General features: G+C 71.3%; 99 protein-coding genes, 1 tRNA gene and 1 pseudogene (1 of these 101 running past the window's edge). 48 read left to right on the top strand and 53 right to left on the bottom strand.

The genetic code is table 11. From position 1 onward, the window contains the following. Positions 1-381 carry the 5' end (the start) of a ferredoxin reductase domain-containing protein gene (locus tag WDW90_RS04600; protein ID WP_336486109.1) on the bottom strand. It extends 564 nt beyond the left edge of the window, so the window shows 381 of its 945 coding nt (coding positions 1-381); it begins with the start codon at positions 379-381; its stop codon lies beyond the left edge, outside the window. A 37-nt stretch (positions 382-418) separates the two neighbouring features. Next, positions 419-766, bottom strand: coding sequence for a hypothetical protein (locus WDW90_RS04595; protein WP_336486108.1), 348 nt, complete (start codon positions 764-766; stop codon positions 419-421). 344 nt (positions 767-1,110) lie between these two features. Between WDW90_RS04595 and WDW90_RS04590 the strand changes: the two genes are divergently transcribed. Then, positions 1,111-1,542: a response regulator gene (locus WDW90_RS04590; protein WP_336486107.1), complete on the top strand. Its 432-nt coding sequence runs from the start codon at positions 1,111-1,113 to the stop codon at positions 1,540-1,542. On the opposite strand, the gene WDW90_RS04585 is transcribed toward WDW90_RS04590, so the two are convergent. The 12 genes from WDW90_RS04585 to coxB form a co-directional block, all read right to left on the bottom strand. Then, positions 1,470-4,355 (bottom strand): EAL domain-containing protein, encoded by a 2,886-nt coding sequence (locus tag WDW90_RS04585; protein ID WP_336486106.1) that lies wholly within the window; start codon positions 4,353-4,355, stop codon positions 1,470-1,472. The two genes, WDW90_RS04590 and WDW90_RS04585, sit on opposite strands and share 73 nt — an antisense overlap. A gap of 196 nt (positions 4,356-4,551) precedes the next feature. Further along, positions 4,552-5,847 (bottom strand): M16 family metallopeptidase, encoded by a 1,296-nt coding sequence (locus WDW90_RS04580; RefSeq protein ID WP_336486105.1) that lies wholly within the window; start codon positions 5,845-5,847, stop codon positions 4,552-4,554. 3 nt (positions 5,848-5,850) lie between these two features. Continuing rightward, entirely contained in the window at positions 5,851-7,263 is a 1,413-nt protein-coding gene (thrC, locus tag WDW90_RS04575; protein WP_336486104.1) for a threonine synthase, read from the bottom strand. Positions 7,264-7,429: 166 nt separating this feature from the next. Beyond that, positions 7,430-7,846 carry a DUF4864 domain-containing protein gene (locus WDW90_RS04570; protein WP_336486103.1) on the bottom strand — a complete coding sequence of 139 codons (417 nt, stop codon included), beginning with the start codon at positions 7,844-7,846 and terminating at the stop codon, positions 7,430-7,432. 67 nt (positions 7,847-7,913) lie between these two features. Further along, positions 7,914-8,684, bottom strand: coding sequence for an SURF1 family protein (locus WDW90_RS04565; protein WP_336486102.1), 771 nt, complete (start codon positions 8,682-8,684; stop codon positions 7,914-7,916). Continuing rightward, positions 8,681-9,082: a DUF983 domain-containing protein gene (locus WDW90_RS04560; protein ID WP_431310975.1), complete on the bottom strand. Its 402-nt coding sequence runs from the start codon at positions 9,080-9,082 to the stop codon at positions 8,681-8,683. Before WDW90_RS04560 ends, WDW90_RS04565 begins: the two co-directional genes overlap by 4 nt. A 134-nt stretch (positions 9,083-9,216) precedes the next feature. Continuing rightward, complete coding sequence (locus WDW90_RS04555) at positions 9,217-10,077, bottom strand: cytochrome c oxidase subunit 3 (RefSeq protein ID WP_336486100.1); 861 nt, start codon at positions 10,075-10,077, stop codon at positions 9,217-9,219. 140 nt (positions 10,078-10,217) lie between these two features. Then, positions 10,218-10,841 carry a cytochrome c oxidase assembly protein gene (locus tag WDW90_RS04550; protein WP_336486099.1) on the bottom strand — a complete coding sequence of 208 codons (624 nt, stop codon included), beginning with the start codon at positions 10,839-10,841 and terminating at the stop codon, positions 10,218-10,220. 4 nt (positions 10,842-10,845) lie between these two features. Further along, positions 10,846-11,010, bottom strand: coding sequence for a hypothetical protein (locus tag WDW90_RS04545; RefSeq protein ID WP_336486098.1), 165 nt, complete (start codon positions 11,008-11,010; stop codon positions 10,846-10,848). Between the two features lie 5 nt (positions 11,011-11,015). After that, positions 11,016-11,975 carry a heme o synthase gene (locus tag WDW90_RS04540; protein ID WP_336486097.1) on the bottom strand — a complete coding sequence of 320 codons (960 nt, stop codon included), beginning with the start codon at positions 11,973-11,975 and terminating at the stop codon, positions 11,016-11,018. A gap of 229 nt (positions 11,976-12,204) precedes the next feature. Continuing rightward, positions 12,205-13,833 (bottom strand): cytochrome c oxidase subunit I, encoded by a 1,629-nt coding sequence (gene ctaD / locus WDW90_RS04535; RefSeq protein WP_336486096.1) that lies wholly within the window; start codon positions 13,831-13,833, stop codon positions 12,205-12,207. Between the two features lie 80 nt (positions 13,834-13,913). After that, positions 13,914-14,750, bottom strand: a complete 837-nt coding sequence (gene coxB / locus WDW90_RS04530) for a cytochrome c oxidase subunit II (RefSeq protein WP_336486095.1) — start codon at positions 14,748-14,750, stop codon at positions 13,914-13,916. 364 nt (positions 14,751-15,114) lie between these two features. Here coxB and fdhD point away from each other — a divergent pair, with 364 nt between their 5' ends. Beyond that, the gene (fdhD, locus tag WDW90_RS04525; RefSeq protein ID WP_336486093.1) at positions 15,115-15,975 is read left to right on the top strand and encodes a formate dehydrogenase accessory sulfurtransferase FdhD; all 861 of its coding nucleotides are present in this window, start codon (positions 15,115-15,117) and stop codon (positions 15,973-15,975) included. Between the two features lie 20 nt (positions 15,976-15,995). Here the strand turns inward: fdhD and WDW90_RS04520 are convergent, their stop codons facing one another. After that, positions 15,996-17,111: a hypothetical protein gene (locus WDW90_RS04520; RefSeq protein ID WP_336486091.1), complete on the bottom strand. Its 1,116-nt coding sequence runs from the start codon at positions 17,109-17,111 to the stop codon at positions 15,996-15,998. A gap of 630 nt (positions 17,112-17,741) precedes the next feature. Between WDW90_RS04520 and gltB the strand changes: the two genes are divergently transcribed. Together gltB and WDW90_RS04510 are read left to right on the top strand one after the other, a co-directional pair. After that, positions 17,742-22,454 carry a glutamate synthase large subunit gene (gene gltB, locus WDW90_RS04515; RefSeq protein ID WP_336486090.1) on the top strand — a complete coding sequence of 1,571 codons (4,713 nt, stop codon included), beginning with the start codon at positions 17,742-17,744 and terminating at the stop codon, positions 22,452-22,454. Positions 22,455-22,553: 99 nt separating this feature from the next. Beyond that, positions 22,554-23,984, top strand: a complete 1,431-nt coding sequence (locus WDW90_RS04510; RefSeq protein ID WP_336486089.1) for a glutamate synthase subunit beta — start codon at positions 22,554-22,556, stop codon at positions 23,982-23,984. Positions 23,985-24,054: 70 nt separating this feature from the next. Here the strand turns inward: WDW90_RS04510 and WDW90_RS04505 are convergent, their stop codons facing one another. Further along, positions 24,055-25,470: an SGNH/GDSL hydrolase family protein gene (locus tag WDW90_RS04505; RefSeq protein ID WP_431310980.1), complete on the bottom strand. Its 1,416-nt coding sequence runs from the start codon at positions 25,468-25,470 to the stop codon at positions 24,055-24,057. Positions 25,471-25,799: 329 nt separating this feature from the next. Between WDW90_RS04505 and WDW90_RS04500 the strand changes: the two genes are divergently transcribed. Then, entirely contained in the window at positions 25,800-26,039 is a 240-nt protein-coding gene (locus tag WDW90_RS04500) for a DUF6894 family protein (protein WP_336486087.1), read from the top strand. A 42-nt stretch (positions 26,040-26,081) separates the two neighbouring features. Here the strand turns inward: WDW90_RS04500 and WDW90_RS04495 are convergent, their stop codons facing one another. Together WDW90_RS04495 and galE are read right to left on the bottom strand one after the other, a co-directional pair. Further along, a complete protein-coding gene (locus WDW90_RS04495) occupies positions 26,082-27,290 on the bottom strand; it encodes a lytic murein transglycosylase (RefSeq protein ID WP_336486086.1) in 1,209 nt (402 codons plus the stop codon). Positions 27,291-27,294: 4 nt separating this feature from the next. Then, positions 27,295-28,287 carry a UDP-glucose 4-epimerase GalE gene (gene galE / locus WDW90_RS04490; RefSeq protein WP_336486085.1) on the bottom strand — a complete coding sequence of 331 codons (993 nt, stop codon included), beginning with the start codon at positions 28,285-28,287 and terminating at the stop codon, positions 27,295-27,297. A gap of 170 nt (positions 28,288-28,457) precedes the next feature. On the opposite strand from galE, the gene WDW90_RS04485 reads away from it, so the two are divergent. Next, positions 28,458-29,324 carry a UTP--glucose-1-phosphate uridylyltransferase gene (locus WDW90_RS04485; protein ID WP_336486083.1) on the top strand — a complete coding sequence of 289 codons (867 nt, stop codon included), beginning with the start codon at positions 28,458-28,460 and terminating at the stop codon, positions 29,322-29,324. Positions 29,325-29,549: 225 nt separating this feature from the next. On the opposite strand, the gene WDW90_RS04480 is transcribed toward WDW90_RS04485, so the two are convergent. Beyond that, positions 29,550-30,452, bottom strand: coding sequence for an N-formylglutamate amidohydrolase (locus WDW90_RS04480; RefSeq protein ID WP_336486082.1), 903 nt, complete (start codon positions 30,450-30,452; stop codon positions 29,550-29,552). A gap of 208 nt (positions 30,453-30,660) precedes the next feature. Between WDW90_RS04480 and cpdR the strand changes: the two genes are divergently transcribed. The 6 genes and pseudogenes from cpdR to WDW90_RS04450 all read left to right on the top strand — a co-directional run bounded on the left by cpdR (position 30,661) and on the right by WDW90_RS04450 (position 34,176). Continuing rightward, entirely contained in the window at positions 30,661-31,017 is a 357-nt protein-coding gene (gene cpdR / locus WDW90_RS04475; RefSeq protein ID WP_003603128.1) for a cell cycle two-component system response regulator CpdR, read from the top strand. Between the two features lie 110 nt (positions 31,018-31,127). Continuing rightward, positions 31,128-31,382: pseudogene (grxC, locus tag WDW90_RS04470) on the top strand (glutaredoxin 3); the annotation flags it as partial. A gap of 70 nt (positions 31,383-31,452) precedes the next feature. Next, the gene (locus WDW90_RS04465) at positions 31,453-32,298 is read left to right on the top strand and encodes a carbon-nitrogen hydrolase family protein (protein WP_336486080.1); all 846 of its coding nucleotides are present in this window, start codon (positions 31,453-31,455) and stop codon (positions 32,296-32,298) included. A 21-nt stretch (positions 32,299-32,319) separates the two neighbouring features. Beyond that, entirely contained in the window at positions 32,320-32,781 is a 462-nt protein-coding gene (locus WDW90_RS04460) for a DUF1178 family protein (RefSeq protein ID WP_336486079.1), read from the top strand. A 373-nt stretch (positions 32,782-33,154) separates the two neighbouring features. Continuing rightward, positions 33,155-33,898: a Crp/Fnr family transcriptional regulator gene (locus WDW90_RS04455; RefSeq protein WP_336486078.1), complete on the top strand. Its 744-nt coding sequence runs from the start codon at positions 33,155-33,157 to the stop codon at positions 33,896-33,898. Then, a complete protein-coding gene (locus WDW90_RS04450) occupies positions 33,895-34,176 on the top strand; it encodes a hypothetical protein (RefSeq protein WP_336486077.1) in 282 nt (93 codons plus the stop codon). Before WDW90_RS04455 ends, WDW90_RS04450 begins: the two co-directional genes overlap by 4 nt. Positions 34,177-34,367: 191 nt before the next feature. On the opposite strand, the gene WDW90_RS04445 is transcribed toward WDW90_RS04450, so the two are convergent. Together WDW90_RS04445 and WDW90_RS04440 are read right to left on the bottom strand one after the other, a co-directional pair. After that, entirely contained in the window at positions 34,368-34,841 is a 474-nt protein-coding gene (locus WDW90_RS04445; protein ID WP_336486076.1) for a disulfide bond formation protein B, read from the bottom strand. 14 nt (positions 34,842-34,855) lie between these two features. After that, positions 34,856-35,437 (bottom strand): YqaA family protein, encoded by a 582-nt coding sequence (locus WDW90_RS04440; protein WP_336486075.1) that lies wholly within the window; start codon positions 35,435-35,437, stop codon positions 34,856-34,858. A 162-nt stretch (positions 35,438-35,599) separates the two neighbouring features. Here WDW90_RS04440 and WDW90_RS04435 point away from each other — a divergent pair. Next, a tRNA-Leu gene (locus tag WDW90_RS04435) sits at positions 35,600-35,684 on the top strand. A 221-nt stretch (positions 35,685-35,905) separates the two neighbouring features. On the opposite strand, the gene WDW90_RS04430 is transcribed toward WDW90_RS04435, so the two are convergent. Continuing rightward, positions 35,906-36,598: a glutamine amidotransferase-related protein gene (locus tag WDW90_RS04430; protein ID WP_336486074.1), complete on the bottom strand. Its 693-nt coding sequence runs from the start codon at positions 36,596-36,598 to the stop codon at positions 35,906-35,908. A 132-nt stretch (positions 36,599-36,730) separates the two neighbouring features. Further along, positions 36,731-37,891: a ceramide glucosyltransferase gene (locus WDW90_RS04425; RefSeq protein WP_336486073.1), complete on the bottom strand. Its 1,161-nt coding sequence runs from the start codon at positions 37,889-37,891 to the stop codon at positions 36,731-36,733. Between the two features lie 233 nt (positions 37,892-38,124). Here WDW90_RS04425 and WDW90_RS04420 point away from each other — a divergent pair, with 233 nt between their 5' ends. After that, the gene (locus WDW90_RS04420; protein ID WP_336486072.1) at positions 38,125-39,024 is read left to right on the top strand and encodes a histone deacetylase family protein; all 900 of its coding nucleotides are present in this window, start codon (positions 38,125-38,127) and stop codon (positions 39,022-39,024) included. Here the strand turns inward: WDW90_RS04420 and WDW90_RS04415 are convergent. Then, positions 39,021-39,596, bottom strand: coding sequence for a TetR/AcrR family transcriptional regulator (locus WDW90_RS04415; protein ID WP_336486071.1), 576 nt, complete (start codon positions 39,594-39,596; stop codon positions 39,021-39,023). The genes WDW90_RS04420 and WDW90_RS04415 overlap by 4 nt on opposite strands. A 151-nt stretch (positions 39,597-39,747) precedes the next feature. Between WDW90_RS04415 and WDW90_RS04410 the strand changes: the two genes are divergently transcribed. The 3 genes from WDW90_RS04410 (at position 39,748) to WDW90_RS04400 (ending at position 45,154) form a co-directional block, all read left to right on the top strand. After that, complete coding sequence (locus WDW90_RS04410) at positions 39,748-40,794, top strand: efflux RND transporter periplasmic adaptor subunit (protein WP_431310979.1); 1,047 nt, start codon at positions 39,748-39,750, stop codon at positions 40,792-40,794. A gap of 110 nt (positions 40,795-40,904) precedes the next feature. Further along, on the top strand, positions 40,905-42,032 hold the full coding sequence (locus WDW90_RS04405; RefSeq protein WP_336486069.1) for an efflux RND transporter periplasmic adaptor subunit: 1,128 nt from the start codon (positions 40,905-40,907) through the stop codon (positions 42,030-42,032). Further along, positions 42,032-45,154, top strand: a complete 3,123-nt coding sequence (locus WDW90_RS04400) for an efflux RND transporter permease subunit (protein ID WP_336486068.1) — start codon at positions 42,032-42,034, stop codon at positions 45,152-45,154. Before WDW90_RS04405 ends, WDW90_RS04400 begins: the two co-directional genes overlap by 1 nt. Here WDW90_RS04400 and WDW90_RS04395 read toward each other — a convergent pair. The 3 genes from WDW90_RS04395 to tsaA form a co-directional block, all read right to left on the bottom strand. Next, the gene (locus tag WDW90_RS04395) at positions 45,123-45,716 is read right to left on the bottom strand and encodes a MarR family winged helix-turn-helix transcriptional regulator (RefSeq protein WP_336486067.1); all 594 of its coding nucleotides are present in this window, start codon (positions 45,714-45,716) and stop codon (positions 45,123-45,125) included. The genes WDW90_RS04400 and WDW90_RS04395 overlap by 32 nt on opposite strands. 147 nt (positions 45,717-45,863) lie before the next feature. Then, positions 45,864-46,565, bottom strand: a complete 702-nt coding sequence (locus WDW90_RS04390; RefSeq protein ID WP_336486066.1) for an SGNH/GDSL hydrolase family protein — start codon at positions 46,563-46,565, stop codon at positions 45,864-45,866. Next, entirely contained in the window at positions 46,562-47,074 is a 513-nt protein-coding gene (gene tsaA / locus WDW90_RS04385; protein ID WP_336486065.1) for a tRNA (N6-threonylcarbamoyladenosine(37)-N6)-methyltransferase TrmO, read from the bottom strand. Before tsaA ends, WDW90_RS04390 begins: the two co-directional genes overlap by 4 nt. A gap of 160 nt (positions 47,075-47,234) precedes the next feature. Here tsaA and WDW90_RS04380 point away from each other — a divergent pair, with 160 nt between their 5' ends. Both WDW90_RS04380 and WDW90_RS04375 read left to right on the top strand, forming a co-directional pair. Further along, positions 47,235-48,725 carry an AMP nucleosidase gene (locus WDW90_RS04380; RefSeq protein ID WP_431310973.1) on the top strand — a complete coding sequence of 497 codons (1,491 nt, stop codon included), beginning with the start codon at positions 47,235-47,237 and terminating at the stop codon, positions 48,723-48,725. A gap of 241 nt (positions 48,726-48,966) precedes the next feature. After that, entirely contained in the window at positions 48,967-50,658 is a 1,692-nt protein-coding gene (locus WDW90_RS04375; protein WP_336486064.1) for a methyl-accepting chemotaxis protein, read from the top strand. A gap of 5 nt (positions 50,659-50,663) precedes the next feature. Here WDW90_RS04375 and WDW90_RS04370 read toward each other — a convergent pair whose 3' ends face one another. Together WDW90_RS04370 and WDW90_RS04365 are read right to left on the bottom strand one after the other, a co-directional pair. Further along, a complete protein-coding gene (locus tag WDW90_RS04370; RefSeq protein ID WP_336486063.1) occupies positions 50,664-53,159 on the bottom strand; it encodes a PBP1A family penicillin-binding protein in 2,496 nt (831 codons plus the stop codon). A gap of 100 nt (positions 53,160-53,259) precedes the next feature. Further along, positions 53,260-53,829 (bottom strand): HdeD family acid-resistance protein, encoded by a 570-nt coding sequence (locus tag WDW90_RS04365; protein ID WP_336486177.1) that lies wholly within the window; start codon positions 53,827-53,829, stop codon positions 53,260-53,262. A gap of 332 nt (positions 53,830-54,161) precedes the next feature. On the opposite strand from WDW90_RS04365, the gene WDW90_RS04360 reads away from it, so the two are divergent. From WDW90_RS04360 to WDW90_RS04350, 3 genes are read left to right on the top strand one after another with little or no spacing between them, the layout of a single operon-like run. Further along, positions 54,162-55,418 (top strand): HlyD family secretion protein, encoded by a 1,257-nt coding sequence (locus WDW90_RS04360; protein WP_336486062.1) that lies wholly within the window; start codon positions 54,162-54,164, stop codon positions 55,416-55,418. Beyond that, positions 55,415-57,034: a DHA2 family efflux MFS transporter permease subunit gene (locus WDW90_RS04355; protein WP_336486060.1), complete on the top strand. Its 1,620-nt coding sequence runs from the start codon at positions 55,415-55,417 to the stop codon at positions 57,032-57,034. Before WDW90_RS04360 ends, WDW90_RS04355 begins: the two co-directional genes overlap by 4 nt. A 55-nt stretch (positions 57,035-57,089) precedes the next feature. Beyond that, positions 57,090-58,034 (top strand): cation diffusion facilitator family transporter, encoded by a 945-nt coding sequence (locus tag WDW90_RS04350; RefSeq protein WP_336486059.1) that lies wholly within the window; start codon positions 57,090-57,092, stop codon positions 58,032-58,034. A gap of 8 nt (positions 58,035-58,042) precedes the next feature. Here the strand turns inward: WDW90_RS04350 and WDW90_RS04345 are convergent, their stop codons facing one another. Then, positions 58,043-58,954, bottom strand: coding sequence for a transglycosylase SLT domain-containing protein (locus tag WDW90_RS04345; protein WP_336486058.1), 912 nt, complete (start codon positions 58,952-58,954; stop codon positions 58,043-58,045). A gap of 566 nt (positions 58,955-59,520) precedes the next feature. On the opposite strand from WDW90_RS04345, the gene WDW90_RS04340 reads away from it, so the two are divergent. The 15 genes from WDW90_RS04340 to WDW90_RS04270 all read left to right on the top strand — a co-directional run bounded on the left by WDW90_RS04340 (position 59,521) and on the right by WDW90_RS04270 (position 77,231). After that, a complete protein-coding gene (locus tag WDW90_RS04340) occupies positions 59,521-60,711 on the top strand; it encodes an inositol-3-phosphate synthase (protein ID WP_336486057.1) in 1,191 nt (396 codons plus the stop codon). Continuing rightward, positions 60,711-61,643: a hypothetical protein gene (locus WDW90_RS04335; RefSeq protein WP_336486056.1), complete on the top strand. Its 933-nt coding sequence runs from the start codon at positions 60,711-60,713 to the stop codon at positions 61,641-61,643. Before WDW90_RS04340 ends, WDW90_RS04335 begins: the two co-directional genes overlap by 1 nt. Before the next feature lie 31 nt (positions 61,644-61,674). Beyond that, complete coding sequence (locus tag WDW90_RS04330) at positions 61,675-62,859, top strand: class I SAM-dependent methyltransferase (protein ID WP_336486055.1); 1,185 nt, start codon at positions 61,675-61,677, stop codon at positions 62,857-62,859. Beyond that, a complete protein-coding gene (locus tag WDW90_RS04325; RefSeq protein ID WP_336486054.1) occupies positions 62,859-63,878 on the top strand; it encodes a Gfo/Idh/MocA family protein in 1,020 nt (339 codons plus the stop codon). Before WDW90_RS04330 ends, WDW90_RS04325 begins: the two co-directional genes overlap by 1 nt. Next, positions 63,875-65,467, top strand: coding sequence for a YcaO-like family protein (locus WDW90_RS04320; protein ID WP_336486053.1), 1,593 nt, complete (start codon positions 63,875-63,877; stop codon positions 65,465-65,467). Before WDW90_RS04325 ends, WDW90_RS04320 begins: the two co-directional genes overlap by 4 nt. Then, positions 65,464-66,342: a sugar phosphate isomerase/epimerase family protein gene (locus WDW90_RS04315; protein ID WP_336486052.1), complete on the top strand. Its 879-nt coding sequence runs from the start codon at positions 65,464-65,466 to the stop codon at positions 66,340-66,342. The genes WDW90_RS04320 and WDW90_RS04315 overlap by 4 nt, the downstream gene beginning before the upstream one ends. Next, on the top strand, positions 66,339-67,574 hold the full coding sequence (locus WDW90_RS04310) for a glycosyltransferase family 4 protein (RefSeq protein ID WP_336486051.1): 1,236 nt from the start codon (positions 66,339-66,341) through the stop codon (positions 67,572-67,574). Before WDW90_RS04315 ends, WDW90_RS04310 begins: the two co-directional genes overlap by 4 nt. Before the next feature lie 192 nt (positions 67,575-67,766). Then, positions 67,767-68,057, top strand: coding sequence for a hypothetical protein (locus WDW90_RS04305; RefSeq protein ID WP_336486049.1), 291 nt, complete (start codon positions 67,767-67,769; stop codon positions 68,055-68,057). Positions 68,058-68,251: 194 nt separating this feature from the next. Beyond that, a complete protein-coding gene (locus WDW90_RS04300; protein ID WP_336486047.1) occupies positions 68,252-69,007 on the top strand; it encodes a PIG-L deacetylase family protein in 756 nt (251 codons plus the stop codon). Next, on the top strand, positions 69,000-69,632 hold the full coding sequence (locus tag WDW90_RS04295; protein ID WP_336486046.1) for a uracil-DNA glycosylase: 633 nt from the start codon (positions 69,000-69,002) through the stop codon (positions 69,630-69,632). The genes WDW90_RS04300 and WDW90_RS04295 overlap by 8 nt, the downstream gene beginning before the upstream one ends. Positions 69,633-70,269: 637 nt before the next feature. Further along, positions 70,270-71,331 (top strand): lysylphosphatidylglycerol synthase domain-containing protein, encoded by a 1,062-nt coding sequence (locus WDW90_RS04290; protein WP_431310978.1) that lies wholly within the window; start codon positions 70,270-70,272, stop codon positions 71,329-71,331. Positions 71,332-71,351: 20 nt separating this feature from the next. Then, on the top strand, positions 71,352-72,623 hold the full coding sequence (locus WDW90_RS04285; RefSeq protein ID WP_336486176.1) for an ATP-binding protein: 1,272 nt from the start codon (positions 71,352-71,354) through the stop codon (positions 72,621-72,623). A gap of 125 nt (positions 72,624-72,748) precedes the next feature. Next, on the top strand, positions 72,749-75,232 hold the full coding sequence (locus WDW90_RS04280) for a heavy metal translocating P-type ATPase (RefSeq protein ID WP_431310972.1): 2,484 nt from the start codon (positions 72,749-72,751) through the stop codon (positions 75,230-75,232). Then, positions 75,229-75,690 (top strand): Cu(I)-responsive transcriptional regulator, encoded by a 462-nt coding sequence (gene cueR / locus WDW90_RS04275; protein ID WP_336486041.1) that lies wholly within the window; start codon positions 75,229-75,231, stop codon positions 75,688-75,690. Before WDW90_RS04280 ends, cueR begins: the two co-directional genes overlap by 4 nt. A 368-nt stretch (positions 75,691-76,058) precedes the next feature. Next, positions 76,059-77,231: a M20 aminoacylase family protein gene (locus WDW90_RS04270; RefSeq protein WP_336486040.1), complete on the top strand. Its 1,173-nt coding sequence runs from the start codon at positions 76,059-76,061 to the stop codon at positions 77,229-77,231. Positions 77,232-77,625: 394 nt separating this feature from the next. On the opposite strand, the gene WDW90_RS04265 is transcribed toward WDW90_RS04270, so the two are convergent. Next, entirely contained in the window at positions 77,626-79,026 is a 1,401-nt protein-coding gene (locus WDW90_RS04265) for a leucyl aminopeptidase family protein (protein ID WP_336486039.1), read from the bottom strand. Positions 79,027-79,232: 206 nt separating this feature from the next. Between WDW90_RS04265 and WDW90_RS04260 the strand changes: the two genes are divergently transcribed. After that, positions 79,233-80,108 carry a tetratricopeptide repeat protein gene (locus WDW90_RS04260; protein ID WP_336486038.1) on the top strand — a complete coding sequence of 292 codons (876 nt, stop codon included), beginning with the start codon at positions 79,233-79,235 and terminating at the stop codon, positions 80,106-80,108. 177 nt (positions 80,109-80,285) lie between these two features. Here the strand turns inward: WDW90_RS04260 and WDW90_RS04255 are convergent, their stop codons facing one another. The 9 genes from WDW90_RS04255 to WDW90_RS04215 form a co-directional block, all read right to left on the bottom strand. Continuing rightward, complete coding sequence (locus WDW90_RS04255) at positions 80,286-81,239, bottom strand: type II secretion system F family protein (protein WP_336486037.1); 954 nt, start codon at positions 81,237-81,239, stop codon at positions 80,286-80,288. A 50-nt stretch (positions 81,240-81,289) separates the two neighbouring features. After that, entirely contained in the window at positions 81,290-82,261 is a 972-nt protein-coding gene (locus tag WDW90_RS04250) for a type II secretion system F family protein (protein WP_336486036.1), read from the bottom strand. Further along, positions 82,261-83,703 carry a TadA family conjugal transfer-associated ATPase gene (locus tag WDW90_RS04245; protein WP_336486034.1) on the bottom strand — a complete coding sequence of 481 codons (1,443 nt, stop codon included), beginning with the start codon at positions 83,701-83,703 and terminating at the stop codon, positions 82,261-82,263. Before WDW90_RS04245 ends, WDW90_RS04250 begins: the two co-directional genes overlap by 1 nt. A gap of 70 nt (positions 83,704-83,773) precedes the next feature. Next, positions 83,774-85,030: a CpaE/TadZ family protein gene (locus tag WDW90_RS04240; RefSeq protein ID WP_336486032.1), complete on the bottom strand. Its 1,257-nt coding sequence runs from the start codon at positions 85,028-85,030 to the stop codon at positions 83,774-83,776. A gap of 61 nt (positions 85,031-85,091) precedes the next feature. Further along, entirely contained in the window at positions 85,092-85,841 is a 750-nt protein-coding gene (locus WDW90_RS04235) for a CpaD family pilus assembly protein (RefSeq protein ID WP_336486031.1), read from the bottom strand. Between the two features lie 77 nt (positions 85,842-85,918). Continuing rightward, positions 85,919-87,460 carry a type II and III secretion system protein family protein gene (locus WDW90_RS04230; RefSeq protein WP_336486030.1) on the bottom strand — a complete coding sequence of 514 codons (1,542 nt, stop codon included), beginning with the start codon at positions 87,458-87,460 and terminating at the stop codon, positions 85,919-85,921. A 38-nt stretch (positions 87,461-87,498) separates the two neighbouring features. Further along, positions 87,499-88,302 (bottom strand): Flp pilus assembly protein CpaB, encoded by an 804-nt coding sequence (gene cpaB / locus WDW90_RS04225; RefSeq protein WP_336486029.1) that lies wholly within the window; start codon positions 88,300-88,302, stop codon positions 87,499-87,501. A 139-nt stretch (positions 88,303-88,441) separates the two neighbouring features. Beyond that, positions 88,442-88,948, bottom strand: a complete 507-nt coding sequence (locus WDW90_RS04220) for an A24 family peptidase (protein ID WP_336486028.1) — start codon at positions 88,946-88,948, stop codon at positions 88,442-88,444. Between the two features lie 159 nt (positions 88,949-89,107). Further along, positions 89,108-89,272 (bottom strand): Flp family type IVb pilin, encoded by a 165-nt coding sequence (locus tag WDW90_RS04215; RefSeq protein ID WP_336486027.1) that lies wholly within the window; start codon positions 89,270-89,272, stop codon positions 89,108-89,110. A gap of 420 nt (positions 89,273-89,692) precedes the next feature. Between WDW90_RS04215 and WDW90_RS04210 the strand changes: the two genes are divergently transcribed. Next, a complete protein-coding gene (locus WDW90_RS04210) occupies positions 89,693-90,169 on the top strand; it encodes a pilus assembly protein N-terminal domain-containing protein (RefSeq protein ID WP_336486026.1) in 477 nt (158 codons plus the stop codon). Between the two features lie 26 nt (positions 90,170-90,195). On the opposite strand, the gene WDW90_RS04205 is transcribed toward WDW90_RS04210, so the two are convergent. After that, a complete protein-coding gene (locus WDW90_RS04205) occupies positions 90,196-91,698 on the bottom strand; it encodes a phosphomannomutase/phosphoglucomutase (RefSeq protein WP_336486025.1) in 1,503 nt (500 codons plus the stop codon). 110 nt (positions 91,699-91,808) lie between these two features. Beyond that, the gene (locus WDW90_RS04200; protein WP_336486023.1) at positions 91,809-93,806 is read right to left on the bottom strand and encodes a methyl-accepting chemotaxis protein; all 1,998 of its coding nucleotides are present in this window, start codon (positions 93,804-93,806) and stop codon (positions 91,809-91,811) included. A gap of 426 nt (positions 93,807-94,232) precedes the next feature. Between WDW90_RS04200 and WDW90_RS04195 the strand changes: the two genes are divergently transcribed. The 6 genes from WDW90_RS04195 to WDW90_RS04170 all read left to right on the top strand — a co-directional run bounded on the left by WDW90_RS04195 (position 94,233) and on the right by WDW90_RS04170 (position 98,429). After that, a complete protein-coding gene (locus WDW90_RS04195) occupies positions 94,233-94,916 on the top strand; it encodes a 50S ribosomal protein L25/general stress protein Ctc (protein WP_336486022.1) in 684 nt (227 codons plus the stop codon). Between the two features lie 90 nt (positions 94,917-95,006). After that, positions 95,007-95,615 (top strand): aminoacyl-tRNA hydrolase, encoded by a 609-nt coding sequence (gene pth / locus WDW90_RS04190; protein WP_336486021.1) that lies wholly within the window; start codon positions 95,007-95,009, stop codon positions 95,613-95,615. Between the two features lie 43 nt (positions 95,616-95,658). Next, a complete protein-coding gene (locus WDW90_RS04185; RefSeq protein WP_336486020.1) occupies positions 95,659-96,018 on the top strand; it encodes a hypothetical protein in 360 nt (119 codons plus the stop codon). Continuing rightward, positions 95,921-96,322, top strand: a complete 402-nt coding sequence (locus WDW90_RS04180; RefSeq protein ID WP_336486018.1) for a PIN domain-containing protein — start codon at positions 95,921-95,923, stop codon at positions 96,320-96,322. Before WDW90_RS04185 ends, WDW90_RS04180 begins: the two co-directional genes overlap by 98 nt. Positions 96,323-96,334: 12 nt before the next feature. Then, positions 96,335-97,432, top strand: a complete 1,098-nt coding sequence (gene ychF / locus WDW90_RS04175; protein WP_336486017.1) for a redox-regulated ATPase YchF — start codon at positions 96,335-96,337, stop codon at positions 97,430-97,432. 7 nt (positions 97,433-97,439) lie between these two features. Next, entirely contained in the window at positions 97,440-98,429 is a 990-nt protein-coding gene (locus WDW90_RS04170; RefSeq protein WP_336486016.1) for a MaoC family dehydratase, read from the top strand. A 36-nt stretch (positions 98,430-98,465) separates the two neighbouring features. Here the strand turns inward: WDW90_RS04170 and mtnA are convergent, their stop codons facing one another. Further along, positions 98,466-99,563 carry an S-methyl-5-thioribose-1-phosphate isomerase gene (mtnA, locus tag WDW90_RS04165; protein WP_336486015.1) on the bottom strand — a complete coding sequence of 366 codons (1,098 nt, stop codon included), beginning with the start codon at positions 99,561-99,563 and terminating at the stop codon, positions 98,466-98,468. A 185-nt stretch (positions 99,564-99,748) separates the two neighbouring features. Here mtnA and WDW90_RS04160 point away from each other — a divergent pair, with 185 nt between their 5' ends. Continuing rightward, positions 99,749-102,409 (top strand): DNA translocase FtsK, encoded by a 2,661-nt coding sequence (locus WDW90_RS04160; protein ID WP_336486014.1) that lies wholly within the window; start codon positions 99,749-99,751, stop codon positions 102,407-102,409. Between the two features lie 9 nt (positions 102,410-102,418). Here the strand turns inward: WDW90_RS04160 and WDW90_RS04155 are convergent, their stop codons facing one another. The 5 genes from WDW90_RS04155 to WDW90_RS04135 all read right to left on the bottom strand — a co-directional run bounded on the left by WDW90_RS04155 (position 102,419) and on the right by WDW90_RS04135 (position 106,321). Then, a complete protein-coding gene (locus tag WDW90_RS04155; RefSeq protein ID WP_336486013.1) occupies positions 102,419-102,541 on the bottom strand; it encodes a hypothetical protein in 123 nt (40 codons plus the stop codon). Next, on the bottom strand, positions 102,538-102,774 hold the full coding sequence (locus WDW90_RS04150) for a hypothetical protein (RefSeq protein WP_336486175.1): 237 nt from the start codon (positions 102,772-102,774) through the stop codon (positions 102,538-102,540). Before WDW90_RS04150 ends, WDW90_RS04155 begins: the two co-directional genes overlap by 4 nt. 16 nt (positions 102,775-102,790) lie before the next feature. Next, positions 102,791-103,831: an aldose epimerase family protein gene (locus WDW90_RS04145; RefSeq protein ID WP_336486012.1), complete on the bottom strand. Its 1,041-nt coding sequence runs from the start codon at positions 103,829-103,831 to the stop codon at positions 102,791-102,793. 69 nt (positions 103,832-103,900) lie between these two features. Beyond that, positions 103,901-105,688: an ABC transporter ATP-binding protein gene (locus tag WDW90_RS04140; RefSeq protein ID WP_336486011.1), complete on the bottom strand. Its 1,788-nt coding sequence runs from the start codon at positions 105,686-105,688 to the stop codon at positions 103,901-103,903. Positions 105,689-105,811: 123 nt separating this feature from the next. Further along, complete coding sequence (locus WDW90_RS04135) at positions 105,812-106,321, bottom strand: Spy/CpxP family protein refolding chaperone (protein ID WP_336486010.1); 510 nt, start codon at positions 106,319-106,321, stop codon at positions 105,812-105,814. A 242-nt stretch (positions 106,322-106,563) separates the two neighbouring features. Between WDW90_RS04135 and WDW90_RS04130 the strand changes: the two genes are divergently transcribed. Then, positions 106,564-107,484 (top strand): metal ABC transporter substrate-binding protein, encoded by a 921-nt coding sequence (locus tag WDW90_RS04130; RefSeq protein WP_431310971.1) that lies wholly within the window; start codon positions 106,564-106,566, stop codon positions 107,482-107,484. 103 nt (positions 107,485-107,587) lie between these two features. Here the strand turns inward: WDW90_RS04130 and moaD are convergent, their stop codons facing one another. The 4 genes from moaD to WDW90_RS04110 all read right to left on the bottom strand — a co-directional run bounded on the left by moaD (position 107,588) and on the right by WDW90_RS04110 (position 111,375). Next, entirely contained in the window at positions 107,588-107,839 is a 252-nt protein-coding gene (gene moaD, locus WDW90_RS04125) for a molybdopterin converting factor subunit 1 (protein ID WP_336486009.1), read from the bottom strand. A gap of 20 nt (positions 107,840-107,859) precedes the next feature. Then, positions 107,860-108,459, bottom strand: coding sequence for a CDP-diacylglycerol--glycerol-3-phosphate 3-phosphatidyltransferase (gene pgsA, locus WDW90_RS04120; RefSeq protein WP_336486173.1), 600 nt, complete (start codon positions 108,457-108,459; stop codon positions 107,860-107,862). Between the two features lie 61 nt (positions 108,460-108,520). Beyond that, the gene (gene uvrC / locus WDW90_RS04115) at positions 108,521-110,569 is read right to left on the bottom strand and encodes an excinuclease ABC subunit UvrC (RefSeq protein WP_336486007.1); all 2,049 of its coding nucleotides are present in this window, start codon (positions 110,567-110,569) and stop codon (positions 108,521-108,523) included. Positions 110,570-110,649: 80 nt separating this feature from the next. Beyond that, on the bottom strand, positions 110,650-111,375 hold the full coding sequence (locus tag WDW90_RS04110; RefSeq protein WP_336486006.1) for a chemotaxis protein: 726 nt from the start codon (positions 111,373-111,375) through the stop codon (positions 110,650-110,652). A 246-nt stretch (positions 111,376-111,621) separates the two neighbouring features. Between WDW90_RS04110 and WDW90_RS04105 the strand changes: the two genes are divergently transcribed. After that, a complete protein-coding gene (locus tag WDW90_RS04105) occupies positions 111,622-112,446 on the top strand; it encodes a L,D-transpeptidase (protein ID WP_336486005.1) in 825 nt (274 codons plus the stop codon). A 131-nt stretch (positions 112,447-112,577) separates the two neighbouring features. Here the strand turns inward: WDW90_RS04105 and WDW90_RS04100 are convergent, their stop codons facing one another. Next, positions 112,578-113,327: a DUF2076 domain-containing protein gene (locus WDW90_RS04100; RefSeq protein WP_336486004.1), complete on the bottom strand. Its 750-nt coding sequence runs from the start codon at positions 113,325-113,327 to the stop codon at positions 112,578-112,580. Between the last annotated feature and the right edge of the window lie 228 nt (positions 113,328-113,555).

The following is a 113,555-nucleotide window of genomic DNA, read 5'->3' as shown; positions in this document are numbered from 1 at the left end:
GGCGACGCTGAGCACGACCTGATGCCCCGGCTCCAGCGGCAGCCGGCGCGTGACGGTGACGACGAACTCGGTCACGCGCGGGCCGAGCTGCGCGAGGCCCGTCACCGTGCCGGTGCGCTTCACGGCGCCGGCCGGGCGGACCTCGGGCAGCGTCACGGATGCCTGCGGGCGCGGCAGCGGCAGCTTGACGGATTCGGCCCGGCGGCTGCGCGCCTGTGCGCGGCGCGACGCGGGACCCGCGGCCTGCCCGAGCAGGCCGGCGCCGTGCAGTCCCGGCGTCGATGCGATCATGCCTTCGGCAAGGGCGGCCTCCAGCGGCGTGTCGCCGGTGGAGATGCGCACGGACTTGCCGTTGACGACGAGTGAGCAGCGGGCGCTCATGGTCGTCCCCCGGTGTTCGAAATGCGGTGAGGGCCGGTCAGCGCGGCGCGTGGAGGAGGCCGTCGACGAGCGCGGCCCAGCGGTCGCGCACGGCGCGGGCCTCGGGGCCGAGATCGTCCGAGGCGGCGATGTGGTGGAACTGCGCCCGGAGCTGCGCGCTCTCGCGCCGCTCGGCCTGGAGCACGGCCTTCATCACCAGCATCTCGGCCTGAAGCTGCGTCAGGTTCGCGGGCGCCTCGGAGGCGTCGTCCTCGTCGTCCTCGTCGGCCGGAAGGGGCGCGGGCGCGACCGCGCGGGCGAGATCGAGGCGGATCGGGCGCGCGATGAGCCGCCGCACGACATCCGAACCGCTCCCATCACGAACTCGCCGTGCCACATCGGCCATCACGCGTCTCCCAAGGGCGGGGTGCCGTGCCGGGAGGCCAGACCGAACCGCGTCCGCATCGTGGCGCGATCATGGTTAAGGGAGGTTTAAATGCTTGGCCCATGACCGGTGTCGGCGCCGGCAAAGAGTTCCCGGAGCCGGCAAAAATATAATCGCCGCCCCGGCCCCCGGATGGGCTCGGGCGCGGTTGACGCGACTCGGGCGCGATCGCATCCTGGCTTGGCCTGAAGGCGGTCCCAGCTTCTCCGCGGCGCGGAGCGGGGCCCGGCCGGGGTTCCCGGCCCATTCCGACGGCTTCGCCAAATGACGACGCTCCGCAGCGCGGCACGCCCGGGGAGGGATCGATGTTGACTGGCAGGCGCATCCTCATCGTCGAGGACGAGACCCTGATCGCCATGGAGCTGATGGATATCGTCGAGGGCGCCAACGGGCAGGTGGTGGGCCCGGTGCGCACGAACCGCGACGCGATCCGGCTGATCGAGCGCGGTCCGATCGACGCGGCGCTGCTCGACCTCAACCTCGCGGACGGGGATGCCACGCCCGCGGCCGAGCGGCTCGCCGCCGCCCGCGTGCCGATCCTGATCTGCACGGCGGGCATGCTGCCGCGCGCCATGCGGGCGATGTGGCCGGACCTGCCGGTCGAGCGCAAGCCGGTGAACCCGCACCGCCTGACGAGCGTGCTGGCGGAGCTCTGCGCGGCGGCTCAGGCGGCTTCGGGCGCCGCGCCGACGAGCTGGCGGGCCTGCAGCATCGACATCGGCTCGCCGAACGCGTAGCCCTGCGCGTACTCGCAGCCGAGGTCGGCCAGCGCCTGCGCGTCGGCCTCGGATTCGGCGCCCTCCGCCACGATGGCGAGGCCGAGCTCGTTCGCCATCTTCACGATTGAGCGCAGGATCACGGTCTTGCCCGTCGCCATCTGGCGTACGAAGGACTGGTCGATCTTGATCGTGTCGAAGGGGAAGCGCTGCAGGTAGGAGAGGGCGCTGTAGCCCGTCCCGAAATCGTCGAGCGAGAGGCCGGCGCCGAGGTCGTGGATGCGCGCGAGCATCTGGGCGGCGTATTCCGGGTTCTCCATGACCAGGCTCTCGGTGAGTTCGAGCTTGAGGGAGCCGGGCAGGACGCCGGAGCGGGCCAGAACGGTCTTCACGTCGTGCAGGAGGTCGTGGCGCAGGAGCTGGCGCGACGAGACGTTGACGCTCGCGAAGATCGGCGGCTCCACGTCGAGGGAGCGCTGCCAGGCCGCGAGTTCCAGCGCCGTGCGCTCCATCGCGAAGATTCCGAGATTGACGATGAAGCCGCAATCCTCGGCGATCGGGATGAAGGTCGCGGGCGGGATGCGGCCGAGCTTCGGGTGGTCCCAGCGCAGCAGCGCCTCGAAGCCCGCCACCGTGCGGTCCTCCAGGCGCACGATCGGCTGGAACAGCACCTTGATCTCGTTGCGCTCCAGCGACCGGCGCAGATCGCTCTCCAGCATCAGACGGTCCGAGCGCTCGTTGCGCATGTGGGCGCGGAACACCTCGATTCGGTCGCCGCCGCCGCGCTTGGCCTGGATCATGGCGATCTCGGCCGCCTTGAACACGTCGTCGCGCTTCAGCGCCGCGCCGGTTTCGTGCAGGGCCAGACCGATCGAGACGGTGAGGAAGATTTCCCGGTCCGCGTAGGTGATCGGCGTGGCGATGGCCCGCCGGATCATCTCCGCGAAGGCGAGGATGCGGTCGGGCTCGCGCTCGGAGAGCAGGATCACCGCGAACTCGTCGCCGGCGACGCGGGCGAGGGTGTCCTGCGGGCGCAGGAGGCGGCCGAGGCGACGCGACAGGGTGAGCAGGATCGAGTCGCCCGCCGAGAGGCCGATCGTGTCGTTGATCGCCTTGAAGCGGTCGATGTCGAGCACGATCACGGTCGGCTTCAAGCGCGGGTCCTGCCCCGCGAAGGCGAGCGCCGCGTCGAGGCGGTCGCCGAACAGCTCGCGGTTCGGCAGGCCCGTAAGGCTGTCGTGGACGGCATCGTGCAGAAGGCGCTCCTCGGCGGTCTTCACCTCGGTGACGTCCGCGATGGTGCCGACGATGCGGATCACCTCGCCATCCGAGCCGATCACCGGCCGCGCCTTGAGCCGGTACCAGTAATAGGGGCCGGCCGCCGAGCGCAGCCGGAAATCGTGGACGATGCGGCCGCGCCGCTCCTCGATGACTGTGTCGAGGGCCGCCGAGTAGCGCTCGACGTCGAAGGGGTGGAGCAGGCTGAGCCAGTTGGCGGCGGGGCCTTCGAGGGCGCCGCGCTTGAGGCCGAGCTGTCCCTCGATCTCCTGGCCGGCGAAGACCCGGTCGCCCGGAACGTCCCAGTCGAACACGACGTCGCCCGCGCCCGTCAGCGCGAGCGCCCGGCGCTCGGTATCCGAGACAAGGGCGTGGGTGAGGCCGCCGCCCGCGAAGGCGTGCTGCATCACGGTGAAGCCGATCAGCATGACGATGAGGACGAGCCCGCCGATCAGCGCCGGCTGCACGAGGTCCGAGCCGATCTGGCCCGTGATGGCGAAGCCCGCCGCCACCACCCAGACGAGGAGGAGCGCCCAGGTCGGCACCAGCAGGATGGCGCGGTCGTAGCCGTTATGCGCGGCGAGATAGACGATGAGCAGGAGGCCGACGCCGGCCACCGCGGCGATCGAGATGCGGGCGACGCCCGCCGCCACGGGCGGGTCGAACACCGCGAGCCCGACGAGGCCCGCCAGGAAGGCGAGCCAGAAGAAGGCGACGTGGCTGTAGCGCACGTGCCAGCGCGACAGGTTCAGGTAGGCGAACAGGAACACGAGGAGCGTGGCGCCGAGCACCGCCTCGGCGGAGGCGCGGTAGACGCGCTCGGCGACCTCCGTGACGGGGAAGACCCGCTGCAGGAAGCCGAAATCGATGCAGGCATAGGCCAGCACCGACCAGGCGAGCGCGGCGGCAGCCGGGAAGATGATGGCGCCCTTCACCACGAAGATGATCGTCAGGAACAGCGCCAGCAGGCCCGCGATGCCGATGATGATGCCCTTGTAGAGCGTCAGGCCCGTCGATTTCTTGCGGTAGGCCTCCTGGTCCCAGAGATAGACCTGCGGCACGTTCGGGCCGCGCAGCTCCGCCACGAAGGTGACGGTGGTGCCGGGATCGAGCGTGACGACGAACTGGTCGGCCTCCGGGTTCTCGTCGCGCTCGGGCCGGATGCCCTGGCTCGCCGTGATGGCCGCGATGCGCGATCCGCCGAGGTCGGGCCAGACCACCCCGGATCCGACGAGGCGGAAATGCGGGGCGACGAGCAGGCGGTCGATCTGCTCGTCGGTGTCGTTGGTGAGCGCGAACACCATCCAGTCCGGCCGGGCGCCGGCATCGCGCGCCTTGACGACGATGCGGCGGACGATGCCGTCCTTGCCGGGCGCGGTGGAGATCTGGATCAGATCGCCGTCCGAGCGGTAGCGCTCGATCATCGGCGTGAGGTCGATGACGGGGGAATCGAGCGTGACCCGCACCGCCTCGACCGCGTGCGCGGGAGGGCTCAGGACCAGCGATCCGATCAGGGCCGTGACGAGTGCGGCGAGGACGGTGGCGAGGATGCGCAACGGGCGTGTGTTCCAGCCGGACGGCGGCAACGATACGGCTCAGGTTCCGGGCTTTGGTAGAGGCGGGCTCATCCGCCGGCAAGGCGCGCAGCCCGTGCCGCGTTGAGGCGCCCACCGCTTCCTGCCGTGACCTGCGAATTTTCGATCGCGCGCCTTTGCGGCCAAAACAAGTTGGGGCGGGCGCGGAGGCTTCCGGTCAGGCGGCGCGCAGCTGCGCCGCGATCGCCGCGAGCGTCGGCAGCTTGCGGATCGGACCGATCGCCGCGAGCGTCGGGGCGCCGGCCAGGAGCGCCCGGCCGGCCTCGCGCACGTCGTCCACCGTCACGGCGTCGACCTTGGCGATCACCTCCTCGGAGGGGATCACCCGGCCCCAGGCGAGCAGCTGGCGGGCATTGCGCTCGATGCGGCCGCCGGGCGTCTCGAGGGCGGTGAGCAGCGCGACCTTGAGCTGCGCCTTCGCCCGCACGATCTCGTCGGAATCCAACTCCGCCGCGGCTCGCACGGTCGCGGCGAGCGTCACCTCGACGAGTTCCGGCAGGTCGGCGCCCGCCGTGCCGGCCCCGATTCCGAACAGGCCGCAATCCGAGAAGGGCCAGTGGAAGGCCTGGATCTCGTAGGCGAGGCCGCGGGTCTCGCGCACCTCGTGCCAGAGCCGCGAGGTGAGGCCGCCGCCGAGGATCTGCGCGAAGGTGTGCAGCGCGTAGTAGCGATCGTCGCGGAAGGACAGGCCGGGCAGCCCGATCACGAGGTTGGCCTGTTCGAGCTTGCGCTGGATGCGCCGCTCGCCGCCGCCGTAGCGGCCCGGCACGGCCTCGGGCGCCTCGGCCGGGCGGATGCCGCCGAAATGGCGCTCGGCCGCCGCCACGATCGCCTCGTGCTCGACGGCCCCGGCGGCGGCCAGAACCATCCGGTCCGGCGTGTACTCGCGGGCGAGGTAGGCCTCGATCGCGGCGCGGTCGAAGCTCTGGATCGTCTCGGGACGCCCGAGGATCGGGCGGCCGATCGGCTGGCCCGGGAAGGCGGCCTCCGTGAAGGCGTCGTAGACGACGTCGTCGGGCGTGTCCTCGACGGCGGCATATTCCTGCAGGATCACGCCCTTCTCGCGGGCGAGCTCGCCCGCCTCGAAGGTCGAGCGCGTGAGGATGTCGCCGATCACGTCGAGGGCGATGCCGGCATCCTCACCGAGGACGCGCGCCGTGTAGCTCGTGCTCTCGACGCTCGTCGCGGCGTTGATCTCGCCGCCGACATTCTCGATGTCCTCGGCGATGCGGCGGGCCGAGCGGGACCCGGTGCCCTTGAAGGCCATGTGCTCAATGAGGTGGCTGAGGCCGTTCTCGTCCGCCCGCTCGTGGCGGGAGCCGGCGCCGACATAGACCCCGAGCGTCGCGGTGGCGACGCCGGGCATCGCCTCGGTCGCGACCGTGATCCCGTTGTCGAGGCGGGTGACCTTGAGGTCGGGCGAGGCGCCGTGGGTCGCGAAGTGGCGGTTCATCCCTCAGGCGCCCCGGGTGATGCGGGCGCGCTCGCGGATGAAGCCCTCCACCGCCGCCTGATCATTGGCGACCCGCGCCACGCGTTCCTCGCGCTCCATCAGGTCGGCGAGGTGGGGAGGCAGGGCCGGGCGGCTACCCCCGGTCGCGGCCGCGACCGCGTCGGGAAACTTGGCGGGGTGGGCGGTCGCGAGCGCGACGACCGGCGTCGCGGGGTCGGTCTCGAGGAGGCGCCGCCCGGCCCGCACGCCGATGGCGCTGTGGGGATCGAGCACGATCCCGGTCGCCGCGAAGGTGCGGGCGATCTCGTCCTTGACGTCCGGCTCCGGCACGGCGGTGGCGTCGAACTCGGAGCGCACCGCCGCCAGCACCGCCGGGTCGAGGGTGAAGCCGCCCGACTGCTTGAGGCCGGCCATCAGGCGCCCGAGGGAGGACGAATCGCGGCCGAGCGCCTCGAACAGCAGGCGCTCGAAGTTCGACGAGATCTGGATGTCCATGGAGGGCGAGGTGGTGGGCTGCACGCCCCGCAGCTCGTAGGTGCCGTGCTCCAGCGTGCGCGCCAGGATGTCGTTGGCATTGGTGCCGATCATCAGGCGCCCGACCGGCAGTCCCATGCGCTTGGCGACCCAGCCGGCCAGGATGTCGCCGAAATTGCCGGTCGGCACCGCGAAGGAGACGGGGCGATGGGGGGCGCCGAGCGCCACCGCGCTCGTGAAGTAGTAGACCGCCTGCGCGGCGACGCGCGCCCAGTTGATCGAGTTGACGCCCGACAGGCGCACCGAATCGGCGAAGTCCGCGTGCTGGAACATCGCCTTCACGATGTTCTGGCAATCGTCGAACGTCCCGTCGACCGCGATGGCGTGGACGTTGGCGTCGGCGACCGTGGTCATCTGCCGGCGCTGCACCTCGGAGACGCGGCCGTGCGGGAAGAGGATGAACACGTCGACCTGATCGAGGCCGCGGAAGGCCTCCACCGCGGCCGAGCCGGTATCGCCCGAGGTCGCGCCCACGATCGTGGCCCGCGCCCCGCGGGCGCGCAGCACGTGGTCCATCAGGCGCCCGAGGAGCTGCATCGCCACGTCCTTGAAGGCGAGCGTCGGGCCGTGGAAGAGCTCCAGCAGGAACAGGTTGTCGTCGAGCTGCGTCAGCGGGCAGATCGCCGGGTGCCGGAAGGTGGCGTAGGCCGCCTCGATCATGGCGTCGAGCTCGGCATCCGCGATCTCGCCGTCGATCAGCGGGCGCAGCACGCGCTTGGCCGCGTCGGCGTAGCGCCGCCCGGCCAGCCCCGCGATGGCGTCGCGGGAGATCCGCGGCCAGTTCGCGGGCACGTAGAGACCGCCGTCGCGGGCGAGCCCGGCGAGCAGGGCATCGGAGAACGAGAGCGGCTGGGCGCCGCCGCGGGTCGAGACGTGCAGCAAGAGGGCCTCCGGGGACGGCGCCCCCTCTACACGATGCGGGCGTCCGTCGGAAGTTTCGTGTTGGCGGAGGGGCGCCTCGCCGTTTCTGGTCCGGACGCGGTCGCCATTCGCGGACGGGAGCGGGGCGGCCCCGGCAATGCCGGACCCGGCCGCGGTCACGCCTCCATCACAGGCTCGTGCCCGGCAGCTTCGTCAGCCGGCAGCCGGTGATCCGCCACTCGCCGTCCGCGCCCCGCTCCAGGCTGTAGGCGGCCGCCCAGTCGACGCCGTAATCGTCCTGGATCGCCACCTCCTGCGAGACGCCGCTCTCGCCGCTGTCGCGGGCCTCCCCGAACACGAAGCTGCGATGGCGGTAGACCGGCGCGTAGCTGCTGCGGACCATGCCGATGAAGACGTCGGGCGTCGGGAACAGGGCTTGTATCGAGGGCGCGGCCATCGCGTAGGCCGCCGCCGCGTCGTCGCGGCCGAGCGCCTCGACCTGCCGGGTGATCGCGGCGCGGGCCGCCGCGCGGGCCGGGTCGTCGAGGGCGCCGGCCGGCAACGCCGCGCAGGCGAGGGCGAGGAGGGCGAGGACGGCGCGCATCGGGCTCGCTCCGCGGAGTTCACCCGGCAAGTGTAAGGCCGAGCCGCCCGAGGGCAAGCGGCCCCGCTCAGGGCCGGAACGGCTCCGGCTCCGCCGCCTCGTGCAGGCGGCGCCATGCGAAGACCGAGAAGACGCCGACGAGGCAGGCGGCGATCCCGTACCAGGTGAAAGCGTATTGCAGGTGGTTGTTCGGCAGGTCGACCCGGAGTTGGCCGCCCCGGGGCCAGGCGGCGGAATTCGGCGCGGCGTCGGCCTCGATCAGGTAGGGCGCCGCGCCGGCGAGGCCGCGCGCGGCCGCGATCCCGGCGATGTCGCGGTTGAACCACTCGCCGCGGGCGGGGTCGGGCGCCGGCACGAACATCCCGCGCGGCTCGCTCGCCCGCAGGATTCCCGTGACGGTGGTCTCACCCTCGACGAGGCCGGGCCTGCGATCCTGCGGCCGCCTCAGCTCGGTCGGCGTGAAGCCACGGTTGACGAGGACGATGCCGCCGTCGTCGCGCTTCAGGGGCGTGATCACGTAGTAGCCCTGCAGCGCGCGGCCCGGCGTCTCGCCCGCCGCCAGCCCGTGCACAAGCGTCTCGGCATCGTTCAGGAAGGTGCCGGACACGCGCACGTGCCGGAACTCGTCGCGGGCCGGATCCCAGGCGCCGGGGCCGGGCGGCGGCGCCGGCTCGGCCTTGGAGCGGGCGACGATGCGGGCGATCAGCGCCTCCTTCTCGGCCTTCCGCTCGACCTGCCAGGTGCCGAGCCCGAGCAGGATCGCCAGCGCGGCCAGGGCGGCGAGGCCCGGCGCGGCGAGGCTGCGCCAGGCGCGTTTGCGGATCGTCGCTGTGGTCACTGCCGGAAGCGCCCTTCCTCGGCCTTGTTGGCGTATTGCAGGGCGATCAGCAGCCCCTTCAGCGGCCGCACCAGGATCAGGCTGAGGCCGATCGAGAGCGAGCCCGCCACGAGGGCGTGCACCCAGATCGGCGGCTCATAGGCGATCTCGAGCCAGAGGGCGAGACCGACCACGACGAGGCCCACGATCGACATCACGAAGAAGGCGGGGCCGTCCGCCGAGTCGAAGCGGGAATAGTCGAGCCCGCAGGCCTCGCAGGAGGGGCGCAGCGCCAGGAAGCCCTGGAACAGGTGGCCCTCGCCGCAGCGCGGGCAGCGGCCGCGCAGGCCGGTCGGGATCGGGGGCGGCAGATTGTCGGTTCGGTTCAAGATGCGCACTCCTCGGGCGAGGCCCCGCATGTCAGGGCCGCGCCATCGCGACGAAATCCCCGATCGACCGGCATATGGGGTCGCGGCACCTCTGTGCGCACGAAAAAGGGCGGCTCGCGCCGCCCTTTTCAGCAATCACGCCATGCGTGGCCGGGATGCGGCGATCAGCCGTGGGCCGCGTGGCCGACGCCCGAGCCCCACACGTAGATGGCGGCGAACAGGAACAGCCAGACCACGTCGACGAAGTGCCAGTACCAGGCCGCGAACTCGAATCCGAGGTGCTGCTGGGGCGAGAACTGGCCGGCATAGGCGCGGAACAGGCAGACCGCGAGGAAGATCGTGCCGATGATGACGTGGGCGCCGTGGAAGCCCGTCGCCATGAAGAAGGTCGACGAGTAGATGCTGCCCGAGAACCCGAAATGGGCGTGGCTGTACTCGTAGGCCTGGCAGGCGGTGAACAGGATGCCGAGGATGATCGTCAGCCAGAGGCCGTATTTCAGGCCCTTGCGGTCGCCGTGCAGGAGCGCGTGGTGCGCCCAGGTCACGGTGGTGCCCGAGGTGAGCAGGATCAGCGTGTTGAGGAGCGGCAGGTGCCAGGGATCGAACGCCTCGATGCCCTTCGGCGGCCAGACGCCGCCGGTGAAGTCGACGCGCGTCGCCTGGATCGGGTCGGCGGTGTAGAGGGCGGCCTCGAAATAGGCCCAGAACCACGCCACGAAGAACATCACCTCGGAGGCGATGAACATCATCATGCCGTAGCGGTGATGGAGCTGGACGACGCGGGTGTGGTCGCCGGAATTCGCCTCGTGGACGACGTCCTTCCACCACGAGAACATGGTGTAGAGCACGCCGATCGCGCCGGCGCCGAAGATGTAGGGACCGGGCGTGAGGGTGCCGATCTGGAGGCTCTTCATCCAGAACACGGCGCCGAAGGCCATCAGGAAGCCCGAGAAGGCGCCGATCAGCGGCCACGGGCTCGGGCTGAGAATGTGGAAGTCGTGATTCTTGGCGTGCGCCTCAGCCATCTGAACGTCTCTCCTCGACCCCCGGCCCTTCGCCGCACCCGGCACCGGCCCTGTTCTTCACGACCCCGAGGGCGGACGGCGCCGAACCCTCAAGCTTGAACCCATTAGGTGCGCGGCGCTTCCTTGTCACGCCGCGGTAATCAGAAATTCGACTTCTTGCCCGTGCTGCCCGTCGTCGCAAGCGCGGCGGTCGCCGGCTGCCCGTTCTTCGAGGCGAAGTAGGTGTAGGAGAGCGTCATCTCGCTGAGATGGCTCGTGTTGGAATCGGTCCGCACGGCCGGGTCGATGTAGAACACGACCGGGAAGTCCATGGCCTCGCCGGGCTGCAGGGTCTGCTCCTTGAAGCAGAAGCACTCGACCTTGACGAAGTAGCCGCCCATGAGACCGGGCTGCACGTTGAAGGTCGCCACCCCGGTGGAGGGCGTCGTTCCGGTGTTCCTCACGCGGAAGAACACCGTCGTGGTCTCGCCGAGATGGGCCGCGACCCGCGGGCTCTCGGCCCGGAAGGTCCAGGGCAGGGCCGAGGACACGTTGGTGTCGAAATGCACCACCATGCTGTCGCCGGAGCGCGCCACCGCCGCGCTCGGCGCCGCGCCCTTGAGCGGCGTGCCGTCGTAGCCCGTCGCCTTGCAGAAGGCGTCGTAGAGGGGCACCGACGCGAAGGCGAGGCCGGTCATGGCCAGGACGAGGCCCGCGCAGGCGAGCGCCGTGCGGTTGGCCTTGCCGTTCGGGGTCGTCCTCGGGGTCGTCGCGGGATCGGTCATGGTCCTAGAGCGGCCGGTTGAGCACCTGGGGCCCGAGCTTGGCGATGGTGAGCACGAAGAAGAGGATCACCATGGCGCCGAGCCCGAGGGCGATGGCGATCGAGCGCTTGCGGCGGCGGCGCTCCTCTTCCGGGGTCAGGGGGCGATACGCGATCTCGGGATCCTGCATGGCACTCAAGCGAAAACGGGTCGGAACAGGCCGAAGCCCTGCTCGGCGAGAAGGGCCGCGAAGAGCAGGAGCAGGTAGAGGATGGAGAAGCCGAACATGCCCATGGCGGCCCGCTTCTCGGCCTCGCCCTCGCGGTTGCGGAAGACCTGCAGGCTGAAGGCGAGCATGCCGAGGCCCCCGACGAGGCTGATGATGCCGTAGATGACACCGCCGAAGCCCAGCGCCACCGGCGCGAGGCCGAGGGGGGCGAGGAGCAGGGTGTAGCAGACGATCTGGCGCCGGGTGGACTGGGGGCCGGCCACGTTCGGCATCATGGGGATGCCCGCCTTGGCGTACTCGCCCGCCTTGACGAGGGCGAGGGCCCAGAAATGCGGCGGCGTCCAGATGAAGATGATCAGAAACAGGACGATCGACTCGATGCCGACGCGGCCGGAGACCACCGCCTGACCGATCACCGGGGGAAGCGCCCCGGCCGCGCCCCCGATCACGATGTTCTGCGGCGTCGCCCGCTTCAGCCACATCGAGTAGATCACGGCGTAGAAGACGATCGTGAAGGCGAGGAGGCCCGCCGCCAGCCAGTTGGCGGCAAGGCCCAGGATCAGCACCGAGGCGACCGACAGGGTCAGGCCGAAGGCGAGCGCCTCGCCGGGCTGGATGCGCCCGTCCGGGATCGGGCGCTTGGCGGTCCGGGTCATCACCGCGTCGATGTCGGCGTCCCACCACATGTTGAGGCAGCCGGAGGCGCCGGCGCCCACCGCGATCATCAGGAGCGAGATCGCCGCGATGGTCGGCTGCACGTGGCCCTGCGAGACCACCATGCCGACGAGCGCCGTGAAGATGACGAGCACCATCACGCGCGGCTTCAGCAGCGCGAAGTAGTCCGGCACGTCGCCGCCGACCGCGGAGGCGGGCGCGAAGGCGGCGGTCTCACCGCCGCCGGGCAGGCTGTTCGAGAGGCTCGTCATTGTTACCGACAACCGTGACGCTGACACATGTTCTTGCGGGGACCGGACCGGCCGGCCGTCGCCGGACGCGTCCGGCGAATCAGACAATTTCCAATCGACCGGGCGCATGCGGGCCTCGGCGGGAGGTCGTGCCGGCATCCTGACCGGTTCGCCCTTTCCGCGTCCCTCGGTTCGGCCGAGGAGCCCGGGAAGGGCGAGGACCGCCGGGGGCGGTCCTCGCGACTCTGGCTCAGTGGTGGCCCGGCTCGTCGACGATGCGGGGCAGCGTCTCGAACTGGTGGAAGGGCGGCGGCGAGGACAGGGTCCATTCCAGCGTCGTCGCACCCTCGCCCCAGGGATTGTCGGCCGCGCGCGTCTTCGAGCGGAAGGCCAGGACCACGCCGATCACGAACACGATCATGCCCAGCGCGAAGATGTGGCCGCCCCAGGTCGCGACCTTGTGCCAGGGCGCGAAGGCGTCCGGGTAGTCGGCGTAGCGGCGCGGCATGCCGGCGAGGCCGAGGAAGTGCATCGGGAAGAACAGGACGTTCGCGCCGATGAAGGCCAGCCAGAAGTGCAGCTTGCCGGCCCATTCCGGGATGACGTGGCCGGTCATCTTCGGGAACCAGTAGTAGACGCCGGCGAAGATGATGAACACCGCGCCGAGCGAGAGCACGTAGTGGAAGTGGGCCACGACGTAGTAGGTGTCGTGCAAGTATTTGTCGACCGCCGAGTTCGCCAGCACGACGCCGGTGACGCCGCCGACCGTGAACAGGAAGATGAAGCCGACCGCCCAGTGCATCGCGGCGGTGAAGCGGATCGAGCCGCCCCACATCGTGGCGATCCACGAGAAGATCTTCACGCCGGTGGGGACCGCGATCACCATCGTGGCGAACACGAAGTAGGACTGCGTCTGCAGCGACAGGCCGACCGTGTACATGTGGTGGGCCCACACCACGAAGCCGACGACGCCGATCGCCACCATCGCGTAGGCCATCGCGAGATAGCCGAAGACGGGCTTCTTCGAGAAGGTGGCGATGATGTGCGAGACGATGCCGAAGGCCGGCAGGATCATGATGTAGACTTCGGGGTGGCCGAAGAACCAGAACAGGTGCTGGTAGAGGATCGGGTCGCCGCCGCCGGCCGGGTCGAAGAATGTCGTGCCGAAGTTGCGGTCGGTGAGCAGCATCGTGATCGCGCCGGCGAGCACCGGGAGCGACAGCAGCAGCAGGAAGGCGGTGACGAGCTCGGCCCAGGCGAAGAGCGGCATCTTGTGCAGCGTCATGCCGGGGGCGCGCATGTTGAGGATCGTCGTGATGAAGTTGATCGCGCCGAGGATCGAGCCCGCGCCGGAGAGGTGCAGGGCGAAGATCGCGAAGTCGACGGCCGGGCCGGGATGGCCGGCGGTCGAGAGCGGCGGGTAGACGGTCCAGCCCGTGCCGGCGCCGGCCGCGCCCGGCGCGCCCTCGACGAAGAGCGAGCAGAGCAGGCTGCAGAAGCCCGCCACGGTGAGCCAGAACGAGATGTTGTTCATGCGCGGGAACGCCATGTCGGGCGCGCCGATCATGAGGGGCACGAACCAGTTGCCGAAGCCGCCGATCAGCGCCGGCATCACCATGAAGAACACCATGATGAGGCCGTGGCCGGTCACGAACACGTTGTAGGTGGCGGGATTGGAGAAGTACTGGAGGCCGGGCTCCTCCATCTCCATGCGGATGCCGAAGGAGAGGAACGCCCCGATGATGCCCGCGCTGAAGGCGAACAGCAGGTAGAGGGTGCCGATGTCCTTGTGGTTCGTGGAGAGGAACCATCGGGCGAAGAAGGATGGTTTGTGATCGGCGTGGGCGTCATGCCCCGCATGTGCTGCGGCGGTAGCCATCGATGCTGACCTTGCTCGGTTTCTCGTGATCTCTCGAGTGGGTTGCTGGCCGGCGCCGGGGCGCCGGCCGATCCGCGCCCTCAGCGGGCGTCAGCGAACTTCGAGCCGTCGTCGATGCGGGCGAACTTGGTCTTCGCCTCGCTGAGCCACTGGGCGTAGGCCTCGTCGCTCACCACCCGCACCGTGATCGGCATGTAGGCGTGGCGCTGGCCGCAGAGCTCGGAGCACTGGCCGTGATAGGTGCCCTCACGGTCGGCCTTGAACCAGAACTGGTTGAGGCGGCCCGGCACGGCGTCGATCTTGAAGCCGAACGAGGGCAGCGCCCAGGAATGCAGCACGTCGGCGGCGGTGACCTGGATCTTCACGATCTTGTTCACCGGCACGACCATGTCGTTGTCGGTGCCGAGCAGCCGCGGCTGCTTGTCCTCGTCGAGGTTGGCGTCGAAGGTGAAGCCGCCGCCCTGGTCGGCCGGGTACTCGTAGGACCAGTACCAGGCGTGCCCGATGACCTTCACGATCACGTCGGCCTTCGGGTCGGAGAGCTGGGTGCGCAGCAGGCGGAAGGACGGGATCGCCACCGCCACGAGGATCAGCACCGGAACGATCGTCCAGGCCACCTCGATCAGGGTGTTGTGCGTGGTCCGCGACGGCGTCGGGTTCGCCTTCTCGCTGAAGCGGAAGATGCAGTACAGGATCAGCGCCAGCACGAAGAGCGAGATCGCCAGCGACAGCCAGTGCAGGCCGACCTCGAACGACAGGATGTCCCGGGCGTTCTCGGTCACCGGGACCTGGCGGTCCATCTGCCAGGGCTCCGGCTGGCCGAGGCCCGCTGCGAGCGCCGCGGAGGACGAGGCGAGGAAGCCGCCGAGCGCGGCGAGCCCCCATGATGACCGATGTCGCGTCTGCGCCGTACGCATGTGCCTCTCGTGGCTCCCCTTGAAGACCTTCAGGTCGACCGCCCGCGCCTTGATTCTGTCGGGACCGGCGCGATGTGGTTGTGACATGTCTGGACCGCGGCCGGGCGGAAACCCGGCCTTGTCCGATCGCGGTGTCAGACCACAAGGAAGTTCAAGGTGCAACCGCAACAGCGTCGCATCGGATGTTTTCTTGGGTTCGTTCCAGGGTTTGGGGAGGCGGCGGACGGGCCGGCACAGCCGGCGCGCGAGGCGGCCCCGCGGGCGCGACGCGCCCCGAGGCGGCCGCGGCCCTGCAGGAAGGGCACGACCGGGCAGCCGCATTCCTATATGACGGGCGCCAGCCCCGATCGCGCGACGGACCCGCATGCACGACGTCAAGACGAGTGAGCCCGCCGACGCGGCCCTTCCCGACGCAACCCTCCCCGACACGGCGCTCCGCGTCCCCACGCAGGTCATCGCCTACGAGGCCCCGGCGCCGCGGGAGGGAACGCGCTCGCTCGCGGTCGAGACGCCCGTCAACCTCGTCTACGGCAGCGTGCCCTACGCCGTCATGATGACGAGCCCGGCCGATCTCGAGGATTTCGCCTACGGGTTCAGCCTGACGGAAGGGATCGTGGCGGCGGCCGACGAGATCCGCTCGGCCCGGGTCGAGGCCGGGGAGGGGGGCCTGAGGCTCCTCGTCGACCTCGTGCCGGGCCGCCTGCGCGAGCATCTCGCGCGCAAGCGCGCGATCAGCGGGCGCACCGGCTGCGGCGTCTGCGGCATCGACGATCTCGCCGCCCTGCCGATGGCCGCGCCGCGCCGGGGCGAGGGAACGCGGGTGGCGATGGCAGCGATCAGCGCGGCGCTGGCGGCGCTCGGCGACGCGCAGGTCCTCAATCACGAGACGCGGGCGGTCCACGCCGCCGCCTGGGCGCGGCTCGACGGCAGCCTCGCGGCCGTGCGCGAGGATGTCGGCCGGCACAACGCGCTCGACAAGCTGATCGGGGCGCTGATCCGGGCCGGCACCGACCCGGCCGAGGGCTTCCTCGTCATCACGAGCCGCTGCTCGTTCGAGATGGTGGAGAAGGCGGCCCATTTCGGGGCAGCGGTGCTGGTGGCGATCTCGGCGCCGACCTCGCTCGCCCTCGACCGGGCGCGGCTGCACGGCATGACGATGTGCGCCATCGCCCGTTCGGACAACCTCACGGTCTTCGCCGGGCCGGAGCGGCTGATCCTGTCCTGAGGCGCCCCCGGCGCGGGAGCCTACTCGGCGCCCGCCCCTTCCTTCTCCGTCCCGCCCGGCACGATCGTGGCGCCGCCGATCACCCGCACGTTGCGCTTGCCCTCCGCCGGCGGATCCTTCCAGGCCTGGGCCGGCGGCTTCGCCTCGGCGGCGTTGGCGGCCGTCCTGGTCTCGGCCGTATCGGGCGCCTTCGCGTCCTGCGGCTTGGCCTCCGGTGCCTTGGCCTCCGGTGCCTTGGCCTCCGGTGCCTTGGCCTCCTGTGTCCTGGCCTCTTGCGGCCTGTCGGCAGGCGGCTGCACGGAGGCCGGCGTCGGGCTCGCGGCGGGCTTCGGCGGCTCGGCCGCGGCGACCGGCGCCCCGGGCTTCGCCTCGGGCCTGGCGGCCTCCCGCCCGGACGCGTCCGTCCCGGTCTTGTCCGCCTTGGCGCCGTCCCTGGCGTGAGCGTCGGCGTGATCGGCGGTCTCGGCGGGCTTCAGCTTCGGAGCGGGCGCCCCGGGCGCGGTCCGTGTCGCGGCCGGCTTCGGCTCGCCGGCCCTGGGCGGCGCTAGGCGGGTCACCCGGCGCGGCGCCTCCGCCCGGCCCTTCGCGTCCGGGTTCAGGCCGAGCGGGTTCGGCTCGGCGGGGCGGGCGGCGAGGCCCGGGCGCGCCGGCTCGGCGCGGCCGTAGAGCTCCGGCCGCGGGGAAACGGCGCGCCCCCCGGGCATCGGGATGTCGGCGGGCGGCACGAGCCGCTCGGCCTGCCGCACGGGCCGGCGCGGATCGGCATCCTCCTCCGTCCAGCCGTATCCGGGCATCGGCCGGGCGACACGGGCGGGCCCGTAGGGCTCGGGATCGAGGCGCTGGCGGCCGACGATGGCCCCGTCGCGCGCGTCGACGAAGAGGCGCAGCCGGGCGCCGTTCGGGCCGAAAGCCTCGACCACGTAGTCGCGCCCGTCGAAGCGGGGGCGGCTCATCCCGCTGAAGCCGCGCTCGCTCAGCCGCCATGCGACGGCCCGCGGCGGCAGGATCTCGTCGTCGTACACGTACTGGGCGCTCGCGGCGCCGCTCAAGCCGAGGCAGAGGGCGCCGGCCGCCAGCGCCGCGCCGAGATGTCGGTTCCTGAACGCGCGAAGGCGGCCCTTGCGGCTCGAATCCATATGGCCTCATCCCTGTCGATGGCGGCCGCGCCGAAGGTGGAGTTCGGCGCCGGCCGCGCGCCGAAGGCCCGCTTGTCCCCGCGGGTCCTTCGGCTGTCCCGGCGAGGTCGTGCCCCGCATGCCGCCTGTGCTCGGCAAGACTTTGTTAACCGGGCGAATTGGGCGAGATTGCGGGTCAATCCGGGCAAGACGGAGCCGCATCGCCGCCAGGGCTCGCCGGGGCGCCGGCGCGGCCTGCGGCGATCGGGCCCTGTGACGCGCGGGCGGCATGCGCCGGAAACCGTCCCCCGGCCCCGACGGGGGCCTTGCTGGACCGATTAAAATCTGTCACTTTCAATCGTTAGGACAGTATGGCTGTCCCATTTTCGGCAAGGTGCCTCGAGGGCGGGCGGAAGGTTTCGGCGCGTGCACATCGTGACGACGAAACGAGATCCGAAGCCGGTCGCCATCGCGGCGATCCGGGCCCACGCCGGCTGACTGGAAGCCGGCGTCGAGCCCGCGGGTAAGCGGGCGCTTCCTCACCGAAGACCCGACCAAACCCGACGGACTGCGTGATGCGAGCCCGGCATCCATTGATGCCTGGGCATGAAACATGCTCGCATGCGAGCAGGTCGGACAGATGAAGGGGTTTTGAGCGTGGCCGCATCTGGAAGCTTCGAGACCGTTCCGGCGACCATCCCGGCCACCCGCGACGGCGGCAAGCCGCTCGTGGTGCGCGACCCGGCCCTGCCGGCCGCGCAGGGCGCCTATGACCCGGCCCACGAGCGCGACGCCTGCGGCGTCGGCTTCATCGCCGACATGCACAACCGCCAGACCCACGCGATCGTGCAGCAGGGCCTGAGGATTCTGGAGAACCTCGACCACCGCGGCGCCGTCGGGGCCGATCCCAAGATGGGCGACGGCTGCGGCATCCTCGTCCAGATCCCGCACGTCTTCTTCGCCGAGGAATGCTCGCGCCTCGGCTTCGAGCTGCCGCCGGCCGGGCACTACGCCATCGGCCAGTTCTTCCTGCCGAAGGAGGCCGAGGCCCGCCGCACCATCGAGGAGATCGTCGAGAGGGCGCTCGCCGACGAGGGCCTGCCGCTGCTCGGCTGGCGCGACGTGCCGGTCGATCCCGAGGACCTCGGCAAGGCCGTGAAGGAGACCGAGCCGCACCATCGCCAGGTCTTCATCGGCCGCCCCGCCGCGATTCCCGACGAGGACGCCTTCGAGCGCCGGGTCTTCATCGCCCGCAAGGTCATCTCCAACACGGTCTACGGCCTCGACGACCCGCGGGTGAAGGAATTCTACCCGGTCTCGGTGTCGAGCCGCACCATCGTCTACAAGGGCATGGTGCTGGTCCACCAGCTCGGCCGGTACTTCCTCGACCTCAAGGACGAGCGCTTCGTCTCGGCGCTCGCCCTCGTGCACCAGCGCTTCGCCACCAACACCTTCCCGACCTGGCGCCTGTCGCACCCCTACCGGATGGTGGCCCATAACGGCGAGATCAACACGCTCAGGGGCAACGTCAACTGGATGGCGGCCCGCCAGGCGAGCGTCGATTCGGAGCTGTTCGGCAACGACATCTCGAAGCTCTGGCCGATCTCCTACGAGGGCCAGTCCGACACCGCCTGCTTCGACAACGCCCTCGAGTTCCTGGTGCAGGGCGGCTACCCGCTCGCCCACGCGATGATGATGCTCATACCCGAGGCCTGGGCCGGCAACCCGCTGATGAGCGAGGAGCGGCGCGCCTTCTACGAGTACCACGCCGCCCTGATGGAGCCGTGGGACGGCCCGGCCGCGGTCTGCTTCACGGATGGCCGCCAGATCGGCGCCACCCTCGACCGCAACGGCCTGAGGCCGGCCCGCTACATCGTCACCGAGGACGGCCTCGTCGTGCTCGCCTCCGAGATGGGCACGCTGCCGATCGAGGATTCGCGCATCGTCCAGTCCTGGCGCCTGCAGCCGGGCCGGATGCTGCTGATCGACCTCGAGAAGGGCCGCATCGTCTCGGACGAGGAGATCAAGGGCGAGCTCGCCGCCGCGCACCCTTATGCCGAGTGGCTGAAGAACACCCAGATCGTGCTGGAGGACCTGAAGCCCGTGGTGCCGCGCGCCTCGCGCTCGGACGTGTCGCTCCTCGATCGCCAGCAATCCTTCGGCTACAGCCAGGAGGACCTCAAGCTCCTGATGCAGCCCATGGCCGTGACCGGCCAGGAGGCGGTGGGCTCGATGGGCTCGGACACCCCGCTCTCGGCGCTCTCGGACAAGCCGAAGCTCCTCTACACCTACTTCAAGCAGAACTTCGCGCAGGTCACGAACCCGCCGATCGACCCGATCCGCGAGGAGGCCGTGATGAGCCTCGTCTCGTTCATCGGGCCGCGGCCGAACCTGCTCGACATGGAGGGCGCCTCCCGCAAGAAGCGGCTCGAGGTCCGGCAGCCGATCCTGACGAACGGCGACCTCGAGAAGATCCGCTCGATCGGCCATTTCGAGGACCGCTTCGACACCAAGACGCTCGACATGACCTACCCGGCCGAGACGGGCGCGGCGGCCATGGAGGGCGCGCTCGACCGGCTCTGCGACCGGGCCGAGGTCGCCGTGCGCGGCGGCTACAACATCATCATCCTGTCGGACCGCGCGGTGGGGCCGGACCGGATCCCGATTCCGGCGCTGCTCGCGACCGCGGCCGTGCACAACTACCTGATCCGGAAAGGTCTTCGCACCTCGGTCGGCCTCGTCGTCGAGTCGGGCGAGCCGCGCGAGGTGCACCATTTCGCCTGCCTTGCCGGCTACGGCGCCGAGGCCGTGAACCCCTACCTCGCCTTCGAGACGCTGCTCGCCATGAAGGACGAGTTCCCGCCGGACCTCGTCGACGAGGAGATCGTCACCCGCTACATCAAGTCGATCGACAAGGGCCTCCTCAAGGTGATGTCCAAGATGGGCATCTCGACCTACCAATCCTATTGCGGCGCCCAGATCTTCGACGCGGTCGGCCTCAACTCGTCCTTCGTCGCCCGCGACTTCTTCGGCACGGCGACGACGATCGAGGGCGTCGGCATGGCCGAGGTCGCCGAGGAGACCGTGCAGCGCCACCGCGACGCCTTCGGCGACGCGCCGGTCTACCGGCACGCCCTCGATATCGGCGGCGAGTACGCCTATCGGCTCCGCGGCGAGACGCATACCTGGACGCCCGACACGGTGGCGACGCTCCAGCACGCGGTGCGCCTCGGCGTGCCCGAGCGCTACCGCGAATACGCGCGCCTCGTGAACGAGCAGGAGAACCACCTCAAGACCCTGCGGGGCCTGTTCCGGATCAAGCGCGCGGAGGAGTTCGGCCGCACGGCGATCGCCGTCGAGGCGGTCGAGCCGGCCTCCGAGATCGTCAGGCGCTTCGCCACCGGCGCGATGTCCTACGGGTCGATCTCCAAGGAGGCGCACGAGACGCTCGCCATCGCGCTCAACTCCTTCGGCGGGCGCTCGAACTCGGGCGAGGGCGGCGAGGAGGTGGAGCGCTTCCGGCCGCTGCCCGACGGGCGCTCGCGCCGCTCGGCCATCAAGCAGGTGGCCTCGGGCCGGTTCGGGGTGACGACGGAGTACCTCGTCAACGCCGACATGATGCAGATCAAGGTGGCGCAGGGGGCCAAGCCCGGCGAGGGCGGCCAGCTGCCCGGCCACAAGGTCGACGCCAAGATCGCCAAGGTCCGCTACGCGACGCCGGGCGTCGGCCTGATCTCGCCGCCGCCCCACCACGACATCTACTCGATCGAGGATCTGGCCCAGCTCATCTTCGATCTCAAGAACGTCAATCCCGAAGCCGACGTGTCCGTGAAACTCGTCTCGGAGGTCGGCGTCGGCACCGTCGCGGCGGGCGTCGCCAAGGCGCGGGCCGACCACATCACGATCTCGGGCTTCGACGGCGGCACGGGCGCGGCGCCGCTCACCTCGATCAAGCACGCCGGCGGGCCCTGGGAGACGGGCTTGGCCGAGACGCAGCAGACGCTGGTGATCAACGGCCTGCGCGGGCGCGTGGCGCTGCAGGCCGACGGCGGCCTGCGCACCGGCCGCGACGTGATGATCGCGACGCTCCTCGGGGCCGACCAGTTCGGCTTCTCGACCGCGCCGCTCATCGCGGCGGGCTGCATCATGATGCGCAAGTGCCACCTCAACACCTGTCCCGTGGGCGTCGCCACCCAGGACCCGGTGCTGCGCAAGCGCTTCAAGGGCACGCCCGAGCACGTGGTGAACTACTTCTTCTACGTGGCGGAGGAGGTCCGCGAGCTGATGGCCGCGATGGGCTTTGCCAAGCTCGAGGACCTGATCGGCCGCTCGGACCTCCTCGACAAGGTCGAGGCCATCGCTCACTGGAAGGCGCGCGGCCTCGACTTCTCGAAGCTGTTCCACCGTCCGCAGGTCGGGCCCGAGGTGGCGATCCGCCACGTCGAGCGCCAGCACCACCCGATCGAGCAGGTGCTCGACCGGCGCCTTCTCGCGGGCGCCAAGCGCGCCATCGAGACGGGCGAGGCCGTGACCGTCACGGACGTGATCCGGAACTCCGACCGGGCCGGGGGCGCGATGCTCTCGGGCGCGGTCGCCAAGGCGCACGGCCACGAGGGCCTGCCCGACGACACCATCGTGGTGAAGCTCACCGGCACCGCCGGCCAGAGCTTCGGCGCGTGGCTCGCCGCCGGCGTCACCGTGGCGCTGACGGGCCACGCCAACGACTACGTCGGCAAGGGCCTGTCGGGCGGCAAGCTGATCATCCGGCCGAGCGACGCCCTCAAGGCCCCCTCCGCCCGCACGATCATGGCCGGCAACACGGTCCTGTACGGGGCGATCGCGGGCGAGTGCTACATCCGGGGCGCGGCGGGCGAGCGCTTCGCCGTGCGCAATTCCGGCGCCATCGCGGTGGTCGAGGGCATGGGCGACCACGGCTGCGAGTACATGACCGGCGGCGTCGTGGTCTCGATCGGCGAGACCGGGCGCAACTTCGCGGCCGGCATGTCGGGCGGCATCGCCTACGTGCTCGACGAGGACGGCTCGTTCTCGGCCCGCTGCAACCTCTCGATGGTCGACCTCGAGCCCGTGGAGGAGGAGGACGACATCATGCGCCGCTTCCACCAAGACGGCGACCTCGAGACCAAGGGCCGCGTCGACATCCTGGCCGACATGTCGGGCCACGACGAGGAGCGGCTCAGCCAGCTCATCACCAACCACCTGAAGTACACGGGCAGCCCCCGCGCTCAGGAGATCCTGGACAACTGGTCCACCTACCGGACCAAGTTCGTGAAGGTGATGCCGGTGGAGTATCGCCGGGCGCTGCGCGAGATGGAGATGGCGCGCATGCCGGTGGCGGCGGAATAAGAAAGCGAGAGGACGGCCGGCGCCGAAGCCGGCCGCTCCGATCAGGGCGACGACGCAAGGGGGCCGGATCAGGTGATCCGCCGCTCCAGGGACGGATCGATGGGCAAGGTCACGGGCTTCCTCGAATACGACCGGCAGGAGCAGAAGTATCAGCTCGCCGCCGACCGCGTGCGGCACTTCCGCGAGTTCACGCTGCCGCTCGACGAGCATGACCTGAAGAAGCAGGCGGCGCGCTGCATGGATTGCGGCATCCCGTTCTGCCACGGCCCGACCGGCTGCCCGGTCCACAACCAGATCCCGGACTGGAACGACCTCGTCTTCCAGTCGGACTGGGAGGAGGCCGCCCGCAACCTGCATTCCACGAACAACTTCCCCGAGTTCACGGGCCGCATCTGCCCCGCGCCCTGCGAGGAAGCCTGCACGCTCAACCTCGAGAACCAGCCGGTCGCGATCAAGACGATCGAGCAGGCCATCGCCGACCGGGCCTGGAACATGGGCTGGGTCAAGCCCGAGATCCCGCAGACCCGCACCGGCAAGCGGATCGCGGTGGTGGGCTCGGGGCCCGCCGGCATGGCGGCGGCCCAGCAGCTCGCCCGCGTCGGCCACGCGGTCCACGTCTTCGAGCGCGAGCCGAAGGCCGGCGGCCTGCTGCGCTACGGCATTCCCGACTTCAAGATGGAGAAGCGCCACATCGACCGGCGCGTGAAGCAGATGGAGGCCGAGGGGGTCGTCTTCCACTACAACCAGAACATCGGCGTCACGAAGTCGGTCGAGGAGCTGACGGCCGAGTTCGACGCCGTGCTGTTCGCGGGCGGCGCCGAGGACCCGCGCAACCCGCAGCTCCCGGGGCAGGACATGGAGGGCGTGCACTACGCGATGCCCTACCTCGTCCAGTCGAACCGGCGGGTCGGCGCCGAGCCGATGCCGGGCAACGGCGAGCTGCCGATCCTGGCCGGCGGCAGGAACGTCGTGGTCATCGGCGGCGGCGACACCGCCTCGGACTGCGTCGGCACCGCCTTCCGCCAGGGCGCGCTCTCGGTGACCCAACTCGACATCCGGCCGCGCCCGCCGGAGCGCGAGGACAAGCTGACGGTGTGGCCCTACTGGCCGACCAAGATGCGCACCTCCTCGAGCCAGGCGGAGGGCGCCGAGCGCGAGTTCCAGGCCGCGACCCTGCGGCTCGAGGGCAGGAAGGGCCGGGTGACCGGCGTCGTCTGTGCCCGCGTCGACGCCAAGCGCCAGCCGATCGCCGGCACCGAGTTCGTGCTCCCGGCCGACCTCGTCTTCATGGCGATCGGCTTCGCGGGCTCGATCCGCAAGGGGATGCTGGAGCAGTCCGGCGTCGCGATGGACAAGCGCGGCAACGTCACGGCGAACGAGACCGACTACCGCACCTCGAACGAGAAAATCTACGCGGCGGGCGACATGCGCCGCGGGCAGTCGCTCGTGGTCTGGGCGATCCGCGAGGGCCGCCAGGCCGCCCGCTCGATCGACGAGGCGCTGATGGGCGCGACCGTCCTGCCGCGCTGAGGAGGGCGCGCGCCGCCTCTTCCGATCGAAGCACGCCGCGGCGCGCCCCGCCGGCGGCACGCGAGCCCGATCAGCCCGGCGGCCACCGGAAATCGTCCGCGCGGCCGGGCTGGGGCAGGGGGGAGGCGCCCCGCTGCAGCGCGCGCTCCACGTTGCCGGACGTGTCGGCGTCGCGCGGGCGCCCGCTCGTCAGGACGCCGCCGGGCGAGACCTCGGCGCGCCCGAGCGGCACTACGGGGCCGGCCGCAGGCTTGACGGGCAGCGCGGGAATGCCGGGCGGCTCGGGCAGGCTCGGCAGCATCGCGGTGATCTGGCGGTCGATCGCGGCCGTGTCGTCGAGCTTCGGCGGCGAGCCGTCGAGGGTCGAGCCCGGCGTCGCCGCGATGGCCGCGGCCGGCTGATCCGCGAGGCTCGGGGTGGCAGCCCCCATCAGGCGCTTCAGCTCCACGTCGGCGAAGTGGGCGAGCTTGCGCGCACCCGCACGGGTGAAGTGCACGCCGTCCTGGGTGCGCAGCTTCGCGTTCTGGCCCTCGAGGTCGGGACCCGAGGGCGTGTAGCGGTTGCGGTCGTCGACGAAGCCCGGCCAGACATCCACGTAGGTGCCGCTCCCCTTGGCGACGCGCTCGCGGACGATGTCGTTGATCGCGGCGAGGTCCGTGGTCAGCCCCTCGCTGCGCATCGGCGGGGTCCCGACCCAGATCAGCGGGATCTTGCGGTCGGCGAACACCTTGACCATCGCGTCGACGCGGTCGCGGTAGATCTCGCGCCAGCGGTCGCTGAGCGGGTCGAAGCTCTGGTCGCCCTCGCGGATCGGCTGGCGGTCGTTGGCGCCGAGCATCACCAGCGCGTAGCTCACCTTCGGGTTCGCCTTCAGGAAGTCCTCGGCGGCCTTCGGCCAGTCGACCACGTCCTTGCGCACGAGGCCGCTGTCGCCCTTGGCGCGGTCGAGCACGGCCACGTCGGCATTGTCCTCGAACACGTCGTCGAGCCCCTTGCTGAGGTGGTCGGCGAGCGAGTCCCCGAACACCGCGATCTGGGTGTTCGGCTCGGCCTTCGGCACGGCGGGCTTCGGCGGTGCGGCGACCGGGGCGGGCCGCGCCCGCCGCTTCTGGGGGCGCTGCGCATCGGCGGCGGCGGGCGCGCGCGGCCGCGAGGGCCGGTAGGTCGGCTGGGGCTGCGGCTGGGGCTGCGCCTGCTGGGGCCTCTCCTCCCAGGGCCAGTAGAACTGGCGGGGCGCCTCCTGCGGCGGGGCCGTGTAGCGGCGCGCCTGCCGGGCGCCGTAGGCGTTGTCGTCCCGGTAATAATTGTCGCGGGCCCGGCGGCGGGGCGGCGCGGCGTAGGGGTCGTTCCGCGGCTGGTCGAAGGCGTCGCCCCACTGCGCCGCCGCGGGCGGCGCCTCGCCGGCGAAGACGAGGCCGGCCAGGATCGCTCCGAGGCAGGCGCGGGCCGCCGTGCAACCTCGACCGATCCGCGATCCGAGCTTCATCATCCGCCATCCCGCCTGCCCGCGGCGGGGTCCGCGGGTCGGTCTGCGCGCAACCTTACAGGACGAGAAGCCATCCGTCTAAAAGCCCCCGCGAAGGCCCGGTCGGCCGCACGGCGCGCGCGAGAGGGGGCATCGGCCGCGCCTCCCGGCCGCCTGGCCCGATCCCGGACCCGACGGACGTCACCGCGATGCCGTTCGGCCCGGCAGTACAACCCACGTTATATTAATCCGCGACCGATCCGGGTAAGGATCGGCCATCGCCGGCTTGATCCCGGGGGCCGGCGACAGCGAGACCCGCGTGCTCCCGCCTGTTTCCTGCGGAGAGCCCTGTGGCACGCTACTTCTTCGACGTTCACGACGGCGGTCCTCGGACGGACGATATCGGGACCGAGTTGTCCGGGCCCGAGGAGGCGCGTGAGGCGGCCAAGCGCCTTCTGCCCGACATCGCCCGCGAGGAGATCTCGGCCGATGGCGACCGGCGCACCTTCACGGTCGTGGCGCGTGATCAGGACGGGCACGCGGTCTACGCGGCGACCCTGTCCTTCGTAGGCCTCTGGTTGCGGCGATAGGGCTCCCGCCTTGTCCGTGGTCCGGAGATCGCGGGCAAAGCCCTACGGCTGCCCGCCGAGCCGGCCGAGCAGGGCCGGCGCCGCGTAGCCGTCGGCGACCATTCCCTCCCGGATCTGGTAGCGGCGCACCGCCTCCCGGAGCTTCGGGCCGGCCCGGCCGTCCGCGTCGCCGGCATAGAGTCCCTCGGCCGCGAGCCCGCGCTGCAGGGCCTGCAGGCCCGCCCGGTCGAGGCGCTCCGCGCCGCTCGGCCAGGGGCGGGCGAGGGCCGGCGCGCCGGCGAGCCGGTCGGCCAGGTGCCCGACCGCGAGCGCGTAGGAATCCGAGGTGTTGTAGGCCCGGATCACCTCGAAATTGTCGGTGATCAGGAAGGCGGGCCCAGCCGCGCCGCCGGGCAGGAACAGGCTCGCCTTGCCGGCCGGCGGGAGCGGCTTCCCGTCGGTGCGCCGCACGCCGCGGCGGTCGAACTCGGCCATCTCGCCGACGTAGCGCGTCAGATCGAAATCCCCCGGCAGCGCCACCTCGTAGCCCCAGGAGAGGCCCGGGTTCCAGCCGAGATCGCGCAGGTACCCGGCGATGGAGGCCAGTGAATCGGCCTCAGAATTCCAGATGTCCCGGTGCCCGTCGCCGTCGAAATCGACCGCGTGCCCCAGGAAGGTCGAGGGCAGGAACTGCACCTGCCCCATCGCGCCCGCCCAGGAGCCCTTCATGCGCTCGGGCGCGATGTCGCCCCGCTGCAGGATCGCGAGCGCGGCGAGCAGCTCCTCGCGGAACAGGTCGCCCCGGTGGCGGGCCTGCGCCAGGGTCGCCAGCGCCCGGATCGTCGGGACGCTGCCCGCGCTCGCGCCGAAATCGGATTCGACGCCCCAGAAGGCGAGGACGATCCAGCGCGGAACGCCCGTGCGCGCCTCGACGGCCGAGAGCGTGTCCGCCAGGGCGGCGGCCCGCGCCCGACCCCGCGCGATCCGGCCGGGCGTGACCGCCCCGACGAGATAGTCCCAGACCGGCCGGGCGAACTCGCCCTGCCGCCTCGTGCGGGCGAGGACGTCCGGGTCCGGCCCCGCGACGCCCCGGAAGGCCGCCGCGAAGGTGGCCTCCGAGACGCCGCGGCCGAGCGCATCCGGGCGGAGCGCGCCGAGGAAGGCCGCGAAGGTCTCGGGTCCGGCGGGCGCCTGCGCGGCCGGGGCGGGGGCGACCGGGCCGGACAGGGCGATGACGAGGGCGGCCGCGAGCGCGGCCCGGATCCGCCGCACCGGGTCAGATCCGGTTGCGCCGGCCGAGGGAATCTTCCCAGGCGAGCGCTTGGTTCACGATCGCCTCGAGGTCGTCGTGCCGCGGCGTCCAGCCGAGCTCGTCCCGGATCCGGTCGGCCTTCGCCACGATCTGCGCCGGGTCTCCGGGCCGGCGGGGCGACAGCCGCACCTCGAAGTCGCGCCCCGAGACGCGCTTGACCACCTCGATCACCTCGAGAACCGAGTAGCCGCGGCCGTAACCGCAATTCAGCGTCAGGCTCTCGCCGCCGGCGCGCAGGTGATCGAGGGCGACGCGGTGCGCCTCGGCGAGGTCCGAGACCTGGATGTAGTCGCGCAGGCAGGAGCCGTCGCGGGTGGGGTAGTCGGTGCCGAACACCTCGAGATGGCTGCGGCTCCCGAGAGCCGCCTGGGTCGCGACCTTGATCAGGTGGGTGGCGTTCGGCGTCGACTGGCCGGTGCGCCCGCGCGGGTCGGCGCCCGCGACGTTGAAGTAGCGCAGGATGACGTAGCTGAATCCGTGGGCCTTGGCCGCGTCCTGGATCATCCACTCGCTCATCAGCTTGGAGCGGCCGTAGGGGTTGATCGGGCTGGTCGTCAGGTCCTCGGGCACCGGCACCACGTCCGGCTCGCCGTAGACCGCGGCGGTCGACGAGAAGATGACGTGCTTGACGCCCGTGCGCACCGCGGTCTCGATCAGCGCGCGGGTCTTGACCGTGTTGGCGAGGTAGTAGCCGAGCGGGTCGGCCACCGAATCCGGCACCACGATGCGGGCCGCGAAATGCGCGAGCGCGTCGACCCGGTGCTGCAGGATCGTCTCGGTGACGAGGGCCTGGTCGGCGACGTCGCCGACGACGAGCTTCACGTCCGGCGGGAGCGCCCAGTCGAAGCCCGTGGAGAGATCGTCGAGGACGACGACCTCCTCGTGCCCCGCATCGCGCAGCGCCAGGACCATGTGACTGCCGATATAGCCCGCGCCGCCCGTGACCAGAACTGCCATCGTCCACTCGTCCCTAATGCAACCGACAGATGAAGATACCGCAATGCTTCGGGGGTGTTTATGGGGCAAAGGTGGCGGATGCGATAACCACGAGGCTTTGCGCACCCGGCCGCTGCGCTATGATTCAGCTTGAGCGTTCCCCCATTCCGGCAATCCGCAGGTTCCACTCGATGAAACGCATTCGCAAGGCTGTCCTTCCCGTCGCGGGCCTCGGCACGCGCTTCCTGCCCGCCACGAAGGCGGTGCCGAAGGAGATGCTCACGGTGGTCGACCGCCCGGTGGTGCAGCACGTGGTGGACGAGGCGCGGGAAGCGGGCATCGAGCACTTCGTCTTCGTCACCGGCCGCGGCAAGGCCGTGATCGAGGACCATTTCGACATCGCGTTCGAGCTCGACCAGACCCTGCAGGAGCGCGGCAAGCGGGCCGCCTACGAGGAGCTGAAGAAGGACCTGCCCAGGGCCGGGCAGACGAGCTTCACCCGCCAGCAGGCGCCGCTGGGCCTCGGCCACGCGGTCTGGTGCGCCCGCGAGATCGTCGGCGACGAGCCCTTCGCGGTGCTCCTGCCCGACATGCTGAGCCGCGGCTGCATGGGCCAGATGCTCGCGGCCTACGAGCGGCACGGCGGCAACGTCATCGCGGTGGAGGAGGTCAAGCCCGAGGAGACGCACCAGTACGGCATCGTCAGCGTCGGCGAGACCTTCGGGCAGACCTTCGAGATCACCGGCATGGTCGAGAAGCCCAAGCAGGGCACCGCGCCCTCGAACTACATCATCTCGGGCCGCTACATCCTGCAGCCGGAGGTCTTCGCGATCCTGGAGCGGGGCGAGAAGGGCGCGGGCGGCGAGATCCAGCTCACCGACGCGATGATCCGGCTCGCCGAGACCCAGAAGTTCTACGGCATGCGCTACGAGGGCCGCACCTACGACACCGGCTCGAAGCTCGGCTTCCTCACCGCCAACCTCGCCTACGCGCTCGAGCGCGAGGACCTGGCCGGCCCGCTGCGCGCCGAGATCGCCGCGCTCCTCCGGCAGGGCTGAGAGAGGCGGGGCCACAACTCAATTGCGCGTCACGCGCCGGAGCCATGCGCTGGAAGCGGGCTTGGCCGTTGGAAAGCGCTTGCGTTTTGTGCGGCGCACTTTACTTTGTGCATTGCGGGATCGCGATGGCGTCGCGGTCCGGCAGCCCTTCTTGGGCGTTTCCTCCCTAGACTTCGGGCCGCTCCTTCGGGAGTGGCCTTTTTTTCTGTCCGGGAGCGGGCCGGCCTATTCCGCGGCGATGCGGCGGGCGCCGAGGTCCATCGCCTCCGCCGCGACCGCGGCCACCACCGCCCGCAGAGCGTCGATCAGCGGCAGGAAGCCCGAGGTGACCGCGAGCGTCACCTCGTTCATGTAGAGCGCCCGGTTCAGCTCGATCTGCAGGGCGTGGCGGCCGACATTCGGCTCGCCGTAATGCTCGGTGATGAAGCCGCCCGCGTAGGGCTTGTTGCGCACCACCCGGAACCCCGCCCGCCGCAGGGCCTCCTCGAACAGGTCGATCAGCGCGGGCGCGCAGGCCGTGCCGAAGCGGTCGCCGAGAACGATGTCGGCCTTGGCCTCCGGGTCCCGCCCGAGGCTGGAGGAGGGCATCGAGTGGCAGTCGATCAGGACGGCGTGGCCGAACTGGCGGGCGGTGCGCTGGATCAGCCCGCGCAGCGTGCGGTGATAGGGCTTGTAGAGCGCCTCGATGCGACGGACCGCCTCGTCGACCGGGAGGCGGCTGCCGTAGATCTCCTGCCCGTCGGCGACCACCCGCGGAACCGTGCCGAGCCCGCCCGCCACCCGCATCGAGCGGGTGTTGGCGAAGGGCGGCAGGCGCCCGTCGAACATGCGCGGGTCGAGTTCGTAGGGCTCGCGGTTGACGTCCAGGAAGGCGCGCGGGAAGTTCGCCCGCATCAAGGGCGCGCCGAGCCCGACCACGGGGGCGAAGAGCCGCTCCACATGCGCGTCCTCGGAGCGGCGCAGGGCGAGGGCGTCGAGGCGCGAGGCCGCCAGGAACGCCACCGGGTAGACCGATCCGGAATGCCCGGTGTTGAAGACGAACGGCAGCGCATGGGTTTCGGGCTCGTCGACCGTGAAGGCCGGAGCGAAGCCGAACGGGTCGGTCTCATCCGGGTGGGACGCTGTCATCGGGGCGCGGGCGCCTCTCTGGCGGGAGGGTCTCGGACAGCCTCCACATTGGGGCGCGGGGCCGCGCCTGTCCACTGCGCAGGCGGGCGTGGCCGGCCCGCATCGGTGCGGCAGGGCACCGGCCGGCGCCCCCAAATCCTAACGCCTTGTTTACCAAATCGTCCCTTTATGGAATGAACGCAGCGACTCAAGGGCTCGGAACCGTCCGATGAAGATCCTCCTGGCCGAAGACGACAACGACATGCGCCGCTTCCTGGCCAAGGCGCTGCAGAATGCGGGCTACGACGTTCTCTCCTTCGACAACGGACTCTCGGCCTACAACCGGCTGCGCGAGGAGCCCTTCGAGCTGCTCCTGACCGATATCGTGATGCCCGAGATGGACGGGATCGAGCTGGCGCGGCGCGCCACCGAGCTCGATCCGGACATCAAGGTCATGTTCATCACGGGCTTCGCCGCCGTGGCGCTGAACCCGGATTCGAAGGCCCCGAAGGACGCCAAGGTCCTGTCCAAGCCCTTCCACCTGCGCGACCTCGTCAACGAGGTCGAGAAGCTGCTGGCGGCCTGAGGCGGCCGGCGGTCCCGCGCGACATCCCGGCCCCGTGGCTCTCCCGCAATAGGAAGCGGCCTGCCGCTTGCCTATATGCAGGCATTCCTCCACGGGGCTCGTCCGCGCACATGCAGCCTGTCACGATCTACACCACGGCCTGGTGCCCCTACTGCTCGGCGGCGAAAAGCCTCCTGAAGGAGAAGGGCGTCGCCTTCCAGGAGATCGACGTCGAGAGGATGCAGGGCGCGCGCGCCGCGATGCTGCAGCGCTCGGGCGGGCGCACCAGCGTGCCGCAGATCTTCGTCGGCGCGCAGCATGTCGGCGGCTGCGACGACCTCTACGCCCTCGAGCGCGCGGGCCGGCTCGATCCGCTGCTCGGCGCCGAGGCCGTCCCGGCGGGCGACGTCCCGGCGGGCAAGATCGCAGCGGGCAAGGCCGCGGCGGGCCAGGCCGATGGCTGAGCCCCGCTTCGTCGCCGCCTGCGTCCAGATGCGGTCGGGACGCGACCCGCTCGCCAACCGCGACGCGGCGGTCGCGGGCGTGCGCGAGGCGGCGCGGGCCGGCGCGCACTACGTGCAGACCCCCGAGATGACCTCGCTGGTCGAGCGCAGCCGCACGGCCCTGTTCGAGAAGGTCGGGCCGCCGGAGGACGACCCGACGCTTGCCGCCCTGCGCGCGGTCGCCCGCGAGGCGGGCGTCATGGTTCAGGTCGGCTCGCTCGCGGTGCGCAGCGGCGACAAGATCGCCAACCGCGCCTTCCTGATCGACGGGCAGGGCGAGATCCTGGCGGCCTACGACAAGCTCCACCTCTACGACGTCGACCTGCCGAACGGGGAGCGCTGGCGCGAATCCGCCACCTACACGGGCGGCGCCTCGGCGGTGGTGGCCGAGACGCCCTGGGCCACGATCGGACTGGGCATCTGCTACGACATCCGCTTCCCGGCCCTCTACCGGGCCCTCGCGGAGGCCGGCGCCACGGTGCTGACCGCGCCCGCCTGCTTCACGAAGCAGACCGGCGAGGCGCACTGGCACGTCCTGCACCGGGCCCGCGCCATCGAGACGGGATCGTTCATGATCTCGGCCGCGCAGGGCGGCCGCCACGAGGACGGGCGCGACACCTACGGCCACTCGATCATCGTCGATCCCTGGGGCGTCGTGCTGGCCGATGCGGGCGGGCCCGAGCCCGGCGTGATCCTGGCCGAGATCGACCTCGCCCGGGTGGCGGAGGCGCGCGCGCGCATCCCCGCCCTCGCGCATGCGAGACCCTTCACCGTCGAGCGGGTGGGCCGCCAAGGCTGATCCGCGCGTTGTCCTGAAGCCATGATCCGATACGCACTCGTCTGCGAGGCCGGCCACGGCTTCGAGAGCTGGTTCCCCTCGAGCGACGCCTACGACGACCAGGCGGCACGCGGCCTCGTGACCTGCCCGTTCTGCGACTCGGCCAGGGTCGACAAGAGCCCGATGGCGCCGGGCGTCGCCCGCACCGACCGCGCCCGCCCGCCCGCCGCGACGCCCGCCGCCGTGCCCGCGCCCGCCCCGATGCCCATGCTCGCCGAGCCCGAGCGCCAGATGCGGGCGCTGCTGCGGATGGTGCGCGCGCAGGTGGCGAGCACCGCCGAGCACGTGGGCGCGCGCTTCCCCGAGGAAGCGCGCAAGATCCATTACGGAGAGGCCGACAGCCGCCCGATCTACGGGCAGGCCAGCCTGGAGGAGGCGCGCGCCCTCGTCGACGAGGGCATCGACGTCGCGCCGCTGCCGATGCTGCCGGACGACCGGAACTAGCGCTCTCTCCGCCAAAGCGGTTGCCGGCTCGCCGATCAGAAGGCGCGCAAGATCAATGGTTTGGAGCGTCGCCCGTGATTCAAGGATCACGGACGATGCTCCGGGGCACGCTCCGGGCGAGCCCGCATGGGCGGCGTGGTCGGTACGATCCCGCGCCCGGCACGCTCCCGTCGGCCGGGAGCAAGGCTCCGCCGTCAAGATCAGGGCCGTTCAAGGTCGATTCCGCAAATAACCAGAAGTTTTATGTTTTAACGTGTGACAATGCCGAATTGTAGAACGGCGCATACATAGCGGACGACCGCCAGGAGCGACGCCGCACCCGTCGATAGCGGCAGCGCTTCGAGGCTCGCCCGCAAGCCGAAGCGCACGCCTCATGACATCAGCCTCGAGCGCCGAACTGGCTCCGCTCATCCGCAAGCTGGAGAGCATCGCATGCCTCTCGGACGAGGCGCGGCAGGCCGTCGGCCGGCTGCCGATGGCCGTTCGCGTGGTCGAGGCGCAGCACGACATCGTCCGCGACAAGGAGCGGCCCTCGCAATGCTGCCTCGTCCTCTCGGGCTGGGCCTTCCGCTACAAGCTCCTGAGCGAGGGCAAGCGGCAGATCCTGTCGTTCCACGTGCCGGGCGACATCCCGGACCTGCAGAGCCTGCCCCTGCACGTGATGGACCACAATCTCGCCAGCCTGACCCCGTGCCGCTTGGGCTTTCTCTCGCATGAGAGCCTCCGTGAGCTGTGCTTCCGCTACCCGGAGGTCGCGCTGGCGCTCTGGCGCGACACGCTCGTCGACGCGGCCATCTTCCGCGAGTGGATGACGGGCATCGGCCGGCGCACCGCGCATGGGCGGATCGCGCACGTCTTCTGCGAGATGTACTGCAAGCTCCACGCCGTCGGCCTGGCCGGGAACAACCGCTGCGAGTGGCTCTCCACGCAGATCGACATCGGCGACGCGCTGGGCCTGTCGAACGTGCACGTCAACCGCGTGCTGCAGGATCTGCGCGCCCAGGGCCTGATCAGCCTGCAGGGCCGGGAACTGATCATCCATGACTGGAGTAGCCTCAGCAGGTTGGGCGAGTTCGACACGACCTATCTGCACCTCGAGCGAGAGGCCGCCGCGTGAGCCTGCATCTTGAGCCCGTGCGCGTGGCGACGGGCAGCGGGGACGAGGAAGGGCAGCTCGTCTTCGACGACGATCGTTTCGCGGCGGTGCTGGTGCGGCTCTCGGACCAGCACGGGCCGGATGCCGGCAAGTGGTTCTTCGAGGCCGGCGTCGGGCGCCTCGACGGCCCGATCCATCCGACCTTCGCCGATCTCAGCGAGGCGCAGGGCTGGATCACGCGCCGCCTTGCCGGAAGCGGCCGCCCTGACCCGCGGCTGATCGGTGCCGCTCCCAATTGACCGCCTCGGGCTTGGCGCGCCTCGCGCCGTCGGACTCGACCGCTCCCGCGGGGGCGTGCGCATGGCGGATCCCGAAAGCGGGCGAACCGAGCGCGCTATCGGCCAGAGCGGTTGCCGGTTTGGCGATCGGGAAGCGCGCCAGATCAATGGTTTGGAGCATCGTCCGCGATCCGGGAATCACGGACGATGCTCTAGCGCCGCAGCGCCGCTCGGCCCGCCAGCGCGGCGAGCACGGCCGCGATCAGCGCGTTCCAGCCGGCCAGCGACACGCCGAGGAAGCGCCAGGCGGCGGTCGAGCAATCGACAACCCGGGTCGTCTTCAGCGCGTCGAGGAAGTCGCCGACTGAGTCGGGATTGGCGCCGCTGCCGCCGCCGCAATCGGTCGGGCCCGGCCAGAAGCCCCACTCGGCGCCCGCGTGGTAGACCCCGAGGCCCGCCCCGTACAGGAGCACGAGGGCGGCGAGACCCAGCGTCAGCCGGGCGAGGCGCCCGGGCGCCCCGAGCGCGACCGCCGCCAGCGGGATCGCCGCGTAGTAGGGGATGCGCTCGGTCAGGCAGAGCTTGCACGGGACGTAGCCGAGGACATGCTCGAACACGAGCGCGCCGCCGACCGTCGCCGCGGCCCCGAGGAGGACGAGGAGGGCCGTTCCCCTCCGGCTCCCCAACCCGGCAGAGATCCTCACAGCAACACCTTGAACAGCACGAAGCCGAGGATGATCACGGCGGCCGAGACCGCCGCCACCACGTTGAGATGCCGGTCGAGCACGCCGCGGATCTGGACGCCGTAGCGGCCGAGCAGCCCTGCCAGGAGAAAGAAGCGCGCGCCCCGCGTCGCGATCGACAGCACGGTGAACCAGAACAGGCTGTAATGGGCGAAGCCCGACGTGATGGTGACGAGCTTGTAGGGGATCGGCGTCAGACCTTTGAGCAGGATCACCCAGTGCCCGTACCGGGCGTAGGATTCCTGGAACGTCACGGCCGAGTTTTGCAGGCCGTAGATCCGAAACAGCCACTGGCCGAGGGAGTCGAACAGGAGCGCGCCGATCGCGTAGCCGACGAGGCCGCCCGCCACCGAGCCGACCGTCGCGATGAGCGCGTAGAACCAGACCCGGTCCGGCCGGCTCACCGCCATCGGCACCAGCATGGCGTCGGGCGGCACGGGGAAGAACGAGCTCTCGGCGAACGCCACGGCCCCGAGTGCCCAGGGCGCGGAGGGCTTGCCGGCAAGTGCCATTATCCACTCGTAGAGGCGGCGGATCATCGGGTCCTGGGGTCTGGCGAGGGTGAGGCGGCGCCCATTGAGCACAACCGTCCGGCGCTGACCAGCGGCCGGAACCGGCGCGGACGGCCCGGCCGCGCCGCCTTCCTCCCCCGAAATATCCGCTTGGCCCCCGTGCCGGACCTGTGCGAAGAGGCCCGTGTCGCGGGTATGGCGGAATTGGTAGACGCGGGCGACTCAAAATCGCCAGCCGCAAGGCGTGGGGGTTCGATTCCCTCTACCCGCACCAGCGTTCTCCTATCATGACCGCCCGATCCCTTCGGTGTGGGTGCGGGCTCCCAGCCTAGCCCTCATCCTGAGGCGCCGCAGCGTAGCGGAGGCCTCGAAGGAGGACTCCAGGAAGCGCGGGGGCCGCTGGAAACCTCCTTCGAGGCCGCTGGCGCGGCACCTCAGGATGAGGTCGCGGGTTGGTGCGCTCACCCGCACCGAAGTGATCAGTCGGCGACGGTATTACCGAGCCTCGAGAAAGCGCCTGATCCAGCCGCCGACGCGTCCGGAATCGTGCGGCGCGTCGAGGGAGGCGAGGGCGGCGGCCCCGAACGTCGGATCGGCCTCGGCGGCACGGTGGCCCGAGACGAGGGCGCGCGCGTAATCGGCCGCGAATTCCGGGTGGCACTGGAAGGAGAGGGCGGCCCGGTCGCGGTAGGCCAGGACGCCGAAGGGCGTGAAGGCGCTGCCCGCGAGCACGCGCGCGCCCGGCGGAGGCGCCACGACCTGGTCTTGGTGGCTCAACGGGACGGCGATGGCCCGCGCGCCGTCCATGAAGGGCGCGGTCTCGACCACGTCGTAGCGGTGCAGGCCGAGGCCCCAGCCCGTCCGGGACTTCTCGACCTGGCCGCCCCAGGCCTGCGCCATGACCTGATGGCCGAAGCAGAGGCCCACCACCCGCCTGCCGGGATCGAGGTTCCGCAGGAAGGCGGTAAGGTCGGCGATCCACGGGTCCGGGTCGTAGGCGCCCGCCGGCGAGCCCGTGATCAGGTAGGCCTCGTGCGCCCCGGTCCCGGGCAGCGCGCCGCGATCGGCGAGATAGGTCTCGTAATCGTGGCCCGGCCCGACGAGGCGCTCGACCATGGCGCCGTAGCCGGGATAGGCGCCGCCGAGGCGCGCCGGGGGACGCCCGGTTTCGAGGATCGCGATTCTCATGCGGACGTGACAGCCCGCTTTGTGGGCGGGGATGAGGCGGGGCCGCCCGCGCGGGCCGCTTTTCGGCGGAGCGAGGCGTTCTGACCGGGACGCGTGCCGCACCGCCGTCGAGGCGCCAGGCGTCGAGCCCGTTCACGCCGCCCGGACGCGCGGGCGCAGGCGGCCGGTCTCCTTCGGGCGGATGTCCATGGCGTTGCCGCGCCAGACGATCGCGCTCTGCAGCCAGGCGCTGAGCCACAACGCGGGGAGCATCGCGTCCCGCGCCAGGAAGGCGAGCAGGAGACGGGGCGGGCGGGGCCAGCCGGCGCGGCCCGCGAGCGCGTACTCGGCGCCGTACCAGACGAGCGCCAACGCGCCGAGGCCGAGGGCGGCCGGCATCGTGCCCGCGCAGGCGGCCGCGATCCCGAGGGGCAGGAGCGCGCCGGTGCCGATCTCGGGGGCGAAGAAGAGCGGGAAGGTGACGCGGCGCAGGCGCGCCCAGCGCAACTGCCGCGCCCAGACCTCGCGGAAGCGGCGGCGCCCGAGGGGCTGGCGGAAGGGCGCGGCGACGAGGTGGACGCGGTGTCCGGCGGCCCGCACCAGCTTCGTGGCGGCCGCGTCCTCGGCGATCTCGGCGGCGAGCGCCCGGATGCCCCCCCGCGCCTCCAGGAAGGGCTTGTGCCAGAGCATGCTCTTGCCCTGGGCGAAGCCGAGGCCGAGCGCCTCGCCGGCATATTGCCAGCGGGCCTGGAGCGTGTTCAGGAAGGCGCACTCGACCTCGGCCCAGAACCCGTCCGGCCGGTCGCCGATCGGCGTCGAGCAGACGAGGCCGGTCCCGGCCCGCCACGCCGCCTGCAATTGCTGCAGGTAATCGGGCGGCATCAGCACGTTCGAGTCGGCGAGGACCACCCAATCGTGCCGGGCGGCCTCCCAGCCGCGCACGCAGTTGTTCAGCTTCGGGTTGTCGCTGACCCGCTCGTCGCCGACGATGATGCGGGACGCGACCCGCGGATTGGCCGCGATCAGGCGGCGCAGGAGCGGCAGGATCGGGTCGCCGGCATCCGCCACGCAGAAGATCAGCTCGTAATCGGGATAGTCGAGCCGGAAGCCGCGTGTCAGCATCTCCTCGCTGAAGGCCTCGAGCCCGCAGACCGGCCGCACCAGAGAGACGGGCGCGGCGGCCGGGAAGGTCGAGCCCGGCCGCGCCGCGCCGATGCGCCGCGCCGCGATCGCGAGGCTGACGAGTTGGACGAGCGTCAGGAGGGCGCAGAGCGCGAGGACGAGCAGGGGGCCGCTCGCGGCAGGGCCGTGCATGAACGGGTCTCCAAAACGAGTCTCGACGTCAGGGCCGCCGCGCCTGCGGCGCAGGGGCGCGCCCGAGTCCTATCCGGATCAGCGCCCCTAACAGCCGGGCCGTATCAGTCGTATGACAGGCCGCCGACTCGGGCGGGAACGGGCGAACGGGCGGGACCTTTGGCGAGACCTTTGGCGAGCAACTCCGGCGATGTCCCGCTCGGCGCGGGCCCGGGCGATCCCGGGGCCGCCGGTTGAGCCCGCCCATCGTCCATCATCCGGCCTACCAGGCGAGCCTGCCCGAGGGCCACCGCTTCCCGATGCGGAAATACGGGCGGCTCGCGGAGATCCTGGCGGCGCGGGGGCTGGCGCCGGCGGGCTTCGTCAGGCCGGAGCCCGCGACGGCCGCGATCCTGGCGCTCGCGCACGATCCGGCCTACGTCGAGGCCGTTCTCGGCGCGGCGGTGCCGCGCGAGATCGAGCGGGCGATCGGGCTGCCGGTCGACGCGGGCGTGGCGGCCCGCGCCCGCGCCTCGGCCGGCGGCACGCTCGCGGCGGCCCGGCTCGCCCTCGCGCACGGGCTCGCCGGCAGCGCGGCCGGCGGAAGCCACCACGCGCGGCGCGCGCAAGGGGCCGGGTTCTGCGTCTTCAACGACGTCGCGGTGGCAGCCCGCGCCCTGCAGGGGGAGGGGGCGATCGGGCGGGCGCTCGTCGTCGATTGCGACGTCCACCAGGGCGACGGCACCGCCGATTGCCTGTTCGCCTCGCCCGACCTCTTCACGCTCTCGATCCACGCCGAGAAGAACTATCCCCTTGCCAAGATCCCGGGCGACCTCGACATCGGGCTGCCGGACGGGCTCGGCGACGCCGACTACCTCGCGGTGCTGGCCGCCCGGCTGCCGCCGCTCCTCGACGCGCTCGCGCCCGACCTCGTCTTCTACAATGCCGGCGTCGACCCGCACGGGGACGACCGGCTCGGCCGCCTCGCGCTCACCGATGCGGGATTGTCCGCCCGCGACCGCTTCGTGGTGGGTCAGGCCCGCGCCCGCGCCATCCCGCTCGTCGCGGTGATCGGCGGCGGCTACGGCAGCGACGTCGAGGCGATCGCGGCCCGCCACGCCCTGGTCTTCGAGGCGCTGGCGGCGGAAGCCTAACTCTCAGGGGCGCGCTCGGGCAGCGCCCGCGCCTGCGCCTCCAGCGCCTCGAACAGGCGCCCGAGGTCCGGCCCGTCGAGGTCGTGGAAGCCGAGCGAGCGGCTCATCATCAGCCCCAGCACCGCGAAGACGAGGGCCGCCCCGGCGCCGGGGCGCGCCTCGAGCCCCGCCGCCTGCGCCAGGCGCTCGGCGAGGAAGGCGCGGAAGCCCGCCAGGGCCTGCGGGTTCTCGGCGGTGGCGATCAGGAGCGAGTCCGGGAAGCCGCATTCCTCGGCGTAGACCTCGCGGGCATGCGCGATCAGCGCGAGCGGCAGGCCGGCCGGGCCCGGCGGCAGCCGCTCCGCGCAGGCGGCGATGCCTTCGCGCATCCGCTCGACCTTGCGCGCGGCGAGCGCCGTCACCAGCGCGTCCTTCGAGGCGTAGTGATGCAGCACCCCGCCCTTGCTGAGGCCCGCCTCCGCCGCCACCGCGTCGATCGTCAGCGTGCGGCTGCCCGATCGGCGCAGCAGGGCCTCGGCGGCGTCGAGGATGATCGCCGGCCGATCCTCGCGCCGGCTGCGCGCCTTTGTCATCTCGCTCCACACCTAAAAACCGTCTGGACGGTCGGTAAGATACCCGATATGGGTCCGCCGCGATAGACCGAATCGAGGTGGAAGCGCCGTGCCGAGGCTTCGCAGGATCAGGACAGGGACCCTCGCCGCCCTGCTGGCGGCCGTGGCCGCGATGCCGCCAGGCCCGGCCCGGGCCGGCGAGGTGCCGCTCGCCGCGCAGACCCTGGTGCGGACCGAGGCGGCCCGGACCGCGGTGGTCGCCGCCGACATCGTGATCACCGGCGACATCCAGGCCCAGGCCCAGACCAACGTCTCGTTCCGCACGAACGGCAAGGTCGCGGCCCGCCTCGTCGAGGTCGGCGACCACGTCGCGGCCGACCAGGTGCTGGCCCGCCTCGACCCGCAGGAGCAGCGCGCCAACCTCGACAACGCCCGCGCCGCGCTTACCTCGGCGGAGGCGCTGCTGACGCAGGCGCGTCTCGGGTTCCGGCGCCAGGAAGCCCTTCTCGCGAGCGGCTACACGACCCGGCCCGCCTATGACAACGCGGAGCAGCAGCTTCGCACCACCCAGGCGGCGGTCGAATCGGCCAAGGCGGCGCTCGGCACCGCGCAGGAGCAGTTCTCCTACACGGAGCTGCGCGCGGGCGTCGCCGGGATCGTGCTGAGCCGCTCCCTCGAGACCGGCCAGGTGGTGCAGGCGGGCCAGTCCGTCCTCGTCATCGCGCAGGACGGCCCGCGCGACGCGGTGTTCAACGTCTACGAGGCGCTCCTCGCCACCCCGCCCGATTCGAAGACCGTCGCGGTCACGCTGCAGTCGGATCCGGCGGTGGTCGCGACCGGCACGGTCCGGGAGATCTCGCCGAGCGTCGACCCGGCCTCCGGCACCGTGCGGGTCAAGGTCGGGCTCGAATCGACGCCCCCCGCCATGGGGCTCGGCGCCGTGGTGATCGGGCATGGCAAGTTCCGGCCGCGGGAGGCCGTCGTGCTGCCCTGGTCGGCGCTCTACCGCTGGAAGCGCGAGCCGGCCGTGTGGGTGCGCGACCCGAAGACCGGCACGGTCGCGCCGCGCACCATCGTCGTCGACCGCTACGGATCCGACCGGATCGCGCTCGAATCCGGCGTCGCGCCGGGCGAGGAGGTCGTCACGGCGGGCATCCAGTTCCTGCGCCCCGGCCAGACCGTCACGGTCGCGAACGGCGACACGGGGGCCGCGCGATGATTTTTTGCCTGTTTCGGCAATCCTGCGACGCTTCAAACCCAGCGCGAGGCCACCTCTCCCATGCGGGAGAGGTCGAGTCCGCGGGACGCGGACCGGGTGAGGGGTTCGCCATGTCCGGAGAGGTCGCATCCCTCATCCCAACCCTCTCCCGCGCGGGAGAGGGGGCCCGCCGTGCCCGCCTCGGCCTCCTCCTGCCCCTGCTCGCGCTGGCGGCCTGCCAGCCCGCCGAGAAGGCCGAGGCGCCGCCGGTCCGCCCGGTCCTCTACACGGTGGCCAAGCCCGTCGATGCCGTGATGTTCGGGCCCTTCGCGGGCACCGTCGAGCCGCGCTACCAGTCGCAGCTCGGCTTCCAGATCGGCGGCCGGGTGGTCGCCCGCGACGTGACGATGGGCGACATCGTCCGGAAGGGGCAGCGCCTCGCCGCCCTCGACCCGATCGTGCCGCGCTACGCCCTGGTGCGCGCGGAGGCCGACGTCGCCGACGCGCGGGCGCAGGCCGAGAATGCCGGCGCCACCGAGGCGCGCACGCGCCGCCTGATGGAGGGCGGCAACGTCACACAGGCCCAGCTCGACGGCGCGGTGGCGAACCGCGACACCGCCCAGGCCCGGCTCGCCCAGGCCCAGTCGAGCCTGGAGAAGGCCCGCGACCAGATGGGCTACACCGAGCTGAAGGCCGATTTCGACGGGGTGGTGACGCAGCGCAGCGCCGAGGTCGGCCAGGTCCTGAGCGCCGGCCAGGCGGTCGTGACGGTGGCCCGCCCCGAGGCGCGCGAGGCCGTCGTCGACATCCCCGAGGATCTCGCGGGCGCGATGCCGAAGGACGGCCGCTTCCGGGTCGCGCTGCAGAGCGCGCCGGAGGTGACGACGCTCGGGCGCGTGCGCGAGGTCGCGCCCTTCGCCGACCAGACCACGCGCACGCGGCGCATCCGCATGACGCTGGAGAACCCGCCCACCGCCTTCCGGCTCGGCGCGACCATCACGGTCTCGCTGGAACGCCCCGTCGAGAGCCGCTTCCCGCTGCCCGCGACCGCGCTCCTGACGGCCGACGGCCAGGATTCCGTCTGGATCGTGAACGCGGCCGGCACCGGCGTCACCCGGCGCCCGGTCACCGTGGCCGAGCGCGGGCCCGAGCGCGTGGCGATCAGTTCCGGCCTGTCGGCCGGCGAGCGGGTCGTCGTCGCGGGCGTCCATTCCTTGAGCGAGGGCCAGACCGTGCGGCTCTCCGACGAGTCCCTCTGATGCACGCTCCCCGAGACGCTTCCGGCCGCGATCCGTCCGGCCGAGACCTGCCCGAGCACGGCACCGCCGACGGCGGCTTCAACCTGTCGGAATGGGCGCTGTCGCACCGCTCCTTCGTGTGGTTCCTGATGGCCGTCTGCCTGATCGCCGGCGCCATCGCCTATCGCGGCCTCGGCCGCGAGGAGGATCCGCCCTTCGCGATCAAGACCATGATCGTGCAGGCGAACTGGCCGGGCGCCACGATCAACGACACCCTCCAGCAGGTCACCGACCGCATCGAGAAGGAATTGCAGCAGATCAACGCGCTCGACTACGTGCGCAGCTACACGACGCCCGGCCAGACCACCGTGTTCGTGCAACTGCGCGACACCACCAAGGCGGGCGAGATCCAACCGGCCTTCTACCAGGTGCGCAAGCGCATCGGCGACATCCAGGCGACCTTCCCGGAGGGCGTGCAGGGCCCCTTCTTCAACGACGAGTTCGGCGACGTCTACGGCAACGTCTACGGCTTCACGGCCGACGGCCTCACCCACCGGCAATTGCGCGACTACGTCGAGGGCGTGCGCACCGAGGTGCTGAAGGTGCCCAATATCGGCAAGACGCTGCTGCTCGGCACCCAGAAGGAGACGATCTACCTCGACTTCTCGACCCGCAAGCTCGCGGGCTACGGCATCGACCTGCAGTCGCTGATCAGGACGCTTCAGGCCCAGAACGCCATCTCGCCCTCCGGCGTCGTCCAGGCCGGGCCGGAGCGGGTCTCGGTGCGGGTGAGCGGCCAGTTCGTCTCGGAGGAGTCGCTGCGCAACATCAACCTGCGCTTCAACGACCGCTTCTTCCGCCTGTCGGACGTGGCCGAGATCAGCCGCGGCTACGAGGATCCGCCCTCCGCGCTGTTCCGCGTCGACGGCCGGCCCGCGATCGGGCTCGCCATCGCCATGCGGCCGAACGCCAACCTGCTGCATTTCGGCGAGGACCTGAAGGCGCGCATGCGCCTGATCGAGGCCAAACTCCCGATCGGGGTCGGCATCCACCTCGTCTCGGACCAGCCCAGGATCGTCGAGGAGGCGGTCGGCGGCTTCACCCAGGCGCTCGTCGAGGCCGTGGTGATCGTGCTTGCCGTGAGCTTCATCAGCCTGGGGCTGCGCGCCGGGCTCGTGGTCTCGATCTCGATCCCGCTCGTCCTCGCGATCGTCTTCGTGATCATGCAGGTCATGGGGGTGACGCTGCAGCGCATCTCGCTCGGCGCCCTCATCGTCGCGCTCGGGCTCCTCGTCGACGACGCCATGATCACCGTCGAGATGATGGTGGCGCGCCTCGAGCTCGGGGATTCGCTCAAGAAGGCCGCGACCTTCGCCTATACCTCGACGGCCTTCCCGATGCTGACCGGCACGCTGGTGACCGTGGCGGGCTTCCTGCCGATCGGCTTCAACGGCTCGTCGGCGGGCGAGTACACTTACTCGCTGTTCGTGGTGATCGCCGCCTCGCTCCTCGTCTCCTGGGTGGTGGCGGTGCTGTTCGCGCCCCTCATCGGGGTGACGCTCCTGCCCAGGGCCCTGAAGCACCACGGCCACGAGTCCGGGCGCCTCGCGCGCGCCTTCCTGGCCGTGCTCAAGCTCGCCATGCGGTTCCGCTGGACCACCGTGCTCGTCTGCGTCGGGCTGATGGGCCTCTCGATCGCCGGCATGACCCGCGTCCAGCAGCAATTCTTCCCGTCCTCCGACCGCAACGAGGTGCTGGTCGACATGACGCTGCCGCAGAACGCGACCATCGCGGAGACGAGGGCCCAGATGGACCGGTTCGAGGCGGCGCTGAAGGGCGATCCCGACATCGATCGCTGGTCGTCCTATGTCGGGCAGGGCGCGGTGCGCTTCTACCTGCCGCTCGACCAGCAACTGAACAACGCCTTCTTCGGGCAGATCGTGATCGTGACGAAGTCGCTCGAGGCGCGAGACCGGGTGATGGCGCGCCTCGCGGAATTCGGGAAGCGCGACTTCGTCGGCACCGACGTGTTCGTGAACCCGCTCTCGCTCGGCCCCCCGGTCGGCCGCCCGGTCCAGTATCGCCTGAGCGGTCCCGACCTCCAGACGGTGCGCGAGCAGGCGCTCAAGCTCGCCGGCATCGTCGCCGGGAACCCGCATGTCGGCGTGCCGACCCTCGACTGGAACGAGCCCGGCAAGGTGCTGCGGGTCGAGATCCTGCAGGACAAGGCCCGCCAGCTCGGGGTGACGAGCCAGGACATCGCCTCGATCCTCAACGGCGTCGTCGGCGGCAGCGCCATCACGCAGGTGCGCGACTCGATCTACCTCGTCAACGTGGTGGGCCGCGCCCGCGCCGCGGAGCGGACCTCCCTCGACACCCTGCAGAGCCTGCAGGTGATGCTCTCGAACGGCACCGCCGTGCCGCTCCTCGCCTTCGCCAGGATCGACTACGACCTCGAGCAGCCGATCGTCTGGCGGCGCGACCGCGTGGCGACGCTGACCGTGCGCGCCGCGATCATCGACGAGACCCAGCCGCCCACCATCGTCGCGGCCCTGAAGCCGCAGGTCGACGCCTTCGTGAAGGCGCTGCCCGAGGGCTACATCCTGGCCACCGGCGGCGCGGTCGAGGAATCCGCCAAGGGCCAGGGACCGATCGCCGCCGTGGTGCCGGTGATGCTGCTCACCATGGCGGTGTTCCTGATGATCCAGCTCCAGAGCGTGCAGAAGCTGTTCCTGGTGTCGAGCGTGGCCCCGCTCGGGCTGATCGGGGTGGTGGCGGCCCTGCTCACGTCGGGCAAGCCGTTGGGGTTCGTGGCGATCCTCGGCATCCTGGCGCTGATCGGCATCATCATCCGCAACGCCGTGATCCTGGTGAGCCAGATCGAGGAATGCGAGGCGGAGGGGCTCGGGCCCTGGGACGCGGTGGTCGAGGCGACGCGCCACCGGATGCGGCCGATCCTGCTCACCGCCGCGGCCGCGAGCCTCGGCATGATCCCGATCGCCCGCGAGGTGTTCTGGGGGCCGATGGCCTACGCGATGATCGGCGGCATCATCGCGGCGACCTTCCTGACCCTGTTCTTCCTGCCGGCCCTCTACGTCGGCTGGTACCGGATCAAGGCACCGCCGCGCGAGCGGGCGGCGTGACGGCCGGCCGCGCGGCGGCTTCCTCGGGCAGCGGCTCGGGGAGCTTGCGGGCGGGCGGGATCGACACGGGTTTCGAGAAGGCGCGGAGGTTTCCGATCAGCTTCTGCAGCAGGTGGACGGTCGTCTGCACCTCCGAGGGGCTGAGCTGGGACAGGAAGTTGCGCTCACGCTCGAGCGCCACCTGGGTGATCCGGTCGTGCAGGTCGAGGCCGGCCGGCGAGAGGGCGACGAGGCGGCGGCGCGCGTCGGTCTCGTCGCCGCGCACCAGCACCAGCCCCCGCTTCTCCATCCAGGCGAGGCTGCGGCTGACCACGCCCTTGTCGAGATGGGCGGCGTTGCAGATGTGGTGGGCGGTGACCCACGGCTCGGAGGCGAGGCGGTACATGATCCGCCAGTCGGTGATGCCGACGCCGAAGTGCCGGCGGTAGAAGATCGACGCGTTGCGCGTCAGGCTGTTCGACAGGGTGGTCAGAAGCGCGGGCACGTAGGCCTGCGGATCGATCACCTCCAACTGTACCGGCACCGGCTCGACGCCGCCCGCCGCTTTCGCTGATCGGCCCATCGGTGACGCTCTCGACTTCCAAGGCCCCGGCGCGCAAATGTCGTCCATTCGCATTGCCGGATTGTCCCGTTTGACAACATACTAGGACAAATTTTGTTCAGTGCGCAGCGGCTTGCGGGACACACCGGCCACATCGTCACAAGTGCGTTAACGCTTGCCGACGCTGCAGAGGGTCGGGGCGAGCGCGCGCAGCACCGGACGGTAGGCCGCGACGTGCAGGCCGTCGCGCATCGCCCCGGGCTTGGCATAGCCGGACTCGCCCTCGCGCAGTTCCGCAAAGGGGTCCGCGAATCGGCAGCCGAGGCGCTCGCACATGAGCCGCAGGCGCTCCGAGTAGTGGTTCACCGCCCGGGCTTCGAGGTAGCGTTCGAGGTTCCGCCCGACCGGGGGCAGGGCCGTGACGACGAGCTGGTCGGTGATCTTGAGGAGGCGGCGCACGATCCGGCCCGCCGCCTCGTCGAAGCGGGCGGTGGCCTCCGGCTCGAGGGGCCGGTTCTTCCGCATCAGGTCGTTGGTGCCGATCGTGAGAACCGCCGCCCGCGGCCGGGCCGGGAAGGTCAGGGTCTCGACGAGGTCGGCATAGACCTCCGCGCTCGCGCCGCTCACCCCGCCATTGACCAGTTCGAGCCCGCAGGGGCGCTGGGCCGGCGGCTGCAGCTCGGACTGCGAATCACCTGCCAGGAAGAGGTAGTCGGGGGGCGCCTCGTCGAGATGGACCTGCACGGCGATGAGCCGGTTCCGCGCATAGGTCCGCGCGTTGGCCTCCGGCCCGTGCAGGCTCCAGCCGAGCAGGCCGCCGGCCGCGAGGAGCAGGGCCGCCCCGAGACCGAGGATCAGGGCGCGCCTCACCGGGGCGGGCTCCCACTCGCGGCCGCGCCGGACCGGTCGACCCGCGCCCCCGGCCGGGAGTCGGTCGTCGCGTAGTAGGGCTTGATGTCGAGGAGCGGCGTGCCGTCGAGGCAATCGAGGCCCCGGACCGTCAGCTGATCCCCCTCCCGGCCCAGAAGCTCGACCACCGACAGCGCGATCGGGTTCGGGCGGGCCGGCGAGCGCAGCGAGAAGGTGCCGCGGCTGCCCTCGGCGTGGCGCGGATGCTGGCGCACGAGGTCGCGCACCGCCCGGTCCATCCAGTAGAGCAGGATCAGGTGGGTCGCGCCCTCGACGTTCTGGAGGCCCGCGGCGAAACGCGGGTCGACCGCGACGGTGCAGACCGCGTCGGTCTGCAGGCCGTTCTTCGGGCAATCGGCGCGCTGCAACCAGGGCGTGCGAATGTGGCCGATGAAGTACAGGCCGGCATCGAACGCGCCGGGGAGCGTCACCGCCTCCTCGCCCGGCCGTCGAGCGTGCAGATCGTTCATGGAAAGTTCCGTGCTTCGAACCGGGCCGGCCCGCTCCCGACGGGGCGCGCGCGCAGGCTTTCGGCCAAGTCCGGCCTCGCCGCAACCCCGCGATGGTCGCGCCCGGCCGCGGGCCGGTGTAGAGCCTGACCCCCAGGACGCCGGCAACGGAGAGGGCTTCGTGATCGACGACGAGCTGCGACCGATGGAAACCCTGGCCGATCCCGCGGTCGCGGTCGATCGCCTCGAAGCCCTCCATGCCGGCGCCACCCAGGCGCTGCAGGCGGCGCTGGCCCGCTTCCTCGGCGGCGGCCCGCCGCCGGACGCGGCCGAGCGGCTGCAATTCCGCTATCCGGAACTGCGCGTCACCTACAGGCCGACCGGTCCCGTGCCCCGGATCGGGCGTGCCACGGCCAAGCTCCAGGTCGCCGGCACCTACGCCACCACGGTGACGCAGCCCGAGCATTTTCGCGACTACCTCGTCGATCAGCTCAGATCTCTCGTCCGCGACTACGGCGTCGGCCTGGAAGTCGGGCTCAGCGCCCAGGAGATCCCCTACCCGTACGTGCTGGAGCCCGGCATCGACCTCACGGGCGGGGGCGTCAGCGCGGCGGACCTCGCCACCTGGTTTCCGGTCCCGCTCCTGTCCGTCGTCGGCGACGAGATCGCGGACGGGCTCTGGCAGCAGCGCGCCGACAGTCCGCGCCCACTCGCTCTCTTCGACGCGATCCGGGTCGATTACTCCCTGCGCCGGCTCGTCCACTACACCGGCTCGGACTGGCGCCACATCCAGCCCTGGATCCTGCTGACGAACTATCACCGCTACGTCGACCGCTTCGTGCGCCACGGCCTGGAGCGGCTCGCCTCCGGGGCGGAGGGATTCGAGCAGATGGTTCTGCCGGGCGGGGTCGTGATCGATCGGGCCGAGGCCGCGACCGCGGACCCCGCAGTCGTGATCGCCCGCTCGGACTGGCACCGCTTCCAGATGCCGGCCTACCATCTCGTGGCCCGCGGGCCGGGCGGCCCGCAGGGCACGACGCTTGTCAATATCGGCGTCGGCCCCTCGAACGCCAAGACGATCACCGATCATCTCGCGGTGCTGCGGCCGCATTGCTGGCTGATGGTCGGCCATTGCGGGGGCTTGCGGCAGTCGCAGACCATCGGCGACTACGTCCTGGCGCACGGCTATCTCCGGCGCGACCGAATCCTCGATGAATTGGTGCCGCCCGACGTGCCGGTGCCGGCCCTCGCGGAAGTTCAGCTCGCCCTCCAGGCCGCCGCCGCGCAGGTCACGGGCGAGGAAAGCGAGGCGCTCAAGCGTCGCCTGCGCACCGGCACCGTCGTCACCTACGACGACCGCAACTGGGAACTCCGCTTCTCGCAGGAACGTCGGCGCATCAACCTCTCGCGCGCTATCGGCGTCGACATGGAGAGCGGCACGATCGCGGCGCAAGGGTATCGCCTGCGGGTGCCCTACGGCACTCTGCTGTGCGTTTCCGACAAGCCGCTCCACGGAGAGATCAAGCTGCCGGGCGCCGCGAACGCCTTCTACGAGCGCGCCGTCGCCGAGCATCTGCTGATCGGGCTCGCGGCGCTCGACGCTTTGCGGGCGGACCGCCAGGGCCTGCACTCGCGCAAGCTCCGCAGCTTCGACGAACCGCCCTTCCGGTGAGGACGCAATAGTGCGCGAGAGGCCTCGCCATCAGCGAGTTCTGGGCGGTATTATGCCCCGCCACAACATCAAAGAAAAAATTATGTCCATCAGCAACTCATTCTGTTCTCGTTAGAGCATATATTGCTCACCAGATCGACGTAACGCTTCTTTATCCAATTTCATGCAAATAGTCCTGATATTGCTCAGTTGCGACGGTCGACTCGTCTTGCCCGTCCCGAACAGATCAGGTGCGATAGCCATGAAGTCATCACTCGCCAATCTGAAGATCGCGATCAAGATCGGCATCACGCTGGCGTTCCTGATCGGCGTCGGCCTCGCGACGACGCTGGTCTCCCTCGGCACTCTGTCGAGAATCGAGCAGACCGGGCATTGGGCCGCGCACACCCACGCGGTGATCGGCCGGATGAACGAGATCCTCATCGCGATGGTGAATCAGGAGACCGGCGTCCGCGGCTACCTCGTATCCGGCCAGGACGGCTTCCTCGAACCGTACAGGAACGGGGCGGCGCGTTACGCCGAGGCATACTCGGACGTCACGCGGCTCACCGCCGACAATCCCGTCCAGCAGAAGCGCCTCGCCGAGCTCGACGCGCAGGCTCGGATCTGGCGCACGGACATCGCCGAGCGGGAGATCGCTCTCATGCGCGACGCGGCCACCCGCGAGGCGGCGCGCGCGCTCGAAGCCTCGGGCGCCGGCAAGGCGGCCATGGATTCGCTGCGCCGCTCGGCAGAGGAGATCGTCGCCGTCGAGCGAACCCTCCTGGCCGAACGCGACGGGGCAGCGGCGGCGGCGGCGAACTCGTCCCGGCTCGGGAACGGCATCGGGCTCGCCGTGATGGTGTCGGCCGCCGGCCTGTCCCTCCTTCTGCTGCATCTCGGAATCAGCCGACCGATCCGGAACCTGAAGGCCACGATGGGCCGTCTCGCCGCCAACGATCTCGCGGCCGCCGTGCCGAATCTCGGCCGCCGGGACGAGGTCGGCGAGATGGCCGCCGCCGTCCAGGTGTTCAAGGACGGCCTCATTCGGGCGCAGGCACTCGAACAGGAGGCCGCCCTGGCGCGCGCCGGTGCCGAGGCCCAGCGCGAGGCCGCGACGCGCGAGCTTGCCGACGATTTCGAGCGGGCGGTGGGCGGCATCGTCGAGGCCGTCACGGCGGCGGCCGCCGCGCTGCAGGACACGTCGCGCACCATGAGCGCCACGGCGGGACGCACTGCGGACCAATCCACCTCGGTCGCCGCGGCCGCCGAGGAGGCCGCCGCGAATGTCACCATGGTAGCCTCGGCCGCCGAGGAGCTCGGCAGCTCGGTCGACGAGATCGGCCGGCAGGTCCAGGGATCGGCGAGCCTTGCGGCGGCGGCAGCCAGGGAGGCCGAGACAACGGCAGCGCTCGTTCAGGCGCTCAGCATGGGCGCCACCAAGATCGGGGACGTCGTCAGCCTGATCTCGAGCATTGCCGGCCAGACGAACCTTCTGGCGCTTAACGCAACGATCGAGGCGGCCCGAGCCGGCGAGGCCGGGCGCGGCTTCGCTGTGGTCGCCACCGAGGTGAAGGAACTCGCCAGCCAGACGGCCAAGGCGACCGACGAGATCGCCCGCCAGATCGCCGAGATCCAAGGTGCGACGCACCAGGCGGTCGGGGCGATCGAGAGCATTTCCGGCAAGGTCGGCGAGATGAGCAACGTCACGGCCGCCATCGCGGCCGCCATCGAGGAGCAGGGCTCGGCGACGCAGGAGATCGTGCGCAATGTCGGCCAGGCCGCGTCGGGTACCGGCGAGGTCACCCGCAACATCGCGAGCGTCGCCGCCGCGGCCGACGAGACGGGTGCCGCGGCCGGGCTGCTCCTGGCCTCGGCCTCGGACCTCTCCGTGCAATCCGAGCATCTCGGCGGAGAGGTGCGGCGCTTCCTCGACGGTGTTCGCGCCGCCTGAGCGCCTCAGCGCTCGCGCCGCCAGAGACCAGCCCGCTCGGAGCGGGCCTGCTCCTCGGCGGCGAGGAGATCGGGCGGCGCGTCCTCGCTCGCCCGCGCCCCGCCCGCCGCCAGAATCAGCGAGGCGAGGTCGTCCCCGTCGATGCGACAGCGCAGAGCCCGGCTATCGGCGCCCGGCGCGCAGGCCACCTCCCGGCGCCGCAGGTAGCGTGAGAGCTGACGTGCCAGGGTGCCGCCCTCGCCCTCGACGCCGAGGAGGCGAACGACCCGGCCCCGGAATGCCAGGGTGCCGGTATCGATCACCTCCGGCACGCCGCGCAGTTCCTCTCCCACGACCGCTTCCCTGCCGGGCGGGACGTCCCTGCCGGGCGGGACGTCCCTGGCGGGCGCGGGCTCGGCGCGGGCCGCCGAGGGCCGCCTGGCCCGGCCCTTGGACATCTGGACGGAGGCACGCTGCACGAAGTCGCGAAAGATCGACGCCGGAATATCGCCGCCGCTGACCCGGTTCATGGAGCTGTTGTCGTCGTTGCCGACCCAGACGCCCACGATCAGCTCCGGCGTCATCCCGACGAACCACGCGTCGCGATAATCCTGCGTGGTGCCGGTCTTGCCGCCGACCGGGATCCCGGCGACCCGCGCCCCCTTGCCGGTGCCGGCGTCGATGACGGCCTGCAGCGAGTCGAGCATCATGGTGCGGCTGTCGCCTGGCAGCACCGCGGTGGGCTTCGGGTCGGGATGCAGGTAGAGGGGCTGCGGAGCTGCGCCCCGGATCGCGTGGATCCCGAAGGTCTCGAGCGGAGCGTGATTCGCGAGCACCCCGGCATAGGCGCGGGTCATCTCGAGGAGCGTCACCTCGGCGGAACCGAGGGCAAGGCTCGGCACGCTCGGAAGCTCGGACTGCACGCCGAGGCGGCGCGCCGTGTCGATCACGGCCGGCACGCCCACCTCGTCGGCGATCTGCGCCGCAATCGTGTTGATCGAGAGCGCGAAGGCCGTCCGTAACGGCACGGGCCCACGGAAGCGGTTGTTCGCGTTCTGCGGCTCCCAGTCGCCGATCTGGACCGGGCGGTCGACGAGCACGGTCTCGGGCGAGAAGCCCTTCTCGTAGGCGGTGAGATAGACGAAGAGCTTGAACAGCGAGCCGGCCTGCCGCTTCGCCTGGGTGGCGCGGTTGAACTGGCTGTCCTCGTAGTCGCGCCCGCCGACCATGGCCAGAATCGAGCCGTCCTTCGACAGGGCCACGAGGGCTGCTTGCCCGACCTTCTTCCTCGCCCCCTCGGCATCGAGGCGCCGGGCGACGACACCCTCGGCGAGGCTCTGGAGGTCGAGGTTGAGGGTGGTGCGGAGAGTCACGTCGCCGCTGGTCTCAACAAGACGCCTGGCATCGCCCGCCACCATGTCGAGGAAATAGTTGGTCCCCGGCGGCGTCTCGGGCGGGGTGCGCAGCGTGATGGTCTGAGCCCGCGCCTTGTCGGCCGCCTCGGCCGTGATCGCACCGGTCTCGACCATGGCCTGGAGCACCACGTCTGCCCGCTCCTTGGCGCCGCCGAAATTGCGGGTCGGGGCAAGTTGCGAGGGAGCCCGGACGAGGCCCGCCAGCATGGCGGCCTCCGGCAGACTGAGCGCCTTGGCGGGCTTGCCGAAGTAGCGTCGCGCCGCCGCGTCGACGCCGTAGGCGCCGGCTCCGAAATAGGCCGTGTTCAGGTAGCCGAGCAGGATCTCGTCCTTCGACATCTCGCTCTCGGCCCGCAGGGCCAGGAAAGCCTCCTGAATCTTGCGCCGGAGGGTCTTCTCCTGCGTCAGCGATGTGAGGCGGACATATTGCTGGGTTATCGTCGAACCGCCCTCGCGCACGCCGCCGCCGACGGCGTTGCGCCAGGCCGCGCGCAGGAGGCCCCGCAGGTCGACGCCCCAGTGGCTGTAGAAGCGCCGGTCCTCGATGGCGATGATGGCCTGAGCCAGGTGAGGCGGCAAATCAGCGGCGGTCAGGGGCTGTCCCCGGAAGGTCCCGCGGGTGGCGAAGACGCGCCCGTCATCGGCCTCGACGGTGACGGCTCGCTGCCCCGGATCCTGCGCCGCTCCGCCGAGCGGCGGCAGGGTGAGCAGGCTCGATATGACGAGGATAGCCGCGATGACGAGTGGGACAGCGCCAATGGCGAGGCCGCCCACGAGATAGGGATGAGCCCGGATGCGGCCCCGGAGACCGGATCCGGGGGCCGGACGGCGGAGCGGGTGGGACGTCTCGGACGATGCCATCGCGCGGCGGGCGCGCCACAGCCGAGCCCCGAGCGCCCTGAGAAGCGGTGTCGTCTCCTGCGCGGCCCGCCGCGTCCGTTGTCCGGCTCCCCGCACTGCGCCAGCGGCCAGCAATCCGAGCTGTCGCCCGAGCACCCGCGCGGCCGCCGCCGCCTCGCGGGCAGCGACCCGTGTATCCGCCCCGTCGCCCGCGGCGGGTCGCGGGGGCTCGCCGGCCTGCGGACGTTGCGGATCGGGAGGCACCATCGACAACCCATCACCCGGCACGCGGCCGGCCAGCACGGAAGAAGGCCGCCGTTCTAGACCGGATGATGCCGGGCGCGCTACGCGCGGACCGGCCGGGCGATCAGGCCGTGCGCGGCGTCGGCATCGGCCGGCCGGCCTCCTCGTGGCGTCCGCGCAGGCGGAAGGCGAGGATCAGGAGCATCACGCCGAAGGCAACGGCGTATCCGCCCATCCACCACGTCAGCACCACGGCCGACATGCCCGGGTTGATGAGGAGCGCGAGCCCGAACAGGATCGAGATCACGCCGCCGAGCGCGAGCCACCAGCGGCCGTAATGGAGATGCAGACGGAACGCCGCCGCGAGCATCAGGCCGCCGCTCACGAGCGCCCAGAGCGCGACGAGGTAGACGAAGGCCCAGACGGCCGCCGCCGGCATCAGGAAGGCCGCCGCACCGACCAGGATGTCGACCAGTCCTTCGAGCAGGAGGAAGCCCCAGCGCTCGTTGCGCTGGGCGGCCCGCACCGAGGCGATGATGCCGAAGACGCCGTCGACGAGCATATAGGCCGCGAAGAAGATCACGAGCGTCAGGATCGTGGCGAGCGGCGCCACAAGGGCGATCACGCCGAACAGGATGGCGCAGACGCCGCGCAGAGCCAGAAGCCACCAGTTGCGCGCGAGCACCGTGCTCATCGCGTCGAGCCGCGCCGGACCGGGAAGGGAGATCCCGGACGCACTGGTGCCGGCCGGATGCGGAGGAGTGATCGGATTGCCGGTTGCCATGGGCTTGCTCCTCGAACGATGCGGGCGGCGCGCCGTGCACTTCGCGGTGCGGGACCTTGGCCGCTGAACGCCGCGATCGCGGCGACGTTCCCTGCCTTGCGATTTCGTCACGTGCGTACAAACGGCATTCATGACGCGGGCACGGAACCTTGGGTCAGGTCCCGTCTTTGCAGCAGCGAGGCGGGTTATCGAGTGTTCCGGGTCGTTTCCGCGGCTCAGGAGCCGCCGCGGACGATTCACCGATGCTTGATGACCGGCAGCCGACGCCGCCAGACGGCGCGCGCGCTCACGCTTCCTTTGACGCTGCGCAGGCATCGCGCGAGCGCGACATTCTTGACGTCGGGGTCGGCAACGCCGTCGAGGCTCGTCGCGCCGAGGCGCGCAGGGCACCCGACGGAGGGGCGCCCGCGGAAGACGGGACGGACGCGGACCCGGACGATCGGCCGGACGGCGACGAGGAGGCGAAGCGTCCGGGCCTGATCCGCCGGCACCCGCTCTGGCTCGGCCTCGGCGCGCTCGCGGTGATCGCGCTCGCGGTCGCGGGTTACTTCTACTGGCTCGTCGGCCTGCATCCCTACGAGTCGACGGACGACGCCTTCGTGGATGCCCGACAGTTCACGGTCGCGCCCAAGGTCTCGGGCTACGTCGTCGACGTGCCGGTGACGGACAACCAGCACGTCGAGACCGGCCAGACCCTGTTTCAGATCGACCGCCGCGACTACGATGTCGCGCTCGCCCAGGCCGAGGCCCAGATCGCCTCGGCCAAGGCCTCGATCCAGAACGTCGATGCGCAGATCGAGGCGCAGAAGGCGCAGATCGATGTCGCGAAGGCGCAGGTGACCCAGACGCAGGCAGCCCTCGACTTCGCCAAGGCGGATGCCGCCCGCTACAAGGATCTCGCCACGCGCGGTGCCGGCACCGTGCAGCAATCGCAGCAATCCACCTCGAACCTCGAGCAGCAGCAGGCATCGCTGCAGCGGGCGCAGGCGAGCGTGATCGCGGCGCAGAAGCAGATCAGCTCCCTGGAGGCCCAGAAGGCGAGCGCCGAGGCGAGCCTCGCGATGGCGCAGGCGCAGGCGGCTCAGGCCGAATTGAACCTCGGCTACACGACCGTGACCGCGGCGCAGCCGGGACGGATCGTGCAGCTCTCGGGCGCCACGGGACAGTTCGCGCAGGCCGGCCAGACGCTGGCGACCTTCGTGCCCGACGAGAAGTGGGTGACGGCGAACTACAAGGAGACCCAGATCGCCGACATGCGGCCGGGCCAGCATGCCTACATCGAGATCGACGCCTATCCGAACCGTAGGATCTCCGGTCGCGTCGCCTCGGTGCAGCCGGGCTCAGGCACCGCCTTCAGCCTGCTGCCGGCTCAGAACGCAACGGGCAACTACGTGAAGGTCGTGCAGCGCATCCCCGTCAAGATCGTGGTCGACAATTGGCCGGACGATGTCTCGATTGGTCCCGGCATGTCGATCGTGCCGACGGTGCGGGTGCGATGAGCGACGCGGCCGCCGCGGCCGGCGGCGGGCGATCGACGGGGCTGCCCAAGGCCGCCGGCGGCCACAGCCCGTGGGCGATCGCCCTCGTCGTGTCGCTCGCGACCTTCATGGAGGTGCTCGACACCACGATCGCCAACGTGGCGCTCCGCTACATCTCGGGTGGCCTGGCGGTCGGTCCCGACGAGGCGGCCTGGGTCGTCACCAGCTATCTCGTCGCCAACGCGATCGTGCTGACGGCCTCGAGCTTCCTGGCCAGGCGCTACGGCCGCAAGGCCTTCTTCATGTGGAGCATCGCGCTCTTCACGGTGGCCTCGGTGCTGTGCGGCTTCGCCTGGAACCTGCAGTCTCTCCTCGCATTTCGCGTGCTGCAGGGGCTCGGCGGCGGCGGCATGGCGCCGCTCGCGCAGTCGATTCTTGCCGATTCCTTCCCGCCGCAGAAGCGCGGCCAAGCCTTCGCTCTCTACGGCCTCGCCGTCGTGGTGGCGCCCGTGATCGGGCCGACGCTCGGCGGCTGGCTCTCCGACAACGTCTCCTGGCACTGGTGCTTCCTGATCAACGGCCCCATCGGCGGCGTCGCGCTTGGTCTGATGTACCTGCTCCTCGAGGACCCGGAATCGGCGGTTGCGGAGCGGCGGCGCCTGCGACGCGAGGGCGTGCGTTTCGACCTCGTCGGCTTCATCCTGGTGGCGACCTTCCTGGGTTCCCTCGAAGTCGTCCTCGACGAGGGACAGCGCAAGGACTGGTTCGGTTCGAACCTCATCGTCACCTTCGCGATCCTGAGCGTCGTCGCCTTCGTGCTGATGATCCCCTGGGAACTCAAGCACAGGAACCCGGTGGTCGACCTGCGGCTGCTCGGCAAGCGGCAGTTCGGGGCCTGCTTCCTGGTGATGCTGGCAACCGGCGCGATCCTGATCGCGACCACCCAGTTCATCCCGCAGATCGTGCAGGATTACTTCGGCTACACGGCGACGCTGGCCGGCCTCGCGCTGGCACCAGGCGGCGTGGTCACCGTATTCATGATGCTGGTGATCGGGCGGATCTCGGGCTACGTCCAGCCGAAATACCTGATTGCGACCGGCGCGACGATCGTCGCCCTCGCGATGTACGACCTGACCCGTCTTTACGGCGACGTCACCTTCTGGTTCTTCGCGTGGTCGCGCATCTATATCGGCATCGGCCTGCCGATGATCTTCATCTCGATCACGGCGGCCTCCTACGAGGGCATCGACAAGTCGCAGACGGATCAGGCATCGGCCCTCATCAACGTCGCCCGCAACGTCGGCGGGTCGATGGGCGTGTCCCTCGCCCAGAACATCCTGGCCTATCGCCAGCAATTCCATCAGAGCCGTCTGGTCGAGCACATCTCGCCGGGCGATCCAGCCTACCAGGAGACCCTTCGCCGGGCGACGGAGTATTTCTCCCAGCACGGGGCGGCGGGCGTCGACGCCCAGGGACAGGCCACCGCCTGGATCGGGCAGCAGCTCGCCCAGCAGGTGGCATTCTGGGCCTACATCGACGTCTTCTGGGCGCTCACCCTCGTTTCGGCCTCCGCAGTGCCGCTGGCGATGATCCTCAGCCGGGTGACGAGCGGTGGGGAGGCGTCGGCCGGGCACTGAGCCCTTTCCCGAACGTTGCGCCTCGGACGGCGATGCACGAAGGACAGGGGACGCGGTGAACCAGAGCGGCTCGAAATTCGTGGTCTATGCCGCCCTCGCGGGCAATCTCGCGATAGCGGCGAGCAAGCTCGCGGCAGCGACCTTCACGGGGTCGAGCGCGATGTTCACGGAAGCGATCCACTCCCTCGTGGACACGGGCAATCAGGGGCTGATCCTGTACGGCCTGCGCCGCGCCGCCCGACCCGCCGACGAGACGCATCCGTTCGGCCACGGACTCGAACTGTATTTCTGGTCCTTCGTCGTCGCGCTCTTGATATTCGCCTTCGGGGGCGCCTTCGCGATCTACGAGGGCGTGGAGAAGATCCGCCATCCGCAGCCGATCGACAGCGCCTGGGTCAACGTGGTCGTCATCGCCGTGTCGATCGTGTTCGAAGGACTATCCTTCGGCGTGGCGCGGAGGGAGATGCGGGCCCGATTCACCGGCATCCCGCTCTGGACCGCAATGCGCCGCTCGAAGGATCCCAGCACGTTCGCGGTCCTGCTGGAGGACGGGGCTGCTCTGGCCGGACTCGTCATCGCTCTCGGCGGCGTCGCAGTGTCGGGCTATCTCGGCGAGCCGCGCGCCGACGGTATCGCCTCGGTCGGGATCGGCGCCCTCCTGATCGGCACGGCCTTCGTGCTCGGTCGCGAGACCCGCAGCCTCCTGACCGGCGAGAGCGCCTCGCCGGCCCTGCTTGACCGCGCGCGCGAGATTATTGCTGCGGATCCGTGCGTCGTGCGCATCGACGATCTGCGCAGCCTGCAGCTCGGGCCGGCCTGCGTCCTCCTCGCGGTGACGCTCGACATCAGCCGTGACCTCACGGCAGACGAGCAGCGCGGCACCATCACGAACCTGCGCGCGACCGTGCAGGCCGGGCTGCCGGTTGTTGCCCATCTCTACCTGCGGCTCGCCGAGCAGGTGCCCGCAGGCACTCATCGGGAGAAGGCAGCGGCAGCCTGAGCTTCGGCTCAGCGCACCTCGGGGAGAGATGCGTCCGTCACGCGCAGGCGGCTGTCCGGCGATCCGCGATCGGGGATCGGAGCGGACACGGTCGCCGCCTCGCTCTGGCCGGCCGCCAGGGCCGCGACGCCCTCGTACTGGCTCAGCCGGCGGTCGATCATGCCGTCGATCCGCTCGTAGACCTCCGCCACCGTGAGGCCGCGACGACCCTTGCCGGCCTTCTCCGTGAACAGGCTGCGGTTCGCCTTGGCTGCGCTGCGGAATTCCTTCTGTGCGACCTGCTCGGGCTTCTCGGCGCTGAGCGCCAGGAAACGGCCCGCACTCGTGGTGCCGAGGAAATGCGCGAGGTAGAGTTCCGACGTCTTCAGGTCTCGCCCGATCCGGGCCTCGATCCGGGCCCGGTCGCGCTTGACCAGCTCGGCAGCCATGAGCGCCGCCACGTAGGCGTCCCGCCGCAGGCCGAGCACGCGCTCGCGCATGCCCTCGCCCGTGACCGTGATGGCGGAGCCGCGTCCCGTCACGGCGGCAGCCTCAGCCTCGTAGCCGTAGCGGGCACCGAAATCGCGGATCATCTCGAGCCAGGTCGCGCTCACGAACTGGAACAGGCCCTCTGCCGAGGACGTCGCAGCCTTCGCCTTCGTGGAAAAACTCGATTCCTTGTCGGCCAGCGCCATCATGTAGACCGGGTCGACACCGGCCTCGGCGGAGGCCCGCAGGATCGTCTCCACGATCGAGCGCGGCACGCTCATGTCGCCGAAGCGTAGGACCTCGTCGCCCGATCCGTTGCGCGGCTGCGGAAGAGCGGCCAAGTCGGACTCGATTAGCACGGTCGTGGCGGGCTCCTGCTCCAGCAGAGGGACTCCGCCCCAGTTGGCCGGCTTCTCCGGCGTCGTACGGATCGCAAGGTCCTGAGCGGCCACGGCGCGCTCGTCGACGCGGTCATGAGCGGCAGCGGCCGGGGCCAGGGCATCCTGCGGCAAACTGAAGCCGATGATCAGCCCAGCCAGCAAAGTTGTGAGCGTACGGCGGCGAATATTTGCAAAAGCGCGACGCTGTCTTACGCACCCGGTCCGTAGCAGCCAAGCTACGGAGCTGTTCTCGCTCAAGGTCTCGTTGAACACGAGACAGCTCGCGTCGTCGGCGCAATGCGCCGGCTCCGGGAAAACCCCCATTCTTCTTCCTTTTTCGTGCCGCGGCTTACTCGGGCGCGACTTCGATCAAGTGGCGGCTATTTCGCCGGCTGCTGTGACCAAAATGGGACAGCGGCGTGATCCAAGCGTGGCACGCTTAAAGGAGCGTTAAGCTTCTCTTTTCATGAAACTTTAACCGATCGTTCGGTCGCCATTCAGCCAAACGAAGGCAGGAATTTGTCTCCGGAGGGCTTGGAACGGAGTTCGAACGAGCCAGTTACCTAGGGCCGCGCGGGGCAGGCCCTTCAAGCCCGTCCGACGCCCCCGTGCACCCACTTTAAGGAAACCCTTCCCCAATGAGCATGCAGACCGGTCGCCGCGTCGGCGTTGCGTTCGTTGGCATGGGTGGCGCCGTCGCCACCACCGCCATCGCCGGCATCGAGATGATCAAATCCGGATCGAACCGGCTCGACGGGCTGCCACTGGCGGGCGTTCCCGTCGCGGGCATGGCGGACTACAAGGATCTCGTGTTCGGCGGGTGGGACCTGAACGGCGACGATCTCGCCTCGGCCGCGGCCGGCCACGGCGTGCTGACCCAGAAGGACATCGAGAACGGCGCCCAGGTGCTCAAGGGCATCACGCCCTGGCCCGCCGTCGGCAGCGCGAAGTTCTGCAAGAACATCGACGGGGCGAACCGCATCGTCGCCAGGGACCATCGCGAGACTGTCTCGATCATCGCCAACGACCTCAAGCGCTTCCGGCAGGAGAGCAACCTCGACGAGGTCGTCGTGGTGAACCTCGCCTCGACGGAGCGCTGGCCCGACCTGAACGCCCCGGTCCTGAATTCCTCGGCCGCCTTCGAGAAGGGTCTCGATGCGAGTGACGAGTCGATCAGCCCGGCCATGCTCTACGCCTACGCGGCGATCAAGAGCGGCGTGCCCTACGCGAACTTCACGCCGAGCGTCGCCGCCGACGTCCCGGCGCTGCTCGAATTCGCCAGGGAGCTCAACGTGCCCGTGGCGGGCAAGGACGGCAAGACCGGCCAGACCATGATGAAGACCGTGCTGGCACCGGCCCTGAAAGCGCGCGCCCTCCATGTCGACGGCTGGTTCTCGACGAACATCCTGGGGAACCGCGACGGGCTCGCGCTGAACGACCCGAACTCGCTGCAGTCGAAGCTCAACACAAAGGGCACTGTGCTCGACTCGATCCTGGGCTACCCGGTCGAGGACCACTTGGTGCACATCCACTATTACCGCCCGAGAGGCGACGACAAGGAAGCCTGGGACAACATCGACGTGACCGGCTTCCTCGGCCAGCGCATGCAGATCAAGGTGAACTTCCTCTGCAAGGACTCGATCCTGGCGGCGCCGCTCGTCATCGAGATCGCCCGGGTGCTTGATCTGGCCAAGAAGCGCGGCGATGGCGGCGTGCAGGAGCAGCTCTCGACCTTCTTCAAGGCGCCGATGGTCAAGAACGGCCGCGGACCGGAGCACGCCTTCGGCAAGCAGGAGGCCATGCTCCTCGACTGGCTCGGCGTGCATTGATGGCATGGGAGGAGGGGAGCGCTGCGGACGCGAGCCCGGCCGCGCCGATCGCGCTTCGAGAGCTTCTCGTCGAGCTCAACGATCTCAAGCGGGTCCGTTCGGCCGGCCGCATCGGCTCGATCGCCGAGCGGCTGTTCGCCCAGGGTTGGTCCGCCCTCACCGCTGGTGCACCGCCCGAGGATGTCGCGCTCGAAGTGACGGCGACGACGCTCGCGGCCTGCCGCCTCTGTGATCTCGACGCGGCGTTCCTGGCCTCTGCCGGCCTGAGCGAGGATGCTGTCACGGAGATCTTGCTGGCCGGCTTCGACGCCGTCGCCGCCGAGGTGTCTGAACCTCTTCGCGGGCGATTGCGCGAGCGCCTGCGGGGTCGCGCGACGCTGACGGCCGGCCCGCTCCCGGGCTTCGTGTCGGCGCTGGCGCACCAACCTCGGGCCGGTGTGACCTGCCCGGACAAGCCGCGCGTCCTGCTCGAACCGCCGGAGAACCACGCCGAGCACTGCCTGATGGTGGCGGTGTACGGCGTCGTCCTGAGCCCCTTCTATCGCGCCGATCCGGCCACGGTGTTCCTCGCCGCGATGGCGCACCACCTCCACAACGCCGCGATGCCGGATGCGGGCTTCACGGGCGAGATGCTGCTCGGCAGTCAGCTCGGCCCGATCATGGTCTGCACGACGCGACGGGCCCTCGATGAGCTCGATCCAATCCTGCGCCAGACGATCGAGCGCGCTCGCGCCATCCTGCCCGATGATGCGACCGCGGAGGGGCGGGCGTTCCACGCGGCGGACGCGATCGATCGGGTGCTGCAGATCGCCCAGCATCTGCGGGCCGCCTCGATCACCATGACGACCGTGCTCGGGGAGATGGAGCTTGTCCATGCGGGTCCCGTGAAGGGGTTCCATGATCGGGTGCTGGAGGCTATGCGCATCCCGTGATCGCACACGCGACGGGGGCGGGTAGCAGAGCATGATCCCCTTCGGCCTATCCTCTCCCGACACCGGCAACGCGCTTCGTGCCGACACGCCGCACTCGCTGCGCGATGCCGAGACCGGCGACCGCTGGCCCTTCATCGACGGCATCCCGTATCTACGGGTCAACCGCGGCAGCCTCGTCGCGGCGGTGCTAGCGCATCTCGATGCCGACAAGCCTGAGGACGCCCTCGTGGCCCTCCTGGCTGATCAGGACGATTGGTGGAACGGCCTGCCGGCCGATCCGGATGAGTTGCGTCAGCTGGTCCGCAGCCGAGAGACGGCGACCCTGCGCGATGCGGTGCGCCTCCTCGGCTGGGGCCGGGTCGGCGACTACTTCCTGCATCGATGGACCGACCCGACCTTTCTGGCAGGGCTGACCCTGCTCGAGGCGCACTGGAACGAGCCGGCCTGTGTCTTCGAGTTCGCCTGCGGCATCGGACACTATCTGCGCGAGTTGCAGATGAGGGGCACCAAGGTGGCGGGCGCCGACGTGGTCTTCGCCAAGCTCTGGGTCGCGCGACACTGGGTCGTCGGCGAGAAGGCACAGCTCGTCTGCTTCGATGCGGGCTCGCCGCACTGGCCCGTCAAGGGCGCACCGATTGATCTCGTCGTTTGCAACGATGCCTTCTATTTCCTCGACGACAAGGCGACTCTGCTTGAATGCCTGCGCCAGAACGCGGGCGACGACGGCTGGCTGGCGCTGAGCCACATCCACAACAGCGATCGCCCCGGATACTCGGCTGGGCGCGCGGTCTCGGCCGAGGAGATCGAGGAGCTGTTTCCCGACGCCCTTGTATACGACGACGCCGAGTTGACGACGGCGCTGGTCGAGGCCCGCGCGCCCGCCCCGCGCAAGCCCTCGGATCTCAGGAGCTGCGAGGCCTTCTCGGTGGTGGCCGGCCCGGGCATGCGTCCGGCTCCACGCTCCGTCGTCGATGGACTGACCCTGCCGCGCGAGGGCACCCGGCTCCTTCTCAATCCGCTCTACGCGCAGGACGGTCCGAATTCCTACGCGATCCGCTGGCCGTCCGAGCGCTACGAGGCGGAATATGCGAGCCGCGTCACCTATCCGCTTCGCTCGGCTGGCCCCGAGACGCTCGCCTGGGGCGGCGAGGCGACCGCGCCGGATGCGGACCGGGTCCGTCGGCGCGAATTCGTCGATCTTCCGGAGCACTGGTGATGGGCGATCGTGTCGGCTGGGGCATCGTCGGATACGGCTGGGTTGCGCGTGAATACATGGCCCCCGGCATCCGTGCCGCCGGTCACCGGCTCGTCGCGATCTGCGATCCCGGCGAAGCCTCGCGCCGCGCAGCGGAGGACGAAGGTGCCCGGGCCTACCCGGACCTCGTGGGCTTCCTCGCGGATTCCGAGATCGAAGCCGTCTACGTCGCGACGCCGAACCACCTTCACCGCGAGGCCGTTGTGGCGCTCGCCAAGGCCGGCAAGGCGGTCCTCTGCGAGAAGCCGATGGCGGCCCATCTGGCCGACGCGGACGCGATGGCCGAGGCCGTCCGCGGCAGCGGCATCTTCTACGGAACCGCCTTCGACCAGCGCCACCATCCCGGTCACCGCGCCATGCGGGCAGCCATCGAGGCCGGCCGGATCGGCACGGTGACGGCGGTTCGCATCGTCTATGCCTGCTGGCTCGACCGCGCCTGGACCTCGATCGCGGGCCAGGACAACTGGCGCATCGACCCCGTGCAGGCCGGCGGGGGCGCCCTGATGGACCTCGCGCCCCACGGGCTCGACCTCGTCGATTTCCTGACAGGCGAGCCGATCGCCGAGATCGCCGCCCTGACCCAGGTCCGCGCCCAGGATTACGCCGTCGACGACGGTGCGCTCCTGATCGGCCGGACCGGCTCGGGCGTGCTCGCGAGCCTTCACGTCGCCTACAATTGCCCGGACGCGCTGCCGCGGCGGCGCCTCGAGGTCACCGGCACGGCGGGCATGCTCACCGCCATCGACACGATGGGGCAGGTGGCCGGCGGCAGCCTCACCGTGACGGACGGGCGGACGGGCCGGTCCGAGGCCATCGCCTTCGACGCCAAGGCATCGCCCTTCGAGGAGCAGGTGCGCGCCTTCGGCTCGGCCCTGCGCCGGCCCGAGGAACGCGCGGCCTATTCCGCCGAGCGCGACCTCCACACCATGCGGCTCATCGCGCGGGCCTATGCCGGCGCCCGGAACACCGACGGACCATGACCGACCACGATCAGGACGCCCGCGCCCGCCACGCCCGCCTCAAGGCACCGCGCCCCTACCGATACGGCGGCCCGCGCTCGATCGAGGGCCTGCCCGAGGCGCTGCCCGAGCCCGTGCGCGCCTACCTCGACGTGCTGCCGCCCGGCCGCATCGTCGGCTTCCCGCTGGCGCCGCTCGACCGGACGGGCATCCCGGTCTGGTTCGTGTCGCTGTTCCTCGACGATCCCTTCTTCGTCGGCGCCATGCCGAGCGGGATCGGCTACGGCGCCACCGACGACGAGGCGATCATCGGCGCGGTCGCCGAGATCGCCGAGAACCTGATGCCCTCGCTCGCGGTGATGCCGCGCAGGAAGGAGCGGGGCTCCTACGACGACCTCGTGCGGGTGTTCGGCCCGTCCTCGATCGCCGACCCGCTGACCCTCTGCCTGCCGGCGGGCTCGCCGGTCGGGCGCGGCACGGTGCTCGAGTGGACGCCCGCGATCCGGCACAGGACCGGCGAGACGGTGCTGATGCCGCTCGACATCGCTGCGACGGATTATTTCGAGCTGTCAGAGGGTTACAAGCCCTTCACCAACCTGATCACCAACGGCCTCGGGGCGGGGCCCGACGTGCCCTTCGCGCTCGGGCACGGGGTTCTGGAGCTTCTCCAGCGCGACGGCAACGGCCTCCTGTTCCGGGCTCTCGACCAGGGCGTGATGCTCGATCTCTCGGAGGGTCTCGGGCCCGAGACCGCCGGGATGCTGGCGAGGCTCGGGGCGCTCGGGATCAGGGCGCTCCCCAAATTCGCGACCGATCAGTTCGGGCTGACGAACCTCTACGTGGTCGGATACGACGAGGATCTCTCCCAAACCCCTGTTCCGATTGCACTTTCAGCCTGCGGCGAGGCCTGCGACCCGGATCGCGAGCGGGCCCTGCGCAAGGCGCTCCTGGAGTTCCAGGCGGCGCGGGTGCGCAAGGCCTTCGGGCACGGGCCGCTGCCCTTCGCCGAGCGGGTGACGCCGCCGGGATACGTGAACGCCTTCATCGAGAAGGCCTTGCCGAGCCTCGATCTCGAGGAGAGCCGGGCGCTCAAGGCCATGCTGGATTGGATCGAGCTGCCCGCCGAGGGCCTGCACGACGTCCTCGCCGGGACGGTCTATTCGGAACAATCCATGAAATCCTTCGCCGAATTGCCGACGACGCCGGCGGCGGACGGGCATGATCGCGGCCGCATCGCCTGCGAGCGCCTGGACGAGGCCGGGTTCGACGTCCTGTACGTCGACTGCTCGCCCCCGGGCGGCGGGGTCGGCGTCGTCAAGGCGATCGTGCCGGGGCTCGAGGTCGAGACCATGAGCTACTACCGGATCGGCGAGCGCAATGCCCGCAAGCTTCTGGAGCGCGACCATCCGCTGATCCGCTTCGGCACCCCGTCCGAGACGCTGCTGCCGGTGCGGCTGACGCCGGAGGCGATCGAGCGCTTCGGCGGCCGGCAGCCCCTGTTCGACACCGCCCTGGCGGAAACGATCGTGGGCAGCCACTATCCCCTCTACCGGGAGCCGGAATCGCACCACGCCCCGTTCCGGCTGCAGCAGCGGGGGCAGGCCGCATGACGCTTCGCTTCGCCTACAACACCAACGGCGCCGCCAACCACCGCCTCGACGACGCGCTCGATCTGATCGCGGAGGCCGGCTACGACGGCGTCGCGCTGACGCTCGACATCCACCACCTCGATCCCTTCGCGCAGGAATGGGCGCGCGAGGCCGAGCGCGTGGCGAGCCGCCTCGAGCGGCTGGGCCTCGGCTCGGTCATCGAGACCGGCGCCCGCTTCCTGCTCGATCCGAGGCACAAGCACGAGCCGACCCTCGTCACCGCCGACGCCGCGGCGCGGGCCCGCCGGGTCGGCTTCCTGAAGCGGGCGATCGATATCGGGGCGATCCTGAGGTCCGAGGCCGTGTCCTTCTGGGCCGGCGTGCCGCGGCCGGGCGTCGATCCGGACGAGGCGCGGGGCTGGCTGCGCGAGGGCCTCGCCGAGGTCGTGGCCTATGCCGGGGGGCGGGGCGTCGTGCCCTGCCTCGAGCCCGAACCCGGCATGCTGGTCGAGACCCTCGACGATTACGCCGCCCTCGGGGTGGATGGGCTGAGGCTCGCCCTCGACACCGGCCATTGCCTCGTCACGGGCGAGCGCGAGCCGGCGGCGGCGGTCTCCGAGTTCGCCGACCGGATCGGAACCGTCGCGATCGAGGACATGGCGCGCGGCATCCACGTGCACCTGCCCTTCGGGGAGGGCGACATGGACGTGGCCGGCGTGCTCGCCGCCCTCGACGCCATCGGGTTCGACCGGCTCGTCTGCGTCGAGCTCTCGCGCGAGAGCCACCGGGCCGACACGATGATCCCGCTCGCCCTCGACTACCTGAAGAGCTGCCGCCGGCCCGGCCCCGAACTGCCCCTGCCCGACCTGAACGCACGGGAAACGCCTGTCCGATGAGGATCTGCTTCGTCAGCCGGCGCTACTTCCCGGCGATTTCCGGCATGAGCGTCTACGCCCAGAACCTGCTGCGCGAGCTCGTCCAGGCCGACCACGACGTCACGATGATCAGCCAGTACCGGGGCGACGCCTTCGGCACCCGGGTCTATGGCGGCGGCCCGCCCCCGCCGGTGCCGGGCGTGCGCGTGATCGGCCTGGAGCAGCTCGGCGAGCAGGAGGGGGGCAACTTCGAGCGCGACATCGAGACGATGGTCGAGACCATCGCGGCCGAGCACGCGCGAGCGCCCTTCGACGTGCTGCACGCGCAGTACGGCTACCCGACCGGCTGGGCGGTGCTGCTCGCCTCGCGCCGGCTCGGCGTGCCGAACGTGGTCTCGATCCAGGGCGGCGACGGCCACTGGGTCGGTTCCTGCTGCGAGACCCACCGGGTCGCCATGTGCGAGGTCCTGGCTCACGCCAACGAACTCCTGATCGGGGGCCGCTCCTTCGTCGAGGAGGTCTGCGGGCGCCTCGGCTCCGACCCCGCCCGCTTCACCATCGTGCCGGGCGCCGTCGACACGGCCCGGTTCGCCCGCGGCGGCGACGGCCTGCCGGCGCCGCATGGGGGCCCGGTGCGGCTCCTCTACCACGGTCGGGTCGACCGCCGGAAAGGCGTGCTCGACTTCATCGACGCGCTGGCACTCCTGCGCGAGCAGGGCACACCGTTCTCCGCCACCATCTCGGGGATCGGCCCCGACGTCGACCCGTCGAGGGCCCGCGCCGCCGAGCTCGGCTTCGACGCGGCCGCGATCCGCTTCACGGGCTACGCCGCCTACGACAGCGTGCCGGACCTCTACCGGGAGGCGGACGTCTTCGTCTCGCCGACCTACGCGGAGGGCTTCTCGAACACCATCCTGGAGGCGATGGCGGCCGGCCTCGCCGTGGTCTCGACCCACTCGGTCGGCGTCTCGGACTGCCTGCGCGACGAGGAGAACGGCCTCCTCACCGAGCCCGGCGACGTGACGGCGCTCGCCCAGGCGCTGACCCGCGTCGTCGAGGACGAGCGCCTGCGCCGCCGCCTCGCCCGCGACGGGCTGGAGGAGTGCCGCCGGGTCTATTCCTGGAAGACGGTCGGCCGGCAGATCATGGACGTCTACGTCCGGGTCGCGCCCGAGCGGCCCGCCGCGGACTTCTCCCCCGACCTGCCCCACGACCCCGCCTGCCGCTTCCGGGCCGAGCCGCACCTGCTGTGAGGGCGGCCGCGCGTCGCGCTGTTCCGTCCCTGCAGCCGTGTCCGGACACGTTCTCGATCCGCACGCTTGCGCGATCGGTATTGGCATGCAGTATGCCACAATTGATGACGGCGTCCTCCTGCGCCGGGCCTGTGGGCGGGCAGCGGGTCGGGCATTCTCGTCTGACGTGGCGCGACGATCGGGCGGCGGAGCATGGCCGGGTACTGGATCAACGTCTTCCGCCGTCCCGACGGGCGGCTCGTCTCCCGTGAGGACATGCGCGGCGGCAGGGCCAGCCGGCGCAGCGCGGAGACCCCGATGATGTACCAGGGCCATTGCCGGTTCCTCTACCGCGTCCGGATCGCCCCGCGCTGCAGCGAGGCCGAGCGGTGCGGGCGCGTGTCCGAGCGCGGCTTCGTGACCCTGACCGGGCCGTGCCCCCGCTGCGGGGCGGACCCGCTCGTGACCTGCGCGAGCGCATTCCGGGTCGGCGCGGGCGGCTGACGCCGCATGGGCAAGAAGGCGGCTGACGCCGCAGGGCAAGAAGGCGGCTGACGCCACACGGGCAAGAAGGCGGCTGACGCCACATGGGCAAGGCTGCGGTCGACGCCGCGGCGGGGTTGAAGGCGGAGCCCCCGCGCCCGATCTCTGCCCGGCCCGGCGCGCCCGGCCTCCGGGCGTCAGCCGCGACGTGACCGATGCCCACCGCCCTTGCCCTCTCGCCCCATCTCGACGACGCCGCCTTCTCGTGCGGCGGCACGCTGGCGCGCCTGGCGGCCTCCGGATGGCGGGTGGTGATGGCGACGGTGTTCACCGCGAGCGTGGCCGAGCCGACCGGCTTCGCGCTCGCCTGCCAGCTCGACAAGGGGCTCGCGCCCGAGATCGACTACATGGACCTGCGCCGCGCCGAGGATCGGGCGGCCGCCCGCGCGCTCGGCGTCGCGGAGCCGGTGCACCTGCCGTTCCGCGAGGCGCCCCATCGCGGCTACGGCTCGGCCCCCGAGCTCTTCGCCGGGACGCGGGAGGATGACGGGATCGTTCGGGAGCTTGCCCCCGCCTTCCGGGACCTCCTCGCCGGGACCCGGCCCGACCTGGTCCTCGTCCCCCAGGCGATCGGCGGCCATGCCGACCACCTGCAGGTCGTCAGGGCCCTCGCCGCCGCCGGGCCGGAGGCGCCGCTGCTGTGGTGGCGCGACTTTCCCTACACGGTGCGCGGCCACGCCCCGCAGGAGCCCCTGCGCGAGACCGTCTCGGGGCTCGCAATCCGGGAGGTCGCGCTCGGGCCCGAGGAGGAGGCGCGCAAGGAGGCGGCCTGCGCGGCCTATGCCAGCCAGATCGGCTTCCAGTTCGGCGGGCGCGAGGGGCTCTCGCGCCGCCTCGCCGAGGAGGGCGGCTTCGAGCGCTTCCGCGTCTCGGGGCACCTGCCGGAGGGCGTGCCGGGGCGCGATGCCTGAGCCCGAGCGCCCGAAGAGCCTCGCCGACCCGGCCGAGCTCGGAGCCCGCCGGGCGCTCGCCGAGGGGGCGGCCCATCTCGCCCCGCTGCGCGCGCTCGCGCGCGCCATCGCGGCCGAGCGCGCGGCGGCGGTGCCCGATCCGGACCCGCTCGACGGCGGGGTGTCGGCCCGGATGCTGCTGCTTCTCGAAACGCCGGGGCCCGCGATCTTCCGCACCGGCTTCGTCTCGCGCGACAACGCCACCGGCACCGCGGCCAACCTGTTCCGCTTCCTCGCGGAAGCGGGGATCGCGCGCCGCGACAGCCTGATCTGGAACGCGATTCCCTGGGTGATCCACCAGGAGGGGGCGCTGAACCGGGCGCCCCGCCGCTCGGAGCTCGCGGCCGCCGGCCCCTATCTCGCGCCGCTGCTCGACCTGCTGCCGCGCCTTGCCGTGGTGGTGCTGGCGGGCCGCTTCGCCGGGGCGGCCCGCCCCGCCGTCGCGGCCCTGCGGCCAGGCCTGCCGGTCGTCGCCATCCCGCACCCGAGCCCGACCTATGTCTGCACCTCGCCGGACGTGGCGCACCGCATCCGCGACGGCCTGAGCCGTGCGGCGCAGGCGCTGCAGGCGGCTGCGCTCTCCTAGGATGACACGGGGTTCCCGCATCGACGCCCGCTGCGCGAGGCTCGACCGATACGGGACCGGGCGCGGGTCCCCTCTCCCGTGCGGGAGAGGGACAGGGTGAGGGGTGCGACCTCTCCGGAAACGGCGAACCCCTCACCCGGTCCGCGTTCCGCGGACCCGACCTCTCCCGAACGGGAGAGGTGAGGCGGCGGCGCCGACTCCGCCGGCATTCACGAGGACGTCGGTGCGGGGCTCGATGGTTCGCAAGGCCGGGCGCGGGTCCCCTCTCCCGTGCGGGAGAGGGACGGGGTGAGGGGTGCGACCTCTCCGGAGACGGCGCACCCCTCACCCGGTCGGCTTTCGCCGACTCGACCTCTCCCGAACGGGAGAGGTGAGGCGTGCCCGGCCGCGATGGGTGGACCCGCCAAGTCGACCCGCCGAGTCGACCTGCCGAGTCGACCTGCCAAGTCGGGACGTGAGGGGCCGCCCGGCCGCGGCATGGGGATCGTCTCTGGTATCCCGCGGCCGTCGCTGGCCTTTCGGACCCGAAGCCCCTACATGCCTCGCCAACGGGCCGCGGTCCGGCATGAGCTCAGGATCCGTCGCGCCGCCCTGCCGGGTCGAGCGCGGCTACCGGCGGAGGCGGACGCCGATCGACATGAATTTTGCAGGACACGAGCAGAAGGCGCTCGACGCGGCCGAGGAACTCGAGGTCGACCGGACCGCCGAGGCCGCGGGCGTGCCGCAGGTCGCGCGCAAGCGCGGCATCCGCGGCCGCTATGCCTGGATCGGCACGGCGGCGAGCATCGTCCTGTTCGCGGTCTCCCTCGGCGTCCTGTGGAAGCTCATCCAGACCGTCACCTGGGCCGAGCTGCACGCCGCCTTCACGGCCGCGACCGCGGGGCAGCTCGGCCTCGCCTTCCTGTTCGTGGCCGTCAGCTACCTGTTCCTGACGGGCTACGATGCGCTGGCCCTGCGCCAGCTCAAGATCAGGGTGCCCTACCGCATCACCGCGCTCGCCTCCTTCACGAGCTACGCGGTGAGCTTCACGCTGGGCTTCCCGCTGCTGACGGCGGGCACGATCCGCTACTGGATCTATTCGGGGCAGGGGCTCTCGGCCGCCAAGATCGCGGCGCTGACCGTGATCGCGGGCTTCACCTTCTGGCTCGGCATGGGGGTGGTGCTGGGCCTGAGCCTGATCATCGAGGCGGGGCAGCTCGCCGGGCTGACCTTCACGTCGATCCGCCTCAACCAGGGGGCGGGGCTCGCCGCGCTCGTCGCCGTGCTCGGCTACCTCGCCTGGGTCTCGCTGAAGCGCCGCAGCGTCAAGGTCAAGGGCTGGCGGCTGGAGCTGCCCGGCGCCTCCGTCTCGCTGAGCCAGATGATCGTCGGCATCGGCGACGTCTGCGCGGCGGCGGCCGTGCTCTACGTGCTGCTGCCGCAGGGCCTCGCCATCGGCTTCACGACCTTCCTGGCGGTCTACGTGCTCGCCGCCATGCTGGGCATCGCCTCGAACGCGCCGGGCGGCCTCGGCGTGTTCGAGGCGACGATCCTGCTCGCCCTGTCGAGCCTGCCCCGCGACCAGGTGCTCGGCTCGCTGCTCCTGTTCCGGGTCTGCTACTACCTCGTGCCCTTCGTGACGGCGCTCGCGATGCTCGGCGCCTACGAGATCGTGAAGCGGTCGCGGCAGATGCGCGGCGACCGGTCCGGCCCGGCCTGAGCCGGGCCATGCTGCGGACGATGGCGCGCGGCGCCCGCCGATCGGCCTGGACCGGGGCAACGATCGTGGCCATCGTGCTCGCCGGCGAGGCGCTCCTGCGCGGCGGGCTCGACCTCGCCTTCCTGGCGAGCGCGCTCGGCGCCGTGGCGCTGGCGGGGCTCGTGGCCGGGCGCGGCGGCAGCCCGGCGCGGCCCGCCGCCGACCCGGCGGGCCCGAGCCGGCCCGCCATCGCGGAGGCGCTGCTCGCCAACATCCCCGACCCCGTCATCCTGATCGACCGCCGCGCCGTGGTGCTGGAGGCGAACCCCGCCGCCCGCGCGCTGCTGCCGGCGCTGAAGCTGCGCCACCCGCTGTCCTTCGCGCTGCGCACCCCCGACGTCCTCGACGGGATCGAGGAGGTCCTGCGCACCGGCCAGCCGCTCAAGACCGCCTACGCCACCCGCGTGCCCACCGAGCGGGCCTTCGAGGTGCAGATCGGCGCCCTGCCGATGCCGGAAGCCGGCGGGCAGGGCGGCGGGCATGGCGGCGGGCAGCCGAACGTGGTGCTGTTCCTGCGCGACCTCACCTCGGCCCGGCGCCTCGAGACCATGCGGGTCGACTTCGTGGCGAATGCGAGCCACGAGCTGCGCACCCCGCTCGCCTCCCTCGTCGGCTTCATCGAGACGCTGCAGGGCCCGGCCCGCAACGACGCGCCGGCGCGCGAGCGCTTCCTCGGCATCATGCTGAGCCAGGCGCAGCGCATGACGCGGCTGATCGACGACCTCCTGTCGCTCTCGCGGATCGAGCTGCGCGAGCACGTGGTGCCGACGCAGCGCGTCGATCTCGGCGCGATCACCCGCCAGATGGTCGACGCGCAGGCCGCGCTCGCCGCCGAGCGCGGCGTCGCGATCAGCCTGGAGGCGGGGGAGGCGGCCTACCTGGTGCCGGGCGACCGGGACGAGCTCATGCGCGTCGTCGAGAACCTGATCGAGAACGCCGTCAAGTACGGCGGCGGCACCGTCGCGGTGGGTCTGAGCCGCAGCGAGGAGGGGCGGCGGGGCACGCCGCAGGTGGAGATCACCGTCCGCGACGACGGACCCGGCATCGCCCCCGAGCACATCCCGCGCCTCACCGAGCGCTTCTACCGGGTCGACGCCGCCTCGAGCCGCCAGCAGGGCGGGACCGGCCTCGGCCTCGCCATCGTCAAGCACACCCTCAACCGTCACCGCGGGCGCCTCGCCATCGAGAGCCGCGTGGGGGAGGGCACCCTGGTGCGGGTGAGCCTGCCCGCCCACGAGGATGCGGGCCCGTGACCGGCCGGGGCGATCCCGGACCCGGCTTGCGCGAGCGCGCAGCGCGGGCCTCCTCGCCCCGTGCGGCGGCGGCCCGGGAGACGCCCCTTGACCTTCCCACGATGGGAAGCCCCACATGAGGCGGCATGGATGATCGCAGGGACCCGCACCCCATGTCCGATTCCGCCGCAGCCGGCCGGAGCCTGAGCTTCCCGGTCCTCGGCCTCTCCTGTGCCTCCTGCGTCGGGCGGGTCGAACGGGCGCTCGCGGCGCTGCCGGGCGCGCGCGACGTCTCCGTCAACCTCGCCACCGCCCGCGCCAGCCTCGCCGGGACCGGCCCGGCCGAGGCGGCCGAGGCGGTGGCGGCGGCGGGCTACCGCATCCCCGAGGCCGTGACCCGGCTGTCGCTCGGCGGCCTCTCCTGCGCCTCCTGCGTGGCCCGCGTCGAGGAGGCGCTCGCCGGGGTGCCGGGCGTGGGCGCGGCGAGCGTCAACCTCGCGACCGGCACCGCCGCCGTGCGCCACCCGGAGGGGCTCGTCGCGCCGGCCGAGCTCGTGGCGGCGGTGGAACGGGCGGGATACGCGGCGCGCCCACTCGCCGAGGCCGCCCCGGGCGAGCGCGCGGACCGGGGCGAGCGCGAGGCGCGAAGCCTGCGGCGCGACCTCGTCCTCGCCGCGCTCCTGTCGCTGCCCGTCGTCGTGCTCGACATGGGCGGCCACCTCTCGCCCGCGCTCCACCGATTCGCGCAGGCCGGCGCCTACGGGCAGGCCGCGCTGGCGACCCTCGTGCTCGCGGGACCGGGCCGCCGCTTCTTCGCGCGGGGCCTGCCGGGGCTCGTGGGCGGCCGACCCGACATGAACGCCCTCGTGGCCCTCGGCGCCGGCGCCGCCTACCTGTACTCGCTCGTCTCGGCCTTCGCGCCGGCCTGGCTGCCCGCGGGCAGCCAGCATCTCTACTTCGAGGCGAGCGTCCTCATCGTCACGTTGATCCTGCTCGGGCGCCTGCTGGAGGCCCGCGCCAGGGGCCGCACCGGGCAGGCCATCGCCCGGCTCGTCGACCTCGCGCCGCGGACGGCCCGCGTGGTGCGGGACGGCGCCGAGGCGGAGGCGCCCCTCGGCGCGCTGCGCGTCGGCGACGTGGTGCGGGTGCGCCCCGGCGAGCGGGTCGCGGCCGACGGGACGGTCCTGTCCGGGGAGAGCTACGTCGACGAGAGCATGGTGACGGGCGAGCCGGCCCCCGTCGCCAAGCGCCCCGGCGACCGCACGGTCGGCGGCACCCTGAACCAGCGGGGCAGCCTCGACCTGCGGGTCGACTCGATCGGCTCCGACACGGTGCTGGCGCAGATCGTGCGGATGGTCGAGGCCGCGCAAGGGGGCAAGCTCCCGATCCAGGCCCTCGTCGACCGGGTCACCGCCCGCTTCGTGCCGGTCGTCGTCGCGGTGGCGCTCGCGACCTTCCTGGCCTGGCTCGCCCTCGCGCCGGCGCCGGCCCTCGGCCACGCCCTCGTCAACGCCATCGCGGTGCTGATCATCGCCTGCCCCTGCGCCATGGGGCTCGCCACCCCGACCTCGATCATGGTGGGCACCGGCCGCGCCGCCGAGCGCGGCGTGCTGTTCCGCAACGGCGCGGCGCTGCAGGCCCTGCAGGAGGTGCGCGTCGTCGCCCTCGACAAGACCGGCACGCTCACCGAGGGCCGCCCGGCGCTGACCGACCTCGTGGCCGCGCCCGGCTTCCCGGAGGAGGCGGTTCTGAGAGCGGCGGCGGCGCTGGAGGCGCGCTCCGAGCACCCGCTCGCCGGCGCGATCGTGGCGGCGGCGCGCGCGCGCGGCCTCGCGCTGCCGGAGCCCGAGAGCTTCGAGGCTCTGGCGGGCTTCGGCGTGGCGGGCCGCGTCGAGGGCCGGGTGGTCGCGATCGGCGCCCGCCGCTACATGGAGCGGCTCGGCATCGCGACCGAGGCGCTCGCCGCGCAGGCCGGCAGCCTCGCCGAGGCGGGGCGCAGCCCCCTCTACGTCGCGCTCGACGGGCGCCTCGCGGCCCTTCTCGCGGTCGCCGACCCCGTCAAGGCCGGCGCGGCCGAGGCGGTGGCGGCGCTGAGGGCGCGGGGCCTCGCCGTCGCGATGGTGACGGGCGACGATGCCGCCACCGCGCGAGGGGTCGCCCGCGCGCTCGGCATCGTCGAGGTCGCCGCCGAGGTGCTGCCCGGCGGCAAGGTCGAGGCGGTGCAGCGCCTCCGCGCCGGCCACGGGCCGGTCGCCTTCGTCGGGGACGGCATCAACGACGCGCCGGCTCTGGCCGAGGCCGAGGTCGGGCTGGCCATCGGCACCGGCACCGACATCGCGGTGGAGAGCGCGGACGTTGTCCTGATGTCGGGCGATCCCCGCGCCCTGGCCGAAGCGGTCGCCCTGTCGCGGGCGGTGATGCGCAACATCCGCCAGAACCTGTTCTGGGCCTTCGCCTACAACGCGGCGCTGATCCCGGTGGCGGCGGGCGCCCTGACGCTCCTCGGCGGGCCGCCGCTCTCGCCGGTTCTGGCGGCGGGCGCCATGGCCCTGTCGAGCGTGTTCGTGGTCGGCAACGCCCTGCGCCTGCGCCGGGCCGGCGCGACGGTCGCCTCGGCGAGGGCCGCGTGAGCGCGGGCGCGGCCGGGCGCGTCACCATCGGGGAGGCCGCGCGCCTCACCGGCGTCTCGGCCAAGATGATCCGCTACTACGAGGAGATCGCGCTCCTGCCCCCGGCGACCCGCACGCGGAGCGGATACCGGTACTACGCGGAGGCCGACCTCCACACTCTGCGCTTCGTGCGCCGGGCGCGCGACCTCGGCTTCTCGGTGGAGGCGATCAGCGAGCTGCTCGCCCTCTGGCGCGACCGGACCCGCGCGAGCGCCCAGGTGAAGGCTATCGCCCTCGACCACGTCGCGGCGCTGGAGCGGCGCATCGCCGAGCTGCAGGGCATGGCGCGCACGCTTCGAGAGCTTGCCGAGCATTGCGGCGGCGATGCCCGCCCCGATTGCCCGATCCTCGACGACCTCGCTGCCGCACCGCCCGGGCCGCCCCGGCGCCGGCGCGGGCCGGGGCCCGGGCCAGGCTGAGGGGTCCTCACGGCTCATACCGTTGCCGGTTGATCCCTTCGGTTCGTCGTTGAGCTTCTTATCCTCGACCTCATCCTGAGGAGCCGCAGCGGAGCGGAGGCCTCGAAGGAGGGTTCCAGGGAGCACAGGGGCCGCCGGAGGCCTCCTTCGAGGCCGCTGGCGCGGCGCCTCAGGATGAGGGCGAGGGCGGGACCCCGCACCAACACCCAAGGGATCGAGCGGACCCCGTATCACGCGTGGCGGCCGCGGCCTCGGGGCCGGGTCGCGGCCCTCGAGGCCGCGACCGCGATTGACCCGGCTCCTGGCCTCCTGTTTGCTCCGCACGGGGCAGTGCGCCCTCGCGGCCCGCCCCTCACGAGTTCGGACCCATGCCCGTCATCGACCGCATCGCCGCCTTCGCGGACGAGATCACCGCGTGGCGCCGCGATCTCCACGCCCATCCGGAGCTGCTCTTCGACGTGGAGCGCACCGCCGGCTTCGTCGCCGGCAAGCTCCGGGATTTCGGCTGCGACGCGGTCGCCACGGGCATCGGCCGCACCGGCGTCGTGGGCCTGATCCGGGGGCGGGGCCATGCCTCGAACCGGGCGATCGGGCTTCGCGCCGACATGGACGCGCTGCCGATCCGGGAGGCGCGGGATCTCCCCCACCGCTCGACGGTGCTGGGGAGGATGCACGCCTGCGGCCATGACGGGCACACCGCCATGCTGCTCGGGGCCGCCAGGTACCTCGCCGAGACCCGCGACTTCGACGGCACAGCCGTGATGATCTTCCAGCCGGCCGAGGAGGGTGGCGGCGGCGGCGAGGCGATGGTCAATGACGGGCTGATGGAGCGCTTCGGCATCGAGAGCGTCTACGGCCTGCACAACGTACCGGGCCTGCCGATCGGCCGGTTCGCGATCCGCCCCGGCCCGATCATGGCCTCGACCGACCGCTTCACCATCACGATCCGCGGCCGCGGCGGCCACGCGGCGCTGCCGCAACTCGCCGTCGACACCGTGCTGGTGGCGAGCCATGTCATCGTGGCGCTGCAATCGGTCGTCTCCCGCTCGGTCGACCCGCTGCATTCGGCCGTGGTCTCGGTCTGCGCGCTGGAGGCGGGCGAGGCCTTCAACGTGCTGCCCGACCGCGTCACCCTGCGGGGCACCATGCGGGCGCTCTCGGGGGAGGTGCGGGAGGCCATGAAGGCGCGCATCGACGCGATCGTCACCGACGTCGCCCGCGCCTTCGGGGCCTCGGGCGCGATCGAGTTCGGCGGCAGCTATCCGGTCACCGAGAACCACCCGGCCGAGGCCACCTTCATGGCGGACGTGGCGGCGGGCCTCGTCGGGGAGGCGCAGGTCGAGCGCAACGTCGCGCCGCTGATGGCGGCCGAGGACTTCTCTTACATGCTGGCCCACCGGCCCGGCGCCTACATCTTCATGGGCAACGGCGACAGCGCCGGCCTGCACCATCCCGAATACGACTTCAACGACGAGGCCGCCCCCTACGGCGCCTCCCTGTGGGCCCGCCTGATCGAGACCGGGCTGCCGATGGCGGGGTGAGAGCGGGAACGCGCCTCGGCGCGACGCGGCGCGCGTCCCCGCCCGGACGGGCTTGGCGACCACCACAACGCGGCGTGCGAGATCGGCACGGATCCGATCCGGCACCCGGCGGAGCGGTCCGTCCGACCCTTGACCTCATCCTGAGGCGCCGCGTCAGCGGCCTCGAAGGAGGCCTCCAGGACCCGCAGACGCCTGGCGGGATCCTTCGAGGCCTCCGCTGCGCTGCGGCGCCTCAGGATGAGGTCGCGGGCGGGACCAGGATCCGGATCGGGCCCCGGGGGGTCGCAGCCCGCACAGGAGAGAGGCGAAACGCGCCCGATTCCGCGACGTCGGGCCGGTTGCGGGCATCGCTCGGTGAGCCCGCGAGCCCGCGGCGGGAGCGCCCCCGCAGCCCTCACTGCCCGTACCGGGCCTTCAGCAGCGCGTAGACGAGGCGGGCGGTCTGGACCTCGCCGCCCTCGGGGCGGCCGGGCTTCGTCGACGGATTCCAGCCGTAGAGATCGAAATGAACGTGGGCCCGGGTCTCCGGCGCGAAGCGGCGCAGGAACAGGGCCGCGGTGATCGCCCCCGCGAAGGGGCCGCCCGAGACGTTGTTGAGGTCGGCGACCTTCGAATCGAGCAGGCTCGCGTAGGGCGCGTGCAGCGGCATCCGCCAGACCGGGTCGAGCGCGGCATCGCCCGCCGCCGCGACCTCGAGGGCGAGCGCCTCGTCCTCGGTGAAGAAGGCGGGCAGGTCGGGCCCGAGCGCCACCCGGGCGGCGCCCGTCAGCGTCGCGAAGTCGACGATGAGGTCGGGCGCCGCGGCATCCGCGAGCGCGAGGGCGTCGGCCAGGATCAGGCGGCCCTCGGCATCGGTGTTGCCGATCTCGACGCTGAGCCCGGCGCGGCTCGCCAGCACGTCGCCGGGGCGGAAGGCGTTGCCCGAGACGGCGTTCTCCACGGCCGGGATCAGCACGCGCAGGCGCAGCCGGAGCCGGGCGCCCATCACCATGTCGGCGGCGGCGAGCGCGGCGGCGGCCCCGCCCATGTCCTTCTTCATGAGGAGCATGCCGGCGGCCGGCTTGATGTCGAGGCCGCCCGTGTCGAAGGCGACGCCCTTGCCGACGAGCACGATGGCGGGCGCGTCGGCCTCGCCCCAGCTCAGGTCGATCAGCCGCGGCGCCCGGTCCGAGGCGGCGCCGACCGCGTGGACGAGGGGGAAGTCGCGCGCGAGCGCCTCGCCGCCGATGACGGCGATCTCCGCCCCGTGGCGCGCCGCGAGCGCGCGGGCCGCATCCTCGATCTCGGCGGGCCCGAGGTCGTTGGCGGGCGTGTTGACGAGGTCGCGCCCCAGCGCGACCGCGCCGGCGATCCGGGCGATCTCGTCGGCATCGACGTCGTCGGGCGCGACGAGGCGCGGGCGCTCGGCGGACGCCGAGCGGTAGCGCCCGAAGCGGTAGCTGCCGAGGAGCCAGGCCAGGGCGGCCTGCGCGGGATCGACCGCGTCGCCGGCGAGGCGGTAAGCGCCGGGCGGGAGCAGCCCCGGCAGCTTGCCCGGCAGGAGCCGGTCGTAGGACGCGGCGCCCGTGTCGCCGAGGCCGAACAGCGCGCAGGCGAGCGTCCCGTCCGGCCCCGGCAGCAGGGCGAGGCGGCCGGCCTTGGGGGCAAAGTCGATCGCCCGCGCATAGGCCGCCTGCGGTCCGCTCAGGGACGCCTCGACCTCCGGCCAGTCGGTGCTGCCGACGCAGCGGATCGGGACGGCGGCGGTTCCGGCGGGCAGGAAGTCCGGCGCGGGATCGGGGGCGGGCTGGGTCATGGGATTGGCCGGCTCATGGGACTGGCTGGGTTATGGGACTGGCTGGGTTATGGGATTTTCTGGACCACGGGGCGTGCCGGATGGCGGACGGCCCGGCCGGGGCCGGCGTACCGGGCCGTACCTTAACCGCGGGTTAGGGTTAACGCTCTATCACCGGAGGGTCGGACCCGTGAAGCGCGGGGCCGCCAACCTGTCCGGAGCGTAGGATGATCACGGTGCGATCGCAGGCCCCCGAGATCCCCGAGCGCGGCAGGCCCTGCGGCCAGGGCCGCCGGGCACGGCTCGCCGCCACCGCCGTCCTCGTGCTCCTGGCGGCGGGATGCCAGTCGCGCTCGCCCGAGACCACGGGCTCGATCGGCTCCGGCCTGTCGGCCCTCGGCTTCGGCGGGGGCACGAGCGGGCCCCGCACGATCAGCCGCCGCGAGGTCGACGCGCTCGGCGCGAAATACACGTCGGATCCCAACGATCTCGGCACCGCCATGCGGTATGCCCAGGGCCTGCGGGCGACGGAACAGACCACCCAGGCGGTCGCGGTGCTCCAGCAGGCGGCCCTGCGCAACCCGAAGAACAGCGCGGTGCTCGCCGCCTACGGCAAGGCCCTGGCCGAGGTCGGCCGCCTGCAGGAGGCGGCCGAGGTGCTGCAGAACGCCCATACCCCGGCCCAGCCCGACTGGCGCGTCCTCTCGGCGCAAGGCTCGGTGGCCGACCAGCTCGGCGACCACGCCCGCGCCCAGGCCTTCTACGATGCCGCCCTCAAGATCCGGCCGGACGAGCCGACGATCCTGTCGAATCTCGGCCTGTCCTACGCGCTCGCCCGCCGCCTCGACCAGGCCGAGAGCACCCTGCGGCGCGCCGTCGGGCAGCCGGGTGCCGACGCGCGCGTGCGCCAGAACCTCGCCCTCGTGCTCGGCCTGAAGGGCCGCTTCCCGGAGGCCGAGGCGACGCTGCGCGAGGTGCTGCCGCCGGAGGAGGCCGCCGCCAACGCCGCCGCCCTGCGCGCGCTCGTCGCTCAGCCGAACAGCTGGAAGGCGATCCAGGCGGCCGACAAGACCGCCCGCAAGGCCAACCCGCCGCGGGGATGAGGCCCGGTCCCGCGGGCCGCGGCGACCGGGGCCGGCGCCCGCCCCATGAGCCCGCCCCATGAGCCTGCCCCATGAACAGATCCGATCAATCCCTTCGGGCTCGCGGATCCGGGCTTCGCGTCACATGCCGCGCGGGCTTGCCGACACGCGCTCCGCTCCGAGCGAGCGGAGCGCGTGTCAGCGCATGATCTGGATGATCGCCGGCGTCAGGATGACGACGAAGAGGACCGGCAGGAAGAACAGGATCATCGGCACCGTCAGCTTCGGCGGCAGCGCGGCGGCCTTCTTCTCGGCCTCGTTCAGGCGGTGGTCGCGGCTCTCCTGCGAGAGGACCCGCAGCGCCTGCCCGACCGGGGTGCCGTAGCGCTCCGCCTGGATCAGCGCGGTCGTCACGGCCTTCACAGGCTCCAGCCCGATGCGGCTCGCGAGGTTCTCGTAGGCCATGCGGCGGTCCGGCAAGTAGGAGAGCTCAGCCGTCATCAGGGCGAGTTCCTCGGCGAGCACCACCGACTGCGGCGCGATCTCGGTGCTGACCCGCCGGAAGGCGTTCTCCACCGCCATGCCGGATTCCACGCAGATCAGGCTGAGGTCGAGGGCGTCCGGCCAGGCGAGCCTGACCTCGGCCTGGCGCTTCTTGGACTTGTTGATGAGGTACAGCTCGGGCAGCTTGATGCCGAGATAGGCCGCGAAGATCACGGCGCCGAGCCGGATCGTCAGGGGCTGGTCGAGCACTTCGAGGACGAAGACGTAGAAGGCCGCAGCGACCGTCAGGGCGATTGGCATGACGAGGCGGAAGAACAGGAACCCGGTCTCGGCGCCGGTCCCGCGGTAGCCCGCCATCAGCAGGTGGCGCTTGGCGGTCTCCGTGCCGAGCCAGCGGTTGAGGTCGAACCGCTCGACCACCCGCTTCATGTAGGCCTTCGGCTCGGAGCGCAGCGTGACCTTGTTGGCGAGCCGGTCGCGCTCGCGCCGGCGCATCGCCTCGCGCTCGTCGCTGACGAGCTTCATGCGCTTGCCGAGCCGGTCGGGCTCGAGGAGCGGCTGCAGCACCGCGACGGCGGTGGCCGCCACCGCGACGCCGGTGAGCGCCACGCCGAGCAGGCGCGTATCCATCAGCTTCTCGAGGATCATGCCGCGCGCCTCCCGGGACCCCGCCGCCGTCTGGCGCGGGGCCGATCCCGTCAGATCTTGAAGTTGATCATCTTCTTCATGGTGAAGACGCCGAGCATCATCCACACGGCCGAGCCCGCCAGGGCGAGCTTGCCCGTATCGGTGGTCCAGAGCAGCGAGATGTATTCGGGGCTCGTCAGGTAGGTGATCATCGTCACCACGAAGGGCAGGGCCGCGATGATGCCGCCGGAAGCCTTGGCTTCCATGCTCATCGCCTGGACCTTGCCGGCCATCTTCCGGCGCTCGCGCAGGATGCGCGACAGGTTGCTCAGCGCCTCCGACAGGTTGCCGCCCGATTGCTGCTGGATGCTGATCACGATGGCGAAGAAGTTCACCTCGGGCACCGGGACGCGGTCGTGCAGGCGCGCGATCGACTCGGTGAGGGACAGGCCGAGCGTCTGGGTCTCGATCACGGTCTTGAACTCGCCGCGCACCGGCTCCTCGGCCTCGCGCGAGACGATGCGGAAGCAGTCGCTGACGGGGATGCCGGTCCGGATGCCGCGCACGATGACGTCCACGGCGTTCGGCAGTTCGAGGATGAACTTCTTGATGCGGCGCTTGCGCAGCCAGGCAAGCAGCCAGAGCGGCAGCCCGAGCCCGCCCGCGAAGGCCCCACCGGCGCCCGCGACGGGGCTCTCCGTCAGCGCCAGCACGACGAACCCGAGCAGAACCGCGAGGATCGCCGAGACGAGATAGTAGGTCTGCTTCGTCCAGCTCAGCCCGGCGCGGGCGATCTTGAGCTCCAGCGAGACCTTCCGGCCCTTCGCCTTCGCGTCGATCTCGTTGAGGGTCTTGGCCACCTGCTCGCGGCGATTGACCGCGACGCCGCGGGTGGCGGCGGCCGAGACCGAGGCGCTGACCGCCTTGAGGCGCTGGGCCGCCCGGCGCTCGCCCGAGACCAGCGGCAGCACGACCGCGTAGGCGACCGCCCCCGCGGCGACGGCGCAGAGGCCGGCGGCGAGCGGCAGGTTGAGCGCGCCCATCAGACCTCCGGCCCGGTCAGGGCGGCGGCGGCGTCGAGGGCGGCGGCGAGCGCGCGGTCCTCGCCGTAATAGCGGGCGCGCTCCCAGAATTTCGGCCGGCCGACGCCCGTCGAGCGGTGGCGTCCGATCAGCTTGCCGTGCGCGTCCTCGCCGAGCACGTCGTAGAGCATCAGGTCCTGGGTGGTGATGACCTCGCCCTCCATCCCGAGCACCTCGGTGATGTGGGTGATGCGGCGGGAGCCGTCGCGCAGGCGGGTCGCCTGGATGATGACGTCGATCGAGCCGCAGATCATCTCGCGCAGCGTCTTCGAGGGCAGCGTGAAGCCCCCCATGGTGATCATCGACTCGATGCGCGACAGGCACTCGCGCGGGGAGTTGGCGTGCAGCGTCCCCATCGAGCCGTCGTGGCCCGTGTTCATGGCCTGCAGGAGGTCGAAGGCCTCCGGTCCGCGCACCTCGCCGACGATGATCCGCTCGGGCCGCATGCGCAGGCAGTTCTTGACGAGGTCGCGCATGGTGACCTGGCCCTGGCCCTCCATGTTGGGCGGCCGCGTCTCCAGGCGGACCACGTGGGGCTGCTGCAGCTGCAGCTCGGCCGCGTCCTCGCAGGTGATCACCCGCTCGTCGTGCTCGATGAAGGCGGTCAGGCAGTTGAGCAGCGTCGTCTTGCCGGAGCCCGTGCCGCCCGAGATGACGAGGTTGCAGCGGACCTTGCCGATGATCTTCAGGACCTCGGCCCCCTCCGGCGAGATCGCGCCGAAGCGCACGAGCTGGTCGAGGGTGAGCTTGTCCTTCTTGAACTTGCGGATCGTCAGCGCCGGCCCGTCGATGGCGAGCGGGGGCGCGATCACGTTGACGCGCGAGCCGTCCGGCAGGCGCGCGTCGCAGATCGGCGAGGCCTCGTCCACGCGCCGGCCGACCTGGCTCACGATGCGCTGGCAGATGTTCATCAACTGCTGGTTGTCGCGGAAGCGCACGTTGGTCAGCTGGATCTTGCCGCTCACCTCGATGAAGGTGCGGTTGGCGCCGTTGACCATGATGTCGGCAATGTCGTCGCGCGCGAGCAGCGGCTCGAGCGGGCCGTAGCCCAGCACGTCGTTGCAGATGTCGTCGAGCAGTTCCTCCTGCTCGGCGATCGACAGGACGATGTTCTTGAGGGCGATGATCTCCGAGACGATGTCGCGGATCTCCTCGCGCGCGGTGTCGGCGTCGAGGCGGGCGAGTTGGGCGAGGTCGATGGCCTCGATCAGCGCGCCGAAGATCATGCTCTTCGTGCGGTAGTAATCCTCCGAGCGCTGCGCCTCCTGGGCGAGGATGATCGGCTCGACGCGCCTGGGCGCCGCGCTCTCTTGCAGGACCATCGGCGCCGCGGATTTGGCCGGCGCCGGGGCGGGCGGCGGGGTGGGGCCGGCCGGAGCGGTCGCCTGCCGTCTACCGAACATGGACCGCCTCCTGCAGGGGCCGCCGCGCGGGCAGGAGCCGTGCCGCCGACATGCGTGCCGTCGACATGGCTCAGGACGCCTTGCGGCGCGCGAGCCTGGCGCGCAGAGGCTCGAGGAAGGGCTCGAGCAGGGTGCCGCGCGCCCTGCGCGTCTCGGGCCGGCCGAGCAGGGCGGCCGCGAGGTCGGAGAAGATCTCGGCGGCTTTGGCGCCGGGCTGGATCTCGGCGATCATCTGCCCGTTATTGGCCGCCGCGCCGAACAGGGCGGGCTCGAAGGGCAGGCTCGCGAACAGCGGCGCCTCCAGCGCCTTGGCGAAATCCGCGGCCCCGATCTCCGGGCGCTTGGGCACGCCGACGCCGTTGAGGATGATGCGGGGACGCCGGTCGTTCGGCCGCCCGGCCTGCAGCGCCGTGAACAGGTTCTTGGCGTTGCGCAGGGAGGCGAGGTCGGGCCCCGCCACGATCAGGATCTCGTCGGCGCCGACCAGCACGCGCTTCGTCCAGGCCGACCATTGATGGGGCACGTCGAGCACGATGCAGGGCACGGCGGCGCGCAGGTGGTCGACGAGCCCGTCGAAGGCGGCCTCCGAGACGTCGATCGTCCGGTCGAGGCTGGCGGGCGCGGAGAGCAGCGAGAGGTTGTCGCTGCACTTCGAGAGCAGGCGCTCCACGAGGGCCGCGTCGAGACGCTCGGGCGCGAAGACCGCCTCGGCGATGCCCTGCGGCGGGTCCTGGTTGAAGTTGAGGCTCGCGGTGCCGTGGGCGATGTCGAGATCGGCGATCACCGTCTGGGTGCCCTGGCCGCGGGCGATCGACCAGGCGAGGTTGTGGGCCACCGTCGAGGCGCCGATGCCGCCCCTGACGCCGAACACCGCGATCGTGCGGCCGACTGGCTTGACGCCCGGGGCCGTGAACAGGTCCGAGAGGGCGACGATCAGGCTGAGCGGCTCCACCGGAGCGATCAGGTAGTCGCTGACGCCGCGCTGGATGAACTGGCGGTAGAGCGAGACGTCGTTGACGTGGCCGATCACGATCACCTTGGTGCCGGGATCGCAGACCTCCGCGAGGGCGTCGAGGCACTCGAGCGGCTTGGCCTTGGCGCCCTGCGTCTCGATGATGACGACGTTGGGCGTCGGCGCGTGGCGATAGGCCTCGACCGCGGCCGGGCCGCCGCCCATCTGCACCTTGATGTGCGCCTTCTGCATCCGCCGGTCGTCGCCGGCGGCCTCGATCAGGCCGGCCGTCTCCGCGGTCTCGCAGAATGCCTGGATCGTGATCCGCGGCACCGGGGCGATGATGCGCTCTGGCGTCTCGGGGAGGTCCGACATGACGGGCTTTCCGGCTCGGGGCTGGGGAATCGGCGGTCGCGGGGGGGGCGGCAGGGCGGCCTTAATTGGCGACCTGGCTCTTGACGCTCGTCTGTCCATCCTGCCGCCACGCGGTTGACGGATCCTTGCCTTCGCGCAGCTTCCCGATGTCCTGGGTGCGGCGGACGGTGTCGATCCGGCCCTCGGGGCGGCCGCGCACGAGGTCGACCGGATCGGCGACCTGGGCGGCGACCGTCTTCTGCATGGAGCAGCCGAGGTTCCAGTAGGGCTCGTTGCGCATGTTGAAGACGGGATCGCCGACGCCGAGATCCTGCGGCCAGAGCCCGCACTGGCTCGTGACCTTCGCCTCCATCCGCTGGAAGCTGAGGCGGATCGGCGCGGCGAGCGCCGGGTTCGCCACCGGGTAGCCCGAGACGACGACGTCGCGGGCCGAGAGCCCGCCCTCGGCGCCGATCCGGCGGATCGCGGCAGCGCTCCGCTCGACCGCGGCGCCGAGCCCCGGCGCCACCCCGCGGGGCAGCTCCACGAGGAGCGCGCCGCGGCCGTAGCGGCGGTATTCGAGCAGGAAGGCGTCGATGTCGGCGGTCTGGCGCGGGTCGACGTGCCCGCTGCCGTTCACGAAGACGTCGAGGCTGCGGGTCCCGTCCGCCAGCACGATCGGGTGCCGCGCGCGGTAATCGGTCGGGTAGACCGAGCCGGTCGTGACGGGCCCGGAATGGCAGGCCCCGAGGAGCGCGGCGACGAGCGACATGGCCGCGAGGGCGGCGGCTTGCCGGGCGCGGACGGGCCGGAGGGAGGCGGGCGGGTTCATCGGTCGCGAATCCTGTGGTCGTCCGGGCGGGCGGCGACGGCTGGGGCGAGCTGTCGCCGGGTCCTTGTCGGTCGGGGCTAGTCGGTGATGAAGCCGACGCGGCCGCGGTAGCGGGCGCCGAGCGGCGGCGCGCCGGCGACGCCGTAGAGGCGGTTGATCTGCCCGAGCAGGACCCCTTGCGCGTCCGTCGCGTCGACGAAGCCGTCGTCGGGCCGCGAGACCTGGGCCGATTCCATCGGCTTGGCGATGTAGGGGGTCACCAGGATCATCAGCTCGGTCTCCTGGCGCTGGTAGTCCCGCGAGCGGAACAGGGCGCCGAGGATCGGCAGGTTGAGGAGGCCGGGCAGGCCGCTGATCGCCGCCTTGTTGACCTGCTGGATCAGGCCCGCCGTCATCATCACGCTGCCGGAGGGGAGCTCCACCGTCGTCTCGGACCGGCGCACCTTGGTGCCCGGCACCGCGACCGTCTGCGTGCCGACCGCGTAGTTGAAGCTGTTCTGCGGGTCGATCTCGGTGACGTCGGTGCCGACCCGGATCGAGATCCGGTTGTCGGCCAGGACCACGGGCGTGAACGAGAGCGACACGCCGTAGGTCTTGAAGGTGATGCCCGGCGTGCAGATCACGGCGGTGCCGCAGGAGGCCGAGGCGGGGACCGGGATCTCGCCGCCCGCCGTGAACTTGGCCGATTCCCCCGAGATCGCAGTCAAGGTCGGCTCGGCCAGGATGCGCGATACGCCGGCCTGCTCGAAGGCCTTGAGGGTGGCCTGGAGCGAGAAGCCGCCGGCCTGTATCGAGCCCTGAAGCAGGTTGCCGGCCGGCGTCGTCCCGCCGGTTATCGGGAAGGGCAGGGAATTCGCGAAGTCGTACGGTAGGCGCCCGGTGTCCTTGTTGACGATGCTGTTCACCGGGTTGAATGCCGACCAGTTGCCGCTCGTGTTGATGCCGAACTGCTTGATGATCGAGCGGGCGACCTCGACCACGGTGACGCGCAGCATCACCTGGTCCTTGTTGCGGATCGTCAGGTTGTTGATCACCGCGCCGCGCGTCCCGGCCGCGGCGCCGCCGGCTCCGCCGGCTCCGCCGACGCCCACGAAGGCGTTGGCGATGTCGACCGCCTGGGCGGCTTCCGAGGACGAGTTCACCGAGCCCGAGAGCAGCACCGAATCGCCGTTCGAGCGGATGTCGAAGCGGCCGTTCGGGATCGTCTGGATCAGGGTCTGGCGCAGGATGTTGAGGTTGAGGTCGCGCGCCACCGTGACGTCGAGGGCGGCGATCTGGTTGCCGCCGGCATCCATGATGAAGATCGACGTGGTGCCGTTCTCCATGCCGATGACGAAGACCTTGCGGGTGGAGCGCACCACCGCGTTGGCGACCTTCGGGTTGGCGACGAAGACCTCCTTGGCGTCGGTCGGCAGGTCGACGATGACGGAGCGCCCGGCGGTCAGCTCGATCTTGCGCGAGGCCGAGGCCTCGGCCCTCCCGACCGTCAGGACGGGCGCCGCGGTGAGCGCGGGATCGGCGCGGCCCGGCGCCGGCGCGGCACGGGCGCCGGGCGCCGCCGCCGCGAGGCTGGCCGCGACGGCGAGGGCGGCCGCGCGGTTGCGCAGGGTCTGGGTCATCGCGGAAGCCTTCCCGGGGCCGGCGGACGGTGCGCGCGTCATCGCGTCGTCTGCTGCTTGGAGACGCCGAAGCGCACGACGGTGAGGCCGGCATCGGCCTGGGGCTTGGCCTCGGGCTCGGTGACGCGGCCCGAATCGGCGAGGCTGCGCAGCGCCAGCGAGAGCGAGCCGACCTTCTGGGCGAGCGTGATGGTCTCGGCCTGGGACGGCGTCAGGGCGAGCGTCGCGGTCTCGCCCGTGACGACGTTGGTGCCGTTCTTCTCCTGGATCAGCTGGCCGACCGCGAGGACGCGCACGTCCTGCAGGATGATCTGCGAGACCTGGACGTCGCTGCCGGAACTGCGCGAGCTCTCCTCGTCGCGGTAGGTCCGGATCACATCGACGCGATCGTTGGGCAGGATGAAGCCGCCCGCCGAGTTCGTGCCGCGGCTGTCCGTGACGATCGCGACCGCGCGCATGCCGGCGGGCAGGATCGCCGACATGAAGCCGCTGCCGGGGCGGGCAAGCTTCTGCTGGCGGATCGGCTCGCCGGCCAGGAAGGCGCCGCGGATCACGGAGCCCGCCGCCTCCTCGAGCCCCTTCGGCGCCGTGTTGCGGGTGATGTAGCCGGCCGCGACCGCGTCCGCGGGCCATTTCTGCCAGCGCAGGTCCGCCGCTTGCAGGGTCTGGCCCATCGGCAGCTCGGCGGCCGCGACCAGCACCTCGGAGAGCGGCACGGGCGGCGGTGGCGGCTCCGCCTTGGCGACGGCGGCCGGCGGCGGATCCTCTCCGCTCATCAGGAAGGCGGCCCCGCCGCCCGCGACGAGGGCGATGGCGAGGACGGCAAGACGGGCTGGTTTCATCGTCGGGCCGGGAACACGCGACGGCGGATGCCGTCAGTCCGGTCAGACTTGCAGGAAATTCGTCAAATTACGGTTAAGGAGACGTGACCGTCGCGCCGGCCCCGGATGCCGGGAACGGCACAGGCGTACGAAGGCCCCGTCAGCCGGCCACGGCGCGCGACCAGATCAGCGTGTCGGGCAGCACGATCAGGGCGGCGGCGGCGAGCGCGATGCCGTAGGGCACGCCCGTCTTGCGGTCGTGCAGGTGCAGGGCGAAGGGCAGCCGGGCGACCGCGCCGGGCAGGGGCTGGGCGCGGGCGGCGAGCAGCGCCAGCGTGAGCGCTCCGCCCGCGATCGAGGCGACGAGCGCGTAATCCATCAGCCCGTCGAAGCCGAGCCAGAGGGCGGTCGCGGCGGCGAGCTTCGCGTCGCCCCCGCCGATGACGCCGAACGCGAACAGCGCGAAGGTGACGGCGAGCACGAGGGCGCCCGCACCGAGATGCGCGCCGATCTCGGGCCAGGTCAGGATGCCGGTGGCGGCGACGGCCGCGAAGGCGGCCGTGAGGGCGAGCGAGATCCGGTTCGGGATCAGCATCGTCAGGAGATCGTTGGCTGCGGCGTAGGCCATCAGGAACGGGAAGACGATCTGGAGACCGAGCGTTGCCATGACGTCGCGCCTGCGAGCAGTGACGGTTGGGAGGGCGCCCGGCCGGAGGGGCCGGGTCGACCATCGCGCGGCGTTCCCGGCCGCGGGTCCCGGGTGGCGGCACGAGGCGAGGGCTGGGGGAAAGCCCGCCGCCTCGTGCAAGCCCGCCTCGAAGACGGATCAGTTCAGGTTTCCGGAGATCGCCGTGAACTTGGCGTTGAGCTTGGTGCCGATCGCGCTGAGCGTGCCGATGATGACGACGGCGATGAGGGCGGCGATCATGCCGTACTCGATCGCGGTGGCGCCCGACTCGTCGGAGGCGAAACGCTTGAAGACGTTCTTCATGGTTGAGTTCCTTGATCTAACGACTTGCGAAGTGACCGTCGAAGATCTGTGTTATCTCGATCGGCGGCAGGGCCGAGATTGACGCGGTGCGCCTTGCGATTGCGTTAAATCCGATCGAGAAACGGCCGGGCGCCGGCCCGTCTCGATTTGTGGTGAAGGAAGCGTAATCGGCAGTACGGAGCCGGGCGGCCGAGCCGCTTTCCGCCGAAACGCGAGGCCGGCCCGGGATTTGCGGCCTCGGCCGGAGGCCCGGCCGCCTGCCGGCGGTGCCGCTTCGGGGGCTTTGTGGCCCGCGCTTAGCGCTTCATTCACCAATCCGGTGTTTCGTCGTGCCATGCGGCAGGGCGCGCGAGCGCCCGCGCCGCCCGAATCACCCGCGCGAGCGCCTCCAGCCGTCCGAGTTGCCATCCGATGCGCTGCATGACCCTTCCCCGGCCGACCCGCGTCAGGATCGCCCTCGGGCTCGCGGCCGGCCTCCTGCTCGCGGGCGCCGCCCGGGCCGAGACGGAATCCGCAATCGTCACGGTGCTCGTCGACAACGCCAAGGTGATGCGCCTGCCGGAGCGGACCCAGACGGTGATCGTCGGCAACCCGATCATCGCCGACGTGACGCTGCAGAAGAACGGCGTCCTCGTGCTCACCGGCAAGAGCTTCGGCTCGACGAACCTGATCGCCCTCGACGCGGGCGGCCAGATGCTCGCCGAGTCGATGATCCGGGTCGAGGCGCCGCAGGCGGCCGTGATCACGGTCCAGCGCGGGCTCGAGCGCGAATCCTATTCCTGCACGCCGAACTGCCAGCCCTCCGTCCAGCTCGGCGATTCGTCGAAATATTTCGGCGACGTCAGCGGGCAGGCCGACGCGCGGCGCAAGATGGCGGTCGGCGGGACCGAGCGCTGAGCCCGAGCGCGGCCGGACGCGCCGCCTCAGATCGTCTGGTTGTAGGCCCCGACCTCGCCGTTCTCCCGCAGCACGGCGTCCACCGCCTTGAACATGGCGTGCAGGCGCTCCTCGGAGACGGGGCTCTCCACCACGACCACCAGTTCGGGCTTGTTCGACGAGGCGCGCACGAGCCCCCAGGTGCCGTCCTCGGTGGCGACCCGTACCCCGTTGACCGTGACGAGCTCGGTGATCCGCGCGCCCGCCACCGGCTCGCCGGCCTCCTTCATGGCCCGGAAGCGCGCCGTGACCCGCTCGACGACGCCGTACTTCGCCTCGTCGGCGCAATGGGGCGACATGGTCGGCGAGCCCCAGGTCCTGGGCAGGGCGCGGTAGAGGTCGGCCATCGACCGGCCCGGGTTGCGGTCGAGCATCTCGATCACGGCGATCGCGGTCAGCAGGCCGTCGTCGTAGCCGCGCCCGATCGGCTCGTTGAAGAAGAAGTGCCCGGACTTCTCGAAGCCCGCCAGCGCGCCGAGCTCGTTGACGCGGCGCTTGATGTAGGAATGCCCGGTCTTCCAGTAATCGGTCCGGATCGCCTGCGCCTGCAGCTCGGGATCGGTGTGGTAGAGGCCGGTCGACTTCACGTCGACCACGAAGGTCGAGCCCGGATGCAGGCGGCCGAGGTCGCGGGCCAGCATCACCCCGATCTTGTCGGCGAAGATCTCCTCGCCCTCGTCGTCGACCACGCCGCAGCGGTCGCCGTCGCCGTCGAAGCCGAGGCCGACATCGGCGCCGGTCTCCCGCACCTTCGCCGCGATGGCATGGAGCATCTCCATGTCCTCGGGGTTCGGGTTGTAGCGCGGGAAGGAATGGTCGGGCTCGACGTCGAGGGGGATGACCTCGACGCCGAGGCTCTCGAGGAGCTTCGGCGCGAAGGCGCCCGCCGTGCCGTTGCCGCAGGCGGCCACGACCTTGAGCTTGCGCGAGACGGGCTTGGCCCGCGCCTGCAGGTCCCGCAGGTAGGTCTCGGCGAATCCCTCGACGAACTCGTAATTGCCGCCGTCCCGGTAGTGATAGGTGCCGCCGAGCACGATCTCCCTGAGGCGGCCCATCTCGTCGGGGCCGAAGGTCATGGGGCGGTTGGCGCCCATCTTCACGCCGGTCCAGCCGTTGTCGTTGTGGGAGGCCGTCACCATCGCCACGCAGGGGCAGTCGAGAGCGAACTGGCCGAAATAGGCCATCGGCGAGAGGGCAAGCCCGATATCCTTCACCCGCAGGCCGGCGGCCATCATGCCGGCGACGAGGGCGAGCTTGATCGAGGAGGAGTAGGAGCGGAAGTCGTGGCCCGTCACGATGTCGGGGCGCACCCCCATCTCGTGCACGAGCGTGCCGATGCCGAGCCCCAGCGCCTGCACGCCCATCAGGTTGATCTCGGCCGGAAACAGCCAGCGGGCGTCGTACTCGCGGAAGCCCGTGGGCTTGACCAGCGGCAGCTGCTCGAACGCGAAGGTGTTGGGCGCGAGCGCAGGCTGGGGCTTGGGGAACATCGCGGGCCCTCGGCGGCTGGGACGGGGAGATCGTCCGGGGCATAGCCGAAGGGCGGGCAAAGGAAAAGCTGCGCCGCGGCGGCGGACGCCACCGCGGCGGCGGGCGTGCCTCAGGCCGCGCGGATCCGCTCCAGGAAGGTGTCGACCTGCTGCTTCAGGGCGAGCGACTGGGCCGACAGGTCCTGCGCCGACCCCAGGACCTGGGCGGCGGCGGTGCCGGTCTCGCCCGCCGAGGCCGAAACCTGGGCGATGTTGCTCGACACGTCCCGCGTGCCGCGGGCCGCCTCGCCGACGTTGCGGGCGATCTCGTTGGTGGTCGCGGTCTGCTCCACGATCGTCGCGGCGATCACGCCCGAGATCTCGTTCACGGACACGATGGTGCGGCCGATCTGGCGGATCGCGCCGGCCGCGCTGCCGGACGCGGCCTGGATCGCCGCGATCTTCGAGCCGATCTCGTCCGTCGCGCGGGCGGTCTGGGCGGCGAGCTCCTTCACCTCGCTCGCCACCACGGCGAAGCCGCGGCCCGCCTCGCCGGCGCGGGCGGCCTCGATGGTGGCGTTGAGCGCCAGCAGGTTCGTCTGGGCGGCGATCGCCGAGATCATGGTCACGGCGGTGCCGATCTCCTCGGCGGCGCGGGTCAGATCGTCCATCGAGCCGCTCGTCGCTTCCGCCTCGCGCAGGGCCGCACCCGCAACCTCGGCGGAGCGGGCGACGCTGCGCTCGATCTCGCCGAGCGAGGCCACCATCTCCTCGGTCGCCGCGGCGACGGTCTGGACATTCGAGGAGGTCTGCTCGGCGGCCGCGCTCGAGGCGACGGCGCGCCGGTTGGTGTCCTGCGCGACCCCGGTCATGGAATGGGCCGTGGCGTCGAGCTCGTTGGCCGCCGAGGTGACGATGTGCAGGGAACCGGTGACGCCCAGCTCGAAGTCGCGCACGAGCGCGTCGACCCGGGCGACCCGGCGCTCGCGGGCGGATTGCTCCTCGACCTGACGCGCCTCCAGCTCGGCGCGCGCCGCCGCGTTCTCGCGGAAGACCTCGACCGCCTTGGCCATCTCGCCCATCTCGTCGACGGCGTCCCGCGAGGGCACCGCCACGGCGAGGTCGCCGTTCGCGAGCTGCGCCATCGCGGCGGTCATCCCGCGCACGGGTCGGATGATGCTGCGGGCGATCAGCATCGCCAGGAGGCCGCCGAGCCCGAGCGCCAGCGCGACGAGCGCGATCAGCGTCGTGCGCGTCGCCGAGACGGTGCCGTCAGTCTCCACATGGAACTCGGCGACGGTGCGCTCGATCGAGGCCTGGGCATCGGCGCCCGCCTTCGCGATGGTCTCGAGCCTCGGCGTGAAGCCGGTTCTGAAGAGCTCGGCGCTCGCCGTCATCGCGGCCGCCGTGGCCTCGAAATTCGCGCGGTAGAACGCCAGGGCATCCCGCGTCGCCGCGATCGTCTTGGCGTGCCGGCCGCGGGCATCGAGATCCGCCAAGGCCTTGAGAGCGGCCTCCGCCTTGCCGGCATTCGCCACGAAGGTGGCGGGCCCCTTCGGATCCTGCGTCGCCAGGAAGCGCCAATTGGAGACGCGCACCAGAAGAACCGCCGCCTCGACGGCATGGGCGGAGGCGGTGGCGCCGTCGTCGCCGTCCGTCCCGACGTCCGCGACGAGGGCGCCCGTCGCCTTCGTCAGCCCGTCGCCGCCGGTGAAGAGCTTCGCCCGGCTGTCGCGAATGGCGTCGCCGAGCTTGACGAGACCGTCGATATCCGCCTGGATGTCGCGCCCGGCCCGGGCGACGGTCCCATAATAGACGCGGCGGTCCTCGGCCGTCGCCTGCGTCACGAGCTTAGCCGCCCGCTCGGCGACGCTGACCGCGCTCTGGCGCATCGCCTCCACCTTGTCCTGCGCCTGGCCGTTCCTGTACTCGGCGGCCAAGCCGTTGAGGCGCTCCGCGTAGCGGTTCACCCTGGCCATCTCGGCCGTGCTGTTCTGGACGTGGATCAGCCGCTTGTACTGATCGACCAACACGTTCGACTGGTAGTAGCTGATGCCGCCGATGAGAGCGGAAATTGCGATGAGTGCCGCGAATCCTCCGAAGAGGCGTGTGCGGATACCGGTTTTCATGGACACATCCCTTCCCGCGAAACTGACAGCTTCCGGACCTGTGCGGCACCGTCGATCTCGAAGAAATTCTAGTGATCATGTCTAAATATAAGTTAAATTTATTTTAAATTGATGAGTCCTGATTATATCACTTTGAGTTGTATACTTTGACAGATCTGCACGAATGCTGACGTGGAGCCTCTCATCGAACGCGCGGCGCCCGCCGCGCCGGGAGGCCCTCCGGTGGCCGGACGCGTTGCGGCAGGCTCTCAGGCCGAGACCCGCTTGGCCGATCGGTCATTTGCATCCGCGCCCCCGAGCCTGTATGGAGCCCCCGCGCCCGCCAGACACCCTTGGAGGCACGGGCGCGTGGGATCGGTTCGGGGCCGTCCGTTTCGGGCGGCCTTTGGCGTTTCCCGCCTCTCCACAACGATTAAGGATCACGCCATGAGCGCCGTTAAGCCGCTTGAGGCCGTGGCACGCGACCGGGTCGGCAAGGGGGCCGCCCGGGCCGTTCGTCGCCAGGGCCAGATTCCCGCCGTCATCTACGGCGGAGGTCAGGCCCCGCAGGCCATCGCCATCGACCTCATCCGCACCCGCACCCTGATCTACGCCGGCGGCTTCAAGACCACCGTGTTCGAGATCGACGCGGGCGGCCGCAAGACCCGCGTGATCCCGCGCGACTTCCAGCTCGACCCGGTCTCGGGCGTGCCGATCCACGTCGACTTCCTGCGCGTCGTCGCCGGCCAGGCCATCGCCGTCGAGGTGCCGGTGCACTTCCTGAACGAGGACAAGGCGCCCGGCATCAAGCAGAAGGGCGGCACCCTCAACATCGTGCTGCACACGCTCTCGGTCGAGGTCGCCCCCGACGCGATTCCCGACGCGATCGAGATCGACCTCAGCGGCCGTGACATCGGCGACACGATCCACATCACGGACGTGAAGCTGCCCGCCGGCGTGACCTACACGGGCGAGGCGACCGACACGGTGGCCAACATCGTGCCGCCGACGGTGCTCGGCGCCGAGGTCGAGGCCGAGGAGGCCGCGATCGCCGAGGCCGCCAGCGCCGAGTCCGCCGCCGAGAAGGCGGAAGGCGAGGGCGAGGCCGGCGAGGACAAGACGGAGGCGTGAGGCCGGGGCCGTCGGCCCCCCTCACCGGACCTTCGGGAGGATGCCCCGGCCGCAAGGCCGGGGCGTTCGCGTTTCGGGATGGCCTGATCCATGCGCCTGTTCGTCGGCCTCGGAAATCCCGGTCCGCGCTACGCGCGCAACCGGCACAATATCGGCTTCATGGGCATCGACGCGATCGCCCGCCGGCACCGGGCAAGCCCGTTCCGCCGCAAGTTCCAGGGCGAGACGGCCGAGGTGGTGCTCGGCTCCGAGCGCGCCATCCTGCTGAAGCCCCAGACCTTCATGAACGAGTCGGGCCGCTCGGTCGCGGAAGCCCAGCGCTTCTACAAGATCGCGCTCGCGGACGTGATCGTGCTGCACGACGAGCTCGACCTCGCCCCCGCCAAGCTCCGGGTGAAGCTCGGCGGCGGCAATGCCGGGCATAACGGCCTGCGCTCGATCACGGCCCAGTGCGGCAACGACTATCGCCGCGTGCGCCTCGGCATCGGGCATCCCGGCGACAAGGCCATGGTGCACGCCTACGTGCTCAACGATTTCGGCAAGGCCGAGGAGCCCTGGGTGGAGGATCTCTGCGGGGCGCTCGCCGACCACGCGGACCTGCTCGCGGCGGGCGAGGATGCGAGCTTCCAGAACAAGGTCCATCTCGCCATGGCGGGACGCGGCTGGGACGAGGTGAAGGCGCTCGGGGCGCGAAATTGACACGAGAACACGGGAACACGATATCGGATGCCGGAGACCGGCGATGAAGAACGTCACCGTGACGATGGACGAGGACCTGCTCGTGTGGGCGCGCGTCGAGGCGGCCAAGCAGGGACAGAGCCTCTCGCGCTTCGTCGCCCAGACCCTCGCCGAGCGGCGCAGCCCCGATATCGCGGCGCGGCTCGCCGCGCTCGACACGTTCCTGGATGGCCCCGGCTGGCCCGGAATCGCCGAGAACCTGCCCAAGCGCGACGATCTCTATGACCGGCCGGCTCTTCTTCGACACGAACCTGATCGTCTACGCGATGGATCCGCGGGATCCGGCGCGGAGGGAACGCAGTGCGGCGCTGATCCGGGAAGCGCTGTCGCGCCGCCGCCTCGTCGTAAGCCCGCAGATTCTTAACGAGTGCTACAGGGTGCTGGCCCACAAGCGCAGGTTCGCTCCGCCCGCGGAGGTCGAGCGCTATCTCTCCATTTTCCACGCCGCCTGCACGGCGCCGCTCGACGTGTGGACACACCGCGCGGCGATCGCGATCGAGACGCGCCATCGGCTCGCATGGTGGGACAGCGTGGCGGTCGCCTCGGCGCTGCAGGCGCGCTGCGCACACTTCGTCTCCGAGGACCTCAGCGATGGGCAGGTCGTCGAGACCCTGACCGTCGTCAACCCCTTCACACCCCACGCCCGCGCCACCCTCGCGCTCAACTGACGGATCCGGACCATGGGCTTCAAATGCGGCATCGTCGGCCTGCCGAACGTCGGCAAGTCGACCCTCTTCAACGCGCTCACGCAGACGGCCGCCGCGCAGGCGGCGAACTATCCCTTCTGCACGATCGAGCCGAACGTGGGCGAGGTGGCGGTGCCGGATCCCCGCCTCGATGACCTCGCGAAGATCGCCGCCTCCAAGGAGATCATCCCGACGCGGCTGACCTTCGTGGACATCGCGGGCCTGGTGCGCGGCGCCTCGAAGGGGGAGGGGCTCGGCAACCAGTTCCTGGCCAACATCCGCGAGGTCGACGCCATCGCGCACGTGGTCCGCTGCTTCACGGACGGCGACGTCACCCATGTCGAGGGCAAGGTCGACCCGGAAGCCGACATCGAGACGATCGAGACCGAGCTGATGCTCGCCGACCTCGAGAGCCTCGAGAAGCGCGTCGTGGCGCTCGAGAAGAAGGCCAAGGGCTCCGACAAGGAGGCGCGTGAGTTCCTCGACCTCGTCAACCGGGCGCTGCCGCTGCTGCGCGAGGGCAAGCCCGCCCGCCTCGTCGAGCGGAAGGCCGAGGAGGAGCGCCTGTTCCAGCAGCTCGGCCTGATGACGGCAAAGCCCGTCCTCTACGTCTGCAACGTCGACGAGGGCGACGCCGACCGGGGCAACGCCCAGTCCGACGCCGTGATGGCCCGTGCCAGGCAGGAAGGCGCGGTGGCGGTGGTGGTCTCGGCCAAGATCGAGAGCGAGATCGCCGTGATGCCGCAGGCCGACCAGGCCGAGTTCCTGGAGGCCGTCGGCCTGACCGAGCCCGGCCTCAACCGGGTGATCCGGGCGGGCTACGACCTTCTCGGCCTCATCACCTACTTCACGGTCGGGCCGAAGGAAGCCCGCGCCTGGACCATCACCAGGGGCACGCGGGCCCCCGCCGCCGCCGGCGTGATCCACACGGATTTCGAGAAGGGATTCATCCGGGCCGAGACCATCGCGTTCGCCGATTACACGGCGCTCAGGGGCGAGGCCGGGGCGCGGGACGCCGGCAAGCTCCGGCTCGAGGGCAAGGAATACCTCGTGCAGGACGGCGACGTGCTGCATTTCCGCTTCGCCAATTGAGGCGCCGATGTCCGGCATCCGCTTCGAGGACCTTTCCAAGGGCCAGGTGATCGGGAGCGACCCGCTCGCGGTGACGCGCGAGGACATCGTCGCCTTCGCGCGGGCCTACGATCCCCAGCCCTTCCACCTCGACGAGGCGGCCGCGCGCGAGACCTTCGTGGGCACCCTGATCGCGTCGGGCTGGCACACGGCGGCGCTGGCGATGCGCCTCCTGCAGGCGAGCGTCTTCCGGGGCGGCTCCTCGATGGGCTCGCCCGGCATCACCGAACTGCGCTGGGTCAGGCCGGTGCTGCCGGGCGACGCGCTGCGCCTCTCGGTCAAGGTCGAGGATTGCCGGCGCTCCACCTCGAAGCCCGACCGCGGCTTCGTGCGCCTGGCCATGGCGGTGCTGAACCAGCGCGGCGAGACCGTGATGAGTCAGGGCTGCACGGTGATGCTGCCCCGGCGCGGCGCGGAGAGCCCGCCGCCGCGGCCGGTCGCCCTCGCCGAGCCGGTGCCGGCCGCCGAGCCCGAGGATGCCGAGATCCTGCCGTTCCTGTCGCGGGCCGAGATCGGTGCGACGCGGGAGCTCGGCGCCCACGCCTTCACGGCCGACGCGATCGTGGCCTTCGCGCGGGCCTACGACCCGCAGGTGTTCCACCTCGACCCGGCCGCCGCCCGCGAGACCCATTTCGGCGGCCTCTGCGCCTCGGGCTGGCACACGGCCGCGATCTGGATGCGGCGCATGCTGGCGACCCGCGCCCGGGACGCGGCCCTCACGGCGCGCTCCGGCCCCGTGCCGGCGAGCGGGCCCTCGCCGGGCTTCCGCGACCTGCGCTGGCTGAAGCCGGTCTACGCGGGCGACACGATCGCCTATGCCACGACGCTGATCGACAGGCGCGCCTCCGCGACGCGTCCCGGCTGGGGCCTCTCGACGAGCCGCAACACCGGCCGCAACCAGCACGGCGAGCCGGTCTTCGAATTCACGAGCTCGGTGTTCTGGCAATGGGCGGCGTGAGGCGCCGGATGTCCTGAACGCTGCGCGCCCGGCGCCTCACGCCGCCCTGCGCCGCTCCGGATAGAGCGCGAGCAGACCCTCGCGGCTCGGCTCGGCGACGCCGCGCTCGGTGATGATGCCGGTGACGAGGCGGGCGGGCGTCACGTCGAAGGCGGGGTTCGCCACGGGGCTGCCGGGCGAGACCACCTCGACGGTCGCGAAGCCGCCATCGGCCAGCCGCCCGGTGAGGTGGCTGACCTCGCGCCCGTCCCGCTCCTCGATCGGGATCTCGGCGACGCCGTCCGAGAGCGCCCAATCGATCGTCGAGAAGGGGAGCGCCGCGTAGAAGGGCACGGCATTGTCGTGCGCCGCCAGCGCCTTCAGGTAGGTGCCGATCTTGTTGCAGACGTCGCCGGTCGCGGTGGTCCGGTCCGAGCCCACGATGCAGACGTCGATGCCGCCGTGCTGCATCAGGTGGCCGCCCGCATTGTCGGCGATGACCGTGTGGGGCACGCCGTGCGCGTTCAGCTCGAAGGCGGTCAGCGCCGCGCCCTGGTTGCGGGGCCGCGTCTCGTCGACGAAGACGTGCAGCGGCACGCCCGCGTCGTGCGCCATGTAGATCGGTGCGAGCGCCGTGCCCCAGTCGACGGTGGCGAGCCAGCCGGCGTTGCAGTGGGTCAGCACGTTGATCGGCCGGCCCCTCTCGCGGGCGAGCTCGGCGAGGATGCGCCCGCCATGCGATCCGATCGCCCGGCAGCTCGCGACGTCCTCCTCGGCGATGCGTCCGGCCTCCGCGAAGGCCTGCGCGAAGCGCTCGTGGCTCTGCACCTGCCGGAGGTTGGCGGCGACCCGGTCGAGCGCCCAGCGCAGGTTGATCGCGGTGGGGCGGGTCGCCGCGAGGATCCCGACCGCCCGGTCGAGCCCGTCGTTCGAGGCATCCTCCCGCATCGCCAGCGCCAGCCCGTAGGCTCCCGTGACGCCGATCAGCGGCGCACCCCGCACCACCATGGTGCGGATTGCCCGGGCGGCGTCCGCGAGGGTGGCGAGGCGCTGCACCTCGAAGGCGAAGGGCAGGCGGGTCTGGTCGATCACCTCGACGCCGACGCCGTCGCGGGCCGGCCAGATGGTGCGGTAGGGCTTGCCGTCGATCCTCATGGGGCCCGGTCTCGCATATCCGGGCCGAAATTGCACCCTCCGGGCCGTCGCGGCCTCACCCTTGCGCGCCTAAGCCCTTGAAGCGTCAAGCACTCGCAGTTCTTCAACCTTAAATGGCCGTTAACGGAATGGCCGTAGCGTGCGGGTCCAAGTCCCCCTTGCGTCCCCCTCGCGCCCGGTCCCGCATGCGCTCGCTTCGCCGCTCCGCATCGCCCTACGACACCTTCGTCGACACGCTGCGGCCGTTCCTGGCGCGGCGGCTGACGGAGCTCGGCGGCCTCCTCCTGTTCACCGCCGCCATCGCCCTGACGGTGGCGCTGGCGACGTGGTCGATCGACGATCCGAGCCTGAACCACGCCACCGACCACAGGGCGCACAATGTCCTGGGCGCCCCCGGCGCGGTGGTCTCGGACCTCGCCATGCAGCTTCTCGGGCTCGGCTCGCTCGCCTTCGCGCTGCCTCCGGCCCTGTGGGGCGTCCGCCTGATGAGCGAGCGCGACCTGCCCCGGGGCGGGATGCGGATCGCGCTCTGGATCATCGGCTTCTGCGCCGCGAGCGCCGTGGCGAGCGCGCTGCCGCCTACGGCCCGCTGGCCGCTCCCGACCGGCCTCGGGGGCGTGGCGGGCGATTCGCTGATGTCGGCCGCCCGCACCATCGTGGGCGCCATCTCGGGGCCCGCCGCGGCGCTCGTCGGCTTCGCCTACGCGGCGGTCGCGATCCTGAGCCTGACCGGTGCCTGCCGGGTCGGCGCCAGCCTCGACGACGACGAGGACGACGCGCCCTACATGGCCGCCCGCGAGCCGGTCCGCCGCGCCCTGCCGGGGCGCTCCGATGGCCGCTACGATCCGGACGAGCCGAGCCTCGGCATCGTCTCCCTCGGCGCCCTCGCGCAGGCCGTGATGCAGGGCCGCGCGGCGCTCGGCGCCCGCCTCGACGCCTGGCGCGCGCAGCGGGCGGAGGCTGGCCTCGCCTATGCGGGGGCCTCGCCGGCGCTCGCAGCCCGGCGCGCCTTCGCGGAGAGCGAGGAGGTGCCCTGGGCCGCCCACCAGCCGTCGCAGGCGCTCGCCGGGCGCCGCGAGCCCGTCTTCGAGCCCGGAGAGGCGTTGGAGCCCGCCCGCGCCCGCCGGCCTGCCCCGATCCTGCACGACGAGGCGGAGGACGATGCGGCGGAGGACGCCTCCGCGCGCGGCGAGGCAGCGGCTTCGGAGGCCCCGCGCTCGCGCGTCTCGGCACCGCTCGCCCCGCCCGCCCCAGTCCGCCGGCCGGCCCCGCCGCCGCAGCAGGCCCCGGAGGATTACGAGCATCCGGCGCTGGAGCTGCTCGCGGAGCCGCGCGGGCCCTCGGCCGCGAGCCTCGTCTCGGCGGACGCGCTGGAGCAGAACGCCACGATGCTCGAGGCGACGCTCGGCGATTTCGGGGTCCGCGGCGACATCCTGGCGGTGCGGCCGGGCCCCGTCGTCACCCTCTACGAGCTCGAACCCGCCCCCGGCACCAAGTCGAGCCGGGTGATCTCGCTCGCCGACGACATCGCCCGCTCGATGTCGGCGGTCTCGGCCCGCGTCGCGGTCGTGCCCGGCCGCAACGCGATCGGCATCGAGCTGCCGAACGCCAAGCGCGAGACGGTTTTTCTGAGGGAGCTGCTGGCCTCCGTCGACTTTGCGGAGACGAAGCAGAGGCTCGCGCTGTGCCTCGGCAAGAACATCGGCGGCGAGCCGATCATCGCGGACCTCGCACGGATGCCGCACCTGCTGGTGGCCGGCACCACCGGCTCGGGCAAGTCGGTGGCGATCAACACCATGATCCTCTCGCTCCTCTACCGGCTGAAGCCCGAGGAGTGCCGGCTGATCATGGTCGATCCCAAGATGCTGGAACTCTCCGTCTACGACGGCATCCCCCACCTCCTCACGCCGGTCGTGACGGATCCCAAGAAGGCGGTGATCGCCCTCAAATGGGCCGTGCGCGAGATGGAGGAGCGCTACAAGAAGATGTCCAAGATCGGCGTGCGCAACATCGACGGGTTCAATGCCCGCCTCGAGGAAGCGCGGGCGCGCGGCGAGATCCTAACCCGCACGGTGCAGACCGGGTTCGACCGCGAGACGGGCGAGGCGGTGTACGAGCAGGAGGAGATGGACCTGTCGGCCCTGCCCTACATCGTGATCGTGGTCGACGAGATGGCCGACCTGATGATGGTGGCGGGCAAGGAGATCGAGGGGGCGATCCAGCGGCTGGCCCAGATGGCGCGGGCGGCCGGCATCCACCTGATCATGGCCACCCAGCGGCCCAGCGTCGACGTGATCACCGGCACCATCAAGGCGAACTTCCCGACCCGGATCTCCTTCCAGGTGACCAGCAAGATCGACTCGCGCACGATCCTGGGCGAGATGGGCGCCGAGCAGCTTCTCGGCCAGGGCGACATGCTGTTCATGGCCGGCGGCGGGCGCACCACGCGCGTGCACGGGCCGTTCTGCTCGGACCTCGAGGTCGAGAGCGTGGTGGCCCATCTCAAGCGCCAGGGCCGGCCCGCCTATCTCGAGGCCGTCACCGCCGACGACGGCTCGGCCGAGGGTGGCGGCAAGGCCGCCACCGCCGACGAGATCGCGATGGACGGCGCCGTGTTCGACCAGGGCTCCTTCGGCGAGGCCGGCGGCGACCTCTACGAGCAGGCGATCCAGGTGGTGCTGCGGGACAAGAAGGCCTCGACCAGCTACATCCAGCGCCGCCTGCAGATCGGCTACAACCGTGCCGCCTCCCTCATGGAGAAGATGGAGATCGACGGCATCGTCGGCCCGGCCAACCACGCCGGAAAGCGCGAGATCCTGGTCGAGACCGAGGGGCAGGGGATGTGAGGGGCGGGGCTACTCGCCCGGCGATTGCTGCTGCCGCCGCGCCTCGCGCATGTGCAGGAACGCGGCCGTCCACCCGAGGCCAGCGATCACGATCGGCAAGATGATGAAGGCGAGGATGTAATCCTGGTTCATCGATCGACATCCGTCAGAACCCAACGTGCGGTTAGATGTCGGGCAACCGCGCCGAAAAACCGAAAGGCCACGCCCAAAACCATTTGCCAGACATCGACGAGCGCACGGACATTGCTGACGTTGTAGACGTAGCCCGCAATCGGCGTCGCGATGCCGACTGTGACACAGGCCGTCGACATCCGGTCGAGGGCATTGGCCGGAAGCTTCGTCCGCTCCGCAAAAGACGGAGGCATGCCCACGTTTCGGCCCTCACGCCACGCTGAACCGGTACTGCGTCGTGGATTCGAAGCAGGTGCCCGGCCGCAGCACGGCGGAGGGAAAGTCCGGCCGGTTCGGCGCGTCGGGGAAGCCTTGCGTCTCGAAGCAGACCGCGTCGCCGGAGCGGTAGAGGCGCCGGCTGGGGCCTGCGAGCGTGCCGTCGAGGTTGTTGCCCGTGTAGAGCTGGAGCCCAGGCTCAGTGGTCGAGACCTCCATCCGCCGGCCGCTGCCCGGGTCGAGGCAGGTGGCGACGGGGCGGAGCGCGGCGCGGCCCCCCAGCAGCACGAAATTGTGGTCGTAGCCCTTGGCCAGCGCGAGTTGCGGCACCGCCTCGCGGATGCGCGCGCCGAGCGCGGCCGGCCGCCGGAAGTCGAAGGGCGTGCCCGCGACCGGCGCGATCGCGCCGGTCGGGATCTGGGTGGCGTCGGTCGGCGTGAAGCCGTCGGCCGCGATCTCGACCTCGTGGCCGAACACGTCGCCCGAGCCCTCGCCCGCGAGGTTGAAGTAGCTGTGGTTGGTGAGGTTGAGCACGGTCGGCCGGTCGGTCCAGGCGGCGTAGTCGATCCGCAGGGCAGCGTCCGCGGTCAGGCTGTAGGTGACGGTGACGTCGAGGTTGCCGGGAAATCCCTCCTCGCCGTCGCGGCTGCGGTAATGCAGGGCGAGGCGCGCCTCCTCGGCCGCCTCGACGCGCCAGACGCGCTTGTCGAATCCGTCCGGGCCGCCGTGCAGGGTGTTGGGGCCGTCATTGACCGGCAGCCGGTATTCCCGCCCGTCGAGGCCGAAGCGGCCCCCGGCGATGCGGTTGGCGTAGCGGCCCGTGATCGCCCCGAAATGCGGGCTGCGGGCCTCGTAATCGGCGAAGTCCGCGAAGCCCAGCACCACGTTGGCGATCCGCCCCGCCCGGTCCGGTACGTCGAGCCGGGTGAGGATGCCGCCGTAATCGATGATCTCCGCGCGTAAGGGGCCGCGGGCGAGCGCGTAGCGGGCGACGGCGCGGCCGTCCCGTGTCCGTCCGAAGGGTTCGCCCGCCATGTCCGCCTCCCGATGCCCCGTGAAAGGGTAGCGCGGCGCAGGATAGAAGTCCGGCGGGCCCGCGTCCGGTCACGTCTCTGTGCGTTCGGGCTCGACCGGCCCGGCATCCGCGTCGGAGAGCTGCAGGCGGTGCAGGCGCGCGTAGGCGCCGCCCCGCGCGATCAGGACATCGTGCGCGCCGGTCTCGACGACGCGGCCCGCCTCCAGCACGACGATCTGGCCGGCCTCCCGCACGGTGGAGAAGCGGTGCGCGATGACGAGGGTGGTGCGGCCCCGCATCAGCCGCTCCAGGGCCGCCTGGACCAGGCGCTCGGACTCGGCATCGAGGGCCGAGGTCGCCTCGTCGAGGAGCAGGATCGGCGCGTCCTTCAGGAAGGCGCGGGCGAGCGAGATGCGCTGGCGCTCGCCCCCCGACAGGCGCCCGCCCGCGGGCCCGACCCGGAAATCGTAGCCCTCCGGCAGGCGGCTGACGAAGCCGTGGGCGGCCGCGGCCTCGGCGGCGGCCTCGATCTCGGCCCGGCTCGCGCCTGGCCGGCCGAAGCCGATATTGGCCGCGATCGTGTCGTCGAACAGCACGACCTCCTGCGACACCACTGCCACGGCCTGCCGCAGCGAGGCCGTCGTCACGGCGCGGACATCCTGCCCGTCGATCGTCACCCGGCCGCCCGTGACGTCGTAGAGGCGGGGGACGAGGTTGAGGAGTGAGGACTTGCCCGACCCCGAACGGCCGACGAGCGCGGTGGTGGCGCCCCCCGGCACCACGAGGTCGATGCCCTCGAGCGCGGGCGCGTCGGCGCGGTAGCGGAAGCGCACGGCCTCGAAGCGGATCTCGCCGTTAACGACGCGCAGTGGCGCCGCGCCGGCCGCCTCGCGGATCGAGGGCGCCTCGTCCATCAGGGCGAAGTAGCGGTGGAGCGCGGCGGCCGCCTCCTGCAGGATGGCGTTGAGGGTGCCGAGCGCCCGCGCCGGCTGGGCGGCGAGGAGAAGGGCCGCGACGTAGCCCGTGAAGTCGCCGACGGTGCGCTCGCCCGCCATCACCCGCTGGCCGACGAGCACGAGCACGCCCGCGACGGCAAGGCCGCCGCCGACCTCCAGCAGCGGGTCGAGGCGCCCGCGCGCGTTGGCGGCCTTCATCTTGAGGCGGCGCACCTCGTCGAGGGCCCGCGCGGCCCGGCCCTTGAGATAGCCTTCGAGCGCGTAGGTCTTGGCGATCCGGGCGCCCGCGAGGCTCTCGGAGATCAGGCTCGCGGTGGCGCCCATCTGCTCCTGGGTCGTCGTCGAGACGCGCCGCAGCTTCCGGCCGATCCGCCCGATCGGGCCGGCCACGAACGGCACGGTCACCGCCGCCACGAGCGTCAGCACCGGGTCCATCCAGATCAGCGCCGCGACAAGGCCGACGAGCATCGCGACGTCGCGCAGCAGCACCGTCGAGATCCGGGTCAGCGCCTCCTTGATGAAGGCGAAATCCGTGGTGAAGCGCTGCGTGAAGGCGGCCGGGCTCTCGCGGCCGAGCTGGGCGAGGTCGGACTCGATCAGGTGCCCGTACAGTGCCGCCTGCATGTCGGCCTCGACCCGGGTGACGACCCGGTTCGTCAGCACCGTCTGGCCGTAGAGCGCGAAGCCGCGCACCGAGGTCACGGCGATCACGACGAGAGGTCCGTAGGTGAGGGCGCTCGGGTCCTTGTGGTCGAAGGCGTCGAAGGCGGCCTTGATCAGCGCCGGGTAGAGGCCCGTCGCCGCGCCCACCATCGCGATCAGCACCAGCACCACGGCCAGCGTCGCCCGGTGCGGCGAGAGCCAGTCCCGCCAGAGCCGGGCGAGGAGCGGGATCGTGTCGCCCTTGAGGAGGCGCGCCATGCTGGAATCCAATCGTCCGCGCGAGGGGGCGCCACCCCGCGCGACGTCCGGAGCGACGGTGAGGCGGTGTTTGCCGCCGTCACCGCCGCGGATCAAGCGCCGAGGCCCGGCGCCGCGGGCGCCTCAGCGGTCGTCGTCCCCGCCGTGACGGTGGTGGTGATGGCCGAAATGCGGGCGCATCGGCCGGGCGAGGATCAGGGCGCGGCGCTTCTGGTCCGCATCGAGGGTGGCGTAGAGGGGCTGGGAGGCGTCCGCGAGCTTGCGCAGCGCGTCCCCTCGGGCGGTCGCCGCGTCCGCCATGGCCCGCAGGGCACCCGGCGCGTCGTCGATCATCCGGCCGCGCTCGCGCCGGGCCTCGCGCTGCTCCCGGCGCAGGCGGGCGAGGTCGCGGATGGCGGTCTCGACCGGCGGCCACAGCTTCTCCTGCTCCGCGCTCAGCTTGAGCCCCGCATGGAGCGCCGCGATCCGGGCATCCGCGAAGGCCGCGCGATCCTCGGGCGAGAGGGAATTCCAGCGGCCCTTCATGCCGCCGCGGGGCCCCTCGAAGGGACCCTCCCTGGAGGCCGCCGCCCCGATGAGGCCGAGCCCGGCCATGCCCGCCAGCAGGGCGCCGGTGATCACTGATCTACGCATGGGACTCTCCTGACCCAGATCGCCAAAGCGCCGGCCGAGCCGAGCGCCCGCTCACAATGGCCACGGTCGCATGGCGGGGCGCTGTCGCCAGGATGACAGCTTGTCCATCTTCCGGAAACGTCGCGGAAACATCGGCTCGGTCGGGGGCGGCGGCGCCTTGGCAGTGCAACATTATTACACTAGTTGAACCGCAGGACGGGTGGGACGGGGCGGCGATGCGCAGGACGGGACAGCGGTCGGGAATGGGCATTCGCCTCGGGCTCGTCCTCGCGGCGATGCTCCTGCTGCGCCCCGCGCAAGCGGCCGAGCCGATCCGGGCGGTGGCGACCTTCTCGATCCTCGCCGACCTCGTGCGGCAGGTGGGGGGCGAGCATGTCGCGGTCGCGAGCCTCGTGGGGCCCGATGCCGACGCGCACGGCTACAGCCCGGCGCCGGGCGACGGGCGCACGCTGGCGCGGGCCGACATCATCGTTCTGAACGGCCTCGGCTTCGAGGGCTGGATCGAGCGCCTGATCCGGGCCTCGGGCTCGAAGGCGCCGGTCGTGGTGGCCTCGCGGGGCGTCGCCACGATCCCGGGGCGCCACGAGCACGCCGATGACCGCGCGGGCGAGGGGGAGGCCGACCACGGCGACGCGGCCGACCCGCATGCCTGGCAGAGCATCCAGAACGCCAAGGTCTACGTCGCCAACATCCGCGACGGGCTGTCCAAGGCCGACCCGGCGCGCGCGGCGGATTACGCGGCGAATGCCGCCGCCTACCTCGCCGAGCTCGATGCCCTCGACCGCGAGATCCGCCGCGAGGTCGCCGACATCCCGCCCGAGCACAGGCGGGTCATCACCACGCACGACGCCTTCGGCTATTTCAGCGCGGCCTACGGCCTGCGCTTCATCGCGCCGCAAGGGGTCTCGACCGACAGCGAGGCGAGCCCGCGCGACGTGGCCCAGATCATCCGCCAGATCCGCCGCGACAAGGTGCCGGCCGTGTTCCTGGAGACGATCGCGGATCCGCGCCTGATGGAGCAGATCGCCCGGGAAAGCGGGGCGAAGATCGGCAGCAAGGTCTACTCGGACGCACTCTCGGGCCCGTCCGGCCCCGCGGCGACCTATCTCGACATGATGCGCGCGAACCTGCGGGCCTTCACCGCGGCGCTGGGCCGCGGATGAGGCAACGCCTCTGCCGCCCCGCAGGTCCCGGGGCTCCCCGAGATCCGCCCTTGCCGGCTCGGACCGGGCAGGCCCGGTCCGAGCGGGGAGGGGACGGCGTCCGCTACCCCCCCGTCATCGGCGGGAAGAAGGCGATCTCGGCCGCGCCCGCGATCGGCGCGTCGGGCTTGGCATGGACCCGGTCGATCGCCGCGCGCACGACGCCCGCATTCTCGAAGGCGTAGGCGTATTCCTCGCCCCGGTCCTTGAGCCAGCCGATCAGGTCGGAGACGGTCGCGACGCCCTCGGGCGGGCTCACGATCTCCTCGGCCTTGCCGACGCGCTCGCGCACCCAGGCGAAATAGACGAGCTTCATTCCTCGAAAACCCTCTCGGATCAGCGCGGATCGTCGATGACGTGCTTGATCCCGGCCCTCATGTAGTCCCAGCCCGTCCAGAGCGTCAGGGCCGCAGCGATCCAGAGCAGCACGATGCCGATCGCGACGGTGCCGGGCAGGACCGTCTCGCCGGCCGGCCCCGCCACCAGGAAGCCGATCGCCACGAGTTGCACCGTGGTCTTCCACTTGGCGATCCGGCTCACCGGCACGCTCACCTTCAGCTCGGCGAGGTACTCGCGCAGCCCCGAGACCAGCACTTCCCGGCACAGGATCACGATGGCGGCCCAGAGCGAGGGACCCGCGATGGTGCGGTCGGCCGCGAGCATCAGCAGGCAGGCCGAGACCAGGAGCTTGTCGGCGATCGGGTCGAGCATGCGCCCGAGGGCCGAGGACTGGGCGTAGGTGCGGGCGACGTAGCCGTCGAGATAGTCGGTGATGCCGGCGAGCGCGAAGATCGCGAAGGCCGCGAGGCGCGCGCCGACCTCGTCCGGCCAGAACAGCAGGCCCGCCACGACGGGAACCGCGGCGAGGCGGCCGTAGGTGAGGCAGTTCGCGAGCGTCCAAGCCTGCGACCGACGTCGGGGAAGGACGGCGTTCATCGGGGCGGTGAAATCACGGGCCGCCGGCACCGTCAACCGCGCGGTCTCGTCGCGCACAGGCTCAGGCGCCGGCATGGAAGAAATCGTAGACGGCCCGGGCGGTGGCGGCGTTGACGCCGGGGGTCTTGGCGAGGTCCTCCAGGGCCGCCCGCTGGATCGCCTTGACCGTCCCGAAATGATGCAGGAGCGCGCGCTTGCGGGTCGGGCCGATGCCGGCGATCTCGTCGAGCGGGTTCCGGACCATCTCGCGCTTGCGCTTCGCCCGGTGCGTGCCGATGGCGAAGCGGTGGGCCTCGTCGCGCAGGCGCTGCACGAAGTAGAGGGTCGGGTCGCGCGGCGGCAGCTTGAAAGGCGGCCGGCCGGGCAGGAAGAACGTCTCGCGGCCCGCGTCCCGGTCGCGGCCCTTGGCGACGCCGACGAGCGGCAGGCCGGCGACGCCGACCGCCTCCAGCGCCGCGCGGGCGGCATCGAGCTGGCCCTTGCCGCCGTCGATCAGGACGAGGTCGGGCCAGGCCGGGAAAGCGTCGGACTCCGCCTGCGGCTCCGGCACGGGCTCGGGCGGGCCACCCTCCAGCGCGGCCACCGCGGCCTCGATGGCGGTGCGCGGCGCCTCCTTGACGAGGCGCCTGAAACGCCGCTGCAGCACCTCGCGCATCATCCCGTAATCGTCGCCCGGAGTCAGCTCCTCCGACTTGATGTTGAAGGTGCGGTAATGCGCCTTCATGAAGCCGGTCGGCCCCGCCACGATCATGCCGCCGACCGCGTTCGTGCCCGAGATGTGCGAGTTGTCGTAGACCTCGATCCGGCGCGGCGCCCGCTCCAGCCCGAAGGCCTGGCCGAGGGCGGCCAGCAGCTTGCCCTGCGAGGCGGTGTCGGCGAGCCGCCGCGCCAGCGCCTCCTTGGCGTTGCGGCGGGCGTAGTCGACGAGGTTCTTCCGCTCGCCCCGCTGCGGCTGGTGGATCTCGACCCGGTGCTCGGTGCGGCTCGACAGGGCGGCGGCGACGAGCTCGGCATCCTCGATGGCGTGGCTCGTCAGCACGGTCCGGGGCGCCGGCTTGTCGTCGTAGAACTGGCCGATGAAGGAGCCGAGCACCTCGTCGGGCGACATCGAGCGGTCCGCCTTCGGGAAGTAGGCGCGGTTGCCCCAGTTCTGGAAGTTGCGGAAGAAGAACACCTCGATGCAGAACTGGCCGGCCTGCTCGTCGAGCGCGAAGACGTCGGCCTCCTCGACTCCCTGCGTGTTCACCCCTTGCGTGCCCTGGATCGCCGAGAGCGCGCTGATCCGGTCGCGGAAGCGCGCGGCGCGCTCGAATTCGAGGTCGGCGGAAGCGGCCTCCATCTCGGCGCGCATCCGGTCCTTCACGGCGTTCGACTTGCCGGCCAGGAACGCGTTGGCGGATTCGGCGAGCGCCCGGTACTCGTCGAGGGGAATCTCGCCCGTGCAAGGGCCGGAGCAGCGCTTGATCTGGTAGAGCAGGCAGGGCCGGGTGCGGTTCTCGTAGTAGCTGTCCGTGCAGGTGCGCAGCAGGAAGGCGCGCTGCAGCGCGTTCACCGTGCGATTCACCGCCCAGACGCTCGCGAAGGGTCCGTAATAGTGCCCCTTGCGGCGGCGCGCGCCCCGGTGCTTGATGATCTGTGGGGCCTCGGAATCCGCCGTGACGAGGATGTAGGGGAACGACTTGTCGTCCCGCATCAGCACGTTGAAGCGGGGCTTCAGCTGCTTGATGAGGTTGGCCTCGAGCAGCAGCGCCTCGGTCTCGGTCGCCGTGGTGACGAACTCCATCGCCGCCGTCTGCGAGATCATCCTGGCAATGCGGTTCGAGTGGGCCTGGCCCCGCGCGTAGGAGCCGACCCGCGCCTTCAGGCTCTTGGCCTTGCCGACATAGAGGACGTCGCCCTTGTGGTCGAACATCCGGTAGACGCCGGGCGAGGCCGGCAGCGTCGTCCAGAAGCGGCGGATCACCTCGGTGCCGGCCGTGACCGCGCCGGGCTCGAAATCGAAGTCGATCTCGGGGCTCTCGTCGAGGGGCGCGGCGTCGGAGAAATCCTCCGGGCCCTCGCCGTCGTCGAACGTGTCGGGGGGAACGTCGGTCCGGGCTCTGCGGCTCATGCCGGAGATGTAAGTCCCGCCGAATCGCGTGGGAAGAGGCCGCCAGCCCATGGCGGCCCCGTGGGTGCGCCGGGGCAGCGTCAGTCGAACAGCGCGTCGATGTCGTTCTGGTCGACGTGACCGATGTCGTCCTCGAGCTTCGGCCCGTTGAGGAGCGAGGATTCGTCGTCGATGTCCGGGCCGGTATCCTGCAGGCTCGCGAAGTCGCGGAAGGTGTCGAGCCCGCTCCAGGCCTCGATGACCCGGTCGAGGTGATCCTCGACGAACTTGAGCACGCCCACGATCTTGCTGATGCGCTGGCCGGTCAGATCCTGGAAGTTGCAGGCCTCGTAGGCGACGATCACCTTTTCCAGGATGGCGTCGACGCTGTCCTGGCCGGCCTTGCCGATCGAGGCGCGCAGCATGTTGGCGTTGGTCTCGATCTCCTCGATGGCGCCGAGCAGCGAGCTCGTGGCGCGCTCGGTGGAATCCACCACCGCGTCGAGCTCGTCGGCGGCACGGCGCATGCCCTTGCCGGTGTGCTCGGAGCGGTGCAGGGCGGCGATCTCCTGCTTGGTGCGGGTGATCGCGTCCTTCATCAGGTCGAGCTCGCCCCGCATCGAGAAGGCTTCGTTGAGCTCGCGCCGGCAGGCGTCGATGGTCTCGCTGGCGCTCGCCTGGGTCACGCGCTGCAGGTTCTGGATCGCCGACAGGATCTCGTCGAGCCGGGCATCCTGCGCCGCGGACATCTCGGCCGCGGGTGCGGGGGCGGCGATCGCCGGGGCGAGTCCGAGGCTGTCTTCGATGCGGTAGCGCTTGGTTTTCATCGGTCGAGGTCAGCCGGCAGGAGTGATCGGTACGAAAATGACGGAAACTGGTTGCCAGTTGTTGAATGAACGCCGGCGGTTTCGGACTTTTACCGCGCATTGACGATGACCATGATCGACGGCGCTTCTCTGCGACCGCGTGACCGATTCACCACGTTCCTTCATCCGATTCTCGGCAACGGCCCCGATCGTCGGGAGGAACCGGGGCGTTTTGCTCCGGCAGATCTGCGAGAGGACGGTCGGGGGATGCGTGGGGCGTGGTGCTTGGCGGCGATCGTCGCCGTGTCGGCCTGGGGCGGCCCGGGAGGCGGGGCCGCGCAGGCCCAGTCGAGCGGCGCCTATGCGCAGCCGGCGAATGCGGGCCGCTACGGCGGCGGCTTCATCGAGTATCTGATGACGGGCGGGCAGATGCCGCGGGCGGTGCGGCCGAGCCCGCTCGGCCCCGGCGACGGCACGCTGCCGGGTCATCCGGCCGCCTACGGCTACGGCGGGCCGGCGCCGCGGCGCCTGCAATCGGGCGACCCGGTGCCGGACTACGCCTTGGCGCAGCAGGCGCCGGTGCGGGTCGCGGCCCTGTCGCAGGCACCCGAACCCGAGGGCGGGGTCGCGCGCATCGCCCGAGCGCCCGATCCGCAATATGCCCGCCAGGTCGTGGACTATTCGGGGGGCCACCGCCCGGGCACGATCGTGATCGATACCCCGTCCCGCTTCCTCTACCTGGTGCAGCCGGGGGGCCGGGCGATCCGCTACGGCATCGGCGTCGGGCGGCCGGGCTTCGCGTGGTCGGGCCTCAAGACGATCAGCCAGAAGAAGGAATGGCCGGATTGGACGCCTCCGCCCGAGATGCTGAGGCGCCGCCCCGACCTGCCGCGGCACATGGAGGGCGGGCCGCAGAACCCGCTCGGGGCGCGGGCCCTCTATCTCGGCTCGTCCCTCTACCGCATCCACGGCACCAACGAGCCCCACACGATCGGGCAGTCGGTCTCGTCGGGCTGCATCCGGATGATGAACGAGGACGTGATCGACCTCTACGAGCGCACCCCGGTCGGCACGCGGGTCGAGGTTCTGTGACGGTTCGAGGCGCATGAGAAACCCGGCCCCGCTCGCGCGGGGCCGGGCATCATCGGCCGCGCCTGGCCGAATCGTCGATCACGAGGGCCGCATCCGGCAAGCCCGGATCGCGGCCCTCGGCATGCCGCCGATCAGGCCCAGTCGCTGTCGTCGCCGCCCCCGAGATCGCCGTCGAAATCCCCGCCCGAATCATTGTCGAACGAGGCGTCCTGGGCGCCGCCGAGCGGCGCGCCGAAATCCTGGGTGCCGGAATCCGAGCCGAAGTAGTTGTTCTCGACGACCGTCTCGCCGCCCCCGCCGAGACCGGCCGCGGCCGCGCTGCCGAGCTGCGAATGGCCGCCCGCGAAGGCGTTCGAGAGGGCGCTTCCGAGCAGCATCCCGCCCGCAGCACCGGCCGCCATCGGCAGGGCGGTGGCCAGGAAGCCGCCGCCGCGGGCCGGCGCCTGCTGCTGGCCGGCCCAGGGGCCGCCCTGAGGACCGCCGTATCCGCCCTGCGGACCGCCATAGCCCTGCTGCGGATAGCCCTGCGGAGGCGCACCGTAACCGCCCTGGTTGCCCCAGGGCTGCCCGCCCGGGCGCTGCTGCGGCGGATATTGCGGCTCGGGGCGCGAGCCGCCGCCGAAGATGCTCGACAGGAAGCCGCCCCCGCCGCCCTGCGGCTGGGCCTGCTGGCTGCGCCGGGCCTCCTCGAGCTGCTGGTTGAGGCTCTTGATCGCCTCTTCCTGCACGTAGATCAGCTGCGCCATGGCGTAGGGCGCGTAGGGCTGGGCCCGAATCTTGTCGGCGATGAAGCGCTCCGCGTCCGCGTCGCGGGGCTGGCTCGCCGCCTGCTCAAGGCGCTGGAAAATGCCGGCGATGACGTCGCGTTCTTCGCTGTTCATGGAGTCGTCCTCCTACAGGCAAGCCGGCGGCCTACAGCGCACCGCGCGGGCGCAGACGAGATGGGGACCCGGCGGGCCTTTGTCAGGGGGGCGGCGAAAACTTCGCCGTCGCAGGGCCGCGCGGCGGTGTTTGGGGCGACGAAAAAAGCCCGGCCTCTCGGCCGGGCTTGTCGTGAGTGTGGCGGGATCGGGCTTGGATCCGCGCGGGGATCGTGGGGTCGGCTCAGT

Origin of the sequence: Methylobacterium nigriterrae, assembly GCF_037106235.1 — a bacterium.
GTDB classification, from domain to species: Bacteria; Pseudomonadota; Alphaproteobacteria; order Rhizobiales; family Beijerinckiaceae; genus Methylobacterium; species Methylobacterium nigriterrae.
Note: the sequence above shows the minus strand (reverse complement) of the source record. Positions and strands in the feature narration are given on the sequence as shown.

Coding starts and splice junctions, on each gene's coding strand:
- WDW90_RS04300 (WP_336486047.1), top strand. CDS start 68,252: ATGCCCACCGCCCTTGCCCTCTCGCCCCATCTCGACGACGCCGCCTTC.
- WDW90_RS04185 (WP_336486020.1), top strand. CDS start 95,659: ATGAAGAACGTCACCGTGACGATGGACGAGGACCTGCTCGTGTGGGCG.
- WDW90_RS04430 (WP_336486074.1), bottom strand. CDS start 36,598: ATGAGAATCGCGATCCTCGAAACCGGGCGTCCCCCGGCGCGCCTCGGC.
- WDW90_RS04355 (WP_336486060.1), top strand. CDS start 55,415: ATGAGCGACGCGGCCGCCGCGGCCGGCGGCGGGCGATCGACGGGGCTG.
- WDW90_RS04205 (WP_336486025.1), bottom strand. CDS start 91,698: ATGTTCCCCAAGCCCCAGCCTGCGCTCGCGCCCAACACCTTCGCGTTC.
- WDW90_RS04215 (WP_336486027.1), bottom strand. CDS start 89,272: ATGAAGAACGTCTTCAAGCGTTTCGCCTCCGACGAGTCGGGCGCCACC.
- WDW90_RS04200 (WP_336486023.1), bottom strand. CDS start 93,806: ATGAAAACCGGTATCCGCACACGCCTCTTCGGAGGATTCGCGGCACTC.
- WDW90_RS04425 (WP_336486073.1), bottom strand. CDS start 37,891: ATGCACGGCCCTGCCGCGAGCGGCCCCCTGCTCGTCCTCGCGCTCTGC.
- WDW90_RS04415 (WP_336486071.1), bottom strand. CDS start 39,596: ATGACAAAGGCGCGCAGCCGGCGCGAGGATCGGCCGGCGATCATCCTC.
- WDW90_RS04160 (WP_336486014.1), top strand. CDS start 99,749: ATGCGCTCGCTTCGCCGCTCCGCATCGCCCTACGACACCTTCGTCGAC.
- WDW90_RS04335 (WP_336486056.1), top strand. CDS start 60,711: ATGGCATGGGAGGAGGGGAGCGCTGCGGACGCGAGCCCGGCCGCGCCG.
- WDW90_RS04550 (WP_336486099.1), bottom strand. CDS start 10,841: ATGACCGATCCCGCGACGACCCCGAGGACGACCCCGAACGGCAAGGCC.
- WDW90_RS04460 (WP_336486079.1), top strand. CDS start 32,320: ATGATCCGATACGCACTCGTCTGCGAGGCCGGCCACGGCTTCGAGAGC.
- WDW90_RS04110 (WP_336486006.1), bottom strand. CDS start 111,375: ATGAAAACCAAGCGCTACCGCATCGAAGACAGCCTCGGACTCGCCCCG.
- WDW90_RS04360 (WP_336486062.1), top strand. CDS start 54,162: ATGCTTGATGACCGGCAGCCGACGCCGCCAGACGGCGCGCGCGCTCAC.
- WDW90_RS04395 (WP_336486067.1), bottom strand. CDS start 45,716: ATGGGCCGATCAGCGAAAGCGGCGGGCGGCGTCGAGCCGGTGCCGGTA.
- WDW90_RS04440 (WP_336486075.1), bottom strand. CDS start 35,437: ATGATCCGCCGCCTCTACGAGTGGATAATGGCACTTGCCGGCAAGCCC.
- WDW90_RS04140 (WP_336486011.1), bottom strand. CDS start 105,688: ATGGCGCGCCTCCTCAAGGGCGACACGATCCCGCTCCTCGCCCGGCTC.
- WDW90_RS04250 (WP_336486036.1), bottom strand. CDS start 82,261: ATGGGCGCGCTCAACCTGCCGCTCGCCGCCGGCCTCTGCGCCGTCGCC.
- WDW90_RS04465 (WP_336486080.1), top strand. CDS start 31,453: ATGGCTGAGCCCCGCTTCGTCGCCGCCTGCGTCCAGATGCGGTCGGGA.
- pth (WP_336486021.1), top strand. CDS start 95,007: ATGCGCCTGTTCGTCGGCCTCGGAAATCCCGGTCCGCGCTACGCGCGC.
- WDW90_RS04285 (WP_336486176.1), top strand. CDS start 71,352: ATGGCGCGCGGCGCCCGCCGATCGGCCTGGACCGGGGCAACGATCGTG.
- WDW90_RS04100 (WP_336486004.1), bottom strand. CDS start 113,327: ATGAACAGCGAAGAACGCGACGTCATCGCCGGCATTTTCCAGCGCCTT.
- WDW90_RS04280 (WP_431310972.1), top strand. CDS start 72,749: ATGGATGATCGCAGGGACCCGCACCCCATGTCCGATTCCGCCGCAGCC.
- WDW90_RS04560 (WP_431310975.1), bottom strand. CDS start 9,082: ATGCGGGGCCTCGCCCGAGGAGTGCGCATCTTGAACCGAACCGACAAT.
- WDW90_RS04315 (WP_336486052.1), top strand. CDS start 65,464: ATGACGCTTCGCTTCGCCTACAACACCAACGGCGCCGCCAACCACCGC.
- WDW90_RS04340 (WP_336486057.1), top strand. CDS start 59,521: ATGAGCATGCAGACCGGTCGCCGCGTCGGCGTTGCGTTCGTTGGCATG.
- mtnA (WP_336486015.1), bottom strand. CDS start 99,563: ATGAGGATCGACGGCAAGCCCTACCGCACCATCTGGCCGGCCCGCGAC.
- WDW90_RS04325 (WP_336486054.1), top strand. CDS start 62,859: ATGGGCGATCGTGTCGGCTGGGGCATCGTCGGATACGGCTGGGTTGCG.
- WDW90_RS04510 (WP_336486089.1), top strand. CDS start 22,554: ATGGGCAAGGTCACGGGCTTCCTCGAATACGACCGGCAGGAGCAGAAG.
- WDW90_RS04240 (WP_336486032.1), bottom strand. CDS start 85,030: ATGTCGGACCTCCCCGAGACGCCAGAGCGCATCATCGCCCCGGTGCCG.
- WDW90_RS04245 (WP_336486034.1), bottom strand. CDS start 83,703: ATGTTCGGTAGACGGCAGGCGACCGCTCCGGCCGGCCCCACCCCGCCG.
- cpdR (WP_003603128.1), top strand. CDS start 30,661: ATGAAGATCCTCCTGGCCGAAGACGACAACGACATGCGCCGCTTCCTG.
- WDW90_RS04210 (WP_336486026.1), top strand. CDS start 89,693: ATGACCCTTCCCCGGCCGACCCGCGTCAGGATCGCCCTCGGGCTCGCG.
- WDW90_RS04400 (WP_336486068.1), top strand. CDS start 42,032: ATGCACGCTCCCCGAGACGCTTCCGGCCGCGATCCGTCCGGCCGAGAC.
- WDW90_RS04290 (WP_431310978.1), top strand. CDS start 70,270: ATGAATTTTGCAGGACACGAGCAGAAGGCGCTCGACGCGGCCGAGGAA.
- pgsA (WP_336486173.1), bottom strand. CDS start 108,459: ATGAACGCCGTCCTTCCCCGACGTCGGTCGCAGGCTTGGACGCTCGCG.
- WDW90_RS04480 (WP_336486082.1), bottom strand. CDS start 30,452: ATGACAGCGTCCCACCCGGATGAGACCGACCCGTTCGGCTTCGCTCCG.
- WDW90_RS04505 (WP_431310980.1), bottom strand. CDS start 25,470: ATGAAGCTCGGATCGCGGATCGGTCGAGGTTGCACGGCGGCCCGCGCC.
- ctaD (WP_336486096.1), bottom strand. CDS start 13,833: ATGGCTACCGCCGCAGCACATGCGGGGCATGACGCCCACGCCGATCAC.
- WDW90_RS04105 (WP_336486005.1), top strand. CDS start 111,622: ATGCGTGGGGCGTGGTGCTTGGCGGCGATCGTCGCCGTGTCGGCCTGG.
- moaD (WP_336486009.1), bottom strand. CDS start 107,839: ATGAAGCTCGTCTATTTCGCCTGGGTGCGCGAGCGCGTCGGCAAGGCC.
- WDW90_RS04155 (WP_336486013.1), bottom strand. CDS start 102,541: ATGAACCAGGATTACATCCTCGCCTTCATCATCTTGCCGATCGTGATC.
- fdhD (WP_336486093.1), top strand. CDS start 15,115: ATGCACGACGTCAAGACGAGTGAGCCCGCCGACGCGGCCCTTCCCGAC.
- WDW90_RS04265 (WP_336486039.1), bottom strand. CDS start 79,026: ATGACCCAGCCCGCCCCCGATCCCGCGCCGGACTTCCTGCCCGCCGGA.
- WDW90_RS04130 (WP_431310971.1), top strand. CDS start 106,564: ATGGGCATTCGCCTCGGGCTCGTCCTCGCGGCGATGCTCCTGCTGCGC.
- WDW90_RS04220 (WP_336486028.1), bottom strand. CDS start 88,948: ATGGCAACGCTCGGTCTCCAGATCGTCTTCCCGTTCCTGATGGCCTAC.
- WDW90_RS04555 (WP_336486100.1), bottom strand. CDS start 10,077: ATGGCTGAGGCGCACGCCAAGAATCACGACTTCCACATTCTCAGCCCG.
- WDW90_RS04595 (WP_336486108.1), bottom strand. CDS start 766: ATGGCCGATGTGGCACGGCGAGTTCGTGATGGGAGCGGTTCGGATGTC.
- WDW90_RS04365 (WP_336486177.1), bottom strand. CDS start 53,829: ATGAGCACGGTGCTCGCGCGCAACTGGTGGCTTCTGGCTCTGCGCGGC.
- WDW90_RS04545 (WP_336486098.1), bottom strand. CDS start 11,010: ATGCAGGATCCCGAGATCGCGTATCGCCCCCTGACCCCGGAAGAGGAG.
- WDW90_RS04230 (WP_336486030.1), bottom strand. CDS start 87,460: ATGACCCAGACCCTGCGCAACCGCGCGGCCGCCCTCGCCGTCGCGGCC.
- galE (WP_336486085.1), bottom strand. CDS start 28,287: ATGGCAGTTCTGGTCACGGGCGGCGCGGGCTATATCGGCAGTCACATG.
- WDW90_RS04145 (WP_336486012.1), bottom strand. CDS start 103,831: ATGGCGGGCGAACCCTTCGGACGGACACGGGACGGCCGCGCCGTCGCC.
- WDW90_RS04370 (WP_336486063.1), bottom strand. CDS start 53,159: ATGGTGCCTCCCGATCCGCAACGTCCGCAGGCCGGCGAGCCCCCGCGA.
- WDW90_RS04410 (WP_431310979.1), top strand. CDS start 39,748: ATGCCGCCAGGCCCGGCCCGGGCCGGCGAGGTGCCGCTCGCCGCGCAG.
- WDW90_RS04405 (WP_336486069.1), top strand. CDS start 40,905: ATGTCCGGAGAGGTCGCATCCCTCATCCCAACCCTCTCCCGCGCGGGA.
- WDW90_RS04580 (WP_336486105.1), bottom strand. CDS start 5,847: ATGAACCGCCACTTCGCGACCCACGGCGCCTCGCCCGACCTCAAGGTC.
- WDW90_RS04455 (WP_336486078.1), top strand. CDS start 33,155: ATGACATCAGCCTCGAGCGCCGAACTGGCTCCGCTCATCCGCAAGCTG.
- cpaB (WP_336486029.1), bottom strand. CDS start 88,302: ATGAAACCAGCCCGTCTTGCCGTCCTCGCCATCGCCCTCGTCGCGGGC.
- coxB (WP_336486095.1), bottom strand. CDS start 14,750: ATGCGTACGGCGCAGACGCGACATCGGTCATCATGGGGGCTCGCCGCG.
- WDW90_RS04180 (WP_336486018.1), top strand. CDS start 95,921: ATGGATCCGCGGGATCCGGCGCGGAGGGAACGCAGTGCGGCGCTGATC.
- WDW90_RS04170 (WP_336486016.1), top strand. CDS start 97,440: ATGTCCGGCATCCGCTTCGAGGACCTTTCCAAGGGCCAGGTGATCGGG.
- tsaA (WP_336486065.1), bottom strand. CDS start 47,074: ATGAACGATCTGCACGCTCGACGGCCGGGCGAGGAGGCGGTGACGCTC.
- WDW90_RS04235 (WP_336486031.1), bottom strand. CDS start 85,841: ATGAACCCGCCCGCCTCCCTCCGGCCCGTCCGCGCCCGGCAAGCCGCC.
- WDW90_RS04375 (WP_336486064.1), top strand. CDS start 48,967: ATGAAGTCATCACTCGCCAATCTGAAGATCGCGATCAAGATCGGCATC.
- WDW90_RS04330 (WP_336486055.1), top strand. CDS start 61,675: ATGATCCCCTTCGGCCTATCCTCTCCCGACACCGGCAACGCGCTTCGT.
- WDW90_RS04540 (WP_336486097.1), bottom strand. CDS start 11,975: ATGACGAGCCTCTCGAACAGCCTGCCCGGCGGCGGTGAGACCGCCGCC.
- WDW90_RS04570 (WP_336486103.1), bottom strand. CDS start 7,846: ATGCGCGCCGTCCTCGCCCTCCTCGCCCTCGCCTGCGCGGCGTTGCCG.
- WDW90_RS04295 (WP_336486046.1), top strand. CDS start 69,000: ATGCCTGAGCCCGAGCGCCCGAAGAGCCTCGCCGACCCGGCCGAGCTC.
- WDW90_RS04150 (WP_336486175.1), bottom strand. CDS start 102,774: ATGCCTCCGTCTTTTGCGGAGCGGACGAAGCTTCCGGCCAATGCCCTC.
- WDW90_RS04485 (WP_336486083.1), top strand. CDS start 28,458: ATGAAACGCATTCGCAAGGCTGTCCTTCCCGTCGCGGGCCTCGGCACG.
- ychF (WP_336486017.1), top strand. CDS start 96,335: ATGGGCTTCAAATGCGGCATCGTCGGCCTGCCGAACGTCGGCAAGTCG.
- WDW90_RS04260 (WP_336486038.1), top strand. CDS start 79,233: ATGATCACGGTGCGATCGCAGGCCCCCGAGATCCCCGAGCGCGGCAGG.
- WDW90_RS04135 (WP_336486010.1), bottom strand. CDS start 106,321: ATGCGTAGATCAGTGATCACCGGCGCCCTGCTGGCGGGCATGGCCGGG.
- WDW90_RS04270 (WP_336486040.1), top strand. CDS start 76,059: ATGCCCGTCATCGACCGCATCGCCGCCTTCGCGGACGAGATCACCGCG.
- WDW90_RS04305 (WP_336486049.1), top strand. CDS start 67,767: ATGGCCGGGTACTGGATCAACGTCTTCCGCCGTCCCGACGGGCGGCTC.
- WDW90_RS04255 (WP_336486037.1), bottom strand. CDS start 81,239: ATGATCCTCGAGAAGCTGATGGATACGCGCCTGCTCGGCGTGGCGCTC.
- WDW90_RS04590 (WP_336486107.1), top strand. CDS start 1,111: ATGTTGACTGGCAGGCGCATCCTCATCGTCGAGGACGAGACCCTGATC.
- WDW90_RS04310 (WP_336486051.1), top strand. CDS start 66,339: ATGAGGATCTGCTTCGTCAGCCGGCGCTACTTCCCGGCGATTTCCGGC.
- WDW90_RS04195 (WP_336486022.1), top strand. CDS start 94,233: ATGAGCGCCGTTAAGCCGCTTGAGGCCGTGGCACGCGACCGGGTCGGC.
- WDW90_RS04320 (WP_336486053.1), top strand. CDS start 63,875: ATGACCGACCACGATCAGGACGCCCGCGCCCGCCACGCCCGCCTCAAG.
- WDW90_RS04520 (WP_336486091.1), bottom strand. CDS start 17,111: ATGGATTCGAGCCGCAAGGGCCGCCTTCGCGCGTTCAGGAACCGACAT.
- uvrC (WP_336486007.1), bottom strand. CDS start 110,569: ATGAGCCGCAGAGCCCGGACCGACGTTCCCCCCGACACGTTCGACGAC.